The 112,892-nt window shown below is 67.0% G+C and carries 105 protein-coding genes (2 of these 105 cut by a window edge); 49 read left to right on the top strand and 56 right to left on the bottom strand.

Annotated features, from left to right (window positions below; translation table 11 throughout):
- Positions 1-3, top strand: the end of a protein-coding gene (locus AC3WMR_RS08065) for a DUF2946 family protein (RefSeq protein WP_492263508.1). The gene continues 399 nt to the left of window position 1, outside the view; 3 of the gene's 402 nt are visible here — the last part of the coding sequence; its start codon lies beyond the left edge, outside the window; the stop codon is at positions 1-3.
- 48 nt (positions 4-51) lie between these two features.
- On the top strand, positions 52-2,262 hold the full coding sequence (locus tag AC3WMR_RS08060; RefSeq protein ID WP_492263507.1) for a TonB-dependent receptor: 2,211 nt from the start codon (positions 52-54) through the stop codon (positions 2,260-2,262).
- Positions 2,263-2,301: 39 nt separating this feature from the next.
- On the opposite strand, the gene AC3WMR_RS08055 is transcribed toward AC3WMR_RS08060, so the two are convergent.
- The 3 genes from AC3WMR_RS08055 to AC3WMR_RS08045 all read right to left on the bottom strand — a co-directional run bounded on the left by AC3WMR_RS08055 (position 2,302) and on the right by AC3WMR_RS08045 (position 5,021).
- Positions 2,302-3,420 (bottom strand): DUF748 domain-containing protein, encoded by a 1,119-nt coding sequence (locus AC3WMR_RS08055; RefSeq protein WP_492263506.1) that lies wholly within the window; start codon positions 3,418-3,420, stop codon positions 2,302-2,304.
- A gap of 311 nt (positions 3,421-3,731) precedes the next feature.
- The gene (locus tag AC3WMR_RS08050) at positions 3,732-3,920 is read right to left on the bottom strand and encodes a hypothetical protein (protein WP_492263505.1); all 189 of its coding nucleotides are present in this window, start codon (positions 3,918-3,920) and stop codon (positions 3,732-3,734) included.
- 195 nt (positions 3,921-4,115) lie between these two features.
- Entirely contained in the window at positions 4,116-5,021 is a 906-nt protein-coding gene (locus tag AC3WMR_RS08045; protein ID WP_492263504.1) for an EAL domain-containing protein, read from the bottom strand.
- 336 nt (positions 5,022-5,357) lie between these two features.
- Here AC3WMR_RS08045 and AC3WMR_RS08040 point away from each other — a divergent pair, with 336 nt between their 5' ends.
- Positions 5,358-7,469 (top strand): FUSC family protein, encoded by a 2,112-nt coding sequence (locus tag AC3WMR_RS08040; RefSeq protein ID WP_492263503.1) that lies wholly within the window; start codon positions 5,358-5,360, stop codon positions 7,467-7,469.
- Positions 7,470-7,579: 110 nt separating this feature from the next.
- Positions 7,580-8,416, top strand: a complete 837-nt coding sequence (locus tag AC3WMR_RS08035) for a universal stress protein (RefSeq protein WP_492263502.1) — start codon at positions 7,580-7,582, stop codon at positions 8,414-8,416.
- Between the two features lie 86 nt (positions 8,417-8,502).
- On the opposite strand, the gene AC3WMR_RS08030 is transcribed toward AC3WMR_RS08035, so the two are convergent.
- Positions 8,503-9,450, bottom strand: coding sequence for a 2-hydroxyacid dehydrogenase (locus AC3WMR_RS08030; protein WP_492263648.1), 948 nt, complete (start codon positions 9,448-9,450; stop codon positions 8,503-8,505).
- 164 nt (positions 9,451-9,614) lie between these two features.
- Here AC3WMR_RS08030 and AC3WMR_RS08025 point away from each other — a divergent pair, with 164 nt between their 5' ends.
- Complete coding sequence (locus AC3WMR_RS08025) at positions 9,615-10,802, top strand: PepSY-associated TM helix domain-containing protein (RefSeq protein WP_492263501.1); 1,188 nt, start codon at positions 9,615-9,617, stop codon at positions 10,800-10,802.
- A 44-nt stretch (positions 10,803-10,846) separates the two neighbouring features.
- Here AC3WMR_RS08025 and AC3WMR_RS08020 read toward each other — a convergent pair whose 3' ends face one another.
- The 3 genes from AC3WMR_RS08020 to AC3WMR_RS08010 all read right to left on the bottom strand — a co-directional run bounded on the left by AC3WMR_RS08020 (position 10,847) and on the right by AC3WMR_RS08010 (position 11,835).
- Positions 10,847-10,999 carry a DUF3309 family protein gene (locus AC3WMR_RS08020; protein ID WP_042885785.1) on the bottom strand — a complete coding sequence of 51 codons (153 nt, stop codon included), beginning with the start codon at positions 10,997-10,999 and terminating at the stop codon, positions 10,847-10,849.
- Between the two features lie 48 nt (positions 11,000-11,047).
- Entirely contained in the window at positions 11,048-11,209 is a 162-nt protein-coding gene (locus AC3WMR_RS08015; protein ID WP_198529768.1) for a hypothetical protein, read from the bottom strand.
- Between the two features lie 77 nt (positions 11,210-11,286).
- Complete coding sequence (locus AC3WMR_RS08010) at positions 11,287-11,835, bottom strand: type 1 glutamine amidotransferase domain-containing protein (RefSeq protein ID WP_492263500.1); 549 nt, start codon at positions 11,833-11,835, stop codon at positions 11,287-11,289.
- Between the two features lie 220 nt (positions 11,836-12,055).
- Here AC3WMR_RS08010 and AC3WMR_RS08005 point away from each other — a divergent pair, with 220 nt between their 5' ends.
- Positions 12,056-13,030: a DNA topoisomerase IB gene (locus tag AC3WMR_RS08005; protein WP_492263647.1), complete on the top strand. Its 975-nt coding sequence runs from the start codon at positions 12,056-12,058 to the stop codon at positions 13,028-13,030.
- 25 nt (positions 13,031-13,055) lie between these two features.
- Here AC3WMR_RS08005 and AC3WMR_RS08000 read toward each other — a convergent pair whose 3' ends face one another.
- Positions 13,056-13,334 (bottom strand): hypothetical protein, encoded by a 279-nt coding sequence (locus AC3WMR_RS08000; RefSeq protein ID WP_492263499.1) that lies wholly within the window; start codon positions 13,332-13,334, stop codon positions 13,056-13,058.
- A gap of 159 nt (positions 13,335-13,493) precedes the next feature.
- Here AC3WMR_RS08000 and AC3WMR_RS07995 point away from each other — a divergent pair, with 159 nt between their 5' ends.
- On the top strand, positions 13,494-13,838 hold the full coding sequence (locus AC3WMR_RS07995; RefSeq protein WP_492263498.1) for an ElaB/YgaM/YqjD family protein: 345 nt from the start codon (positions 13,494-13,496) through the stop codon (positions 13,836-13,838).
- An 81-nt stretch (positions 13,839-13,919) separates the two neighbouring features.
- On the opposite strand, the gene AC3WMR_RS07990 is transcribed toward AC3WMR_RS07995, so the two are convergent.
- The 3 genes from AC3WMR_RS07990 to AC3WMR_RS07980 all read right to left on the bottom strand — a co-directional run bounded on the left by AC3WMR_RS07990 (position 13,920) and on the right by AC3WMR_RS07980 (position 15,455).
- The gene (locus tag AC3WMR_RS07990) at positions 13,920-14,090 is read right to left on the bottom strand and encodes a CsbD family protein (protein ID WP_492263497.1); all 171 of its coding nucleotides are present in this window, start codon (positions 14,088-14,090) and stop codon (positions 13,920-13,922) included.
- A 114-nt stretch (positions 14,091-14,204) separates the two neighbouring features.
- A complete protein-coding gene (locus AC3WMR_RS07985) occupies positions 14,205-14,825 on the bottom strand; it encodes a DUF4142 domain-containing protein (protein ID WP_492263496.1) in 621 nt (206 codons plus the stop codon).
- 33 nt (positions 14,826-14,858) lie between these two features.
- The gene (locus AC3WMR_RS07980) at positions 14,859-15,455 is read right to left on the bottom strand and encodes a hypothetical protein (RefSeq protein WP_492263495.1); all 597 of its coding nucleotides are present in this window, start codon (positions 15,453-15,455) and stop codon (positions 14,859-14,861) included.
- Between the two features lie 221 nt (positions 15,456-15,676).
- Between AC3WMR_RS07980 and AC3WMR_RS07975 the strand changes: the two genes are divergently transcribed.
- Complete coding sequence (locus tag AC3WMR_RS07975; protein WP_492263494.1) at positions 15,677-15,955, top strand: DUF378 domain-containing protein; 279 nt, start codon at positions 15,677-15,679, stop codon at positions 15,953-15,955.
- Between the two features lie 68 nt (positions 15,956-16,023).
- On the opposite strand, the gene AC3WMR_RS07970 is transcribed toward AC3WMR_RS07975, so the two are convergent.
- Positions 16,024-16,266, bottom strand: a complete 243-nt coding sequence (locus tag AC3WMR_RS07970) for a hypothetical protein (RefSeq protein WP_492263493.1) — start codon at positions 16,264-16,266, stop codon at positions 16,024-16,026.
- A gap of 152 nt (positions 16,267-16,418) precedes the next feature.
- Here AC3WMR_RS07970 and AC3WMR_RS07965 point away from each other — a divergent pair, with 152 nt between their 5' ends.
- Positions 16,419-16,802: a hypothetical protein gene (locus AC3WMR_RS07965; RefSeq protein WP_492263492.1), complete on the top strand. Its 384-nt coding sequence runs from the start codon at positions 16,419-16,421 to the stop codon at positions 16,800-16,802.
- A gap of 52 nt (positions 16,803-16,854) precedes the next feature.
- Here AC3WMR_RS07965 and AC3WMR_RS07960 read toward each other — a convergent pair whose 3' ends face one another.
- Positions 16,855-18,240, bottom strand: coding sequence for a sigma-54-dependent transcriptional regulator (locus tag AC3WMR_RS07960; protein ID WP_492263491.1), 1,386 nt, complete (start codon positions 18,238-18,240; stop codon positions 16,855-16,857).
- A gap of 207 nt (positions 18,241-18,447) precedes the next feature.
- On the opposite strand from AC3WMR_RS07960, the gene AC3WMR_RS07955 reads away from it, so the two are divergent.
- Both AC3WMR_RS07955 and AC3WMR_RS07950 read left to right on the top strand, forming a co-directional pair.
- Positions 18,448-19,452: a sigma-54 interaction domain-containing protein gene (locus AC3WMR_RS07955; RefSeq protein ID WP_492263490.1), complete on the top strand. Its 1,005-nt coding sequence runs from the start codon at positions 18,448-18,450 to the stop codon at positions 19,450-19,452.
- Positions 19,453-19,649: 197 nt separating this feature from the next.
- Positions 19,650-21,095, top strand: a complete 1,446-nt coding sequence (locus AC3WMR_RS07950; RefSeq protein WP_492263489.1) for an RNA polymerase factor sigma-54 — start codon at positions 19,650-19,652, stop codon at positions 21,093-21,095.
- A gap of 76 nt (positions 21,096-21,171) precedes the next feature.
- Here the strand turns inward: AC3WMR_RS07950 and AC3WMR_RS07945 are convergent, their stop codons facing one another.
- The 3 genes from AC3WMR_RS07945 to AC3WMR_RS07935 form a co-directional block, all read right to left on the bottom strand.
- Positions 21,172-21,525: a hypothetical protein gene (locus tag AC3WMR_RS07945; RefSeq protein WP_492263488.1), complete on the bottom strand. Its 354-nt coding sequence runs from the start codon at positions 21,523-21,525 to the stop codon at positions 21,172-21,174.
- A gap of 113 nt (positions 21,526-21,638) precedes the next feature.
- Entirely contained in the window at positions 21,639-24,653 is a 3,015-nt protein-coding gene (locus AC3WMR_RS07940) for a PAS domain-containing protein (RefSeq protein ID WP_492263487.1), read from the bottom strand.
- Positions 24,654-24,801: 148 nt separating this feature from the next.
- Positions 24,802-25,515: a DUF2325 domain-containing protein gene (locus tag AC3WMR_RS07935; protein WP_492263486.1), complete on the bottom strand. Its 714-nt coding sequence runs from the start codon at positions 25,513-25,515 to the stop codon at positions 24,802-24,804.
- A gap of 299 nt (positions 25,516-25,814) precedes the next feature.
- Here AC3WMR_RS07935 and AC3WMR_RS07930 point away from each other — a divergent pair, with 299 nt between their 5' ends.
- Entirely contained in the window at positions 25,815-26,108 is a 294-nt protein-coding gene (locus AC3WMR_RS07930) for a flagellar transcriptional regulator FlhD (protein ID WP_492263485.1), read from the top strand.
- 14 nt (positions 26,109-26,122) lie between these two features.
- Here the strand turns inward: AC3WMR_RS07930 and AC3WMR_RS07925 are convergent, their stop codons facing one another.
- Positions 26,123-27,445, bottom strand: a complete 1,323-nt coding sequence (locus AC3WMR_RS07925) for an MFS transporter (RefSeq protein ID WP_492263484.1) — start codon at positions 27,443-27,445, stop codon at positions 26,123-26,125.
- A 104-nt stretch (positions 27,446-27,549) separates the two neighbouring features.
- Between AC3WMR_RS07925 and AC3WMR_RS07920 the strand changes: the two genes are divergently transcribed.
- Positions 27,550-28,458: a LysR family transcriptional regulator gene (locus AC3WMR_RS07920; protein WP_492263483.1), complete on the top strand. Its 909-nt coding sequence runs from the start codon at positions 27,550-27,552 to the stop codon at positions 28,456-28,458.
- A gap of 143 nt (positions 28,459-28,601) precedes the next feature.
- On the top strand, positions 28,602-30,245 hold the full coding sequence (locus tag AC3WMR_RS07915; RefSeq protein ID WP_492263482.1) for a mucoidy inhibitor MuiA family protein: 1,644 nt from the start codon (positions 28,602-28,604) through the stop codon (positions 30,243-30,245).
- Positions 30,246-30,321: 76 nt separating this feature from the next.
- On the opposite strand, the gene AC3WMR_RS07910 is transcribed toward AC3WMR_RS07915, so the two are convergent.
- The gene (locus AC3WMR_RS07910) at positions 30,322-31,545 is read right to left on the bottom strand and encodes an EAL domain-containing response regulator (protein WP_492263481.1); all 1,224 of its coding nucleotides are present in this window, start codon (positions 31,543-31,545) and stop codon (positions 30,322-30,324) included.
- Positions 31,546-31,751: 206 nt separating this feature from the next.
- Between AC3WMR_RS07910 and AC3WMR_RS07905 the strand changes: the two genes are divergently transcribed.
- Positions 31,752-32,918: a 3-deoxy-7-phosphoheptulonate synthase gene (locus tag AC3WMR_RS07905; RefSeq protein ID WP_492263646.1), complete on the top strand. Its 1,167-nt coding sequence runs from the start codon at positions 31,752-31,754 to the stop codon at positions 32,916-32,918.
- Positions 32,919-33,001: 83 nt separating this feature from the next.
- Here AC3WMR_RS07905 and AC3WMR_RS07900 read toward each other — a convergent pair whose 3' ends face one another.
- A complete protein-coding gene (locus AC3WMR_RS07900) occupies positions 33,002-34,240 on the bottom strand; it encodes an NAD(P)/FAD-dependent oxidoreductase (protein WP_492263480.1) in 1,239 nt (412 codons plus the stop codon).
- A gap of 126 nt (positions 34,241-34,366) precedes the next feature.
- Here AC3WMR_RS07900 and AC3WMR_RS07895 point away from each other — a divergent pair, with 126 nt between their 5' ends.
- From AC3WMR_RS07895 to AC3WMR_RS07860, 8 genes are all read left to right on the top strand, one after another.
- Entirely contained in the window at positions 34,367-34,969 is a 603-nt protein-coding gene (locus AC3WMR_RS07895) for a GNAT family N-acetyltransferase (protein WP_492263479.1), read from the top strand.
- A 117-nt stretch (positions 34,970-35,086) separates the two neighbouring features.
- Positions 35,087-35,593, top strand: coding sequence for a hypothetical protein (locus tag AC3WMR_RS07890; protein WP_492263478.1), 507 nt, complete (start codon positions 35,087-35,089; stop codon positions 35,591-35,593).
- A gap of 404 nt (positions 35,594-35,997) precedes the next feature.
- Positions 35,998-36,717, top strand: coding sequence for a response regulator transcription factor (locus AC3WMR_RS07885; RefSeq protein ID WP_492263477.1), 720 nt, complete (start codon positions 35,998-36,000; stop codon positions 36,715-36,717).
- A gap of 23 nt (positions 36,718-36,740) precedes the next feature.
- Entirely contained in the window at positions 36,741-37,616 is an 876-nt protein-coding gene (locus AC3WMR_RS07880) for an HpcH/HpaI aldolase/citrate lyase family protein (RefSeq protein WP_492263476.1), read from the top strand.
- 244 nt (positions 37,617-37,860) lie between these two features.
- A complete protein-coding gene (locus AC3WMR_RS07875; protein ID WP_081821773.1) occupies positions 37,861-39,495 on the top strand; it encodes an ATP-binding cassette domain-containing protein in 1,635 nt (544 codons plus the stop codon).
- A 186-nt stretch (positions 39,496-39,681) separates the two neighbouring features.
- On the top strand, positions 39,682-40,551 hold the full coding sequence (gene asd, locus AC3WMR_RS07870; protein ID WP_492263475.1) for an archaetidylserine decarboxylase: 870 nt from the start codon (positions 39,682-39,684) through the stop codon (positions 40,549-40,551).
- A gap of 161 nt (positions 40,552-40,712) precedes the next feature.
- On the top strand, positions 40,713-41,846 hold the full coding sequence (locus AC3WMR_RS07865) for an alpha-hydroxy acid oxidase (RefSeq protein WP_492263645.1): 1,134 nt from the start codon (positions 40,713-40,715) through the stop codon (positions 41,844-41,846).
- 60 nt (positions 41,847-41,906) lie between these two features.
- Positions 41,907-43,103: a metallophosphoesterase gene (locus AC3WMR_RS07860; RefSeq protein WP_492263474.1), complete on the top strand. Its 1,197-nt coding sequence runs from the start codon at positions 41,907-41,909 to the stop codon at positions 43,101-43,103.
- Here the strand turns inward: AC3WMR_RS07860 and AC3WMR_RS07855 are convergent.
- Positions 43,064-43,522 (bottom strand): Lrp/AsnC family transcriptional regulator, encoded by a 459-nt coding sequence (locus tag AC3WMR_RS07855; RefSeq protein WP_025140804.1) that lies wholly within the window; start codon positions 43,520-43,522, stop codon positions 43,064-43,066. The two genes, AC3WMR_RS07860 and AC3WMR_RS07855, sit on opposite strands and share 40 nt — an antisense overlap.
- A 92-nt stretch (positions 43,523-43,614) precedes the next feature.
- Here AC3WMR_RS07855 and AC3WMR_RS07850 point away from each other — a divergent pair, with 92 nt between their 5' ends.
- A complete protein-coding gene (locus tag AC3WMR_RS07850) occupies positions 43,615-44,826 on the top strand; it encodes an MFS transporter (protein ID WP_492263473.1) in 1,212 nt (403 codons plus the stop codon).
- Between the two features lie 35 nt (positions 44,827-44,861).
- Here the strand turns inward: AC3WMR_RS07850 and AC3WMR_RS07845 are convergent, their stop codons facing one another.
- Entirely contained in the window at positions 44,862-45,884 is a 1,023-nt protein-coding gene (locus tag AC3WMR_RS07845; protein ID WP_492263472.1) for a GGDEF domain-containing protein, read from the bottom strand.
- Positions 45,885-46,106: 222 nt separating this feature from the next.
- Entirely contained in the window at positions 46,107-46,934 is an 828-nt protein-coding gene (locus tag AC3WMR_RS07840) for a MetQ/NlpA family ABC transporter substrate-binding protein (protein ID WP_492263471.1), read from the bottom strand.
- A 207-nt stretch (positions 46,935-47,141) separates the two neighbouring features.
- On the opposite strand from AC3WMR_RS07840, the gene rocF reads away from it, so the two are divergent.
- The 5 genes from rocF to AC3WMR_RS07815 all read left to right on the top strand — a co-directional run bounded on the left by rocF (position 47,142) and on the right by AC3WMR_RS07815 (position 52,646).
- The gene (gene rocF / locus AC3WMR_RS07835; RefSeq protein WP_492263470.1) at positions 47,142-48,080 is read left to right on the top strand and encodes an arginase; all 939 of its coding nucleotides are present in this window, start codon (positions 47,142-47,144) and stop codon (positions 48,078-48,080) included.
- A gap of 327 nt (positions 48,081-48,407) precedes the next feature.
- Positions 48,408-49,616, top strand: coding sequence for an ABC transporter substrate-binding protein (locus AC3WMR_RS07830; protein WP_492263469.1), 1,209 nt, complete (start codon positions 48,408-48,410; stop codon positions 49,614-49,616).
- Between the two features lie 22 nt (positions 49,617-49,638).
- The gene (locus AC3WMR_RS07825; RefSeq protein WP_492263468.1) at positions 49,639-50,700 is read left to right on the top strand and encodes an alcohol dehydrogenase; all 1,062 of its coding nucleotides are present in this window, start codon (positions 49,639-49,641) and stop codon (positions 50,698-50,700) included.
- A gap of 599 nt (positions 50,701-51,299) precedes the next feature.
- On the top strand, positions 51,300-51,677 hold the full coding sequence (locus tag AC3WMR_RS07820) for a DUF423 domain-containing protein (RefSeq protein WP_492263467.1): 378 nt from the start codon (positions 51,300-51,302) through the stop codon (positions 51,675-51,677).
- Positions 51,678-51,737: 60 nt separating this feature from the next.
- Entirely contained in the window at positions 51,738-52,646 is a 909-nt protein-coding gene (locus AC3WMR_RS07815) for a DMT family transporter (RefSeq protein WP_492263466.1), read from the top strand.
- 66 nt (positions 52,647-52,712) lie between these two features.
- Here AC3WMR_RS07815 and AC3WMR_RS07810 read toward each other — a convergent pair whose 3' ends face one another.
- Both AC3WMR_RS07810 and AC3WMR_RS07805 read right to left on the bottom strand, forming a co-directional pair.
- On the bottom strand, positions 52,713-53,351 hold the full coding sequence (locus AC3WMR_RS07810) for a glutathione S-transferase family protein (RefSeq protein WP_492263465.1): 639 nt from the start codon (positions 53,349-53,351) through the stop codon (positions 52,713-52,715).
- Between the two features lie 5 nt (positions 53,352-53,356).
- Positions 53,357-54,535, bottom strand: a complete 1,179-nt coding sequence (locus AC3WMR_RS07805) for a PQQ-dependent sugar dehydrogenase (RefSeq protein WP_492263464.1) — start codon at positions 54,533-54,535, stop codon at positions 53,357-53,359.
- A 114-nt stretch (positions 54,536-54,649) separates the two neighbouring features.
- Between AC3WMR_RS07805 and AC3WMR_RS07800 the strand changes: the two genes are divergently transcribed.
- Positions 54,650-55,264 (top strand): glutathione binding-like protein, encoded by a 615-nt coding sequence (locus tag AC3WMR_RS07800; protein ID WP_029954534.1) that lies wholly within the window; start codon positions 54,650-54,652, stop codon positions 55,262-55,264.
- Here the strand turns inward: AC3WMR_RS07800 and AC3WMR_RS07795 are convergent, their stop codons facing one another.
- Positions 55,265-56,206, bottom strand: coding sequence for a LysR family transcriptional regulator (locus tag AC3WMR_RS07795; RefSeq protein ID WP_492263463.1), 942 nt, complete (start codon positions 56,204-56,206; stop codon positions 55,265-55,267).
- Between the two features lie 168 nt (positions 56,207-56,374).
- Between AC3WMR_RS07795 and AC3WMR_RS07790 the strand changes: the two genes are divergently transcribed.
- The 3 genes from AC3WMR_RS07790 to cuyB are packed head-to-tail and all read left to right on the top strand — an operon-like array spanning position 56,375 to position 59,632.
- Entirely contained in the window at positions 56,375-57,352 is a 978-nt protein-coding gene (locus AC3WMR_RS07790; RefSeq protein ID WP_492263462.1) for a Bug family tripartite tricarboxylate transporter substrate binding protein, read from the top strand.
- Between the two features lie 32 nt (positions 57,353-57,384).
- Positions 57,385-58,896, top strand: coding sequence for an N-acyl-D-amino-acid deacylase family protein (locus AC3WMR_RS07785; RefSeq protein ID WP_492263461.1), 1,512 nt, complete (start codon positions 57,385-57,387; stop codon positions 58,894-58,896).
- Positions 58,889-59,632 (top strand): cysteate racemase, encoded by a 744-nt coding sequence (gene cuyB / locus AC3WMR_RS07780; protein ID WP_492263460.1) that lies wholly within the window; start codon positions 58,889-58,891, stop codon positions 59,630-59,632. Before AC3WMR_RS07785 ends, cuyB begins: the two co-directional genes overlap by 8 nt.
- A gap of 416 nt (positions 59,633-60,048) precedes the next feature.
- Here cuyB and AC3WMR_RS07775 read toward each other — a convergent pair whose 3' ends face one another.
- The 7 genes from AC3WMR_RS07775 to proC form a co-directional block, all read right to left on the bottom strand.
- Positions 60,049-60,750, bottom strand: coding sequence for an ABC transporter ATP-binding protein (locus AC3WMR_RS07775; RefSeq protein ID WP_025140816.1), 702 nt, complete (start codon positions 60,748-60,750; stop codon positions 60,049-60,051).
- The gene (livG, locus tag AC3WMR_RS07770) at positions 60,750-61,517 is read right to left on the bottom strand and encodes a high-affinity branched-chain amino acid ABC transporter ATP-binding protein LivG (protein ID WP_492263459.1); all 768 of its coding nucleotides are present in this window, start codon (positions 61,515-61,517) and stop codon (positions 60,750-60,752) included. Before livG ends, AC3WMR_RS07775 begins: the two co-directional genes overlap by 1 nt.
- Positions 61,514-62,749, bottom strand: coding sequence for a high-affinity branched-chain amino acid ABC transporter permease LivM (locus tag AC3WMR_RS07765; RefSeq protein WP_025140818.1), 1,236 nt, complete (start codon positions 62,747-62,749; stop codon positions 61,514-61,516). The genes livG and AC3WMR_RS07765 overlap by 4 nt, the downstream gene beginning before the upstream one ends.
- Entirely contained in the window at positions 62,749-63,675 is a 927-nt protein-coding gene (livH, locus tag AC3WMR_RS07760; protein WP_175193503.1) for a high-affinity branched-chain amino acid ABC transporter permease LivH, read from the bottom strand. Before livH ends, AC3WMR_RS07765 begins: the two co-directional genes overlap by 1 nt.
- Before the next feature lie 195 nt (positions 63,676-63,870).
- Positions 63,871-64,986, bottom strand: a complete 1,116-nt coding sequence (locus AC3WMR_RS07755) for a branched-chain amino acid ABC transporter substrate-binding protein (protein WP_025140820.1) — start codon at positions 64,984-64,986, stop codon at positions 63,871-63,873.
- A 401-nt stretch (positions 64,987-65,387) separates the two neighbouring features.
- Positions 65,388-65,942 (bottom strand): queuosine precursor transporter, encoded by a 555-nt coding sequence (locus tag AC3WMR_RS07750; protein WP_492263458.1) that lies wholly within the window; start codon positions 65,940-65,942, stop codon positions 65,388-65,390.
- Entirely contained in the window at positions 65,939-66,772 is an 834-nt protein-coding gene (proC, locus tag AC3WMR_RS07745; RefSeq protein WP_492263457.1) for a pyrroline-5-carboxylate reductase, read from the bottom strand. Before proC ends, AC3WMR_RS07750 begins: the two co-directional genes overlap by 4 nt.
- Before the next feature lie 196 nt (positions 66,773-66,968).
- On the opposite strand from proC, the gene ugpB reads away from it, so the two are divergent.
- From ugpB to AC3WMR_RS07725, 4 genes are all read left to right on the top strand, one after another.
- Positions 66,969-68,282 carry a sn-glycerol-3-phosphate ABC transporter substrate-binding protein UgpB gene (gene ugpB, locus AC3WMR_RS07740; RefSeq protein WP_492263456.1) on the top strand — a complete coding sequence of 438 codons (1,314 nt, stop codon included), beginning with the start codon at positions 66,969-66,971 and terminating at the stop codon, positions 68,280-68,282.
- Between the two features lie 159 nt (positions 68,283-68,441).
- On the top strand, positions 68,442-69,323 hold the full coding sequence (ugpA, locus tag AC3WMR_RS07735) for a sn-glycerol-3-phosphate ABC transporter permease UgpA (RefSeq protein ID WP_263913459.1): 882 nt from the start codon (positions 68,442-68,444) through the stop codon (positions 69,321-69,323).
- Positions 69,324-69,344: 21 nt separating this feature from the next.
- Complete coding sequence (gene ugpE / locus AC3WMR_RS07730) at positions 69,345-70,196, top strand: sn-glycerol-3-phosphate ABC transporter permease UgpE (protein WP_025140825.1); 852 nt, start codon at positions 69,345-69,347, stop codon at positions 70,194-70,196.
- Between the two features lie 50 nt (positions 70,197-70,246).
- On the top strand, positions 70,247-71,335 hold the full coding sequence (locus tag AC3WMR_RS07725) for a sn-glycerol-3-phosphate import ATP-binding protein UgpC (RefSeq protein ID WP_025140826.1): 1,089 nt from the start codon (positions 70,247-70,249) through the stop codon (positions 71,333-71,335).
- Positions 71,336-71,418: 83 nt separating this feature from the next.
- Here the strand turns inward: AC3WMR_RS07725 and AC3WMR_RS07720 are convergent, their stop codons facing one another.
- From AC3WMR_RS07720 to AC3WMR_RS07700, 5 genes are all read right to left on the bottom strand, one after another.
- Positions 71,419-72,315: a MipA/OmpV family protein gene (locus tag AC3WMR_RS07720; protein WP_492263455.1), complete on the bottom strand. Its 897-nt coding sequence runs from the start codon at positions 72,313-72,315 to the stop codon at positions 71,419-71,421.
- Between the two features lie 64 nt (positions 72,316-72,379).
- Positions 72,380-73,486 carry a serine hydrolase domain-containing protein gene (locus AC3WMR_RS07715; protein ID WP_492263454.1) on the bottom strand — a complete coding sequence of 369 codons (1,107 nt, stop codon included), beginning with the start codon at positions 73,484-73,486 and terminating at the stop codon, positions 72,380-72,382.
- Positions 73,487-73,608: 122 nt separating this feature from the next.
- Positions 73,609-74,901 carry an ATP-binding protein gene (locus AC3WMR_RS07710; protein WP_492263453.1) on the bottom strand — a complete coding sequence of 431 codons (1,293 nt, stop codon included), beginning with the start codon at positions 74,899-74,901 and terminating at the stop codon, positions 73,609-73,611.
- Positions 74,894-75,595: a response regulator gene (locus tag AC3WMR_RS07705; RefSeq protein ID WP_175216492.1), complete on the bottom strand. Its 702-nt coding sequence runs from the start codon at positions 75,593-75,595 to the stop codon at positions 74,894-74,896. Before AC3WMR_RS07705 ends, AC3WMR_RS07710 begins: the two co-directional genes overlap by 8 nt.
- Before the next feature lie 210 nt (positions 75,596-75,805).
- Entirely contained in the window at positions 75,806-76,933 is a 1,128-nt protein-coding gene (locus tag AC3WMR_RS07700) for a branched-chain amino acid ABC transporter substrate-binding protein (protein WP_492263452.1), read from the bottom strand.
- Positions 76,934-77,213: 280 nt separating this feature from the next.
- On the opposite strand from AC3WMR_RS07700, the gene AC3WMR_RS07695 reads away from it, so the two are divergent.
- Positions 77,214-77,819 (top strand): RBBP9/YdeN family alpha/beta hydrolase, encoded by a 606-nt coding sequence (locus AC3WMR_RS07695; protein ID WP_492263451.1) that lies wholly within the window; start codon positions 77,214-77,216, stop codon positions 77,817-77,819.
- Positions 77,820-77,834: 15 nt separating this feature from the next.
- Here the strand turns inward: AC3WMR_RS07695 and AC3WMR_RS07690 are convergent, their stop codons facing one another.
- From AC3WMR_RS07690 to AC3WMR_RS07625, 14 genes are all read right to left on the bottom strand, one after another.
- Entirely contained in the window at positions 77,835-79,070 is a 1,236-nt protein-coding gene (locus AC3WMR_RS07690; RefSeq protein ID WP_492263450.1) for a pectate lyase family protein, read from the bottom strand.
- 12 nt (positions 79,071-79,082) lie between these two features.
- Positions 79,083-81,008, bottom strand: a complete 1,926-nt coding sequence (locus tag AC3WMR_RS07685; protein ID WP_492263449.1) for a Vi polysaccharide transport protein VexE — start codon at positions 81,006-81,008, stop codon at positions 79,083-79,085.
- Positions 81,001-82,032, bottom strand: coding sequence for a KpsE/RkpR family capsule polysaccharide export protein (locus AC3WMR_RS07680; RefSeq protein ID WP_175193584.1), 1,032 nt, complete (start codon positions 82,030-82,032; stop codon positions 81,001-81,003). Before AC3WMR_RS07680 ends, AC3WMR_RS07685 begins: the two co-directional genes overlap by 8 nt.
- Positions 82,033-82,153: 121 nt before the next feature.
- Positions 82,154-82,867 (bottom strand): P-loop NTPase family protein, encoded by a 714-nt coding sequence (locus AC3WMR_RS07675; RefSeq protein WP_492263448.1) that lies wholly within the window; start codon positions 82,865-82,867, stop codon positions 82,154-82,156.
- Between the two features lie 9 nt (positions 82,868-82,876).
- Positions 82,877-84,217 (bottom strand): ABC transporter permease, encoded by a 1,341-nt coding sequence (locus AC3WMR_RS07670; protein ID WP_492263447.1) that lies wholly within the window; start codon positions 84,215-84,217, stop codon positions 82,877-82,879.
- Positions 84,218-84,224: 7 nt separating this feature from the next.
- Positions 84,225-85,382, bottom strand: coding sequence for a polysaccharide biosynthesis/export family protein (locus tag AC3WMR_RS07665; protein WP_492263446.1), 1,158 nt, complete (start codon positions 85,380-85,382; stop codon positions 84,225-84,227).
- Positions 85,383-85,430: 48 nt separating this feature from the next.
- Positions 85,431-87,491, bottom strand: coding sequence for a glycosyltransferase (locus AC3WMR_RS07660; RefSeq protein ID WP_492263445.1), 2,061 nt, complete (start codon positions 87,489-87,491; stop codon positions 85,431-85,433).
- Positions 87,488-89,968: a hypothetical protein gene (locus tag AC3WMR_RS07655; protein WP_492263444.1), complete on the bottom strand. Its 2,481-nt coding sequence runs from the start codon at positions 89,966-89,968 to the stop codon at positions 87,488-87,490. The genes AC3WMR_RS07660 and AC3WMR_RS07655 overlap by 4 nt, the downstream gene beginning before the upstream one ends.
- Before the next feature lie 42 nt (positions 89,969-90,010).
- Positions 90,011-91,270: a nucleotide sugar dehydrogenase gene (locus AC3WMR_RS07650; protein ID WP_492263443.1), complete on the bottom strand. Its 1,260-nt coding sequence runs from the start codon at positions 91,268-91,270 to the stop codon at positions 90,011-90,013.
- Between the two features lie 654 nt (positions 91,271-91,924).
- A complete protein-coding gene (locus tag AC3WMR_RS07645) occupies positions 91,925-92,428 on the bottom strand; it encodes a Dps family protein (protein WP_025140842.1) in 504 nt (167 codons plus the stop codon).
- Between the two features lie 126 nt (positions 92,429-92,554).
- Complete coding sequence (locus tag AC3WMR_RS07640) at positions 92,555-93,505, bottom strand: LysR substrate-binding domain-containing protein (protein ID WP_025140843.1); 951 nt, start codon at positions 93,503-93,505, stop codon at positions 92,555-92,557.
- Between the two features lie 80 nt (positions 93,506-93,585).
- Complete coding sequence (gene recG, locus AC3WMR_RS07635; RefSeq protein ID WP_492263442.1) at positions 93,586-95,676, bottom strand: ATP-dependent DNA helicase RecG; 2,091 nt, start codon at positions 95,674-95,676, stop codon at positions 93,586-93,588.
- A 39-nt stretch (positions 95,677-95,715) separates the two neighbouring features.
- On the bottom strand, positions 95,716-96,102 hold the full coding sequence (locus AC3WMR_RS07630) for a Rid family detoxifying hydrolase (protein WP_025140845.1): 387 nt from the start codon (positions 96,100-96,102) through the stop codon (positions 95,716-95,718).
- Between the two features lie 88 nt (positions 96,103-96,190).
- Positions 96,191-97,099, bottom strand: a complete 909-nt coding sequence (locus AC3WMR_RS07625; RefSeq protein WP_492263441.1) for a LysR family transcriptional regulator — start codon at positions 97,097-97,099, stop codon at positions 96,191-96,193.
- A 124-nt stretch (positions 97,100-97,223) separates the two neighbouring features.
- Here AC3WMR_RS07625 and AC3WMR_RS07620 point away from each other — a divergent pair, with 124 nt between their 5' ends.
- The 3 genes from AC3WMR_RS07620 to AC3WMR_RS07610 are packed head-to-tail and all read left to right on the top strand — an operon-like array spanning position 97,224 to position 100,007.
- On the top strand, positions 97,224-98,582 hold the full coding sequence (locus tag AC3WMR_RS07620) for an acyclic terpene utilization AtuA family protein (RefSeq protein WP_492263440.1): 1,359 nt from the start codon (positions 97,224-97,226) through the stop codon (positions 98,580-98,582).
- Positions 98,579-98,998, top strand: coding sequence for an AtuA-related protein (locus AC3WMR_RS07615; protein ID WP_492263439.1), 420 nt, complete (start codon positions 98,579-98,581; stop codon positions 98,996-98,998). The genes AC3WMR_RS07620 and AC3WMR_RS07615 overlap by 4 nt, the downstream gene beginning before the upstream one ends.
- 46 nt (positions 98,999-99,044) lie before the next feature.
- Entirely contained in the window at positions 99,045-100,007 is a 963-nt protein-coding gene (locus tag AC3WMR_RS07610) for a Bug family tripartite tricarboxylate transporter substrate binding protein (protein WP_492263438.1), read from the top strand.
- A gap of 5 nt (positions 100,008-100,012) precedes the next feature.
- On the opposite strand, the gene AC3WMR_RS07605 is transcribed toward AC3WMR_RS07610, so the two are convergent.
- A complete protein-coding gene (locus tag AC3WMR_RS07605; protein WP_492263437.1) occupies positions 100,013-100,897 on the bottom strand; it encodes a LysR substrate-binding domain-containing protein in 885 nt (294 codons plus the stop codon).
- 140 nt (positions 100,898-101,037) lie between these two features.
- Here AC3WMR_RS07605 and AC3WMR_RS07600 point away from each other — a divergent pair, with 140 nt between their 5' ends.
- Positions 101,038-101,433: a RidA family protein gene (locus tag AC3WMR_RS07600; RefSeq protein WP_492263436.1), complete on the top strand. Its 396-nt coding sequence runs from the start codon at positions 101,038-101,040 to the stop codon at positions 101,431-101,433.
- Between the two features lies 1 nt (position 101,434).
- Entirely contained in the window at positions 101,435-102,547 is a 1,113-nt protein-coding gene (locus tag AC3WMR_RS07595) for an NADH:flavin oxidoreductase (RefSeq protein WP_492263435.1), read from the top strand.
- Between the two features lie 87 nt (positions 102,548-102,634).
- Here AC3WMR_RS07595 and AC3WMR_RS07590 read toward each other — a convergent pair whose 3' ends face one another.
- Positions 102,635-103,411, bottom strand: coding sequence for a ferredoxin--NADP reductase (locus tag AC3WMR_RS07590; protein WP_025140853.1), 777 nt, complete (start codon positions 103,409-103,411; stop codon positions 102,635-102,637).
- 341 nt (positions 103,412-103,752) lie between these two features.
- Here AC3WMR_RS07590 and AC3WMR_RS07585 point away from each other — a divergent pair, with 341 nt between their 5' ends.
- From AC3WMR_RS07585 to AC3WMR_RS07575, 3 genes are all read left to right on the top strand, one after another.
- A complete protein-coding gene (locus tag AC3WMR_RS07585) occupies positions 103,753-104,796 on the top strand; it encodes a Fe(3+) ABC transporter substrate-binding protein (protein WP_492263434.1) in 1,044 nt (347 codons plus the stop codon).
- Between the two features lie 165 nt (positions 104,797-104,961).
- Positions 104,962-106,632: an ABC transporter permease gene (locus AC3WMR_RS07580; RefSeq protein ID WP_492263433.1), complete on the top strand. Its 1,671-nt coding sequence runs from the start codon at positions 104,962-104,964 to the stop codon at positions 106,630-106,632.
- A 5-nt stretch (positions 106,633-106,637) separates the two neighbouring features.
- Positions 106,638-107,414: an ABC transporter ATP-binding protein gene (locus AC3WMR_RS07575; RefSeq protein ID WP_492263432.1), complete on the top strand. Its 777-nt coding sequence runs from the start codon at positions 106,638-106,640 to the stop codon at positions 107,412-107,414.
- Between the two features lie 63 nt (positions 107,415-107,477).
- Here the strand turns inward: AC3WMR_RS07575 and AC3WMR_RS07570 are convergent, their stop codons facing one another.
- Complete coding sequence (locus tag AC3WMR_RS07570; protein WP_492263431.1) at positions 107,478-108,455, bottom strand: Bug family tripartite tricarboxylate transporter substrate binding protein; 978 nt, start codon at positions 108,453-108,455, stop codon at positions 107,478-107,480.
- Positions 108,456-108,961: 506 nt separating this feature from the next.
- Between AC3WMR_RS07570 and AC3WMR_RS07565 the strand changes: the two genes are divergently transcribed.
- Complete coding sequence (locus AC3WMR_RS07565) at positions 108,962-110,098, top strand: RNA ligase RtcB family protein (protein WP_492263430.1); 1,137 nt, start codon at positions 108,962-108,964, stop codon at positions 110,096-110,098.
- The gene (gene prfH / locus AC3WMR_RS07560) at positions 110,098-110,733 is read left to right on the top strand and encodes a peptide chain release factor H (RefSeq protein ID WP_492263429.1); all 636 of its coding nucleotides are present in this window, start codon (positions 110,098-110,100) and stop codon (positions 110,731-110,733) included. The genes AC3WMR_RS07565 and prfH overlap by 1 nt, the downstream gene beginning before the upstream one ends.
- Before the next feature lie 112 nt (positions 110,734-110,845).
- Here prfH and AC3WMR_RS07555 read toward each other — a convergent pair whose 3' ends face one another.
- Positions 110,846-111,751 (bottom strand): pirin family protein, encoded by a 906-nt coding sequence (locus AC3WMR_RS07555; protein WP_492263428.1) that lies wholly within the window; start codon positions 111,749-111,751, stop codon positions 110,846-110,848.
- Between the two features lie 126 nt (positions 111,752-111,877).
- Positions 111,878-112,576: a pirin family protein gene (locus AC3WMR_RS07550; RefSeq protein ID WP_492263427.1), complete on the bottom strand. Its 699-nt coding sequence runs from the start codon at positions 112,574-112,576 to the stop codon at positions 111,878-111,880.
- Between the two features lie 181 nt (positions 112,577-112,757).
- Between AC3WMR_RS07550 and AC3WMR_RS07545 the strand changes: the two genes are divergently transcribed.
- Positions 112,758-112,892 carry the start of a LysR family transcriptional regulator gene (locus tag AC3WMR_RS07545; protein ID WP_492263426.1) on the top strand. 780 nt of this gene lie beyond the right edge of the window, so the window shows 135 of its 915 coding nt (coding positions 1-135); it begins with the start codon at positions 112,758-112,760; its stop codon lies beyond the right edge, outside the window.

Genomic DNA, 112,892 nt, shown 5'->3' with positions numbered 1-112,892 from the left:
TGATCGCTTCGCCGCACGCCGTGCGGCTTCTTTGGCATACCGAGAACTTCCATGTCTTTTTCTTCCGCCAGGGCGCACCGCGTCCTGAAACGGCGCGTGGCCGTCTGGACCGCGCTCGCCTTCACGCCCGCCCTGCACGCGCAGACGCTGCCGGCCACGGCCGTGCCGACTAATGCCCCGACTGCTGCCCCGACTGCCGCACCATCGCAAGCCGCGTCGCGCGGCGTCGCCACCCTGCCCGCCATTTCCGTCTCGGCCGACGCGCCGTCGGCCACCTTGCTGGAACCGGCCAGCACCGGCACGCTGCTGGGCCTGACGCCGTTCGATACGCCCGCCAGCATCGACGTCATCAGCAACGAACAACTGCGCGAACGCGGCGCGGTCAATGTCACCGACGCCATCACGCAGGCGGCCGGCATCAGCGCCATGCGCCATCCGGGCAATGGCGGCTCGTCGCTGTCCTCGCGCGGCTTCACCGATTCGAATTCCGTGGCCCAGCTGTATGACGGCGTACGCCAGTTCGGCGGCGTCGGCCAGACGTTCCTCTACGACCCCTGGGCCGTGGACCGCATCGAGGTGCTGCGCGGCCCGGCCTCGGTGCTGTATGGCGAAGGCGCCATCGGCGGCGTGGTCAACGTGATTCCCAAGAAGCCCACCCGCGGACCCATCGAAAACGAAATCCAGACCACCGTCGGCACGCATGACACGCAGCGCCTGGGCTTTGGCAGCGGCGGCGCGCTGGACGACAAATGGTCTTACCGGCTGGACATCAGCGGCAACCACAGCAATTCGGGCATCAGCCTGGGCGATTCACGCGACTTCGCCGTGACGGCCGCGCTGCGGCTGGATGTGTCGCCGGACCTGAACTTCACGCTGACGCAGGCCTATGCCTGGCAGGAACCGACGCGTTACTTCGGCACGCCGCTGATCAATGGCGACATCGACTACAGCCTGCGCGGCAAGAACTACAACGTGGCCGACAGCAAGATCATCTATCGCGACAGCCGCACCGAACTGAAGGCCGACTGGACGCCCAACCCCGCCACCCGCGTGCGCAGCCGCGTCTATTACATCGGCAGCGACCGCGACTACCGCGACGCTGAAAATTACACCTGGCAGCCGGCCAGCGGCCTGATCCAGCGCAGCGCCTACACCGATATCCGCCACGACCAGCAGCAGGTCGGCACGGTCACCGACGCCAGCTTCGACGGTCATCTGTTCGGCCTGGCCAACAAGGTGGCGGTGGGCGTCGAGCTCAACCACGCCTCGTTCAAGCACACCAACAATTCGCCGTATTCGGGCACATCGCTGGTGGACCCGTACGACGTCGACCACGGCCGTTTCATCAACGTCGCCGGCACCACCCCACGCTACCGCAACACGGCCGACCAATACGCGCTGTTCGCCGAAAACCGCCTGATGCTGACCGAGCGCTGGTCGGTGCTGGGCGGCCTGCGCTATGACCATATCGACCTGAAGCGGCGCGACCTGGTGGCCGGGCAGACGGCATTCGACACCACCTTCAACAACGTCGGCTGGCGCATCGGCACCGTCTACGACGTGTTGCCCACGTTATCGGTCTACGGCCAGTACGCCGAGGCCGCGGACCCCATCGGCAGCCTGTTGCTGCTATCGCCGGCCAACAAGGATTTCGAACTGTCCAAGGGCCGTCAGGTCGAGGTGGGCGTCAAGCAGACGTTCTGGGACAACAAGGGCCAATGGACCCTGGCCGCCTACCACATCCGCAAGAACAACCTGGTGACGCGCGACCCCAATGATCCGTCGCTGCGCATCCAGGTGGGCGAGCAATCGTCGCGCGGGCTGGAAGCCACGCTGGGGGTCGAGCTGACCCCGGCCTGGCGGGTAGACCTGAACGCCGCCGTGCTGAGGGCCCGCTACGACGACTTCAGCGAATCGGTCAACGGCGCGGCCGTATCGCGAGCGGGCAATGTGCCCACCGACGTGCCCGAGCGCGTGGCCAATGCCTGGGTCAGCTGGAAGTTCGCGCCGCAATGGACCGCCAGCGCCGGGGTGCGCTACGTCGGCCGGCGTTTCGCGGACGCCGCCAACACCCTGGAAATGGCCGGCTACACCACCACCAACCTGGCATTGCAATGGGAGCCGCGGCGCGACCTGACGTTGGCGCTGCGGGCATTCAATGTGTTCGACCGCCAGTACGCCGAAACCGCCTACTACAACCAGACCCAATGGTTGCTGGGTGAAGGCCGCCGGGTGGAACTGAGCGCGAACTATCGGTTTTGATCGTCGCGGTTGATCAGCGCGGCGAATCGCCGCCGGTGATCAACGCTTCTCGGACCCGGACGAGAACAGGTCCGAGATCGCGTCGCCGACGTCCTTGACGGCGCCGGCGACGCCGCTGGCCGCGCCTTCGGCCCCCACGCCGAGCACATGGCCGACGCCCCGCGCGATCTGCGCCGCAAAGCCTCGCGACGCCGAAAACTTGGGGTTGTCCAGGCTGCCGGACAGGCTGAATTCCATGCGCAGCGCGCCATTGCGGTCTTCCATGGCGGCCAGCACCGCCTTGCGCGGCAGCGAAAACAACGAACCGTCACCGCTGAATTTCAGGCCATGCAGCGCCACCACGCCAGACGCCTTCAATTGCCGCTTGGCAATGGTGGTCTGCATGTCCAGGTCCATGGCGCCCCCCGACAGCGAACCGGCGCCGTTTTCGGCCAGATACGGCGCGGCATAACGGATGTCCATATTGCGCACGGCCACTTTCATGTCGGCATCGGTGCCGCCGACCTCCAGCGAACCCTTGGCGGTCACGGTGGCCGCGCCGTTGCGGTTTTCTTCCACCGACCCCTTGAATTCCATCTCGCTGCGCTGGCCGTCCGCCGGCAGCACCAGCGGATGCAGGCGCGCGGCGACCTGATTGAACGGAATGCGGTGCGGCGGCTTCGATACCGCCGCATCCAGGAAGTCCAGCCGCCCGTCCGTCAGCACGATGTCATCGGCACGGATGGGGTTCTTGCGGCGCGACGGATCATTGGCGTTGTCGGCCTCGCGCAGCGCCGCCTGCAGGGCAGGCGAAATCTGCATGTCGCCATCGGGCGTGCGCAGCACGGCAAAATCGAACCCTTCGATGGTGATCTTGCGGAACACCGCCTCGTGCTGCAGAAACGATGTCCATTCGGGTTCCGCCACCACGCGCCGCGCGCTGGCCGGCGCCGCATCGCCCGTGCCCGCGATCTTGACGTCGGTCAGCACCACCTCTCGCCAGCCGACCTGGACATTGCCCACCTGGGCACGCGGCCCCAGCATATTGGCGATACGCAGTTCGACCAGGCGCGTGCCGGCCAGCGCCAGGATGGCCAGCACGGCAGCCAACAGCACGACAATGGCCAGGGCCATGCCCAGGGGCGAGCGACGGCGAGGTGCGGCGGATTGAAGACTCATCGAGGATCCTGAGGCGGTGGCCGGGGCGCGGGCGCGTCGCGGCAAGGAACGGGCAACCCTGCCTGCACCTTACCGACCGACCCGGCGCGGCGCAAGGCATGCGGCGCTACCGGTGCGCGGCCACCAGGGCCACGATGCAGGCGAACTGCAGGCCCAACCAGGCTTCCAGGCGCGGCGGTCCAGCTACGCCTCATGGCCGAGCCAGAAACGGCGATGCCCGCGCAGGGCTCCCCGCACGGGCATCGCCGCCACTCACCCTGCGCCTGTCGGCCGTCGCCGCAACGCGGGCTCACTCGGATGTCGTCAGCGCATCAACGCTGCGTCTGCGGACGTTGCTGGCCGGTCTGGCCAGGCTGCTGGCCCGGCTTGCCGTCCTTGTCCATGTGCTGGCCGCCCTGGCCGGGCTGTTGCTGACCTGGCTGGTTGCGATCCTTCGGGCTTTCCTGCGTCTGCTGCTTTTGGGGCTGCTTTTGCTGGTCGGGCTGATTCGGGTTTGCCATTGCAAGTCTCCTAGTCGGCGGAACCATTCCGCCACACAGGGAGTAGCAACTGGCGTGCCCAAGCCTGGCCCCGCCCGGGCCGGCAACGCGGCGCGCATCGGCCCGGCCGTTGCGGCCCCGGTAATTTCGGGATGCGAGGGGTAGAAAAGTCGGCCAGGCCGCGATGGTCGGGTCAGACCCTGATTGTCCCAACCCTTATTGCGTCGTGACGTGCACCGGCAGGCCGGTTTCGGCATCTTGCGGGTCAAAGGCGTCCAGCCATGCCGACGCATAGCTGGCGGGCGCGGCCAGCGGTTCGCCGCGGTCGCGCTGCACGCGCAGGCGCATCAGCAAATCGTCCAGCGGCATGGGACGGCCCAACGCGTAGCCCTGGCCATAGCGGCAACCCGCGGCGCGCAAGGCCGGAATGTCCGCGACGTTCTCGACGCCCTCGGCCACCACCCGCCACCCCATCCGGGTGGCCAGTTCGGCGGCGGTGCGCAGCACCTCGAATGCCACCGCGCTACGACGCATGCGGGTCACGAAATACTGGTCGATCTTGACCTCGGACAGCGGAATGGCGGACAGCAGCTTCAGGGACGCATGGCCGGTGCCGAAATCGTCCAGGCTGACCTCGCAGCCGGCCTCTTCCAGCCGTGCCAATGTGGCCCGCAGGACTTCCAGCTCTTTGATGGGCTGGTCTTCGGTCAGTTCGACCCGCAGCAACGACGCCGGCAATTCCGCCGCGTGGATGCGCGCCAGCAGGAAATCGACCGAGCGTTCGTCGGACAGGGTCGAGGCCGGCGCATTGATCGCCACCGGGATGGCCATGCCGGTTCGGCGCATGGTCTGCAGCATGTCGATGACGCGCTGCGCCACCCGTTCGAACAGGGTACGATCCAGCCCCAGCCGGTTCACGGCGGGAATGAATTCGGCGGGCATGACAATACCCAGGCGCGGATGCTGCCAGCGCGCCAGCGCCTCGGCCGACACAATGCGGCCGGTCAATAAATCCACCTGGGGTTGCAGCAATACCCTCAGGCCGTCTTTGCCGGTAATCATGGCAGCGATTTCGTCATCGCTGACCACCGAGCTTGTGGAAGCCTCGTGATTTGGCGTCATGTTTGCTCCTTAAGTGCCCCGGAGTACGGCCTGCGCTGTCCGGGCGCAGACCGAGGCACATTGGACATGAGTATTCACATTCGGCTTGCAGGGTTATTTACTGCCTAGCGTTACTTACCCAGCGCATTCGCTAATCGATCGCCAATGTTTTTTTATGCGATTTCGCACATTTATTCCAGGCAATTGTGCGCGCTTGCGGCGTCAAAGTCACACATATGTAACCAGGAGTATTTATGCCTGATCATTCATGAAAATCCCAATAATCGGACGCTCTGAAAATTCATTATTTTTTTGTCTTGTCGACATGGTAGCGTTGCGTTTTTTTTGGTATTCCGCGTGACTTCCCTGCTTTCCCGCTGGCGCAATTTGGCGCGCAATGTCCTGTGGCTCGACGCCCTGCAAGCCGCGGCCATCAGCGCCGCGCCCGTCATCCTGGCCGTGCTGGCGCACGAGCCGCGCCTGGGCTGGACGGCCATTGCCGCCTTCTGGGCCTGCTTTGGCGACCCCGGCGGGCCGCTGCGCCAACGCGCCGGGTCGATGCTGGCGCTGGGCCTGATCGGCGCCCTGTTCTGCTTTCTGGCCAGCGCCAGCGCCGGCCACCTGTGGCTGCTGCTGCCGCTGACTTTCGTCTGCTGCACGTTCGGCGGCCTGCTGCGGGTACTGGGACCGGCGGCCGCCATTGTCGGCACGCTGTTGTCAGCCGGCTTCGTGGTGGCGGCCGAACTGCCCGCGCCCACGCTGGCGGCCAGCCTGTCGTACACCCTGTTCTTCGTGGCCGGCGCGCTGTGGGCCATCTTGATGACCGCGCTGGTCTGGCGCCGCCGTCCCTGGAAAGACGCGACCCACGCCGTGGCGCATTGCTACCGCGGCCTGGCGGATTTCGGCGACGCCCTGGCGCGCATGTATTCCGGCCTGGCCCCCGCCGGCGGTCCGCAGGCCTGGAGCGCCGTCACCCGCGCGCAGCGCAGCGCCCTGCGCGCCGCGCTGGAAGCGGCGCGCGGCCGCATCCGCGAAGTGCAGGACGCGCGGCCTTCGCGTCGCGCCCGCGCCCAGCAGTTGTTCTATCTGCTGGACAACGCCGAAGACAGCTTCATCGCGCTGGTGGCGGCGGCCGACCTGCTGGAATCGAACGCGCCGCGCTGGCTGGGCCGCGGCGCGGGCGCCAACCTGTCGCACACCTTCCACCGCTACGCCAGCGTGGCCAACGCCATCGCCAGCACGTCCGACGTCACCGATGCCAAGCAGGCCGAGTGCCTGCGCGAACGGCTGGCGCACTTTGGCGCCGGCCTGCACGAGCTGCGCGGCGCGGCCATGGCCTATGCCCCGGACCTGGCCACCATGGTGCCGGTGCTGGACCGCCTGCAACAGAACGCGCAGTCGGTCATGCAGGCGCTGTTTGACCGCGACGGCGCGCCGGACGTGCCGGCGCAAGCCGCACGCGCCGAATCGCCCGCGCGCGCCGCCTGGCGCAGCCTGCGGCAGAACCTGCGCTTCGAATCCGATGCCTTTCGCCATGCGCTGCGCGTGGGCATCGGCGCCACCATTGCCGTGGCGCTGTCCAAGACCTTCGCCGTCAACCACGGCTACTGGATGTCGCTGACGCTGGTGTTCATCCTGCAGCCCTACTTCGCCACCACCTGGCAACGCACGGTGGAACGCGTCATCGGCAGCGTGGCCGGCGCCATCGGCGCCTCGCTGCTGGGGTTGCTGCTCACCACGCCGCTGTCGGTGGCGCTGGCGGTGCTGCCGATCGCCCTGGGCACCTTTGCCGCCCGCACCATCCACTACGCCCTGTTCACGTTTTTCCTGACCTCGCAGTTCGTGCTGGTCAGCCATATCCAGCAGCCCGACATCTACGAACCGATGCTGGCGGCGCTGCGCGCCTTCAACAGCGTGCTGGGCGGCGTGCTGGCGCTGCTGGTGGGTTTTCTGGTGTGGCCCGAGAAAGAACCGCGCCAATTGGCCGGCGCCTTGAGCCGTGCGCTGGACCGCCATGCCGCCTACGCCCTGGCGCTGACCCGCGACAAGAGCGGCGCGGGTGCGGGCGAAGACATCGTCGGCCTGCGGCGCCTGGCCTGCCTGTCGGCCGACAACGCCGAGGCCTCGCTGCAGCGCTTGCAGCAAAACCCCGTGCACCGCGACCGCAATGTGGATACCGCCGTGAACCTGCTCGCCGCAATGCGCCGCGTCACCGCGGCCGGCACCGTGCTGGAAATCCAGCCTGCGCTGGCGCCGGACAGTGCCGCCGCGCCCGTACTGCGCGAGTACGGCCAGGTGCTGGCGCATGCCCTGCATCCGCAGGAAGCGGCGCCCGCCACCGATATCCGGCAGTTGGCGGTGCCCCCCGCGCTGGCGGCCGCCGCGCCTGCCCTGGCCGGGCCGCTGGACCGCATCGCGCAGCAGGCGCGCCAGGTCAGGCAATTGCGCGAACGCGTGCAGCAGGCCTGAACGACCCTTGCGCCGGCCCCGCCTAACTGCGGGCGCCTTGACGCACGTCAAAGGCGGAATGCGCGGAACGCGCAACGATAAAGGCCTGTCGCGCTGAAAAGGAGGCCGCCATGTATCGCCGCATTTCCGTACACCTGGACCACGGGTTCGATTGCCCCCGCCGCACGCAGGTCGCGCTGGCACTGGCCAAGCGTCACAACGCCGAACTGGTTGGCGTCTACGCCAGCTCGGCGCCGCCCCAGTATTACTACGGTGAATCCGTGCTGATGTCCAAGACCCTGAGCGTGATGCGCGACCTGCAGTCGCAGAATCGCGGCGCGGTGCAGAACGCCTTCCTGGAAGCGGCCGCCAATGCGGATGTGCCCGCGGTCGTGCGCGCGGGTGACAACACCCCCAGCGCCACGGTGGCGCTGTATGGCCGCACCAGCGACCTCATCATCGTCAGCCAGGACAACCGCGAAGACGTCGAGGCCGCGCACGAAACCGAATTCGTCGAGCAGGCCCTGCTGACGGCCGGCCGCCCCGTGCTGGTGGTGCCGTCCAGCGGCGATTTCCCGGTGATCGGCGACCGCGTGCTGGTCTGCTGGGACGGCAGCCGCGAAGCCGCGCGCGCCCTGGCGGACGCCGCGCCGTTGCTGCGTTCGGCCTCGCACCTGGTGGTGCTGACCATGGATGAAGGCGCCGCCACCCGCAAGGGCGAAGCCGCGCCGTTCGAAGACCTGGCCACCTATTGCATCGCCCAGGGCATGCCGGCGCCCGACCACGTGCGCCGCGACATCAAGGGCGTGGGGGTCGGCAGCACCATCCTGAACGCGGCGGCCGACTACAGCGCCGACCTGATCGTGATGGGCGCCTACGGCCACAGCAAGTTCCGCGAATGGGCCATGGGCGGCGCCACCGCGTCCATCCTGAAGAGCATGACCGTGCCGATCATGTTCTCGCACTAAGGTCCGCGCGGCTCGCGCACCGAGGGTCGCCCGCCCCCCGGCGTCGCGCGAACGGCTTGCGCCACGCGGGCCCGCGTGCCGGCCGGTCAGCCCTGCGAGCCCGGCACCGGCGTCAGCACCGGCTTGCCGCCGAAATGCGCGGTGGCGTTTTCCAGGAACAGCGCCACCGTCGCCGACACGGCTTCGGGCGAACGGCCCGCGCTGTGCGGCGTCAGCACCACGTTGTCCAGCGTGAACAGCGCCGGCGGCACCACCGGCTCGCCTTCCACCACGTCCAGCCCCGCGCCGGCAATGCGGCGTTCGGCCAGTGCAGCGATCAGGGCATCGGTATCGACCACGCTGCCGCGCGCGATGTTCACCAGGTAGCCCTGGGGCCCCAGCGCATCCAGTACGGCCGCGTTCACCAGATGCCGCGTGTCGGCGCCGCCGGGCGTGGCCACCACCAGAAAGTCGGACTCCGCAGCCAGCGCCAGCGGGCTGTCGTAGTACGTGTAGCCGCTCTGCGGACGCGGCCGCCGGTTGTAGTAGCCCACCGTCATGCCAAAGCCCAGGGCGCCGCGCCTGGCGATTTCCAGGCCGATCGTGCCCAACCCCAGGATGCCCAGGCGCTTGCCCGATACCTGCGGTCCCATGAAGCCATTCCAGTGCCCCTGGCGCACCCAGGCGTCGGCCTGTGGCAAATGCCGCGCCGTACCCAGCAGCAGCGCCATGGCGTGGTCGGCCACCGAGGTGGCGTTGGCGCCGGGCCCGTGCGTGACCCGCAGGCCGCGCGCCCGCGCCGCGGCCACGTCGATGTTCTCGAAGCCCACGCCCAGCGAACAGATCAATTCCAGCTTGGGCAAGGCCGCCATTTCGTCGGCATGGAACCCGGTTGCGCCGCGGGTCAGCACCACGCGGATCTCGTCGGCGTGTTCGCGGATGGCGCGGGCGCGTTGTTCGGGGGTGGTGGCAAGAATGCAGCGAAAGCCGCGGTCTTCGATGGCGGGCAGGAAATCATGCACGCTTTCGATCAGGATCAGGAGGGGGATCTTCATGTTGCTGCGGGTCGGAATGCGGTCGGAAATGCGGCGGGTCGAGGGTGCCAGGCGCGGCGCACCGTGCGTGATGGCGTCGGCCGCCAAAAAACAGGCCGGCAAATATTACGCCTCGGTACAATTGCGCGCCACCTGCCTGTCCCGCCCCCGCCCTTGATCGCGTCATGAAAGCCAAGCACCGCAAGACTCTGCGCACTGCCCTGTCCACCCTGCATCGCTGGGCGGGATTGATCCTGGGCGTGGTGCTGGTGCTGGCCGGCCTTTCGGGCAGCCTGCTGGCGTTCGACCATGAACTTGACGGCTGGCTGAATTCGGCCATGCTGCGCAACCGTGCGGGCGTTTGCGCCGCACCGTTGCCTCCGTCTGCCGCCGCGCAGGCCGTGCAGCAAGCGTGGCCGGGCGCCACGGTCAACGCCATCACCTTGCCCGAATCCGGTGCCGACAGCTACCGCGTGCAGTTCAAGCACACTGCCACGGCCGACAACGAGGCTGGCGTGGACGCCTGCTCGGGCCAGTTGCTGGCCAGCCGCAACCGCGACGCGGTGTCGCTGGACCGCGCCCACGTCATGCCCCTGCTGCTGCGCTGGCACATGACGCTCTTGCAAGGCAAGACCGGCCGCGAAGTGCTGGGCTGGCTGGCGGTGGCCTGGGTGGTGCTGTTGCTGGCGGGCGTCTACCTGGCCTGGCCGCGCCCGGGCCACTGGCGCCGGTCGGTATCGGTGACGCGCGGGGTCGGCGCGTTTCGCACCAGTTATGAGCTGCACCGCGCCGCAGGCCTGATCTCGGCCATCTTCTTGCTCGTGGTCGCGGGCACCGGCTTTTTCATGGGCCTGCCGCAGTTGGGCCGGCAGTTGGTGTCCAGCGTCATGAGCGTGCCGGTGGATGCGCGCACGGCCAAGCTGGCGCCGCTGACCCCGGGCGAAACGGAAGTGGGTTGGGATGGCGCGGCCGCGAAGGCGCGCGAAGGGGCGCCCGCCACCGCCACGCTGGTGATGCTGCGGCGCGATGCCGCCAATGGCGTCTACCAGGCCCGCATGCGCCGCGCGGACGACTGGCAACCGGTCGGCACGCTGCGCCTGTTCATCGACATGCGCAGCGGCGCGCAGGTGTCGGCGGCCGATCCCCTGTCGGGCACGGCCGGCCAACGCCTGCTGGCGGTGATGTTCCCCCTGCATTCGGGCAGCCTGTTCGGCCTGCCCAGCCGGATCCTGACGGCGGTGCTGGGCCTGCTGCCGCTCTTGTTCTTCGTGACCGGGCTGGTCATCTGGATCAGCCGCCGACGGCTCAAGCACCGCGGCCGGCTGGCTCCAGCGCAGGCGCAGGCGCCCAGGCCAACGGCCCGGCGCGCCTGATGTTGCGCGGCGGGCGCCTCAAGCGCACAAGACGCCCCCCGCCGCTATATCCGTCCCGTCAGCAGCAACACGATCAAGACGATGACCACGATCCCCAGCAACCCGCTGGGGTAATAGCCCCAGCCTCGGCTATGCGGCCACGCCGGTACGGCGCCTACCAGCAGCAATATCAGAATGATCAGCAAAATGGTGGACATGGTTTCATCCTTTTTTCTTGGTGGGTACGTCGAATGGGCTGACGCGTATCAATGGACACGCGAGAGTTTTTCCTTCACCGGCGGCTCGAGCGGCGGCAGATCCACCTCCGGCTCATCGGTATCGGGATCGACCGGCAGATCGCCCGGCGGCGAGCCCGGCGGAATCGGTTCCGGCTTGGGCGGGACATGCAGGTATAGATCGGCAGACATGGCACTCTCCTGTAAAGATGCTGCTTTGCGCGTGGCCGGAAGCGTCCGGCCCCACGAACCCGACACCGCGCCGCCACTCAATGGCGCACCAGCGCGAACACGCGCAGTATTTCGCGGTTGAAAGCGGGAATATCGTCCGGCTTGCGGCTGCTGATCCAGCGGCCGTCCACCACCACCTCTTCATCCACCCAGTCGGCGCCTGCATTGCGCAGGTCATCAGCCAACGAGGGCCAACTGGTCATCTTGCGGTCCTTGACCAGGCCGGCGGAAATCAGCAGCCACGCGCCATGGCAGATCACGGCCAGCGGCTTGCCCGCCTCGTGCATCGCATGCACGAATTCTCGCGCTTTGGGATGCAGCCGGATCTCATCCGCATTGATTACGCCGCCGGGCAGCAGCACCGCATCGAACGTCTCGGGCTGCGCCTCGGCGAAGATCAGGTCGGCCTCGAAACGGTCACCCTTGTCGTTGTGATGCATCCCCTGCACTGGCCCGCGCTTGGCCGACACGATGACGGTGCGCGCCCCTTCGGCGTGCAGCGCGTCGCGCGGCCCGGTCAGTTCCACCTGTTCAAAACCGTCCACCACCAGGATGGCGACCGTGAAGTCCTGTAGTGTCTTCGCCATGCAAACGCTCCTTTGTTGCCTGTCGCGCCACTGACAGCAAGTGGCGTGCCCAAGTCGCTTTGCACCTACGGGCATGCCGCTTGCTAAGGTCTGCCGCGATTTGCAGGAGGCCGACATGGCACAACCCAGGGCACACGCCACGACATCCGCCAAGGAATCTCCCAAGGCGCGCCCCAAGCCCTCCAAGGTGGCGCCCCCTCTGGACGGCAAGCTGATCTACATGGATGACACCCGCCCCGGCTACTCACGGGTGCGCGTCAACGCGGCGACCTTCCACTACCTGGACACCGCGGGCCGGCGCATCCGGCGCGCCGCCGAACTGGACCGCATCCGTGCCCTGGCCATTCCGCCCGCCTACGAAGCCGTCTGGATCTGCCCGTTGCCCTGGGGCCATCTGCAGGCCACCGGCCGCGATGCCCGCGGCCGCAAGCAGTATCGCTATCATCCGGCCTGGGCGCAGCAGCGCGATGCCGACAAGTACGGCAGCCTGCGCGAGTTCGGCGCGAGCCTGCCGCGCATCCGCCGCCAGGTGGCGCGCGACCTGCGGATGGCAGGCCTGGCGCAAGCCAAGATGATCGGCGTGGTCGTGCAATTGCTGGACGATACGCTGATCCGCATCGGGGCCCGCGAATACGTGCGCGCCAACCGGTCGTATGGCCTGACGACGCTGACGCGGCGCCACGCCACGGTGCGGGGCGATCGGTTGCGCTTTCGCTTTCGCGGCAAGAGCGGCGTGGAACACGACGTGACGGTGACCGATCGGCGCATCGCGCGTGTCATCAAGCGCTGCCTGGACATTCCCGGCCAACAGCTATTCCAGTACCTGGACGAAGACGGCAATCCGCACGCGGTCGATTCCGAATCGGTGAATGCCTATCTGCGCGAGGCCGGCGCGGCCGACTTCACGGCCAAGCACTACCGCACGTGGGCCGGGTCGGTATTGGCCTACGCCGCGCTGCAGCGCCGGCCGTTCGTCGACGAACGCCAGGCCAGACAAGAGGTGGTGGAGGTAATCAAGCAGGTGGCGCAGCGATTGGCGAACACGCCGGCCGTGTGCCGCGCCTGCTATGTGCATCCCTTGATCGTCGACACCTACCTGGCTGGCGGCTTGCCGGCCCATGGCCCGGCGCCTGCCGGCCCGCGCGGCTTGAGCGCAGACGAACGGCGCTTGCTGGCTTTCCTGGACAGGGCCTGACGCCAGGCGATGCCGGCCTGGGCCGTCAGAGAATCGACGACCTGGCGTTCTTGGCGCGCGGCTGCGGCGCGGCGCCATCGGCCCAATTGGATTCGGTCTCGTCGTCCACCGCGCGCCGGGTGTCGCGCGCCGCCTCGTCCGGCGTCGACGCCGTGGGCTTGGACGGCAACTGCGGCACGTCGACGGGTCCTCGCGGCGGCAGCACCTTGGCATCGGCAATCTGGGCGTCTTGCCCGGCTTTCTTGCCGGCGGCGGCCGTGGTCGGCTTGGCAGAGGTCTTGCTAGCGGTCTTGGCGGATATCACGATGGCACTCCCGTTATGGCCTGGTTCCATCCTACGGCGCAGGCCGCGTCGGCGTCACCCGCCAAGCGTCAGAATTGAAAGCGGATGTGGCGTTGATGGCAGGCGCGGCGCTTGCTGGGTAAAAAGAACATTCCCCCAACGCCCACCCTGGAGCTATCGATGGCCAACAACCATACCCCCCTGCCCTCGGACTTCCCCGAGCACGGCCCCGACGACCGCGGCGCGCGCGGACGGCGCCGTCATCCCGAAAGCTGGATCGACGACCTGGAGGCCACCCTCAGCGACGCGTCCGCCACCGATCTGGAAGCGCTTAAAACGCGCCTGGCCGACCAGTTGCGCGACACCCGCCGCAGCCTGCGCGATGCGTCCGACACGGCGCACGACATGGTGCGCGAAACCATCGACTGCACCGAGCAATATATTCATGCGCGCCCCTGGCAGGCGGTCGGCCTGGTGGCCGGCGCGGCCTTCCTGTTCGGCGTCATCGTGGGCCGGCAGCAATAAAAGCGGCGTCCAACAACAGATAATGGACGCCGCGCCTGGAAAGGCGCGGCGTCCACGGGGTCCCGCAGCAAGGCGCAGCGTTTACTTCTGGGCCTTTTCCTTGGCATCGCCATAGGCCGCCTGGGTCTTGCCGGCGACCTTCTGGGCTGCGCCCTTGAGTTCGGTCGACGTGCTGCCGGTGGCCTTGCCCGCTACTTCCTTGACCTTGCCCGCGGCCTCGTTGACGCGACCCTTCACTTGATCCTTGTTCATGGCAATTCCTTTCTACATGGATGGAGTGCCAACGCCGGGTGGCGCGGGCGGCGTCCTTGCAGCAAGCGGCGTGCCTGACACGTCCCGCCCGGTGCGATCCCCCGGCCTGCCCAGCTATTTCTCCGGCGCCACCGAAGCCGGCGCCTCGCGCGCGGCCGGTGATACGGCAGGCGGCTCGCCCCGGGTCGCGGGCTGGATCTGATCCTGCCGGGTGGCCGGATCGCGCTTCAAGGCGCGCGCCAGCGTCAGGTGGTCGGCCTGCACAGGCCCGGCCTGGGCCGCGAACTGACGCACCTGGGCATCGCCGGCCTGCCGGGCCGCATCGCGATACAACGCATCGGTCCTGACGTGGGCGGCGACCGCCACCTGATCCGTATACAGCGCGTCGAATTCCGTACCGGTCTTGCCGGCCAAGGTTTCCAGCGTGCGCTGATCGGCCGGTTCCGGCTGGTTCGGCAGCGTCACCTGCTTGCTGGCCGCCAGGCGCTTGAGCTTCGTCTCGCCCTCCTGGTGCTGCGCCTGCATCTTGGCGGCGTAGGTGCGCACTTCGGTACTGGCGGCGCGCTCACGCGCCAGGCTCGCCGCCTGCATCTGAAAGGCATCGGCCGCCGCGGCCGCCTGCAGGAAATGGCTGTCGGCCTCGGACAAGCCGGCGGCGCCCACCGCCCAGGGCATGGCCACGCCACCCCACAGGCAAATCGCGGCCAGGCGTTGCAATATTTTCTTCTTGTTCATGTCCGTCTCCTTGGCCGCCCCGCGGCGGCGGTTTCATTGCGCCATGGATGTGGACGGCGCCTCGACATGACGCGGCGGCGTCAGCGGGTCGAAGTCTTCCCACTTGCCATCCAGCCAGCGGCCCTGGGCCCGCTCGATGTCGCGCCCGCCGGATTCACGCAGAACCCGGCGTGCCAGGGCTTCCTGCTCGGGCGCGACCGGCAGCGCCAGCATCACGCCCGCCGGCCGTACAGCCGGGTGCATGCCGGGCGCCTGGGGCACCGCGGCCGACAGGCGCTTGCCGCGCCCCGCTACCCACAAAGCCCCGCCCAGTGCGCCCAGGTAAGCGCCCGCGCCCGCCGCCGCGATCACCACCAGGATCGCCGCGCCCAGCCACAGGGCGGCCAGGCCGCCGACCAAGGCAAAGACCAACCCCAGCACCGACGCGCCCGCCAGCGCGCCCAGGTGCGCACCGCGCGCATCCGGGTCCGCCACGCGGTCGCCGCCGATCGGATAGCGCGCGTGCTCGCCCGCCGAATTGATATAGAACGTATGGAAATCGTCTTCCGAAAAACCTTCGTCGCGCAGCCGCTGGGCAGCCAGGCTGGCGCCATCGAAGGTCTGGAAGCGTGCGGCAACAATCAGGGACATGACTATCTCCTCTCAGCACGGCCCGCCATCGGCCATGGCAAAAAAGGCAGCAACTGCCATGCCTCCACGCGCATCGCGGCACGGCGCTTGCTGAGCGTGTCCGCAAGTGACCAGACGTAAGTCGACGGGAAATCGTTACGGCCTCGCCCCCGCCGCCTCGCAACGACGCAATAAACGCCACGTCGCGCAGAATTTACCCGCGCCGGGCAAAGGAACGAAACATGTACGCCTATGACGACGACGAAGTGACCCCCGCTCAGGGTGACACCGCGTTGCGCGAGCCGACAGGCCGACGGACGTTGGGGCCGCTGGACTGGATTGCCCTGATCGCGCTGGTTGCCGGCGGCGTCAATTGCGGCCTGATTGCCGCCGTCAACCTGGACGTGTTCGCGCGCGTATTGCCGTCGGCGACAGCTGCGCGCGTCGCCTACGGACTGGTCGGCCTGGCGGCCCTGCACTGCGTCGTGCTGTTGTTTCGACTGGGTGCGGAAAACGACTGACGCAGCGCGCGGCGTCGGGCATCTTTCGCCGTCGATGCTTTATGTCATCGATGCCTTGCACCGGGCCGTCACGAGCGCCCGCCTGGCTTACGCGTACCCGGATACTGCCCGCCTTCCTCATATTCCGGCCCATTCGGGTGAGGGCTCTTGTCCGCGCCGCGCTCGGGCGCCGAAGCCTTGTCCGCACCCGGTTTGTCCGACCCGAACTGGCCGCTGCGGCGGGCGGCATCGGATTCATCCTGCGGCCGGTTTGCCTTGCCGCCCTCCGGCGTGCCGGCGCCTGCCTTGCTACCCGCATCTGTCTTGGTCATGACTGCTCTCCTTGCATTGCGCCCGACGCGATACCGCGGGCGCCCCCGCCATTGGCGCAAGCGCCGTGCCCGCTATTGCAGGCACGGCGCTTGCTCAGGGATGGGCGTGGGACGACCAACCATCCGGCCGTCCTCATCCAAAGGAGTGATCCATGAAATTGTCCAATACCCGCCTGTCCCTGACGCTGATCCCCGCCGCGGCCCTGTGCCTGTCGGCCCTGGCGCTGCCGGTCGCGGCGCAAACCACGCAAGTGCGCAGCAGCGAACAGATCGACAATCAATACAAGATGGACAAGAAGCAATGCGACGCCATGAAGGGCAACCAGAAGGACGTCTGCCAGAAGCAAGCCGAAGCCACGCGCGACAAGGCGCGCGCCGACGCCAAGGCCGGCAAGGAAAAGGCCGAAGCCAACCATGACGCGGCCAAGACGCGCAACGACGCGGACTACAAGGTGGGCAAGGAAAAGTGCGATGCCATGTCGGGCAACGCCAAGGACGCCTGCATGGCGGACCTGAAGACCCGCTACGGCAAGTAAGCGCGTACAGCGCGCCCGCCCTCGCCCTGCATAGCGGCGGCTGGGGCGCGCATCAACGCGATGCCGTGGAAGAAGAAGACGGCGGCGGCTCGCCCGGCAGCGCGTAGCCCGCCGCCGCATATTCTTCAAGCCGGTTGTAGAGCGTCTTGGGGCTGATGCCCAATACCGCGGCGGCCTGCTTCTTGACGCCCTTGCAGCGTTCCAGCGTGGCCAGGATCAGCCGACGATCGGCTTCGGCCAGCGTTTCGCCCACGGGCACCGTGATCTGCCCCCCCGCGCCCATGTCGCCACCGGGCGACACCTGCGGCGCCAGCAGGTCGACATCCAGTTCGTCGCTTTCGGCCATGATGAAAGCGCGGCGCACGAAGTTCTTCAGTTCACGCACATTGCCGGGCCATTCGTACTGTGCCAGGGCCGTCTTGGCGCGCGCGGAAAACGCCTTGTGGCTGCCGGTGTCCTGGTTCTGGGCCTGCAGGAAGCGATCGGCCAGGAAGGCGATGTCGTCGCCGCGCTCGCGCAGCGGCGGCAGTTCCAGCGGAAAGACGCTAAGCCGGTAATACAGGTCTTCGCGCAGCTTGCCTTCCTGGACGGCTTGTTCGGGGTTGCGGTTGGTGGCGGCGATGATGCGGATGTCGCAGCCGATCTCGCGGTTGGTGCCCACCCGCATGAATTGGCCGGTTTCCAGCACCCGCAACAGCTTGACCTGCAGATCAAGCGGCATTTCGGTCACTTCGTCCAGGAACAGCGTGCCGCCGTCGGCGCGTTCGAAGTAGCCTTTGTGTTGGCGGTCGGCGCCGGTGAAGCTGCCGCGTTCGTGACCGAACATTTCACTTTCGATCAGGTGCGGCGAAATCGCGCCGCAATTGACCGCGATGAACGGCCGCTGGCGTCGCCTGCTGAGTTCGTGGATGGCGTGCGCCGCCAGTTCCTTGCCGGTGCCGCTTTCGCCGATCAGCAAGACCGTGACGTCGGTGGGCGCCACGCGCCCGACCTGGCGATAGAGCTCACGCATGGGCGGCGACGAACCGAACATCTTGCCAAAGCGCCCGGGCTCTTCGAACGGTGTGCCCGGCCGTTCACCGCCGGCATTGGCCACGATTCGCGCCAGGATCTCGTTCAGGCGATCCATGCAGATGGGCTTGGTCAGGTAGTCGGTCGCGCCCAGGCGCAGCGCCTGGACGGCGTTGTCGACGGTGCCATGGCCGGTCATCACCACCACTTCGGCGCTGGCCACGGCTACGTTCTTGAAGATGTCCATGCCGCTGCCGCCGGGCAGGCGCACGTCCGTCAGCACCAGGTCGGGCGCCTGGCGTTCGAGCTGGATCAGCGCATCTTTCACGCTGGCGGCCAGCGCCACCGTGAAGCCGCTGTCGCGGCCGATCTCGGCCAAGGTTTCACGGATAGCGTCGTCGTCTTCGACGATCAGCAAGTGAGGCATGACGGCTCCGAGGCGCGGCAGCCCGAGCGTCTCCCGGGCCCAATTTCCGGCCAAGTTCGAGCATAGCCACTCTGGCGCGGCCGGACGTAAATATTCGATACGATCCACTAAAGTTTTCGATTGCTTTCAACTGGTCGCAACCGCCGCCGCCCGCCCCTCTACCATCGGCCTGTCACCCACGCCCCCCGTGGAGCCTAGGATATCCGCATGCCCGATCGTTCCGCCGGCGACCGCAAGGACGCCGCGACTGCCGACATCAACCCCCTGGACGTCTCCGGACTGTCCCCCGTCATGCAAAAGCTGGCCACGCAACTGCGCCTGGCCGCCGGCACCGACGCCAGCGTGTTCATCGTGGGCGAGAGCGGCGCCGGCAAGGAAGTGGTGGCCCGCGCCATCCATGATGCAAGCGCACGGCACGACCGCCCCTTCGTGGCGATCAACTGCGGGGCCATCAGCGGCTCGCTGGCGCACGCCGAACTCTTCGGCCACGAAAAAGGCAGCTTCACCGGCGCCGTGGCGCAGAACGCCGGCTACTTTGAATACGCCAGCGGCGGCACGCTGTTCCTGGACGAAGTGACCGAAATGCCGCCCGACATGCAGGTGCATTTCCTGCGGGTACTCGAAGCCGGCACCTATCAGCGCGTGGGCGGCGCCGATCTGTTGCGCGCCAACGTGCGCATCATCTGCGCCAGCAACCGCGACCCCGCCGCCTCGGTGGCCGACGGGCGGCTGCGGCAGGACTTCCTGCACCGGCTGCTGGTGATTCCGCTGCGCGTACCGCCGCTGCGCGAACGCACGGGCGACTCCCTGATCCTGGCGCAACGCTTCCTGGATGCGCTGAACCGCCAGCACGCCACCCACAAGCGCTTTGCCAAACCCATGCTGGATGCGATTGCGCAGCATGACTGGCCCGGCAACGTGCGCGAACTGCGCAACGCCGTGCAACGCGCGTACATCCTGTCCGACGATGTGCTGGACATCGCGCTGCCGCGGCCGCGCTCGGCGCAGCGCGCCGAGTTCAAGGACGGCGCCCTGAATGTGCCGGTGGGCACCGCCCTGGGCAATGCGCAGCGCGACTTCATCCTGGCCACCCTGGCCCACCACGGCGGCGACAAGCGGTTGGCGGCCGAGACTCTGGGCGTCAGCCTGAAGACGCTCTACAACCGGCTGGACGTCTACGAGAAAGAGCAAGGCGGGCCGGCGGCCGCCTAGGCCGCGCCAACCCACAGGCGTCGGGGACGCACCTTCGCGAAATTCTTACCGCCGCTTTGTAACCCTGGACGGGCGCACGCCGCCCCCGCCTCGCGCTTTCCCCCGCAGGGCAAGCAGGCATGGTTCTTGCATGTGTACAAGGATGAGCCGCCGTCTGGCGGCACCCGTTTTTCCGGGAGGCAAGAGTGGGACATCCGATGCAAGAACTGCGCCTGCGCCAGCAGATGACGCTGGCCCCCCGCCTGCAGCAGTCCGTCAAGCTGCTGCAAATGTCGGCGCTGGAATTCACGACGGCGGTCGAGCTCGCGATGGCCACCAATCCCTTCCTCGAGGAAGCCGATGAGCAAGTGGCGGACCCGACGCCCGCGCAACCTGAACGCGGTGCCGTGGCGCCCGAGCCGCCCACCGAAACGGCCGTTGCGGGCGACCCGGATAGCAGCGACCACGATGCCGCCGCCGACGCCCCGGCCACCCCGGAATATTCCGGCGACTATCCGACGCCAGCGCGTGCAGACGGCGAAGACCACGACCTGGGCCAATGGGCCAGCGCACCGGTGTCGATGCGTGAAAAGCTGTCGGCGGATCTGGGCAACTACCGGCTGGAGCCACGCGGCCGCCTGCTGGCCGAATTCATCATCGACGCGCTCGACGAAGACGGCTACCTGCGCACCCCGCTGGCCAACCTGTGCAGCGCCCTGAGCCCGGATTTCACGCCCCCGCCCGACGAAGGCGAATGGCTGGCCGCCCTGCGCCTGGTGCAGCAGCTGGATGCGCCCGGCCTGGGCGCCCGCGATCTGCAGGAATGCCTGTCGCTGCAACTGGCCGCCGCACCCGGCGTCAGTGCGCCGCTGCGCGACCTGGCGCTGCGCATCGTGGCCGAACAGATCGAACGCCTGGCCAAGAACGATGCCGCCGGCCTGCGCCGTGCGCTCAATTGCACCGAAGACGCCCTGCGCGAGGCCTGCGCGCTGATCCGCGGCCTGGACCCCAAGCCCGGGCGCCGCTATGACATGCAGGCGCCGGTGTACGTGGTGCCCGATGTGTTCGTGGACAAATGGCATTCGCGCTGGCGCGTGGTGCCCAATCGCAGCGCGATGCCGCAGGCCCGCCTGCACCGCGTCTACGCCGACCTGTTCCGCCGCGCGCGGCTGGACGATCGCAGCCCCATGGCGCAGGAACTGCAGGAAGCCCGCTGGCTGGTGCGCAATGTGGAGCAGCGCTACACCACCATCCAGCGCGTGGCCGAAGCCATCGTCAAGCGTCAGCAGACCTTCTTCGAATATGGCGAAGTGGCGCTGCGGCCACTGATGCTCAAGGAAGTGGCCGACGACCTGGACATGCACGAATCCACCGTGTCCCGTGCGACGGTCAGCAAGTACATGGTGACCCCGCGCGGCGTCTTCGAATTCCGCCACTTCTTCTCGCGCGAGCTGGCCACCGATTCCGGGGGCACCTGTTCGGCCGCCGCCGTGCGCGCGCTGATCAAGGAACTGATCGACGCCGAAGACCCCGCCATGCCCCTGTCCGACGTCGCCCTGACCCAGCAGCTTGCCAGCAACGGCATCGTCCTGGCCCGCCGCACGGTTTCCAAGTACCGCGGCCAGCTACGCCTGCCCCCCGCCGAATTGCGTCGACAGCATTGAATTGATGTCGGGCCGCCGATACGAAAATGCCCACCCTCGCGGGTGGGCATTGTTCTCTGCGACCAGGCCCGACTGCCTATTTGCTACCGCCAGAGTTGGGGTATCCGGGAGGCGGCGTGGCGCCGGCGGCCGGCGTGCGCGGCACGTTGTCGTTGGCCTCGCGATGGCGCGTGGGCATTTCGCCGCTGCGCTTGTCGGACGAGGGCGCCGCGTTCTTGTCGAGGTTGGGCGGCGCGGTCATGGTGTTGGGCGCGGCATTGGGCGCAGGCGCAGCCTGCCCCGGCGGCACGGGGCGGTTCGGCTGTACCGCGGTGCCGTCATTCGGCGTGGTGGACGGGGCAGTGGGCGAGGCCGATTGCGCCAGGGCGGCACCCGAAGCGCCAAGGCTGGCGGCCACTACGATTGCATAGGTCAAGGCACGGATTTTCATGGACAGGCTCCTTTTTGAGTTGCCCTGTCCTTACAGCAATCGCCATGCCCGCCTGCCCGTCGCCCCGTGGCCTGCGCGCGGGCAGGCATTTTTTACCGGTGCTTGAAACCCGGTCACCCCGGCGTCGGCGTCGTCCTGGGCGCCTCTACCGTGATCGGATCCAGCATGCGCTGCACCCGCGCCGCCAGCACATCCAGCGCAAACGGCTTGACGATCAGTTCCATGCCGCTGTCCAGAAAGCCCGAGCCGCGCGCCGCGCTTTCGGCATAACCCGTCATCAGCAGGACCTTCAGGTCGGGATGGGTGGCGCGCGCCGCGTCGGCCAATTGGCGTCCGTTCAGGCCGGGCAGGCCGACATCGGTCACCAGCAGATCGATATCCGGCGTGGCGCGCACCCGCTCCAGCCCGGCGTCACCGTCGTTGGCCGTGATCACCCGCATGCCCAGCTCGGCCAGGCTTTCGCGCACCATCTCGCGCACGTTGACATCGTCTTCCACCAGCACGACCACTGCCTGGCGCGCACGCTCGCCGGGCGGGCTGGCTTCGGGGCCGGGCGCCGCGGCGTCTGCCAGCGCGCCTTCGTGGCGCGGCAGGAAGATCCTGACCGAGGTGCCCACGCCTACCTTGCTGTCCAGGGTCACCACGCCGCCCGCCTGCTTGGCAAAGCCGTAGATCATTGACAGGCCCAGCCCGGTGCCCTCGCCCAGCGGTTTGGTGGTGAAGAACGGATCGAACGCGTGCGCCAGCACATCGGGCGCCATGCCGCAGCCGATGTCTGTCACGCACACTTCGACGAAGGCGCCTGCCTGCACGCCGCCATAGGGCCGCAGGAAGGCCCGATCCAGCCGCGTATTCAGCGCCGCCACCGTCAGCACGCCGCCGTCCGGCATGGCGTCGCACGCGTTGATCACCAGGTTCAGCAGCGCGTTCTCGAACTGGTTGCGGTCGCAGCGCACCGGCCACAGGCCGGGTTCCAGGTCGAACGCCAGCGACACGCCTTCACCGGTATAGCGGTGGAACAGGTCGGCCATCGATTGCAGCGTCGAGGCCACGCAGAAGGCCTGCGGATCGATCGGCTGGCGGCGCGAGAACGTCAACAGCCGCTGCGTCAGGTGGGCGGCGCGATTGGCCGATTCCATGGCCACGTTGATGAAGCGCAAGGCCTGCTCGGGCGTGCCGGCCGCCAGCTTGCGCTGGATCAGGTAAAGCGCGCCGGTGATGCCCTGCAGCATGTTGTTGAAGTCATGCGCGATGCCGCCGGTCAGCCGCCCCACCGCCTCCATTTTCTGCGCCTGGCGCAGCGCGTTTTCGGTTTCCAGCAGCGTCTCGGCCTGCGATTTCAGATCGCTGTCGTCGCGGCCCGCCATGTACAGGCTGTCTTGCGCCCACGACATGCTCCAGGTGATCCAGGCGTAGCCGCCATCGCGCTTGAGCACCCGGTTTTCAAGGTGGCGCACGCCTTGCGGCGCATCGGCGCTGCGCGCCTGCGCCAACGCGTTGCGGGTCGCGTCGTAGTCGTCCGGATGGATCAGCTGGCGCAGTCCCATGGCCAGGAACTGCTCGGGTGTCCACCCCAGGATCGGTCGCACCGCCGGGTTGACGCTGACGTAGCGGCCCTGGCCGTCGATCACCGCCAGCAGCTCGGGCGACAGGCGCCAGATGCGGTCGCGCTCGGCGATGGCATGCTCGACCCGCTGCTCGAGCATGCGGGCGTATTGGGACCGCTCTACCGCGCCGCACATGCGCTCGGCCACCTCTTCGATGCAGGCCACGTCGCCGCGCTTGAAGCGGCTGTCGGCGGCGGATCGCAGCACCAGCGCACCGCCCTGGCGGCCCCAGCGGCCGGTAGGCACGACGATGGCCGATGGCAGGATTTCACCGTCGGCCTGCACCAGCAACGGTTCAAGATAGGTGGTTCGGCCGTTGCGCAGTGCGTCGTAGAACGCATCGGTATACAGATCCGGCCCCGGCACGCCGCGGCCATCGTCGCGGCCCGGATGGCAGCGCCAGCAGGTCGACACCACCGGCTCGGCGCCCTCGCCTGCCCAGTCCAGCACCGCCGCCATCCCCAGCGCCAGGTGCTGGCCCAGGCTTTCGCACGCGGTCTGCTCGATGGCCTGCTGCTGCGGCAATTCGCGCAGGCGGTCGCCCAGCGCCATCAGGAAATTCTTGCGATGCTGCCCTTCCCACAGCTCGGCCTCGGCCGTCTTGCGGGCGGTGACGTCAAGAAACAGCGCCATCATGCGGTCCGCGCCCTCTTTGCGGGCGCGCGCCTCGTACCAGGCCGGCCGCGGGCCAGGCACGGCGAATTCGAACTGCGCGGGCTCGCCGGTTTCGACCACCTGGGCGAAGGCGTCCATGATGCGGCCCGGCACGCCGGGGATCATTTCGCGCAGCGTGTGGCCCAGTGTGTCGCCTTCCTTCATGCCGCTCTGGCGTTCAAAGGCGGGATTGACTTCGATGAAGCGAAAATCAACGATATTGCCCTGCGTATCGCGCAGCGCCTCGCTCAGGAAAAAAGCCTCTTGCATGCCCTCGAACATCGCGCGCCAGCGTTCGCCGCTGCGCCGCAACGCCAATTCGGTCAAGTGGCGTTCGATGGCCAGCGCGGCGCTGCGCGTCACCACCGCGATCGCGTCGATATCGTGCGCCGACGGCGAACGCGGCATCGCGTAGTAATTCGAGAACACACCCAGCAGGCGACCATCTGGCGATTTGATCGGGGTTGACCAGCATGCACGCAGTCCGTGTGCCAGGGCCTGTTCGCGCCAGGCTTCCCAGGCCGGATGGCTGGCGATGTCTTCCACGTAGACGGGACAGCCGGTGTACGCGGCCTGGCCCCAGGACGCGCCGTCGGGTCCGATCAATGCGCGATCCACCGCGGCGTTGTACGCCGCCGGCAGGCTGGGCGCCGCGCCGTGCAGCAGCAGGCGGCCGGATTCGTCGATCAACGCGATCGAGGCGCGCAATTCGACGCTGGACTGCGCCTCGATCGCGTGCAGCACATGCGCCAGCACCTCGGGCAAAGGCACGCCCGCGACAATGCGCTGGAGCATGATCCGTTCGTCTTCCAGGCGCGCAAGCGTGTCGGTCCACGGGTGCGCTACGCGGTCTCGCTGGGTCAGCATGGGTTCTCCCTCGGGCTCCCCCCGAGAGTATTGCGAGCGCGCGCCGGCAGCGGAAACCCTAGGTAACTCGAGGCAACAGCGCGAGGCAATCGCGCGGATCACCAGGCCGACGGTCCGGTGAGTCGGCGTTTGCGCGACTGGCCGCCGGTCAGCGGGTCGACACGACGCTTTCCCGTGCCAGGCCCAGCGCCGTCAAGGCCTCGGGCTTGTCCACCAGCACGCATTGCTTGCCGGTGCGGGTGCAGTGGTCTTTCACGCGCCAGTAGGCGCCGTGGCTGACGCAGCCCGTCTGGCAGATGACCAGGTCCGCGGCCACCAGGCTGGCTTCCAGCGTGTCGCCATCGGCGCCCTCGCCGCCACAATGGCCCAGGTAGCGGCCACCGGCCATTTCGACGACCTTGCGTGTCAGCATCAGGGCCATCGCGTCTTCGCCCACGCACAGCACGGATTTTTCGCGCAGCGTCGCCGCGGCAATGACCGTGGGCCGGGCGGCCGGTTCGGCAGCATTGTCCAGCGGGCGCAGCCGCGCCTGCGCCGCACGGTCCTGCCAGGCCAGGCGCTCGCGCATCAGGCTCTGCACCCGTTCCATCAATTGCGTCACCCGGCGCGCCAGCGCCACCCGCCTGGGCAGGCCGGGAATCGCGCCTTCCAGCGCGGCGCGGTCCTGGCGCGCCCATTCCAGCGCGGTGTCACGCTGGATCACGGCGGCGCGCAGGCGCATGGCCTCGGCTTCCAGGTGCTGGATGCGTTGAGCCTGCGCGCTGAGCAGGCGGCTGCAGCGCGCCTGGGCCTGGCCGTAGGCGGCCAGCAGGGCCGCGTGTTCACGCTGCAAGGAATTGGGCGCCTGGAAAGCTGACGTCATCACGGGCCTCGGTTCGGTAGGAAACAACACGGCGGGCGCATGCCAGCGCCGTCCGACTTGCCGGGCATTATAAATGAGAATAAGTCTTTTTTAATTTATATCCATATGCCCGCCGCGGGCACAGGGAAATCCATTACTGACGACGTTTGATCGCTTAAATATGATCGACAAACCATACCGGCCGCAAGCTTTTTACCGCTTGACTAGACGCCCATGCTGAGGACGCCTCGCGCCTTGCTTGTTCCTGGTCCGTGCAACCGCCGGGCCGCGGATTCAACGAAGTAAGGAAGGGGCACCCGATGCCGAGATCCGCCGAACTTCTGCGCGACATCCACGAAACCAATCTGATGTATCTGCTGCTCTTGCAGCGATTGGCCCGCACCGGCAATCTGCAGGCGCTGGCGGGCCTGCAGATTTCGGTCAAGGCCTGTCAATGGCTCGTGGGCCTGAAACACGAAGACCTGACCCGCCTGGCCAAATGCAGCGTGTTACTGGCCCAGCTGAACCTGGAGCCGCATCTGCTGCTGGCCGCGCTGAGCCAGGGCATGGACGCGACGCTGGCGGCCGAAGTGCCCAGCCGCACGCTGGCCTGACCGCGGCGCCTGGCTCAGGCCCCGCGCCCGACCACTGGCGCCGGGGCGGCCCGCGTCGACCGCCAGTACAGCGCGGCGCTGATGCACAGCGCGCCGGCCAGCAAGCTGCCCGCCATGGCGGCCACGCCGGGCCAGCCGCCGCCGGTCCAGAACTGGCCGCCCAGCGACCCCAGCACGCTCGAGCCCACGTAATACACCAGCAGGTACAGCGATGCGGCCAGCGCCTTGTAGCCGCGCGACATCTGTCCCACCCAGCCGCTGGCCACCGCGTGCGCGGCAAAGAAGCCGAAGGTGAACACCACGATGCCGGCGATCAGCACGGGCAAGGCGTCCGACAAGGTCAGCAGCAAGCCGGCCAGCGCCAGGCCGGTGCCGGCCGCCAGCATGGCGCCACGCCCGTGCCGGTCGGCCAGGCGGCCGAAGAACGTGGACGCGAAAATGCCCACCAGGTACACCACGAAGATGAAGCCGATGAAGGTCTGGCTGAGAGAAAACGGCGGCGCCAGCAGGCGGAAGCCGACATAGTTGTAGACGGTGACGAACGCGCCCATCAGCAGTCCGCCCATGGCGAACAGGCCGCACAGCGGGCCGTTCTTGAGGTGCGCGCCGATGCCCGCGCGCACGTCGCCGAACACCCCTGCCCAGCCGCGCGCCCGCTGCGGCGTGAAACGGCGCGAGGCCGGCAGCAGCCACACGAACAGCACGGCCGCCACGATGCCCAGCAGGCCCAGCGTGCCCATGGCCGCGCGCCAGCCGAAGTGGTCCGACACCAGGCCGGTGATCACCCGGCCCGACAGCCCCCCGAACGCACTGCCGCTGATATACAGGCCCATGACAAAACCCAGGGTGTCGGGTTCGACCTCTTCGGCCAGGTAGGCCATGGCCACCGCCGGCACCCCGCCCATCGCCACGCCTTGCAACGCGCGCAGCGCCAGCAGGCTGTGCCAGTCGGGCGCCACCGCCGCCACCGTGCCCAGCACGGCCGAGGCGAACAACGACAGCGCCATGATGCGCTTGCGCGGCAGCGCCTGCGAAAACAGGCCCACCAGGAAGATCGCCACCGCCAGGAGACCCGTGCACAGCGACAGCACCAGGCTGCTCTGCGCGGGCGACACGTCGAACGAATGGGTGAACAGCGGCATCAGCGGCTGCACGCAATACAGCAGCGAAAAAGTGGAAAAGCCAGCCGCGAACAAGGCCCATTGGGCGCGGCGCAATGCGGGCGTGCCGCGCGCCAGGTAGTCGGAGGGCGCGGTCGCGGCGCGAGCATCCGCCTGGGCGGTGGGCTGCGTCTGGCCGGCATCGCTGGCCGCGGGTACTGCTGTAGGGGTGGACATCGGAATTCTCGAAAAACACCGGGCAACCGCCCGTGCATTCAAGGTAGACTTTTCCCCTGCATATGTCCAATATATGAAACCGGCACTCGCTATATTTTAAAACAATGGAACTGAGACACCTGCGCTATTTCACGGTGGTCGCCGAAGCGCTGCACTTCACCCGCGCCGCCGCCCGGCTGGGCATCGGCCAGCCCCCGCTCAGCCAGCAGATCCAGCAGCTCGAACGGGAAATCGGCACGCCGCTGTTCCTGCGGCTGCCGCGCGGCGTGGAGCTCACCGAGGCCGGCGCCCAGTTCCTGGAGGATGCGCGCGCCATCCTGGCCAGCGCCGACCGCGCCATCGACACCGCACGCCGCCTGGGCCGCGGCGAACGCGGCGCGATCACCGTGGGCTTTACCGCGTCGGCCGTGTTCCACCCCTACCTGCCGCAAGCCATCCGCGCCTACCGCGACCGCTATCCGGACGTGCGCATCACGCTCACCGAAAGCAATACCCAGAGCCTGCTGCGCGGCCTGCGCGAAAGCGCGGTGGACGTGGCCTTCGTGCGTCCGCCTTACGTGCTGGACGCGGAATTCGAATCCGAACGCGTGCTGGACGAGCCCATGCTGATCGCCCTGCCCCCCGACCATCCGCTCAGCCGCAAGCGCAGCGTGCCCATCGCGGCGCTGGCGGACGAAGATTTCGTGCTGTACCCGCGCCCCATTGGCGCCGGCTTGTACGACGCCATCCAGAACGCCTGTCTGCGCGCCGGCTTTGCGCCGCGCGTCATCCAGGAAGCGCCGCAGATGGCCTCCATCGTCAGCCTGGTGGCGGCCGGCGTGGGCATCTCGATCGTGCCCGCCGCCATGCGCCACATGGGCGCACAGGGCATCGAGTATCGGCCCATCAAGGGCGACGCGCCGCACGCCCTGCTGGACATGGCCTACCGGCGCCATGACCGCTCCATCGCGGCGCGCAATGCCGTGGACATGCTGCGGCAACTGGCGCATCCCGAGGCGGCCGCACGCGCTTGAAAAATGGGGCGGTATAGCCCTGTCGCTTTTGTCACCTTCTGTAAACCCGATGTGCGCGGCTCCCTGTACATTGCGCGCTACCGCGGCGCCGGCCCGGCAGCAATACCAGCCGGCCCCGCTCAACCTGCCTAAAGGTGTTCTCTGTGCAACGTACTCTCCTGGCCCTTGCCTTCGCCACGCTTCCCGGCTTTGCCGTTGCCGCTGGCCTGGCCTCTTCCATCGGCGCGGTCACGGTCTACCAGGACCGCGCGGTCGTCACCCGCAGCGCCAGCAGCGAACTGCCCGCGGGCGAGCACGAACTGGTGCTGGAAAAGCTGCCTGCCACCCTGCAGGACAACTCGTTGCAGGTGTCGGCCAAGAGCACCGGCCAGGCCACGCTGCTGGATGTGAAGGTGCGCGACGCCTATCAGGTCGACACGGCCAACGAACGCGTCAAGCAGCTGGAAGAACAGGTTCGCAAGATCCAGGGCCAGCAGGCCGCGCTGGACGACGAAGCCGCCGTGCTGGACAACCAGCGCGAACTGGTCGCCATGATGCAACGCGGCGCCACCGAACCCGCCAAGGACGGCCCGCGCCCCACGCTGGAAGACTTGAAGGCCATCCAGGCGCTCAGCGCCGACACGCTCAACCGTACCCTGGCCGGCCTGCGCCGCGTGGCCGAACAGCGCGAAGACCTGGACCGCCAACTGACCGCCGCGCAAGGCGAACTGGGCCAGCTGCAAGGCCAGCTCAACCGCCGCACCAAGACGGTGACGCTGCGCGTGAACCTGGCCCGCGCCGGCAAGCTGGACCTGAACGTGTCGTATGCGGTGGCCGGCGCCCGCTGGTCGCCCGCCTACGACGCCCGCCTGCGCCCGGCCGACCGCAGCGTCGACCTGGGCTATTTCGGCGTCATTCGCCAGAACACCGGCGAAGACTGGAACAACGTCAAACTGACCCTGTCCACCGCCCGCCCGTCGCTGGGCGGCGGCGCGCCCAAGCTGAACCCGTGGATCATCGATGTGGCCGCCCCGCCCCCGCCGATGCCCGCGCCCGTGGCCGCCGCAGCGCCGGTGATGCGCAGCGACGCCCGCGCCAAGCTCGCCCCCAAGGCGCAGGCCGAAATGGCCTACATTGACGCGGTGCCTGAACCGGAACCCGCCCAGGTATCGACCGCCGACGTGCAGTCCGCCGCCACCAGCGCGTCGTTCCAGATCCGCACGCCCGCCACGCTGCCGTCCGACAACAGCGTGCAGCGCGTCGCCATCACGACCGCCAAGCTGCCCGCGACGCTGCAATACCAGTCGACCCCGGCGCTGCGCGAGACTGCCTACCTGACGGCCGAGGCCAGCAACAACACGGAATTCCCGTTCCTGGCGGGCACGCTCAATACGTTCCTGGATGATGCCTTCGTGGCGGCATCGGCCATGAAAGCCGTGATGCCCGGCGAAAAAGTGGAACTGGCGATGGGCGCCGACGACGGCATTTCCATCAAGCGCCAATTGGTCAACCGCTTTACCGAAAGCACGGGCTTTTCGGGCAACGGCAAACGCGTGACGTACGAATACAAGATCACCGTCAAGAACAACAAGGCCACCAAGGAGCAGGTCACCTTCAAGGACCGCCTGCCGGTCTCGCGCAACGAGAAGATCGAGGTCAAGCTGCTGTCGCCGGCCGACCGCGACATCAAGCGCGAAGACGACGGCGTGCTGGCCTGGAACTGGGAACTGGAACCGGGCAAGTCACGCGACACGACGCTGAAGTTCTCGGTCGATTACCCGGGCAACATCGACGTCTCGGGACTCTGACGGCCGCGCCCCGGCCTCAGCCGTGATAAAGGCCACGGGCGCTGAACCCGTGGCTTTTTTCCGACTTTCACCGCCCTCAGTGCTGGCGGCAGAATTCAATGAAATCGGCCGGCGCCAGCGGCATTGAAATGCCATAACCCTGCGCGAACGTGCAGCCCAGCTCGCGCAGCAGTTGCAGGTCGCGTTCCTGTTCGACGCCTTCGGCCACCACCCGGCGGCCCAGCGCACGGCCCATTTCGATGGCGGCGGCCACCACCGCGCGCGAGGCCGGTTCGCGGTGCATGTGCACGATGAAGTCGCGGTCGATCTTCAGTTCGGTGAACGGCATGGCGGAAAACAGCCGCATCGACGCAATGCCCGCGCCGAAATCGTCCATGGCCAGTTCAAACCCCCGGACCCGCAACAGGTTCAAGGCGGACGACAGCGTCAGCCAGTCGGTGACGGGCTCGTCTTCGGTCAGTTCCACTTTCACCAGCCGAGCCGGCAGGCCGGCCTGGGCCACGCGTTGCTCCAGCATGGCCGGCAAGTCAGGCGCGCACAAGGTGGAAGCCGAGGCGTTGATGGCAATGGGCACCGCGATGTGCTCGGCATGCATGGCGGCCAGCACCTCGATCACGCGGTCGGTCACCCGGTTGAACAGCATCTGGTCCAGCCCCAGCCGATGTGCGGCCGGCACGAAATCGGCCGGCGAAATGGGGCCCAGCGTGGGGTGATGCCAGCGCGACAACGCTTCGGCCGCGACCGCGCGGCCCGTGGTCAGGTCGACTTGTGGCTGCAAGACGACGCTCATGCCCACGCCCGAGGCCAGCGCCTGCCCCAGCTCGGCTTCGAGCACGTCGCGCCGTACCGCCGCCTGGCGCGGCGAAGCCGGGTCGTGGTCGACGCTGTGCAGCGCGGCCTTGATGGCATGCTGCATGGCGGTGCGCGAGACCGGCTTGGACAGCGCCTGCGACGACGGGCAGCCCGCCTGCAACGCCAGCCGCACATGCGATTGCAGCAGCTCGTCGGTCAGGCTGCTGATCCAGATGATGGGCGGCATGACCTTGAGGCGGCCGCCGTCAACCAGCCGGCGCAGTTCGTTGGGCAGCAAGGTGCCGTCGCCCTCGCCCATGACGATGTCGCTGACCACCACGTCGTAGGCCTGGCGCGCCAGGGCGCTGACGGCTTCGGTACTGCTGCCCACCCCGGCCACCCGCCGGTAGCCCAGCGCCAGCAGTAAGTTCTGCAGATAGGCCCGTTCCACGGGGTGGTCTTCCACCAGGAGAATCCGCCGGGTCGCGCCGGCGTCGGTTTTGGGCATCGCGCGGGTCCTAGAAGTGCAGCGGTTTGGCGGGCGTTTCCAGCCGCTTGCTGGAATGCGTTCCGACAATGCTAAGGCATCTTCCGCGACTGCGCCGCCAGATAGGACGGGTTAGTCACTATTAAGTAGCCTGGGGTGGTAAGGGGGTCCGTCACCCGGACGGACGAAGCCGCTTGCACGGCCCGACGCCAGCCGGTGCGATAATGATGGTCTTTCCCCGCATCTATGGCACGGAGCTTCCCTTGACCCCCCGCATCGACGACCCCTTGCACGACCGCGAGGTCGGCACGGCCGACTCCACCCAGGACAACACCCGTACGGACGACACCCGCATCAGCGCGGTGCGCCCGCTGATTTCGCCCGCCCTGCTGCAGGACGAACTGCCGGTCTCGGCCGCCATCCAGACGCTGGTCGAGCAAAGCCGCGCCCGCATCGCCGACGTGCTGCACGCCCGCGACGACCGCCTGGTGCTGGTGGTGGGCCCCTGCTCCATCCACGACCATGGCCAGGCCATGGAATACGCCCGCCAACTGCGCGCCGCCGCCGACCAATACCAGGACGACCTCCTGATCGTCATGCGCGTGTACTTCGAGAAGCCGCGCACCACCGTCGGCTGGAAGGGCTACATCAACGACCCGCGCCTGGATGGCAGCTTCCGCATCAACGAAGGCCTGCGCCGCGCCCGCGAACTGCTGCTGGACATCAGCGAACTGGGCCTGCCGATCGCCACCGAATTCCTGGACCTGCTCAGCCCGCAGTACATCGCCGACCTGATCGCCTGGGGCGCCATCGGCGCACGCACCACCGAAAGCCCCAGCCACCGCCAGCTGAGTTCCGGCCTGAGCTGCCCGCTGGGCTTCAAGAACGGCACCGACGGCGGCGTGCAGATCGCGGCCGATGCCATCGTGGCCGCCAGCGCCAAGCACGCCTTCATGGGCATGACCAAGATGGGCATGGCCGCCATCTTCGAAACCCGCGGCAACGAAGACACCCACGTCATCCTGCGCGGCGGCAAGCAAGGCCCCAACTACGATGCCGCCAGCGTCGACGCCTGTTGCGCCGTGCTGCGCGCCGCCGGCCAGCGCGAACAGGTCATGATCGACTGCTCGCACGCCAATTCCAACAAGTCGCACCTGCGCCAGGTCGACGTGGCCCGCGACATCGCCGCCCAGCTCGCCCAGGGCGACACCCGCATCACCGGCGTGATGATCGAAAGCCACCTCGAAGAAGGCCGCCAGGACTTGAAGCCCGGCCAGCCGCTGCGCCACGGCGTGTCCATCACGGACGCCTGCCTGGGCTGGAGCCAGACGCTGCCCGTTCTGGACATGCTGGCCCTGGCCGTGCGCCAGCGCCGCCAGAAGCTCGGCGCCTGATACGCGCGCGCTACGGGACTACGCCGCTGCCGGCACGACGGACGGCGGCGTAGTGCACCGCTACCCCGCCCGCCGTCCTGCCTCTAACGGTTCAAGGCATAAGGCGCAGGGTCCATGTCCGGTTCCTGCCCGGTGACCAGGCTGGCCAGCAGCTTGCCGGTGACCGGCCCCAACGTGAAGCCGTGATGCGCATGGCCGAACGCCAGCCATAGCCCGGGATGGCGCGGCGCCGGCCCGATCACCGGCCGCATGTCGGGCATGCACGGCCGACAGCCCATCCAGGGCGTTTTCTCCACCGCCTTGCCCAACGGCAGCAACTGCGCCGCCAGCGCCCGTGTGCGCGCGATCTGGATCGGCGACGACGGCGCGTCACGCGCCGCGAATTCGGCGCCCGTGGTCAAGCGCAAGCCCAAGGTCATGGGTGACACCACGAAACCACTGTCGATGTCGGCCACCGGGTGCGACAGGGCCGCGCCGTCTTCCAACGCGAAATGCTGGTGGTAGCCGCGCTTGACCGCCATCGGGATGCGGTAACCCAGCGGCCGCAGCACGTCGGGCGACCACGGCCCCAACGCCACCACCACGTCGCGCGCCTCGACTTGGCCCGTCACGCCGCGCACGCGCCAGCCGCCCCCGGACACGGCTTCGAGACTGCGCGCGTCACCCCGCGCCAGGACGCCGCCGCGCTGCTTGAACAGGGCCGCGTAGCCGCGCGCCACTGCGCCCGGGTCCGACACGTTGACCGGGTCGCGCCAGTGAATGGCGCCAACCATGCGCGGCGACAGCGACGGTTCCAGCGCGGCCAGGCCCGCGCGGTCCAGCACCTGGTAGTCCAGGCCATACGGCGCCAGCGCGGCGGCTTCGGCCGCGGCGCGGTCCAGGCTTTGCTGGGTGCGCATGCCGTCGATCCAGCCATTGCGGCGGAACAGGCCGCCGATGCCCGCCGCATCCTTGAGCGCGTCGTGCTCGGCCACGCTGCGTTCAATCAGCGGCAGCATCGCGGCCGCCGCGCGCGCCAGCCGCGACGGCGCCGAATGCCACCAATAGCGCAGCAACCACGGTGCGATGCGCGGCAGGAAACGCGGGTGGTAGCTGACGTCGGGCGTCTGGTTGCCGGCATAGCGCAACAGGCTGCGCCAGTCGCGCGGAAAGGCATAGGGAATGACGCTGGCCCGTTCGATCAGACCCGCGTTGCCATAGCTGGTTTCTTCGCCCGGGCCGCGCCGATCCAGCAGCGTCACCGAACGGCCGCGGGCCTGCAGATGCAGCGCCGCGCTGACGCCGATGATGCCGGCGCCCAGGACAATCACGTCTGTTTTCATGCGCGAAATTCTGCGCCCGGGCGCGGGCTTCGGCAAGCGTTGGCCGCGGCGTAGAATCCAGCAGCGCCCCGGGATTGGCCGCTGCGGCCAGCGCCGGTTGCCGGCGCCTGTGCGGAACCTCTCATCATGCCTACCCTGCCCCCTTTGCAACCCGTCACGCTGACCGGCGAGATCGTGCGACTGGAACCCTTGACGCTGGACCATGCCGATGCGCTGGCGGCGGTGGGACTGGATCCCGAACTGTGGCGCCTGCAACCCGAACCCGTCGAATCGGCCGCCGACATGCGCCGCTATGTCGAACGCGCGCTGGCCGGCCAGGCAGCGGGCGCCTGCCTGCCGTTCGTGATCGTGCGGCGCGCCGACGGCCAGGTCATCGGCACCACCCGCTATATGGATATTGCGCTGGCGCACAAGCGCCTGGAAATCGGCGCCACCTGGCTCACCCTTGCCAGCCAGCGCTCGGGAGCCAATACCGAAGCCAAGTGGCTGTTATTGCAGCACGCCTTTGAAACAATTGGTATCATGCGGGTCGTGTTCAAAACGGAAGCGTCCAACACGCAGTCGCGGCAGGCCATCCTGCGGATCGGCGGCGTCGAGGAAGGGGTGTTTCGCAAGCACCTGATCGCGCAGTCCGGACGCGCCCGCGACATGGTCTACTTCGCCATCCTCGACGAGGACTGGCCCGCCGCCAAAGCGCGCCTCATGGCTCGCCTGCGCCGCGCGCCGTAGCCGCGGCGATTTGTTCTTTGTTTTGGCCGGCGCTCAAGTTCACATGGCTTGGCGCCGTTAACGCTGTGCAGCGGGGCAAGCTTTTCCACCGCCCGTCCCGCCCTTTTCAAGTCAGGTATGGATCGTTCTCCCCTCGCCCCGCCCGCGCCGCTCGGGCACAACCGCCGCAGCATCTTCATCTACACCGAAGAACAACGGGGCAACCAGTTGGTCGAATCGATGGTCATCGGCATGCTGTCCGACGTCTCGGGTTCGGACAAACTGGTCGTCGTGCTGGACCCGTTCAGCCATCTCAAGTTCGTCTATCGCATCGACCACGAAAGCAGCAACCTGGACGCCGCGGCGCTGACCGAGCAGGACGAGTCCGCCTTCAATGGCAAGACCTCCGTGCAGATCAATTCCATGTCCTACAAATTGGGAACGGCCGAAAACGCCATGAAGCTGTTGCGCGGCAAGACCCAATGGATTCAGGACAAGGGGGCCGTGCTGTCGGTGCTGCTGCAGAATGCGGCGGCGCGCAAGACGCGCTTTGCGCCGCCGCGCATCGAGCGCGACCGCGTGCGCAAGGTGCCGCAAGGCGTGCCGGTGGAATACCTGTCGGACCCGCCCTTGCCGGCGGCCTGATTCGCGCGAGCGCGAACGCGCATGCGGACCGGAATGAACCCGACGGTGCACAACTTTTTGTCGCGGTTTTTTATCCACAGTTTCTGTGGATAAAAACAACGCACAGGCCCGGCTGGTGGCGGTTGCGACGCTGCCGCAGGGGCTGGTCATTTTTTGACCACCCGCATCGACTCGGCCACCGTGCGTCACGCCCGCATCACCCTGCCCGCCTTCGCTGCGCCGCCGCAACGGCGATAATGATATTCTCCCGCGAAGCGCCCGCAGGGGATCAGCCAGATGGCGCCTCGTCCGGCCCGGCGCCCTCGCCATGCGGACCCACCCCCACCAATAAGAAGCCGTAGCATGAAAGGAGCGGAAAGCGTGTTTGCCCTCGGAGCGCCTCACGTACTGACCCGTCCGGCGCCGTGACCATCATCATCGTTGACGATCACGGGGACTGGCGCGACACCATTGCCGAGTACATCCACGATCTCGGCCTGGGCGAAGCCATCCTGACCGCCGGCTCGCTTTCCGAACTGGACCAACTGCTGCTCAGCGTCACCCCCGGCATCCTGGTGCTCGACGCCATGCTGCCCGACGGCGATGGCCTGGCGCGCGTGTCGCATCTACGTACCACCTATCCGTCGATGGGCATCATCATGCTCACCGGCCGCCTGCTCAGCGAAGACAAGGTCTCGGGCTTGAGCCTGGGCGCCGACCACTACCTGACCAAGCCCGTCAACCTGGCCGAGCTGGGCGCCACGCTGGTGTCGCTGTCGCGGCGCCTGCGCGTCGTGCCCGCCACCGATCCGCAAGCCCCCGCCGCCGAGACCTGGCGCTTCGATCCCGCCCGCCGCGTGCTGGTATCGCCCAAGCGCATCCAGGTCGACATCACCGATACCGAAAGCCGCCTGATCGGCGCGCTGATCCAGGCCGCGCCGCTGCCGCTGACGCGCGGCCGCCTGGTCGAAGCGCTGGGCGCCAGCGCCGAGGCCTACGACACCCATCGGCTCGACGCCCACATGCATCGTCTGCGCCGCAAGCTGCGCGCGCAGGCCGGCGGCGACATGGGTATCCGCACCGTCTACGGCGTGGGCTATGTATGCACCATGCCAGTGCAGATCGTCGGCAACAGCAAGCCCTGAACCTTCTTTCTTTTTTTCGCGCCATGTCCCTGCCTGCCCGCCCCCGCCGTTCCGTCCTCTACATGCCCGGCGCCAATGCGCGCGCGCTGGACAAGGCGCGCGGCCTGCCGGCCGATACGCTGATCCTGGACCTGGAAGACGCCGTGGCGCCCGATGCCAAGGCCATGGCGCGCGACCAGGTTGCCGCGGCGTTGCGGGCTGGCGGCTATGGCCACCGTGAATGCGTCGTGCGCGTCAATGCCCTGGACACCCCCTGGGGCCTGGACGACGTGCGCGTCATCGCCCAGGCCGGCGCCGATGCGGTGCTGCTGCCCAAGGTGCAATCGGCAGCGCAACTGGAAGCGTTGGCGCTAGCCCTGGATGCGGCCGGCGCCCCCGCCACGCTACCGCTGTGGGCCATGGCCGAAACCCCGCTGGGCTTTCTGCGGCTGGACGCCATTGCCGCCGGCCACCCGCGGCTGGCGGCCATCGTGGTGGGCACGTCCGACCTCGTCAAGGACCTGCACGCCCGCCACACACCCGACCGCCACGAGACGTTGCTGGCCCGTTCGATGGCGGTGCTGGCGGCGCGCGCCCACGGCCTGGCGGTGCTTGATGGCGTGCACCTGGACCTGGACGACGACGCGGGTCTTGCCGCCGCCTGCCGCCAGGGCCGCGACCAGGGCTTTGACGGCAAGACGCTGATCCACCCGAAGCAGATCGCTGCGGCCAACACCGCCTTTGCGCCCGCCGAAGCCGAGCTGGCCAGCGCCCGCAAGCGCCTGGACGCCTGGCGCGCGGCGCAAGCCGCCGGCCAGGGCGTGGCCGTGGTCGACGGCGCGCTGGTCGAAAACCTGCACGCCGCCGAGGCCGAACGCCTGCTGGCCCTGGCCGCCGCCATCGCCGCCGCCGACGCGTAAAGCGCGCGTTCGCACAGCCAGCTACAATACGGCCCACGATCGGACAGGCGCTGCCTCGTCCGCCTTTCGCGCGTGGCACGCGTGGCATCCGCCGCTCGATGGCAAGTACGGGGTCCTCCGTACGCCGCCAGCCCGTCCGGCCTGCGCCGCCCGCACGATTCCTTCCTGGTTCCTTTTTTTGCGCCGCGAGCTGTGGCGGGAGCCTTGTCGCGCGCCTGTCGCGCCACCCCCAGCCCCACGATTCATGATCCGCTTCCAACAAGTTTCACTCATGCGCGGCGTCAAGCCCTTGCTCGACAAGGTCGACCTGCTGCTGAACCCCGGTGACAAGATCGGCCTGATCGGCGCCAACGGCGCCGGCAAGTCCAGCCTGTTCGGCCTGTTGCGCGGCACGCTGCACGCCGACCAGGGCGACCTGGACTACCCCGCCAGCTGGCGCATGGCCTACGTGGCCCAGGAAACGCCCGCGCTGGACCGCCCGGCCATCGAATACGCCATCGACGGCGATGTCACGCTGCGCAAGCTGGAAGCCGAACTAGCCGCGCTGGAAGCCGAACCCGAAAGCACCGAGAACGGCCTGCGCATGGCCGACATCTACGCGGCCCTGGCCGACGCCGATGCCTACACGGTGCACTCGCGCGCCGAACAGCTGTTGACGGGCCTGGGCTTCACGCAGGCGCAGATGCACCTGCCGCTGACCAGTTTTTCGGGCGGCTGGCGCATGCGCCTGAATCTGGCGCAGGCGCTGATGTGCCCGTCCGACCTGCTGCTGCTGGACGAACCCACCAACCACTTGGACCTGGACGCCATCATCTGGCTGGAAGACTGGCTCAAGCGCTACCCGGGCACGCTGATCGTGATTTCGCACGATCGCGATTTCCTGGACGGCGTGGTCAACGTCATCGTGCACATCGACGAGCGCAAGCTCAAGCGCTACTCGGGCAACTACTCGTCGTTCGAACGCCAGCGCGCCGCGCAACTGGAACTGGCCCAGGGCATGATGGAAAAGCAGATGCGCCAGCGCTCGCACCTGCAATCGTTCATCGACCGCTTCAAGGCCCAGGCCAGCAAGGCGCGCCAGGCGCAGAGCCGCATCAAGGCGCTGGCCCGCATGGAAGAAGTGGCGCCGCTGCGCGCGGCCGCGGAATTCTCGTTCGAGTTCCGCGAACCGCTGCGCGCGCCCAATCCGCTGTTGACCATGGACAAGGTCAGCGCCGGCTACCGCAATACCGACGAAGACAGCGGCGCGGTATCCGACAAGATCATCGTGTCGGGCATCAATTTTTCGCTGCAGGCGGGCCAGCGCATCGGTCTGCTCGGGATCAACGGCGCGGGCAAGTCGACCTTCATCAAGACCATCGCGGGCGACCTCGAATCGCTGGCGGGCGACACGCAATTCAACAAGGGCCTGTCGATCGGCTACTTCGCCCAGCACCAGGTCGAGATGCTGCGCCACGATGAATCGCCGCTGTGGCACATGACCAAGATCGCGCCCACCGTGCGCGAACAGGAACTACGCAACTTCCTGGGCAGCTTCAACTTCAACGGCAACATGGCCACCAGCTCGATCGCGCCGTTCTCCGGCGGCGAAAAAGCGCGCCTGGCGTTGGCGCTGATCGTCTGGCAGCGCCCCAACCTGCTGCTGCTGGACGAGCCCACCAACCACCTGGACCTGGAAACCCGCGAAGCGCTGACCACCGCGCTGGCGCAGTTCGAAGGCACGCTGGTGCTGGTCTCGCACGATCGCCACCTGCTGCGCGCCACCACCGACCAGTTCATCATCGTGGCCGACGGCCGCGTCAGCCCGTTCGACGGCGATCTGGACGACTACAAGGAATGGCTCTACAAGACCAAGCTGGCGGCCAAGGCCGCGGCCTGATACGCCATGCCGATCGGGCGGTTCGAGGGGCCGCGCGGCCCCTGCCCGATGAGCGATCCATTCACGATTTAACGCGTTACAATCCCGCCGATTGCACGCGCGCGCGGTGATAGCTGCCGCACATTGCGCGCGACAACCTCCACCCACGTCCCGCTGTCCGCGGGACGCGTTTTTTAGCGCTCGTAGATGCCGATCAAAGACCAAATCTTCCTTGCCAGCCAGTATCTTGCGCCGCATCACCTGGTGTCGCGCTTCTTCGGCGTCGCCTCTGATTGCCGGGAACCCGCGGTCAAGAACTGGATGATCTCGCGCTTTGTCCGCAAGTACGGCGTGGACATGCGCGAGGCCGAACAGGAAGACGCGCTGGCCTACGACTGCTTCAATGACTTCTTCACCCGCGCGCTCAAGCCCGACGCTCGGCCGCTGGACGAAGAACCCGGCGGCGTGCTGTGCCCCGCGGACGGCGCCATCAGCCAGATGGGCGCCATCGAACAGGGCCGCATCTTCCAGGCCAAAGGCCACAGCTACGGCCTGGCCGACCTGCTGGGCGGGGACACCGATCGCGCTGCGCCGTTCCAGGGCGGAGAATTCGCCACCATCTACCTGTCGCCCAAGGACTATCACCGCGTGCACATGCCGGTGGCCGGCACGCTACGCGAAATGATCCACGTGCCGGGCCGGCTGTTCTCGGTCAACCCGCTCACTGCGCGCAACGTGCCGCGCCTGTTCGCGCGTAACGAACGCGTGGTCTGCATCTTCGACACCGAGCATGGCCCGATGGCCGTGGTGCTGGTCGGCGCCATGATCGTCGCCTCGATCGAAACCGTCTGGGCCGGGCTGGTCACGCCGTACAAGCGCCGCGTCAAGGCCGTGCGCTACGACGACGTGGCGCGTGCGCCCATCCACCTGGAAAAAGGCGCCGAGATGGGCCGCTTCAAGCTGGGCTCGACCGCCATCGTGCTGTTCGGCCCGGGCAAGGTGCGCTGGGCCGACACGCCGTCGGTGCGCGGCCCGGTGCGCATGGGTGAACTGCTGGCGCTGCCGGTGCAGCGTTAAGCCCACTACTTCAATAAAAGCGAAATAGATATTTCATATTTATTCGCTTTATACGATATAGGCGGGTCGGTAGATTGGTGGGTTTCAGCCGCCCCTTTGCCATGGCCACCCTGCCCGCCTCGTCCGATACGTCTGCCCGCCTTTCCCGCGCCCTGTCGCGCATGCTGTCGCTGGACGACTTCGAAGCCGCCGCGCGCCGTCGCCTGCCGCGCCCCATCTTCGGCTACGTGGCCGGCGCGGCCGAAGACAATCAGTCGCTGCACGCCAACCGGCACGACTTTGGCCGCTACGCCTTCCAGCCACGCGTGCTGGTGGACGTCTCGGGCCGCAGCCAGCACACCGAACTGTTCGGCCGCCGCTACGAATCGCCGTTCGGCATCGCCCCCATGGGCATCAGTGCGCTGTCGGCCTATCGCGGCGACATCGTGCAGGCCCGCGCCGCGCGTGAACAGGGCATTCCCGCCATTCTCAGCGGCACCGCGCTGATCGCGCTGGAAGACGTGATCCGCGAAGCGCCCGGCACCTGGTTCCAGGCCTACCTGCCCGGCGACCCCGCGCGCATCGACGCGCTGGTGGCGCGCGCGGCCCAGGCCGGCTACGACACGCTGGTGCTGACGGTGGACATCCCCGTGTCCGCCAACCGCGAGAACAACGTGCGCACCGGCTTTTCGACGCCACTCAAGCCCAGCCTGCGCCTGGCCTGGGACGGCCTGACGCATCCGCGCTGGCTGGCCGGCACGTTCCTGCGCACCCTGCTCAACCACGGCATGCCGCATTTCGAGAATTCGTTCGCCACGCGCGGCGCGCCCATCGTGTCGGCCTCGGTGCTGCGCGACTTCAGCGCGCGCGACCACCTGAACTGGGAACATGTGGCGCGCATCCGGCGCCAATGGCAGGGCGCGCTGGTCATCAAGGGCATCCTGCACCCCGCCGATGCGCGCCTGGCGCGGCAACACGGCGCCGACGGCATCATCGTGTCGAACCATGGCGGACGCCAGCTGGACGGCGCCATCTCGCCGCTGCGCGCGCTGCCCGGCGTGGTGGAGGCCGCGGGCGACATGCCCGTGATGATGGACAGCGGCGTGCGCCGCGGCGGCGACGTGCTCAAGGCGCTGGCGCTGGGCGCGCGGTGCGTGTTCGTGGGCCGCCCGTTCAACTATGCCGCCGCAGTCGGCGGCCAGGCGGGCGTGTCCCATGCCATCGGCCTCTTGCGCGCCGAGGTCGACCGCAACATGGCCATGCTGGGGGTGAACCGGCTGAGCGAGGTCGGGCCCGACCTGCTGGTGCCGGCATAGAATGGCAGTTCCTCCGCTATTCGCGGGCCGGCTGCCTGGCCGGCCCCCGCCCCGCCGCCCGTGTCCCTACGCCAATCGTCATTCTTCCTGCGCTTTCTGACCCTGGGCGCCCTTGCCCACGTGTATGTTGGCGCCCGCCTCATCCCCGATGCCGGATTCGCCGGTTCGGGCGCCGCCACCGCCATCCTGCTGCTGATCCTGTCGTGCATTCTGATCCCGCTGGGCATGCTGGGACGCTCGTCGGTGCATCCGCCTTGGGGCGACCGCATCGCCTGGGTCGGGCTGATCGCCATGGGACTGTTTTCGTCGCTATTCGTACTGACGGTGCTGCGCGACGTGCTGCTGCTGGCCGCCTGGCTGATCGACCTGGCTACCAGCGCCGCCCTGCCCTGGACCGACCTGCGCCGGATAAGCGCACTGGCAGTGGCCGCGCTGGCGCTGGCCGCCACGCTGCTGGGCTTCTACAACGCCCGCCGGCGCGCTCAGGTCGTGACGGTGGACGTGCCCATCGAAGGCCTGCCGGCCGACCTGGACGGCTTCACCATCGTGCAGATCAGCGATATCCACGTCGGCCCGACCATCAAGAAACGCTACGTGCAGGCCATCGTCGACGCGGTGAACGCCGAGACGCCCGACGTCATCGCCATCACGGGCGACGTGGTGGACGGCAGCGTCGAGCAACTGGCCGCGCAGGCCAGCCCGCTGGCGCAGCTGCGCGCCCCCTTCGGCGTGTACCTGGTGACCGGCAACCATGAATATTATTCAGGCGCCACGCCCTGGGTGGCGGAATTTCGCCGCATGGGCCTGCGGGTGCTGATGAACGAACACGCCGTGATCCACCCCGCCGGCCTGCCGGTGGTGGTGGCGGGCGTGACCGACTACAGCGCCGGCGCCTTCGACCCGCAGCAGCGCAGCAACCCCAAGGCCGCGCTGGCAGGCGCCCCGGCCGATGCCCTGCCCAAGATCCTGCTGGCGCACCAGCCGCGCAGCGCGGCCGCTGCCGAGCCGCTGGGCTACACGCTGCAGCTGTCCGGCCACACGCACGGCGGCCAGTTCTTTCCGTGGGGCTTTTTCGTGCGCTTCCAGCAGCCGTTCACGGCCGGCCTGCACCGCCAGGGCAGGATGTGGGTCTACACCAGCCGCGGCACCGGCTACTGGGGCCCGCCCAAGCGCCTGGGCGCGCCATCGGAAATCACGCGCCTGCGGCTGCGGCGGGCTCAGTCCGCGTCGTCCGGCAGCGGCCCCCGCTCAAGGTAGCTGGTCAGCGCGATGTCGCTGGTGGTGTTGGTGATGCCGTCGATCTGATGGATGCGCGCCAACAGCGCCTCAAGCGCCTGGGTGTCGCGCACCCGCACCTTCAGCAGCATCGCGCTTTTGCCCGTGATGGTGTGGATCTCTTCCACCTCGGTCAGCTCGGCCAGCCCCAGCACCTGCTGGGTGATGCTCCAGTTGTTGGTATCCACGTGCACAAACGCCAGCAGCGGGCGGCCGATGCGCGCGCCATCCAGCTTGGCGGCAATGCCCTTGATCAGGCCGTCGCGCTTCAAGCGCTTGACGCGCTCGTGCACGGCGGGGGCCGACAGGTTCAATTGCTTGCCCAGATCGGCATAGCTCGGCGAGGCGTCATCGGCCAGCAGCGTTAATAGTTTTCGGTCGCGGTCGTCGAGATCGGGCATTGGAATCGGGTTCTGCCTAACGGCATTCGAACTTTGATGAGATAAGGGAATATCGGTGTTAACCCTTATTTTATTCCAATAAAATTCCGCGGATGCAGAATCGCAACGCCCCCCGCAACACCCCTCGCAAGGCTCCCCTGCCCGCCGCCATTCCCGCCCTGATGTTCGCCGTCAGCGTGGTGGGTTCCAACGGCTTGGCGTTGAGCCCGATTTTGTCCGACGTGGCGCGCTCGTTCGGCAGCACGCCGCTGACGGTCAGCACCGCCATTTCGGCCTACGGCGCGGCCACGGCGGCCAGCGCCTTCCTGCTGGCCGCCCGCATCGACCGCTGGGGCATCCGCCGCGCGCTGCTGGGCGCCATGATCGCGCTGATCGCCGCCCTGCTGCTGTCGGCCTGCGCGCCCCACTGGATCGTGTTGACCGCGGCGCAGGCCCTGGCAGGCGCCGCAGCGGGCGTGATCCTGCCGGCCGCGTATGGTTCGGCCTCGCTGGTCGCCGCGCCCGGCCAGGAGACCCGCGCGCTGGGCCGCGTCATCTCGGGCTGGTCGGTATCGCTGGTGGCGGGCGTGCCGCTGTCGGCCTTGATTTCAGATGCCGTGGGCTGGCGCGCCACCTACGCGGTGCTGGCGTTGTGCGCCGCCGTGGCGTTGGCGGGCCTGTACAAACTGCCCGAACGCCGCAGCGCCCACCCTGCGCCGCTGCGCCTGATGCGTTTGCTGGCGCCGCTGTCGTACCGCGACGTGCCCGTGCTGCTGTTGGGCTGCCTGGCGTTCTCGTCCGCGTTCTACGGCGTCTACGCGTTCCTGGCGGACCACGTGCGCACCCTGCTGGGCCTGTCGGCGGGCCAGGTGGGCTTCATCGCCTTTGCCTACGGCGCGGGCTTTCTGTTCGCGGGCCTGGCCGGCGCGCCGCTGATCGAACGGCTGGGACCGCGCCGGGCCCTGCCGCTGGCGCTGGCCGCGATTGCGCTGGTGTACCTGGGCCTTCTGCCCGCCGCGCACGCGCTGGCCGCCGTGCTCGCCATCGCGGTGCTGTGGGGCGCCGCGTCGCAACTGAGCCTGAACCTGCTGGTGCTGCTGCTGTCGCGCGCGCGCCCCGACGAACGTGGCGCGGTGCTGGGCCTGAACACCTGCACGACCTACCTGGGCGCCAGCGTCGGCACCGCGGTGGCCGGCACGCTGTATACGCATGCGGGCTTTGACACCCTGGGCCTGGCGGCCGCCGGCGCCGTGGCCCTGGCCGCGCTGGCGCTGCATTGGCGCCTGAATGGCCGCCGCGCGGCGGGCAGCCGGGCCACGGCCTGATACCGCCGCGGAATCGTTGACGCCGCGTCGCCCCGTCAACGCTGGCCGGGCTGATCCGGCAGCACCACCGCGCAATCACGCCCGGCCCGCTTGGCCCGGTACATCGCCTGGTCGGCGCGTCGCAGCACGTCCGACATGCTGGCATCCGTGGCCAAAAAACGGGTGATCCCGCCGCTGGCCGACAGCACCACCGCATGCCCGTCGACACTGGCCGGATGCTGGCGCAGCCCGGCGCGCAAACGGTCGCACACCGCCAGCGCCACGTCCGCGTCGGCATCGGCCAGCAGCACCAGGAATTCCTCGCCCCCCAGCCGACCCACCGCGTCACCTTCGCGCAGGCAGCCTTGCAGCTGGCTGCAAAAATGGCGCAGTGCGGCGTCGCCGCCCAGGTGGCCATAGCGGTCGTTGACCTGCTTGAAATAGTCCAGATCCAGCATCAGCGCGGTGTGGCGCGCGCCTTGCCGCGCGGCTTCCAGCATGGCCTGCAGGCGCAGCAGGATCTCGGCGCGGGTCCAGCAGCCGGTCAGGTCGTCCACCTTGGCCAGGCGCGCCAGCGCGGCCTCGCTGCGGCGGTTCTCGGTCATGTCCATGCCGATGTTGACCACGCTGCCATCGGGTAATCGCACGTTGGACCACAGTACCGAGAGCCGCTCGCCGGTGCGCGCCAGCGGCTGCCATTCGCGGAACGATTGGTCGGGCGTGGGGCCCACGCTCTGCACCACGCGGGCACGGGTCTCGGGATCGGGATAGAACAGCGCCAGCGGTTCGGGGTAGCTGTTGATTTCGTCGCGGGTCCAGCCGAAGCGGTGCTCGCAGGCCGCATTCCACAGCACGCACTGGCCGCGCCCATCGAAGGCATTGATCAGCACGGGTGCGTTCTGGAACAGCGCCTCGTAGCGCGCCACCACTTCGCGCAGGCGCTGCAGTTCGGCAGCCTGGGCGTCATCCGCGTGCCGCGCCTGGGCATCGGCCGGCGGCGGGTCCGCAGCCTGCGGACGGCCTGCCTCCGCGCGCGGCTGCGGCGAAATCAAGACGTCATTCGATGAAACGAGTCGCATGGGTTCGCAGTCGGGAAAGGCGGCGCGCACTGGCCGCGTTGGCATCCCGCGCCGTCTCGGACGCAGGGCGGCAAAGCGCGGCAAGTATACGTTTCAATCTGCAACTCAAATGCCAAGAATCGTCAAGACGCGCCCTGCCCCTGCGGCCTGCCAAGCCTGCCTGCGCGGTCACGAACAGCGCTGCCGTCGACTTGCACGCCGGCACGCGCTGCCCGCCACCCCCTACCAGGGAAACGCGATCAAGTCGCCATACAGGCTGCGCAGCTTGGCCTTCACCTCGGCCGACTGCTGGTAGATGGCGATGAACTTCAACAGGCGCGGATCTTCTGCGCGGTCAGGACGGGCCACCCAGCGAATGGCGTAGCGGCGCACGTTGGCCGGGTCCTTGTTGTCGAACGCCAGGCCGTCCTTTTCGTCCAGGCCGGCCTGCTTGGCGAACGTGGTGTAGGTGACCGAGGCCGTCACGTCGTCGAACGTGCGTGCCGATTGCGAGCCTTCGATCTGCACGAATTTCAGGCGCTTGGGGTTGTCGGTCACGTCCTGCAGCGTGGCCTGGTGCGCCACGCCTGGCTTGAGCTTGATGAGGCCGATGGATTCCAGCAGCAGCAAGGCGCGGCCCGTATTCACCGGGTCGTTGGGCACCGCGATGGTGGCGCCGTCGGGCAGCGGTTCGCCTTTCTTGAGCTTCTTGGAAAACAGGCCGATGGTCGTCGAATAGCCGTACGCGATCGGCTTCAGGTTGGCGCCCCGGCGCGCGTTGAACAGCTCCAGGAAAGGCTCGTGCTGGAAGAAGTTGGCATCCACCGAGCCGTCGGCCACCGCAATGTTGGGCAGCACCCAGTCATTGAATTCCACCAGCTGCACCTCCAGGCCCGCGCGGCGCGCCTCGGCGATGGCCAGCTCGGTGGCGGCGTTGGCCACGCTGGCGATCACGCCGATGCGCAGCGGCTTGTCGGCGGCCTGGGCCGGCGTCAGGGTGGCCAGCCCGGCCAGGGCCAGCGCGGCCGCGGCGCGGCGCGCCAAAGTCAGGAACAGGGATTGCTGGAACATGAAAACGTCCGATAAAAGATCGGGCACCCGCCCGGGGATCGGCGCGGGTCTCGATGCGGGTCTCGGTGCTATTGTGCCGCAGCCTCGCCGCGCCATCGGCAAAAGCCCGGCCGCTGCCATGGCAATGCCGCCTTGCAGCGGCGCTACACTCGACGGCACCGCCGCCTGCCCTGGGCGCCCCTGACCCCAGCTTCACGGAGCCAGATCTTGCACAACACTCCCACCCTGCCCACCCACGTCACCCTCATCGGCGCGCCCACCGACATCGGCGCGGGCGCGCGCGGCGCCTCGATGGGCCCCGAAGCGCTGCGCGTGGCCGGCATCGGGCCGGTCATCGAGGCCCAGGGCTTTACCGTCACCGACCAGGGCAACCTGTACGGCCCGGCCAACCCCTGGCAACCGCCCGTGGACGGCTACCGCCACCTGGCCGAGGTCACCGCCTGGAACCAGGCCGTGCATGACGCCATGTACGCCGCGCTGGCCCAGGGCCACCTGCCCATCCTGCTGGGCGGCGACCACTGCCTGGGCATCGGCTCGATCAGCGCCGTGGCGCGCCACTGCCGCGCCGCCGGCAAGAAACTGCGCGTGCTGTGGCTGGACGCCCACACCGACTTCAACACCAACACGCTCACCCCCACCGGCAACATTCATGGCATGCCGGTGGCCTGCCTGTGCGGCCACGGCCCCGCGGAAATCACCGGCATGTCCGGCCAGACGCCGGACATCGATCCGTCGTGGGTGCGCCAGATCGGCATCCGCAGCGTCGACGACGGCGAAAAGCGCCTGGTGCACCAGGCCGGCCTGGAAGTGTTCGACATGCGCTACCTGGACGAAATGGGCATGCGCGCCACCATGCAGGCCGCGTTGGCCGGGCTGGACGACGACACCCACCTGCACGTGAGCTTCGACGTCGACTTCCTCGACCCGGAAATCGCGCCCGGCGTGGGCACCACCGTCATGGGCGGCCCGACCTACCGCGAAGCCCAGCTGTGCATGGAAATGATCGCGGACACGGGCCTGATGCGATCACTGGACGTGGTGGAACTGAACCCCGCCTTCGACGTGCGCAACAAGACCGCCGACCTGGCGGTGGACCTGATCGAAAGCCTGTTCGGCAAGTCGACGCTGGTGCGGCGCGGCAGCTGATCTTCCGTTCTCAAGGGCGGGCGGCACGGCCCGCCAGCCCTTGAAGACTGCCGTCGTGCACGTCTTCCGCCCGCCGCATCCGCCTTCCTTTCTTTGGCCTGCCGTGTTCGCGCCCGGCAAGCGGCCCGCGCACGCCCCCACCTAGGCAATCCACCCATTGACCTTTCACATATGAAAACTTAACTTCTTGCTCAGGAATTTTTATTCCTTAACAAGAAAACAATTTCAGCCGGCTGGAGCACCGGCCACCCCGCCTGCGCCTTCGTACTCGCGTCAATGCCAACAATGCAAACGCCGGTCCGCTAGACGGACCGTGGAGACAGACAGATGCGTATCAACCCCGTGTGGGCGGCCGCGGCCGCCTTGCTTGCCACCTGCGCCGCACAGGCCCAAAGCGATGTCGTCCGGCTGGGCGTATCCAACGACCGATCCGGCATCTATTCCGACCTGGGCGGCCTGGGCTCGGAAATGGCCGTGCGCATGGCGGTCGAAGACTTCGGCGGCAAGGCGGCCGGCAAGACCGTCGAGGTGATCGGCGCCGACAACCAGAACAAGGCGGACATCGCCTCGGCCCTGGTGCGGCGCTGGTTCGACACCCAGGGGCTGGTGGCGGTGGTCGACGGCGGCGCCAGTTCAGCCGGCCTGGCCGCGCAAGGCGTGGCGCGCGAAAAAGGCGGCACCGCCCTGATCAGCGGCGGCTTCGCCGGCGACTTCAGCGGCAAGCAATGCAGCAACCTCAGCACCCAGTGGGCGCCCGACACCTACGCGCTGGCCAACGCGGTGGTCAAAAGCGTCGTCGAAAGCGGCGGCAAGTCCTGGTACTTCATCACCACCGACTACGTCTTCGGCAAATCGCTCGAAGCCAACGCCAGCCGCTTCGTGCAGGCTGCCGGCGGCAAGGTCGTTGGCAGCACGCGCCACCCTTTGGGCGCCATGGACTTCGCCTCGTTCCTGGTACAGGCGCAATCCTCCAAGGCCGACGTCGTCGGCCTGGCCAGCGCGGGCGGCGACCTGGTCAACCTGATCAAGCAAGCCCAGGAATTCGGCCTGACCGGCGGCAAGCAGCGCCTGTTGACCTTCCTGACCTTCATCAACGACGTGCAGGCCATGGGCTTGCCGGTGGCGCAGGGCCTGACCTTTCCCACCGGCTTTTACTGGGATGCCGACGACGACACCCGCGAATGGACCCGCCGCTGGCAGCAGAAAATGGGTGTCACCCGCCCGCCCTCGATCGTGCAGGCCCTGAGCTACGTCGCCACCACCCACTACCTGCAGGCCGCGCAGGCCGCCGGCACGTTCGACGGCGCCGCCGTCAACCAGAAGATGCGCGAGTTGCCCATCACCACCAAACTGATCAAGAATGCCCGCATACGCCCCGAAGACGGACGCGTCATCATGGACCTGTATCTGGTCGAAGTGAAAAAGCCGGCCGACTCCAAATACCCCGGCGACTTCTACCGCATCCTGTCCACGGTGCCCGGCGAAAAGGTGTTCGTCTCGCTGGCCGACAGCGAGTGCCCCCTGGTCAAAAAATAAGCCCATCCCACGAGGAGACATCATGAAGTGCTATTGCGTCGTCAACTTCCGCGAGCCCCTGCAGGAAATGGACCCGCCCACCCCCGCGCCGCAAGGCACGCAGGTGCTGCTCAAGGTCCGCGCCGCGGGCGTCTGCCATAGCGATATCCACTTGTGGGAAGGCGGCTACGACCTCGGCCAGGGCCGCACCCTGTCGCTGAAAGACCGCGGCGTCACCCTGCCCTTGACCATGGGCCACGAAACCGTCGGCAGCATCGTCGCCGCCGGCCCCGACGCCCAAGGCGTGGCCCCTGGCGGCAACTACCTCGTCTACCCCTGGATCGGCTGCGGCGCCTGCCCCACCTGCCTCTCGGGCCAGGAAAACCACTGCACCGCCCCCGCCTGCCTGGGCGTGCACCGCGCCGGCGGCTACGCCGACCACATCCTGGTGCCGCACCCGCGCTACCTCATCGACATCGGCGACCTCGACCCCGCCCAGATCGCGCCCTACGCCTGCTCCGGCCTGACCACCTATTCCGCCCTGAAGAAAATCGGCGTAGAGGTCTATCGCGACCACCCCGTCGTCATCTTCGGCGCCGGCGGCCTGGGCCTGATGAGCCTGACCCTGATCAAGGCCCTGGGCGGCAAGGGTGCCATCGTCGTCGACATCGACCCCGCCAAGCGCCAGGCCGCCCTCGAAGCCGGCGCCCTCGCCGCCATCGACGGCGCCGCCCCCGACGCCGCCCAACAAATCCTCAAGGCCGCCGGCAGCAAACCCCTGCAAGCCGCCATCGACCTCGTCGGCGCCCCCGCCACCACCTCGCTCGCCTTCGACTTCCTCACCAAGGGCGGCAAACTCATCATCGTCGGCCTGTTCGGCGGCGCCTCGTCCTGGCCCATCGCCCTCATCCCCATGAAGGCCCTCTCCATCATCGGCAGCTACGTCGGCAACCTGGCCGAACTACGCGAACTGATGACCCTGGTCCGCACCGGCAAAGTCCCCCCCATGCCCGTCCACCGCCACCCCCTGCACGACGCCGACGCGGTCCTGGCCTCGCTACGCGCCGGCAAAGTGGTCGGCCGCGCAGTGCTCACGGTGGAGTAAACGACAACGGCGCGCCGCGGCCATTGCACCGCGGCCCGTCCCGCTCCTCCCGCAAGCACAACAACAACAACAACAACAACAACAACAACAACAACAACAACAGAAAGCAGAAAGCAGAAAGCAAACCCGCGATAAGTCACACGCCAAACACCACGCCTCAATCGAACACAGCACCGAGCGCACCAATTACCCGCTGCGCCACAAGCCCTCCCCCGCCACCCGCGCGCAGCGCTCACTGCCCCGACGCCCCACAACGCGTAAGTCTCGTAAGGCCGCCCGCGCGGCCGGCACGAGACGGGCCCCGCAAACCTCGCCCGCCCCCCTCGGTCTGGCATCCCCGCGCACCCAGACGCTCGTAGTCCGTCGCGCAGGGTGTGTCGGTGGCGGGCAACCTCGATGCGCCCGAGGGAATCTGAAGGCCGTCGCCAAAGGCGACAACGAAGATGACGACGGGGACGTCCGGAGCGAAGGCTCCGGACCGCAATCGTGGGCGCCCGCCACCGACACACCCTGCGCGACGGACGGCCTACGAAGCACTCTCTCGCAAGATTCCGCATATCATAGGCACCACAAACCCTTAGCCCCCAAAAGGAAAAAGCATGACAGACCGCCAGCTAACCATCCTAGCGGCCCTGAACCTGCTGGTAGCGGTAGGTGCCGGCGCATTCGGCGCCCATGGCCTGAAGCGCCTGGTCACCCCCGAACTGCTCTCCGTCTGGCAAACCGGCGTCCTGTATCACCTCATCCACGGCCTCGGCCTCTTCATCATCGCCCTGCTCGGCGCCCGCTACGGCTCCCCCCTGCTGTCCGCCGCCGGCATCGTCATGTTCATCGGCATCGTCCTGTTTTCAGGTAGCCTCTACACCTTGACCCTCACCGGCACCCACTGGCTCGGCGCCATCACCCCCCTGGGCGGCGCCGCCTTCCTAGCCGCCTGGGCCATGGTCGCCCTGGCCGCCTACCGCGCCCAAAGCTGATTCACCTGCCCCCGCATCACCCCAGGCGGTTGCAACACCGCCGGCCCCGCTGAACCCCCGATGTCTTCCACCACCGTCTTTCCCGCCACCCGCAATCACTCCGCCGCCGCCGGCATCGCCTGCGTCATCGGCGGCATCTTCTTTTTGACGCTCAGCGACGCCAACGCCAAATGGCTCGGCACGAGCTACAACCCGCTGCAGATCCTGTTCCTGCGCGCCCTCATTGCCCTGCCCTTCGTCACCGCGCTCGCCATCGGCCTGGGCGGACGCCGCGTGCTGCGTACCGCGCACCCCGGCCTGCACCTCACGCGGGGCGCCATCAACGTCGTCTCGGCCTGTTGCTTCTACCTGGGATTGCGCGCCCTGCCGCTGGCCGAGGCCACCGCCATCGCCTTTGCCGCGCCCCTGTTCGTCACCGCCCTGTCCGTGCTGATCTTGAAAGAGCGCGTCGACGGCAAGCGCTGGCTGGCCGTGCTGGCCGGCTTTGCCGGCGTGCTCATCATCGTGCGTCCCGGCACCGATGCCTTCCAGGCCGCCACCCTGCTGCCGCTGACCACCGCGCTGCTCTACGCCGTCATGATGATCACCGCGCGCGGCATCAGCCATGGCGAAGGCATGCTCACCACCACCTTCTATATCGTCGCGGGGCAATTGGTATGCAGCGCCGTCGGGCTGCCGTGGGTGTGGCACACGCCGGCCCTGGCCGACCTGCCGTACTTCGCCGCCGTGGCGCTCTTCAGCACGCTGGGCCTGGCGCTCATCACCCAGGGCTTTCGCATCGCACCCGCATCCGTCGTGGCGCCCTTCGACTACACCGGATTGATATGGGCCACGTTGCTGGGCTGGATCTTCTGGCGCGAAGCGCCCGACGCCTACGCCTACCTGGGCGCGTTGTTCATCGCCGGCAGCGGCGTGTACATCGCGCTGCGCGAAGCCCATGGCTCGCGCAAGCGCCGCGCCAAGGCGTAGCGCAACACAGCGCGATCAAGGGAATGCCGGCAGCGGCTCGAATCGCCGCTGCAGGCCGCGAGACGGCTACTCCGTCAGCGGCGGGAAATTGCGCTTGAGCACCCGCGCCACATTGGGCTCCAGCGCGGCCTGACGCGCCACCGCCGTCAGCGCGGGGCAGTTGGCCTCGAACCAGGCCAGGCCTGGTCGCCAATGCGTCATCACCGCGACATACAGATCCAGCGCCGAAAAGCGGCGGCCCAGCATGTGCGGCGTGCCCGCCTGGCGCTCCAGTTCCAGCCAGAGTTCAGCCCGGCGCGAATGCACGCGTTCGCGCAACAGGTCGGACGGCGCGCCCGGCGTGGTCCATTGCGGCGGATCGTCGCCGAACGTGAACGTGGGATAGATCGCCGCCACCAGCCGCAACAGCAGGTTCAAGAAATGCGCGCGTTCGGGCTTGTTGGCCTCGGGCGCCAAGCCGGCCTGCGGCGCCACGTCATGCAGGTGCAGCACCATTGCCGCGCTTTCCGTCATCACCTCGCCGTCGGGCGTGATCAGCGTAGGCACCTGGCCCAGCGGATTCAGGTGCAGCAACCGGTCGCGCTCGGCCCCCGGCTTCAGATAGGGCACGTCCGTCAGCGTGTGCGGCACATTGGCCAGCGCCAACGCCGCCTCGACCACCGCCGAACCGCAGCCCAGCGAACCGATCAATTCATAGGTCTTCATGGCGATCACCCTCCCGTAAGCGCCGGGGCCAACCGCAGCAGCTGGCCCGGCGACGCATCCGTCAACACATACACATAGCCGTCCGGCCCTTGCCGCACGTCGCGGATACGGGCCTTGCGGTCGACCAGCAACTGTTCTTCGGCCACCACCTTGTCGCCATCCAGCGTCAGGCGGATCAGGTTCTGGTTCGCCAGCGCGCCGATGAAGAGCGAATGGCGCCAGGCCGGAAAGCGGTCGGCGTTGTAGAACGCCATGCCGCTGATCGCCGGCGACTTGGCCCACCAGTACAGCGGCGGCTCCATGCCAGGCAGCGTCTCGCCCTTGGCCTCGGGGATCGGCTGGCCCGAATAGTTGATGCCGTAAGTCGCCAACGGCCAGCCGTAGTTCTTGCCCGGCTGCACCAGGTTGATTTCATCGCCGCCGCGCGGCCCGTGTTCGTTTTCCCACAGCGCGCCGGTCCAGGGATTGAGCGCCATGCCCTGCGGGTTGCGATGGCCGTACGACCAGATCTCGGGTCGCGCGCCGGCCTGGCCCACGAAGGGGTTGTCGGTCGGCACCGAGCCGTCCACCTTCAGCCGCACCACCTTGCCCTGCAGCTTGTCCAGGTCTTGCGCGGTCGGGCGCTGGTTGTTCTCGCCCAGCGAGATGAACAGATAACCCTTGCCGTCGAACACCAGGCGCGAGCCGAAATGCAGGCCCTCGGACAGCTTGGGGACTTGCCGGAACAGCACCTTGAAGTCCTGCAATCCGCTGCCATCGGCGGCGAGCTTGCCGCGGCCTACTGCGGTGCCGCTGCGCTTGCCGTCGGACTCGGCATACGACAGGTACACATAGCGGTCCTGCGCGAAATCCGGCGACAACGCCACGTCCAGCAGCCCACCCTGGCCTTGCGCGGCGACCTTGGGCACGCCCGTCAAGGGCTTGGACAGGCCGCCCGGCGTGCGCAGCAGCCGCAGGCTGCCGGAGCGTTCGGTGATCAGCATCCCGCCTTCAGGCAAAAAGGCCATCGACCAGGGATTGGACAAGCCGCCCACCACGACAGTGACCTGCGCGGCCACGGCGGGCGGTTGATCGGGACTCTTGACAGGCGTGGCCCAGGCGCTTGCCGCAAACCACGCGGAACTCGCCAGGGCAAAGGTGAAAGAGGACAAGGCGCGACGAGTCGCGGATAGGCGTTGCGGCATGGACGTCTCCGGCGGCTGTGTGGGGTGCGGCGGTACGCAACGGCGCGTGGCGGTGGCGTACCATAGGCGCAAAGAGCGGCGGCTTCCGCTCTTTCTCCAAGGAGTCAACCTTACATGAAACTGTACTACATGCCCGGCGCGTGCTCGCTCGCGTCCCACATCGTCCTGGAATGGATCGGCAAGCCCTACGACACCCACAAGCTCAGCCGCGATGAACTGAAGGGCCCCGAGTTCCTGAAGGTCAATCCGCTGGGCGCCGTGCCTGCGCTGGTCGATGGCGACTTCGCCCTGACCCAGAACATCGCCATTCTCGAATACCTGGCCGAACAAGCCCCGCAAAGCAAGCTGCTGGGCGATGGCTCGGCGCATTCGCGCGCCGACGTGCGCCGCTGGCTGGGCTTCATCAACTCGGACATCCACAAGACGTTCTCGATGATCTTCGGCGCGCAGCGCTACCTGAACGACGAGGGTCCCCAGCGCGAACTGGCCGCCTCGGCGTCCAAGCAACTGACGCGCCTGTTCGCCCTGCTCGACGCCCAGCTCGCCAAGAAGCCCTACCTGGCCGGCGCCGAGCCGTCGGTGGCCGATGCCTATCTGTACGTGGTGCTGCGCTGGGCGCACGCCAAGCAGGTCGACCTGTCGGGGCAAGACCACCTGGCCGCGTTCTTTGCGCGCATGCAGGAAAACAGCGGCGTCAAGGCTGCGCTCAAGGCGGAAGGCCTGGAGTAATCAGACCGGCGCGGCGGTTTCCAGGACCTTCTTCACCGCGGCCAGGAAACGCCGCGCCAGCAAAGGCGGCGCGCTCAGGTTCGAGTGCGTCGCCCACACCTCGACGCTGGCTGCCGGCGCAATCGGCCGCAGCACCATGTGCTCGGTCTGGTCCGGCGATACGCACCAGGCGTCCACCAGCGCCGGCCCCAACCCCTGCTGCACGAATGAACACGCCGTGACCGGCGAATGCACCTCGACCGCCGCCGCGCATGCCGGCCCGGCGCCGAAGAACGACTGCAACGCGCGCCCCAGCGGCGTATCGCGCGGATAGCCAATCCAGGCCGCCGACACGAAATCTTCGGGATGCACCACCTCGTGCCCGGCCAGCGGATGCCCCTTGGGCAGCGCACAGATCACCGGCACGGTGGCCAGCTTCACCGACGTCAGGTTGGGATGGTCGGGCGGCTGCATCGAAATGCCGATATCCGCCTGGCCCGACAGGAAATACGCCGCCAATTCATCGAACGTGACGCTGCGGTAGTCCACCCGCGCATCCGCATTGCGGTCGCGAAAGCGCCCCAGCGCCAGCGGCACCAGGCGCTGCCCGTAGCTGGCGCTGGCCACCACCTTGAGCATGCCCGCGCCGGATTGCCCCAGGCTGGCCGCCAGGTCGTTCACGCGTTCGATGCCGCCATACACCTGCTCGACCTCGGCATACAGCCGCCGCGCCTCGGCCGTCGGCGACAAGCGGCTTTTCACCCGCTCGAACAGCCGATAGCCCAGCCGGCTTTCGGTCAGCGCCAATACCCGGCTCACGGCCGGCTGCGACACGTGCAGCATGCGGCCCGCCCCGCTGATCGAGCCGGCCATCATGATGGCGCGAAACACTTCGATCTGGCGCAGGTTCAACGGCCGGCCGGCACTGGGCCCGACCTCGTCGACAAACGCGTCCACATCCATTTTTTCCCCTTGCACCGGTTCACTTGAAAGGGCCTCGAACGGGCCCTGGACATCACCACCATCGATAACGGCGGATTATAGGTTTTCGACATTTTTCGATGACGCACTGCGGCAAACCCGGTGCTAATCTGCCCGCCTCCACACAACAAAACAAGGGGAATTTCCACCATGCAACGCTCTGTCTTTCGCAGCCTCGCCGCCTTGGCACTGACCGCCACCTTTGCCGGCAGCGCGCTGGCCGGCACCTATCCCGACCACCCGATCACCTTCATCGTGCCGTCCGCCGCCGGCGGATCGCCCGATGTGCTGTCGCGCCTGATCACCACCCAGCTGTCCAAGAACACCGGCGCCACCCTGGTCGTCGAAAACCGCCCCGGCGCCGCCGGCAACATCGGCATCGCCCTGGTCAAGCGCGCCGCCGCCGACGGCTACACGGTCGGCTACGGCAACATCAACACCCTGGCGGTCAACCGCTCGCTGTTCAAGCGCCTGCCCTACGACGTCGACCAGGACCTGGCCCCCGTCGCCCACATGTTCGACCTGTACAACGCCCTGATCGTGCCCGCCGACTCCCCCGTCAAAAGCGTGCAGGACCTGATCGACCGCGCCCGCAAAGAACCCGGTCGCCTCTCCTACGGCGCGTCCGGCGTCGGCACCACCGGCCACATGGGCGGCGAACTGTTCAAGAGCATGGCCAAAGTCGACGTCATGTTCATCCCCTACAACGGCGGCCCCGCCGCCATCCAGGACCTGCTGGGCGGCCGCCTGGACTACCTGTTCGTCAACACGTCCGAAGCCGCGCCGCTGGTCAAAAGCGGCAAGGTCCGCGCCATCGGCGTCAGCAGCCTGAAGCGTTTGTCGCTCATGCCCGACGTGCCCACCCTGGACGAAGCCGGCCTGAAGGGCTATGAAACCGTGGCCTGGGGCGGCGTCGTCGCCCCCAAGGGCACCCCGCCCGACGTCGTCGCCAAGCTCAACGCCGACATCCAGCAAGCCCTGCAAGCCCCCGAAGTGCGCACCGGCCTGGAAACCCTGGGCGCCGTGCCCGCCACCGGCTCGCCCGAAGAATTCAAGCAGCTGATCGACCGCGAAACCGCCAAGTGGAAGCAGATCATCGAGTCCGCCGGCATCGAGAAACTGGACTGAACCCCGCCCCACCGCCCATGACCGACACATCAATGACCGATCGCGCCCCCGCCGCGGCATCCCGCAAGGACCGTGAACCCTTGCAGGCCGATTTCATCGTGGCGGGCGCCACGCTCATCGACGGCACGGGCGGCCCCGCGCGCCAGGGCGACCTGGCGGTGCGGGACGGCCGCATCGTGGCCGTGGGCGCCTTCGAGCATCCGCCCGGCGCGCGCGTCATCGCTGCCGCCGGCATGGCGCTCGCGCCCGGCTTCATCGACTCGCACACCCACGACGACGGCTACCTGCTGGCGCACCCGGACATGCTGCCCAAGGTCTCGCAAGGCATCACCACCGTCGTCACCGGCAACTGCGGCATCAGCCTGGCGCCCCTGTCGCGCCAGAATATCCCCCAGCCGCTGGACCTGCTCGGCCCCACCGAGCTGTTCCATTACCCGACCTTCCGCGCCTGGATCGACGCCCTGGCCGACACCCCCGCCGCCGTCAACGTCATCCCGCTCGTCGGCCACACCACCTTGCGCGTCGCCGTCATGGACGACACCTCGCGCGCCGCCAACGACGCCGAACGCCAGGCCATGCGCGCCCTGCTGCAAGAAGCCCTGGACGCCGGCGCCTTCGGCGTCTCCACCGGCACCTTCTACCCGCCCGCCAGCGCCGCGCCCACCGACGAAATCATCGACGTCTGCCAGCCCCTGCGCGGCCGCGCCGGCGCCATCTACGCCACCCACCTGCGCGACGAAGCCGACCATATCGTGCCCGCCATGGAAGAGGCCCTGCTCATCGGCCGCGAACTCGACTGCCGCGTCGTCTTCTCGCACCACAAGCTGGCCGGCGAACGCAACCACGGCCGCAGCCGCGAAACCCTGGACCTCATCAGCCGCGCCGCCGCCGCCCAGCCCGTCTGCCTGGACTGCCACCCCTACCCGGCCACCTCCACCATGCTGCGGCTGGACCGCGCCCGCCTGGCCAGCCGCACCCTGATCACCTGGTCCAAGGGCTACCCCGCCGCCACCGGCCGCGACTTCAGCGACGTCATGGCCGAACTCGGCCTGGACGACGAAGCCGCCCTCGCCCGCCTGGCTCCCGCCGGCGCCATCTACTTCCTGATGGACCCGGCCGACGTCAACCGCATCTTCAGCCATCCGCTGACCATGGTCGGCTCCGACGGCCTGCCCTTCGACCCCCATCCGCACCCGCGCCAATGGGGCACCTTCACTAACGTGCTGCGCACCCTGGTGCGCGAACAACGCCTGCTCTCCCTCGAAGCCGCCATCCACAAAATGACCGGCCTGGCCGCCGCCCAATACGGCCTGGCCGGGCGCGGCCTGCTACGCGAGGGGTATCATGCTGACCTGGTGCTGTTCGATCCCGCCAACGTCACAGACACGGCCACTTTTTCAGCTCCCATTCAGGCAAGCCGCGGCATCCACCACGTGTGGGTCAACGGCAAACCCGTGTGGGACGGGGAACGAACCGGCACCGAACGCCCGGGCCAGGTTCTGTCGCCCGGGAATGCAATACCTTGGAGTCAACAAAGTGAATAGCTATTCCCAGGGCTGTTACCTGGGTGTTTTGGGCGGCATGGGCCCCATGGCCGGCGCCGCCTTCGCGCTCCGCCTCGCGGCGCTCACCCCCGCCGACGCGGACCAGCAACACATCCCCACCCTGCTGCGCAACGATCCCCGCATCCCCGATCGTTCCAGCGCCTACATGGCCGGCGGCGAAAACCCCCTGCCCTACATGGTAGAAGGCGTGCGCTTCCTCGAACGCGCCGGCGCCCAGCTCATCGCCATCCCCTGCAACACCGCCCACCTGTGGTACGACGAAATCGCCGCGTCCACCCAGCGCCCGGTCCTGCACATCATCCGCGCCGTCATCGACGACCTGCGCCGCCTCGGCCTGCCCAAAGGCCGCATCGGCCTCATGGGCACCGCCGCCACGCTCAAGCTCGGCCTGTACCAACGCCACCTCGAAGCCGAAGGCTACGAGTGCATCGTCCCCGACGACGACGAAGTCGAACGCACCTGCATGGCCTCGATCCGCGCCGTCAAAGGCAACCGCCTGGAAGCCGCCTACGCCCCCGCCGCCGAAGGCATCGCCCGCCTGAAAGCCCGCGGCGCCGACGCCGTCGTTCTGGGCTGCACCGAACTCCCCTTGGCCGTCCCCCACGCGCTGCGCCCCAGCCTGGGCATCACGCTGACCGACTCGATCGACGCCCTCGCTCGCGCCGCGATAGCGCACTACCTCGCCGACCAGCCCGAGCAACGCATCGCCGCCTGACGCAATCGCGCAGCGACCACCGCCCCGACGCCCAAAAAAGCGTATGCCGGGAGCCGGCCGCCCGCGCGGCCGGTCCCGGCGGGCCCCGCAAATCTCCTGCGCGCCCCTCGGTCCAGCAACGCCACAAACCTCGAAACCCGTAGCCCTGGGTGGCCGGCGTACCCCGATCGCGCGCCGTCGATGCGCCCGAGGGAATCTGAAGGCGCCGCCGAAGGCGGCAACGAAGATGACGAAGGGGCCGTCCGGAGCGAAGGCTCCGGACCGCAATCGTTGGCGCGCGATCGGGGTACGCCGGCCACCCAGGGCGACCTACGAAGAACAACAATCAACGCGACCAACAAAACAAACAACCAAAAAAAAGGCGCACTCTCACGAGATACGCCCAATTTCCCTTCGCGGGGAATAAACCAAACCGATCAGCCGCCCAGATAAGCCTTGCGCACCTGATCATTGACCAACAGATTCGCCCCGGTATCCTGCAGTACGACGCGCCCATTCTCCAACACGTACCCGCGATCCGCCACCTGCAACGCCTTATTGGCATTCTGCTCAACCAGGAACACCGTCACGCCCTGCTCGCGGATCTCGCGAATGATGTCGAAGATCTGCGCGATCACCAGCGGCGCCAAGCCCAGCGTAGGCTCATCCAGCAGCAACAACCGCGGCCGCGTCATCAACGCCCGCCCGATCGCCAGCATCTGCTGCTCGCCCCCCGACATCAGCCCCGCCCGCTGCGCCGCGCGCTCCTTCAGCCGCGGAAACAGCCCATACACGTGATCGATACCCGCCTGGATCTCGTCGCGCTTCAGGAAAAAGCCGCCCATCATCAGGTTCTCGGCCACCGTCAGATCCTTGAACACCCGCCGCCCTTCAGGCGAAATGGCAATGCCATTGCGCATGATGTGGTGAGTATCCCGGTTCGTAATGTCCTCGCCTTCGAACGTGATCTTGCCTTCCTTGGCGCGCGGATTGCCGCAGACCGTCATCAGCAACGTCGTCTTGCCGGCGCCGTTCGCGCCGATCAGCGTCACGATCTCGCCCTTGTTCACATCCACCGACACCCCGTTCAGCGCCTGGATCGCGCCGTAGAACGTGTGTATGTTTTCCAGCTTCAGCATCATTCCTCCCCCAGATACGCCTTGATGACGCGCTCGTCGTTGCGCACCTGCTCGGGGGTGCCGGTCGTAATCGGCTTGCCGTGCTCCATCACCAGAATGCGGTCCGAAATGCCCATGATCAGGCTCATATCGTGCTCGATCAGCAGCACCGCCACGCCGAACTCGCGGCGCAGCTGGTCGATCAGCGACTGCAGATCGCGCTTTTCCTGCGGGTTCAGGCCCGCCGCCGGCTCGTCCAGCATCAACAGGCGCGGCTTGGTGATCATGCAGCGCGCGATCTCCAGCCGGCGTTGGTGGCCGTAGGCCAGGTTGCCCGCCTCGCGGTTGGCATACTCGCGCAGCCCCATGAAATCCAGCCACTGCGCCGCGCGCGACAGCGCATCGGCCTCGGACTGGCGGTAGGACTTCAGCTTGAGCAGCCCCGGCAGCAGCCGCGACTCCACCTGCGTATGCTGCGCCACCAGCAGGTTTTCCAGCACCGTCAGCTGCTTGAACAGCCGCACGTTCTGGAACGTGCGCACCAGCCCGTGGCGCGCCACCTTGTGGCTGGGCAGACCCGTGATGGACTTGCCGTCCATCTCGATATCGCCTGCCGTCGGCGCGTAGAACCCGCCCACGCAGTTGAACACCGTGGTCTTGCCGGCCCCGTTCGGGCCGATGATGGCGAACACCTCGTCGGATTTGACTTCGAACGCCACGCTGTCCACGGCCAACAGGCCGCCAAAACGCATGGTCAGTCCGGATACCTTCAGCAATGCCTCGCTCATTTAGCCAGCTCCACGTGGGGACGCTTCATGGGCAACAACCCCTGCGGACGCCACATCATCATCAATACCATCACCAGACCGAACATCAGCATCCGGTACTCGGCGAACTCGCGCGCCAGCTCGGGCAGCACCGTCAGCAGGATGGCCGCGAGAATCACGCCCACCTGCGACCCCATGCCGCCCAGCACCACGATCGCCAGGATCAGCGCCGACTCGATGAAGGTGAAGGATTCCGGGTTCACCATGCCCTGGCGGGCCGCGAAGAACGCGCCGCCGAAACCGGCGAAGGTGGCGCCCAGCGTGAACGCGGACAGCTTGATGCGGGTCGGGTTCAGCCCCAGCGAACGGCAGGCGATCTCGTCCTCGCGCAGCGCTTCCCAGGCGCGGCCGACCGGCATGCGGATCAGGCGCGTCGAGACGAACAGCGTCACCAGCGCCAGCAATAGCGCCATCATGTACAGGTAGATCACCATGTGCTGGTTCTGGAACGTCAGGCCGAAGAAGTCATGGAACGTCGTGCCCCCTTCCGTGCTGGCGCGACGCGTCATTTCCAGGCCGAACACCGACGGCTTCGGAATGCCCGAGATGCCGTCCGGACCGCCCGTCAGCGTGTTCAGGTTGATCAGCAGCAAGCGGATCATTTCACCGAAGCCCAGCGTCACGATCGCCAGGTAGTCGCCGCGCAGGCGCAGCACCGGAAAGCCCAGCACGAAGCCGAACAGCGCGGCCATCGCGCCCGAGAACGGCAGCGCTTCCCAGAAGCTCCAGCCGCCCCAGTGGTACAGCAAGGCGTAGGTATAGGCGCCCACGGCATAAAAGCCCACGAAGCCCAGGTCCAGCAGCCCGGCAAAGCCCACCACGATGTTCAGGCCCAGGCCCAGCATCACGTAGATCAGCACCAGCGTGGCGATGTCCACCGAACTGCGGCCGGCAAAGAACGGCCAGGTGACCGCCACCGCCAGGATCAGGAACATCAGCAGCTTGTTGCTCTTGGCCGGCGCCGACGGCAGCGTCGGCAAGCCCGTCTTCAATTTCTGGAACGGCTTGGCGATCCAGGGACGCAGCAGCTGGAACACGAACACGACCGCGGCGGCCAGCGCCACCAGCGACCAGTGCGATTCCATCGACGTACGGGCGCCCTGGCGGATCAGTTGCAGGCCGAAGACGGGGGTGACGATGACAGCGGTCAGCACCGCCGCCATCGTGGCGTTTTTCAGGTTGTTGTTCGACATCAGACTTTTTCCACCTCAGGTTTGCCCAACAGCCCGGTGGGACGGAACAGCAGGATCAGGACCAGCAGCGAAAACGCCACGATGTCCTTGTACTGCGACGAGATATAGGCTGCCGCGAACGTTTCGGCCAGGCCCAGCAACACGCCACCCAGCATGGCGCCGGGGATGCTGCCGATGCCGCCCAGCACCGCCGCCGTGAAGGCCTTGATGCCGGCCAGGAAGCCGATGAAGGGATTGAGCTTGCCGATGGTGATGGCGATCAGCACGCCGCCCACCGCCGCCAGGATCGCACCCATCACGAACGTGAACGAGATCACGCGGTTGGTGTCGATGCCCAGCAGGTTCGCCATGTGCATGTCCTGCGAGCAGGCGCGAGAGGCACGGCCCATGCGGGAATACTTGATGAACAGCGTCAGGGCCACCATCAGCACCACGGTCACCACGATGATCATGATGCGCGAATACGGCACCGTCACATCGAAATCGGAACCCATGTGGAACTGCACGGCGCCGGACACCAGCGATGGCACTGCCATGTCGCGTGCGCCCTGGCCCAGGGCCACCCAGTTCTGCAGGAAGATCGACATGCCGATGGCCGAGATCAGCGCCACCAGCCGGGGGCTGCCTCGCACGGGGCGGTAAGCCACGCGTTCGACCGAGAAACCGTAGATGCCGGTAACGGTAATGGCCACGAGCAGCATGGCCGCGATGATGAACGGTACCGGCAGGCCGCTGCCTGTGCCGATGGCCGTCAAGGTGACCAGGCCGACATAGGCGCCGATCATGTAGATTTCGCCGTGAGCGAAGTTGATCATACCGATGATGCCGTAGACCATTGTGTAGCCGATGGCAATCAACGCGTAGATCGCGCCCAGAGACAATCCATTGAAGAATTGCTGGGTAAGTTGGGGTATGAGGTCGGACATTATTTCTCTTGCTCCAAATAGTTCCGGCTCCGGTAGAGAGACCCGGAGCCGGAAACCTGGGCGTATTTTATAAGGGCCTGTGGTCAGCGTCTGCCGGCCGCACAGCGCTTTTGGCGCATCGCTACGCGGATTACGGCACAACGACAACGACAGGCCCTTCACGCCGGCAACCGCGCCGGCGACAATCGCGGGAGTTTACAGCTGGGTCTTCTTGCCGTTCTTGTCCCATTTGTAAACGGCGAACTCGAAGTTCTTCAGATCGCCCTTGGCGTCGTACTCGACCTTGCCGATGCCGGTGTTGAACGTGGTCTTGTGCATGTAGTCGGCCACCTTGGCGGGGTCTTCGCCCACCGCGGTGATGCTGTCGGCCAGGATCTGGACGGCGGCATAGGCCGGCATCTGGAAGGCGCCGTCCGGATCGCGCTTGGCGTCCTTGAAGGCCTTGACGATGCTTTCGTTGCCCGGCAGCTTGGTGAAGTCAGCCGGCAGCGTGACCAGGAGGCCTTCGATGGCCGGACCGGCGATGGCCACCAGGTCCTGGTTGGCCGTGCCTTCCGGACCCATGAACTGGACCTTCAGGCCCTGTTCACGCGACTGGCGCAGCAAGAGGCCCAGTTCGGGGTGGTAGCCGCCGAAGTAGACCAGGTCGACGCCGGCCGACTTGAGCTTGGTGATGATGGCCGAGTAGTCGCTGTCGCCGACGTTGATGCCTTCGAACAGCGCGACGTTCACGCCTTCCTTGGTCAGGGTGTCCTTGACCTGCGTGGCCACGCCCGAACCGTAGGTCTGCTTGTCATGCAGCACGGCGACTTTCTTGGGCTTGAGGGTGTTGGCGATGTAGCGGGCAGCGTACGGACCTTGCTGGTCGTCGCGGCCGATGGTGCGGAAGAAGTAATGCGGCTTGATGGTGTCGGTGACCAGCGGCGACGTGGCGCCCGGGGTGATGCCGACGATGCCTTCCTGTTCGTAGACGTTCACGGCGGCCACGGTCACGCCCGAGCACGCATGGGCCACGGCGAACTTGGCGCCGGAGTTGACCACGCGGTTGGCGGCCGGCACGGCCTGCTTGGGTTCGCAGCCGTCGTCGATCAGGATGGGTTCGAGCTTTTTGCCCTTGACGCCGCCCTTGGCGTTGATGGTCTCGATGGCCGTCAGCGCGCCAGCCTGGATCTGGTCGCCGTACTGGGTGTTGGGACCCGTCATGGGTTGCGGGATGCCGATCTTGATCGTATCGGCGGCGTGCACGGAACCTGCCAGGGCAAGCGCCCCAAATGCCATAGCTACCGGGGTAAGGCGATGCAGAAACTTCATGCGGAGTTCTCCAGCAAGGTTGTGAGCGGCTCTGTTCGACCCGGCTTATCAGGTGGATACCCCGAAATCCGCATCGCCCGTCGCCGGCTTCTTGGGCAAAAACACAGTGTGGGCGGTATTCTGGAAGCAAGCAGACATACTGTCACTGCGTGTAATCCCCAATATTTCACGGCAAACTTTTAATCGTGACGCATTAGCGCGACAAGTGCGTGAAATCACAGGAGAAATCCGCTCGGCGCCTTGGAAAAGCACTGGCGCCGGCGAGCAAATCAAGCGGGATGATTTATATGAATAATCATTAATACGCCGTTTGATTTCGCGTTTTCATACAGTACTTACGCGAGCCTTACGGATAATGATTATCGCGTTAATAATTCAGCGCGGTTTTCGAAAATAAAGCGTCAGGCGTTGGCCGGCTTGGCCAGGTTCCACATCAACGCGCGAAACGGCGCCAGCATGCTGATGTTGACCGCCAGCTTGACCGCCAGGTCGCCCGCCATCCAGGTGACCCACGGCGCGCCGCTAGCGGCAAACGCCACGCTGAAGAACACGGCGGTATCCAGCACCGCGCCCAGCACGCCGGACACCAGCGGCGCGCGCCACCAGCGCTGGTCGCGCAGGCGGTCGAACACCTGGATGTCGACCAGTTGCGCGCAGATGTACGCCAGGCCCGAGGCCAGCGCGATGCGCGGCGAGGCCACCCACACGGACACCGCCAGCGCCGCGGCAAAGCCGAACCACGCCACGCGCCGGGCGGCGGCCGGGCCGAAGCGGCGGTTCAGCACGTCGGTCACCAGGAACGCCACCGGGTACGACAAGCCGCCCCAGGTCAGCCAGTTGTTCAGCGGCACCTGCACCAGGATGTTCGAGCCCACCACCACCAGCAGCATGCACAGCACGGCAATGCCGAACTGCGCCCGGCTCATGGGCGCGAAGCGCGAGACCGCCTGGTTCATTTGCCGAACTCCTCGGCCAGCTCGCGCGAACGGCGCGCAGCCGCGGCCATGGCGTCTTCGACGATGCCGACAAAGCCCGCGGCATTGAACGCGGCCAGCGCCGCGGCGGTGGTGCCGCCCTTGGACGTGACCCGTTCGCGCAGGACCGAAGGCGGATCGGACGACTCCGCCGCCAGTTTCGTGGCGCCGGCAAACGTGCCCAGCGCCAGCTGGCGAGCCTGCTCGGCGGTCAGGCCGACCTTCTGGCCACCCGCGATCAGGGCTTCGAGAAACAGGAACACATAGGCCGGGCCGCTGCCGGACAGCGCCGTCACGGCGTCCAGCGCGGCGTCGTCGGCCACCCAGACCACCTCGCCCACGCTGCCCAGCAACGTGGCGGCCAATTCGCGATCTTCCTGCCCCACCCCGTCCAGCGCGGCCAGGCCCGTGATGCCGGCGCCGACCAGCGCGGGCGTGTTGGGCATGCAGCGCACCAGGCGACGCCACGGCGCGCCCGGCTCACCCAGCCAACCGGCCAGCGTATCGGCGCGAATGCCGGCCGCCACGCTTACCACCAACGTGTCGTCGCGCAACCACTGACGCGTGGAAGCCACAACGTCTTTCATGTTCTGTGGCTTGACCGCGAACACCCAAACGCGGCAGGCCGCCAGGGCCTCGCCGGGGGCCGTCGCGGTGGTCATGCCGCGGGCCTGCCAGGCAGCGTGGGAATCCTGGTTAATGTCAATGACATGGATGCTGCTGGCGGGGCATACTTTGCCGGCCAGTCCGGATGCCAAAGCGGAGGCCATGTTGCCCCCGCCGATGAACGCAATCGAAAGTTCGTTTTTCATAGGATGCGATTGTAAACCGAGGGGCTGCCCCTGGAAAAAAAAGAAAATGTTCGTTCGCGCCTGAAACGCGCAATTTGACAGGCGTTTTAAGTGATGTGAAAGTCACGGTTTTGTCACAAACAATTCATAAGGTGACGTGTTTTCCGCGCCCGGACAACCCCGTGCGCGATACACGCCCAACTGGAGGAAACCTCTCATGCGATCCCACCGAATTGCCCTCACCTTTGCCGCCGTCATGGCGGCGTTTGCCGGCGCTTCCGCGCAGGCTGCTACCGAAATCACGTTCTGGCACTCGATGGAAGGCGCGCTGGGCGACCGCGTGAACGGCCTGGTCGAAGAGTTCAACAAGAAGAACCCCGACTACCAGGTCAAGGCCGTCTACAAGGGCAACTACGGCGAATCGATGAACGCCGGCATCGCCGCGTTCCGCGCCGGCAACGCCCCGGACATCCTCCAGGTCTTCGAAGTCGGCACCGCCACCATGATGTACGCCAAGGGCGCCATCAAGCCGGTGCAGCAGATGTCGGAAGAAGCCGGCAACCCGATCGATCCGAAGGAATTCATCGGCGCCGTGGCCGGCTACTACTCGTCGGCCGACGGCAAGCTGGTGTCGATGCCCTTCAACAGCTCGACCGTGGTGTTCTACTACAACAAGGACGCCTTCAAGAAGGCCGGCCTGGACGCCGACAAGCCGCCCAAGACCTGGGAAGAGCTGGCCGCCGCCGGCCAGAAGCTGAAGGCCGCGGGCCAGGAATGCGGCTACACCACGTCGTGGCCGTCGTGGGTCCAGCTGGAAACGTTCTCGGCCTGGCATAACGTGCCGTACGCCACCAAGGACAACGGTTTCGGTGGCCTGGACGCCCGCATCGCCATCAACACCCCGCTGCACGTGCGCCACCTGGAAAACCTGGCCAAGCTGGGCAAGGAAGGCATCTTCATGTACGGCGGCCGCGGCGACGAGCCGAACTCGCTGTTCATCAGCGGCAAGTGCGCCATGATCACCGGTTCGTCCGGCCTGCGCGCCAACATCGCCAAGAACGCCAAGTTCGAATTCGGCACCTCGACCGTGCCCTACTACGCCGACGTCCAGGGCGCGCCGCAGAACACCATCATCGGCGGCGCTTCGCTGTGGGTCTTCGCCAACAAGAAGCCGGAAACCTACAAGGGCGTGACCGCGTTCTTCAAGTTCCTGGCCAGCCCCGAAATCGCCGCCCGCTGGCACCAGCAGACCGGCTACGTGCCGGTCACCAAGGCCGCCTACGAGCTGACCAAGAAAGACGGTTTCTATGACAAGAACCCGGGCACCGAAGTCGGCGTCAAGCAGCTGAACGTCGAAACCACCGCGCAATCGCGTGGCCTGCGCCTGGGCTTCCTGCCGCAGATCCGTGAAATCGAAGACGCTGAAATCGAACGCATCGTGTCCGGCAAGGTTGCGGCCAAGGATGGCGCCGAGAACATCGTCAAGCGCGGCAACGAACTGCTGGAAAAGTTCGAGAAGAGTGTAAAGTAACGCCCTTTCCGGGGTCCGCACGCGCCCAGTTTCGCAATATTTTCCTTGCGCGACAGGGACTTGCATGATCCCCGGCTGCAGCGAACGAGGCTTAAAGCCCTGGTCAATTTGGGGCTTTAAGCCTATCGTGTTTTCATGAGTACCCATTAGGTCCCCCCTATGGAAAAACGTGTCGTCTTCGGGCATAAGACCTTGCCCTATCTGCTGCTCCTGCCGCAGATCATCATTACCGTGGTCTTCTTCTTCCTTCCCGCCGGACAAGCCATGTGGCAGTCCATGCGCCTGGAAGATGCTTTCGGCTTGTCCTCCGAGTTCGTCGGCTTCGACAACTTCATGGAACTGTTCTCGCAACAGGCCTATCTCGATTCCTTCCGCGTCACCGCCGTGTTCTCGATCCTGGTGGCGGTGGTCGGCCTGGGCGTGTCCTTGCTGCTGGCCGTCATGGCAGACCGCGTGATCCGCGGCGCCGGGCTGTACAAGACGCTGCTCATCTGGCCCTACGCCGTGGCGCCCGCCGTCGTCGGCGTGCTGTGGCTGTTCATGTTCTCGCCTTCCGTGGGCATCCTGGCCGTCGCGCTGCGCAAGTCCGGCGTGGACTGGAACCCGCGTCTTGATGGCAACCAGGCCATGATCCTGGTGCTGGTCGCCGCCGTCTGGAAGCAGGTCTCGTACAACTTCCTGTTCTTCCTGGCCGGCCTGCAATCGATTCCGCGCTCGCTCATCGAAGCCGCCGCGATCGACGGCGCCAGCCCTGCCCGACGCTTCTGGAGCATCGTCTTCCCGCTGCTGTCGCCCACCACGTTCTTCCTGCTGGTGGTCAACATCATCTATGCGTTCTTCGACACCTTCGCGGTGGTGGACACCACCACGCAGGGCGGTCCCGGCACGTCGACGTCCATCCTGGTCTACAAGGTGTACAGCGACGGCTTCCGTGGCCTGGACCTGGGTTCGTCCGCGGCGCAGTCCGTGGTGTTGATGTTCATTGTGGTTGCCTTGACGGTCGTACAGTTCCGCTACGTCGACCGCAAAGTGCAGTACTGATCTTGTTCGAGGCTGATAACAATGGTTGAACGCCGTCCCTGGCTGGATATTCTGGCCCACGTCATTCTGCTCTGCGGCGTGGCGATGGTGGCATTTCCGCTTTACGTCACTTTCGTCGCGTCTACCCAGACCGCCCAGGAAGTCGCGCAGGCGCCGATGTCGCTGATCCCCGGTCCGCATTTTGTCGATAACTACATGCAGGCGCTGTTCGGCGGCTCGTCGGGCGGTTCGTCCGGCGCGCCGGTGGGCCGCATGATGTACGTCAGCCTGATCATGGCGCTGGCGATTTCCATCGGCAAGATCTCGATCTCGCTGCTGTCGGCCTTTGCGGTGGTGTATTTCCGCTTCCCCGGCCGCATGTTCTTTTTCTGGATGATCTTCGTCACGCTGATGCTGCCGGTCGAAGTGCGGATCGCACCCACCTACAAGGTGGTGGCCGACCTGGGCCTGCTCAACAGCTACGCGGGCCTGACGCTGCCGCTGATCGCATCGGCCACGGCCACGTTCCTGTTCCGCCAGTTCTTCCTGACGGTGCCGGACGAGCTCATCGAAGCCGCGCGCATCGACGGCGCCGGCCCCGTGCGCTTTTTCCGCGACGTGCTGCTGCCGCTGTCCAAGACCAGCATCGCCGCGCTGTTCGTGATCCAGTTCATCTACGGCTGGAACCAATACCTGTGGCCGCTGCTGGTGACCACGCAGGAAGACATGTACCCCGTCGTCATCGGCATCAAGCGGATGATCAGCGGCGGCGACAGCGTCACCGAATGGAACATCACCATGGCCACCGCCATGCTGGCCATGATTCCGCCGGCGCTGGTCGTCATCCTGATGCAGAAATGGTTCGTCAAGGGTCTGGTCGACACTGAAAAGTGAAGATTGCCCGCTAAAGCCCACCCGACAACGACTCCGAATACGAATAACTCATGGCTACTCTCAGCTTTCGCAACGTAAAGAAAACCTACGCCGGCAACGTGCCGGTCATCCATGGCATCGACATGGATGTGAAAGACGGCGAATTCATCGTCATCGTCGGCCCGTCCGGCTGCGGCAAGTCCACGCTGATGCGCATGGTCGCCGGCCTGGAAACCGTGACCAGCGGCGAGATCGTGATCGACGACAAGGTCGTCAACACGCTTGAGCCCGCCGAACGCGACATCGCGATGGTGTTCCAGAACTACGCGCTCTACCCGCACATGACCGTGTTCGAGAACATGGCCTACGGCTTGAAGATCCGCAAGTTCTCCAAGGACGAAATCAAGAAGCGCGTCGACATCGCGGCGCAGATCCTGGAACTGGGCCACCTGCTGGACCGCCGGCCGCGCGCCCTGTCGGGCGGCCAGCGCCAGCGCGTGGCCATGGGCCGCGCCATCGTGCGCGAACCCAAGGTGTTCCTGTTCGACGAACCGCTGTCGAACCTGGACGCCAAGCTGCGCGTGGCGATGCGTCTTGAAATCATGAAGCTGCATCGCCGCCTGGGCACCACCAGCCTGTACGTCACGCACGACCAGGTCGAGGCCATGACGCTGGCGCACCGCATGATCGTCATGTACCAGGGCGTGCCCGAGCAGATCGGCACCCCCATGGAAGTGTTCGAGAAGCCGGCCTCCACCTTCGTGGCCGGCTTCATCGGTTCGCCGCCGATGAACCTGATGGAAGTGAACGTGGCCGGCGACGGCACGGTGCAGACCGCCGATGGCTCGGCGCTGGAAATCTCGCCGCTGCAAGTGCCTTCGCAGGTGCGCGGCCGCAAGGTCATCATGGGCATGCGCCCCGAGCACATGCTGCTGAACACGCAAGGCGTGCCGGCTGAAGTCGAAATGGTCGAAACGCTGGGTTCCGAACAGCTGGTGCACTGCCGTTGCGGCAAGACCACCCTGGTCGTACGCTGCACCACCCGCCAGTTGTCCGAGTCGTCGGCCAAGGTGGGTGATCGCGTCAACGTCGGCCCCGATGGCCGTCACCCGCTGCACTGGTTCGAGGCCGACACCGGCCGCCGCGTGCAAGGGCTGTAAATCCCGTCCGGCGGGGGCCGGCGGCTTCGCGCCGCCGGGCCCGCCCATCCCCTCCCCCGCTTCCCCGGGGCTGGCGCTTTCCCTTAGTAGGTGTAAGTCACCGCGGTGCCGACCGAGTACTGGTTGCGGTCCTTGACGATCGGGCTGTCGGCCGCATCGCCATACAGGCGGCGCGCTTCGGCCATGACCGACCACGACCATGCCTTGCTGAGCGGCAGCGCCCAGGTCGCGCCCAGGCCGACGCTTTCCAGGCCGCCCTTGGGGTTATAGCGACGATAGCCCGACTTTTCCGACTGGCGGTCGCTGACGCCGTACCAGGTGCGCATGTAATTGCCGTCGCCGAAATTGCCGGTCAATGCCAGCGACACCGAACCGGCCGAGCCTTCGTACACCGTGGTGCTGGCGCCCAGGTTGAACAGCGTGTAGGCGCTGCCCACATCGCGATCGTCGCCCTTCTTGAACGCGTGCGCCACGGTGGCCGACAGCGTCACCGGGCCGAGCGTGGTCTCGGCGTCCATGCCGATCTGCGCGCGGCTCTTGATGTCGCCCAGGCCGCGCAGTTTGTTCGAACCCTGGAAGCCGCTCTTGTGGTCCTTGCGCGAGGCGCTGGGCGCGACATAGAAACGGAAGGTACTGCTGAGCGCCTGCGTTTCCCAGCCCAGACCGTGGGCCGTGTCCAGGAAGAAGCCGCCCGGGCTGCGAATACCCAGGCCGAACACCGGTAGCGCCGAGCTTTCATCGCTGCCGCTGTAGCGCGGCGCATAGCCGACGCCCAGGGTGCCGTAGAACTTCCATTCGTCGGCCGCCTTGTCGGTGCCGGTGGGCACGTCGATGCCGCGCGAACTGGCGCCGCGCGAACTGTAGACCGAGTTGTCGGCAACGCGTTCACCGGCGGCGGACGACACCGCCGGCAGACAAGCCAGCAGGCACAAAGCGCCGGCACGGCGCGGCAACGAGGACAGAGCGGGATATCGCTTCATAAATACATCCAGGAAACGAGGTTGAGGGGGAAACTCGGGGTGCGCCGCGGGCCGCGACGCAGGGCTACTTCTGGACAGGTCCGTGCTTGGCCTGCCGCATCAGGTTCATGGCCAGGCTGGACACCGACGCCACCAGCGGTTCAGACGTGTCTGCGTTGCTCATCACCAGCACGGCCAGCTTTTCGCGCGGCGCCAGCAACCAGCGGGCATGGAAGGCTTCGGTGGCGCCGCTGTGTTCACGCAGCGAATCGCCGGCGATATAGTCCTGGTCACAGGGCGCGGCCAGCCAGGACAGCGCCAGGCGGCACTCCAGGTCCAGGCCATTGCCCACGGTTTCCAGGTTCAGCACGGCGTTGGCCGATGCGTCGTTCAGGACACGGCGGCCCTGGTAGATACCGCCCGCGAACAACATGCTGGAGAAACGCGCCATCTCGGCCGAGCTGGCCCACAGGCCCTCGGCGGCCTCGTTGGACTGCGGCGCTTCCCGCCACGGCACGCCGCGGCGATAACCGGCCGCGCGCAGCTCACGCGATTCGTCGTTTTCGATGGCCAGGCGAAAGCCCGTGCGGGGAATGTTCAGCGGCTGCAGCAGCGTGCGTCGCACATAGGTGTCAAACGGCTCGTCGGCAACGTGCGCCACCATGTCGCCCAGCAGCGCATAGCCCATGTCGGCGCGGGCCCGGCCCATGGTGTCTTCGAGCGTGTCCGGGCGCAGCGCCAGCAGGCGCCGGGCGGTGAACGGATAGGCGCCCATCCAGTGCATGGCGCTGCGGCGCGGTTCGAATTCCCACTGCGGCAGCGCCTGCCCGGCGGGCGTATCGAGCGACAGGCGGCCATCGTCGGCAGCGCGCAGCACGCCGGCGGCGGTCACGACCTTGGAGATGGCGCCGACCCGGTAGAGCGTGTCGCCGGTGGCGTTGCGGTGGCGGGCGGCATCGGCATAGCCGAAACCGCTCGCCCAGACGATGCGCTGATCGTCGACGATGGCGATCGACAGGCCTGGCACCCGCTGCGCGCCCATGTCGTGGGGGATGCGCTGCTTCAGGTACGCCACCACCGCCGGGTAGTCACCCTGGGCGATCGCTGGCGGCGCGGCCGGGGCCACGCCCTGGCAACCGCCCGCGGCGATCAGGAGCATGGCAACGGCGGCCAGGCGGGTGAGCGAAAACATGACGGGCGGCGATTCCTCTTTGGAGAACTGCCGTCATGCTAGTCAGGGTCGCCGCGCCGATCTTTCCCGCTTTGTAGGGAGTTTGTGAAGATTGCGGCGGCAGATTGTGAAGTTTGTTTACGTTACGCCGCCTTCCAGCTGACGATGAAGCGCGCCCCGCCCAGCGGGCTGTCGGCGGCTTCGGCGGTACCGTTGTGCCAGCGGGCCACGCGATTCAGGATCGCCAGGCCCAGGCCGGTGCCGCCGGTGACGCGGTCGCGGCTTTCGTCCAGGCGGATGAAAGGCTCGAAAATGCGTTCGCGGTCGGCCGGCGGGATGCCGGGGCCGTCATCGTCGACCATCAGCACGTATTCGCGCGGCGCGGGCGACACCAGGCTGACCTGCACCCGGCCGCCCGCGTAGCGGATGGCGTTCTGCAGCAGGTTCAGCAGCGCCCGCGTCATGTAGCGCGGGTGCAGGTGCACTTCGCCCACCTGGCACAGCACGACTTCCAGGCGAACGCCGGATTGCCCGGCCTCGAAGCCGGCATGCTGCACCACCGAATCCAGCCAGCCGCGCGCATCCTCTGCCTGCAACGCCACGCCGTCGCTCTTGTGTTCCAGGCGGGCGTACATCAGCAGTTCGGACGCCATGCTGTCCAGTTCGGCCACGTCGCTTTTCATGTCGTCGATCAGCCGTTTGCGCTCGGTGGCATCGTCGGTGCGGCCGATCATGTCCAGCTCGAACGTCAGGCGCGCGATGGGCGTGCGCAGCTCGTGCGAGACGGCATTGGTCAGTTCGCGCTGGTTGCCGATCAGGGCGCCGATGCGCTCGGACATCAGGTTGAAGGTGTCGCCCAGGTTGCCGATGCTGGAATGGCGCGACAGGCGCGCACGGGCCTGCAAGTCGCCCTGCCCCATGCGCAGCGCGGCCGTCTTCAGGGCTTCCAGGTCACGCCAGATGGGCAGCGCCCACACCAGCATGAACGCGCATAGCAGCAGGCCCAGGGCCGAGTAAACGGCCGCGATCACCCACGGGCCGAACGACGGCTCGGGCGGCAGCTTCACTTCCAGCCACTGGTTGCCCGGGCCGGGAATGGCGGCCACGAAAGTCTGCATCTTGTCGCGGATGAAGAAATCGCCACGGGCGGCGATGCGGCGTTCCTTGTCGCTGGCGTTGTAGTCCGAGGCGTTGAACACCCGCAGACCCAGGCCGTAGTACGGCGCCAGCTGTTGCTCGATGTAGGCCGCGCGGGCCCCGGGCTCGACCTTGGACAGTTCCAGCACCAGACTGTGGATCTGGCCGCGCACGGACTCGCGGGTGTAGGCGTCGCTGACCGGCTCGAACAGGTAGTTGGCGGATCGGTCCACGACTTCGTTGGAAATCACGAAGCCCACCGCCAGCACCACGAAGAGCCGCAGGACGAACTTAATCATCGCTGCCCTCGTGCGCCTTGGGCGAGAACAGATAGCCCTTGCCCCACACGGTCTTGATGCGCGCCGGATCGCGCGGGTCGTCGTCCAGCTTGCGGCGCAGCTTGCTGACGCAGACGTCGACGCTGCGGTCCAGGCCGTTGAATTCGATGCCGCGCACGGCATTGAGCAGGTCGTCGCGCGTCAGCACCTGGCCGGCCTGGCTGGCCAGTGCCCAGAGCATCTCGAATTCCATGGTCGTCAGGTCGACCTCGGCGCCGGCATGAACCACCGCCCGGGTGCGCCGGTCGATGACCAGCGGGCCGAATTCCAGGCGCTCCGGCGGTTCCTCGAGCTGGCTGTGACGGCGCAGCAGTGCCCGGATGCGGGCCAGCAGCACGCGCGGCTCGACCGGCTTGATGACGTAGTCGTCGGCGCCGGACTCCAGGCCCAGGATCTGGTCCAGGTCGTCCTCGCGGGCGGTCAGCATCAGGATGGGCGCCGAGGAAAAGGCGCGCAGGTCGCGGCAGACCTGCAGGCCGTCGCGTCCCGGCAGCATCAGGTCAAGAATGGTGATGGCCGGGTCGTGGCGGCGAAAAGCCTCTACTGCATGGTCGCCGCGGTAGGCCTGGGCGACATTGAACCCGTGTTGCTCCAGGAACTGCGCAATCAGGCGCGACAGCTTCGGATCGTCTTCGACTAGCAATGCCTTGGTCATGGTATCCGGACAAAAAGTGAGGGGTCGATTTCGCCGCATTCTACGCAAAACCGGCCAAGGGGCGTTCGACCCGCGGGATTTCGCGTCGGTTTCCCCCCGGGCGGCACGCACGGAAAAACCGGGCCGGAAGACAGCGCTTCCGGCCCGGTTCGGGGGGCTGGCATCGGGCGGGCGCCCCAGGGAACCCCCCTGGAACGCACCGCCAATTCCTTACTTGTAGACCGACTTGGAGCCGTCCTTGTGCCAGACGAAGACGTCGAACTGGAAGTTGGTCAGGTCGCCCTGCTTGTTCCAGGCCACCTTGCCGATCGGGGTGTCGAACGCGTTGGCGTGCAGGTACTTGGCGACCTTGGACGGGTCTTCGCTACCGGCGCCCTTGATGCCGTCGGCGATGACCTGGGTAGCCGTGTAGGCGGTCAGCTGGAACGCGCCGCTGGCATTGCGCTTCTTGGCGGTGAAGGCCTTGACGATGTCGGCGTTGGCGGCGTTCTGGGTGAAGTCGGCCGGCAGCGTCAGCAGCATGCCTTCGGCGGCGTCGCCGGCGATGGCGTTGATGTCGGGGTTGCCGACGCCTTCGGGGCCCATCCACTTGGCCTTCACGCCCTGCTCGGCCGCCTGGCGCAGCAGCAGGCCCATTTCAGGGTGGTAGCCGCCGTAGTAGACGAAGTCCACACCCTGGCTCTTGAGCTTGGTGATGACGGCGGAGTAGTCGCTGTCGCCGGCGTTGATACCTTCGAAGATCGCAACCGGCACGCCGCCCTTTTCCAGGTCGTTCTTGACCGAGGTGGCGATGCCCTGGCCGTACGACTGTTTGTCGTGCAGCACGGCGGCCTTCTTGGGCTTGAGCTTTTCCAGCACGAACTTGGCGGCGGCCGGGCCTTGCTGGTCGTCGCGGCCGATGGTGCGGAAGATGAACTCGTAGTTCTTGCCGTCGGTCAGGGCCGGCGAGGTGGCCGAGGGCGTGACCATGACCACGCCTTCGTTGTTGTAGATGTCGGCGGCGGCGATGGTGGCGCCCGAGCACACGTGGCCCACGACGAAACCGATCTTGCTGTTGACCACGCGGTTGGCGGCAACCGGACCCTGCTTGGGTTCGCAGCCGTCGTCGATGACCACGGTTTCAAGCTTCTTGCCGTTGACGCCGCCAGCGGCGTTGATGCGTTCCACCGCGGTGTCCACGCCTTCACGGACCATGTCGCCATATTGGGTGACCGCGCCGGTGGTGGGGCCTACCACGCCGATCTTGATGGTCTGCGCGTGCGCGGCAGCGCCGAACGTCAAACCGGCGGCGACGCCGAGCGCCGCGATGACCGGGGTCAGACGAAATACTTGCTTCATGAGTGGACTCCTCGAATGGCTTGTAGTCGTTGGTATGTAAGCCGGGCGGACAGCCGGAAAAGTGTTGGTCACGCCCCGTTACTTTGCATAAGCACGGCAAGCATACACTGAAAAATAGCCCCTTTTGGAGGGGTTACGGCCCGACTTAAGCGACGTTTCGTTATTGCAGTGCCGCATAGATTGACGGGGCGCGGGGCGCCCGGCCTTATGCCTGACACCGTATATGCAAAAGACAATTTATTCGTTTGCGTTACTAAGGCCGCGCGGCATCATGGCCGCCATGAGACTCCAACCGATCATCGTCCCCGGATGGAAAAACTCCGGACCCGAACACTGGCAATCGCGCTGGGCCGCCCTGCTGCCTCACGCGCAGCGGGTGCAGCAGCGCGACTGGGAAAACCCCGTCAGCGCGGAATGGATTTCCACCCTGGCCGCCCAAGTGGACAACGCCCGCAGCCCGGTGCTGCTGATCGCCCACAGCCTGGGCTGCCTGATCAGCGCGGCGCTGCCGGTGCCGCTGCGCGCCAAGGTCGCCGGCGCCCTCCTGGTGGCGCCCGCCGACGTCGAGCGGCCCGATGCGCCCGAATGCCTGCGCGGCTTTGCGCCGGTGCCGCGGCAGTCACTGCCCTTTCAGAGCGTGGTGGTGGCCAGCGACAACGATCCCTATTGTCGACTCGAACGCGCACGTCGTTTCGCCGAAGACTGGGGCAGCCGCGTCGTCGTGATTCCCGGCGCCGGCCACCTCAATGCCGACAGCGGCCTGCAAGACTGGCCGCAAGGGCTCAAGCTGTTCGGCGCGCTGCGCCGGCGCGCCTCGTGGCGCGTATCGCCACCGCCCGAACGCATCGCACCCATTCTTGACCGGCCCTTGTCGCATCAGGCCTGAGGGGCCGCCTTCCGTTCATTTCGCGCAACCCGCCCCCGTCCGCGATGCGGGCAACGGCGTATCGCCGCTCGTGTTCCCGGCATGCTGGCGGATCTTGTCCGCCAACTCGGCCGTGGGCTTCTCATACCCATAGCAGTACGGCGGCGTGGGCGCGGCCTCGGGGCGATAGTCCTGCAACACGGGTTTGGCATCCCCCAGGTACAGATTGTCTTTCAGGCGCAGGAATGCCTTGAAGTCCCGCGTGTAGCCGTGCTGGGCCTTGCGTTCCTGGTAGGCGCCCTCGTCCGATGCACCGTTGTCCAGCGCGCTGCGCTTGGCGGCCGTCGGAATGTAGCGGCAGTAGTTCACCTTCACGCCTTCCACCGTGGGAAAGAATTCCGGCTCCACGCATTGGCGCTTCGCGTCATTATTGAAGATGTTGCCTTCCACCAGCGCCTTGGCTTCCAGGCTGAAACTCATGCCGTAGAAATCCCAGTTCTCCAGCAGGTTGTTGAACAGGTGGAACGTGCCGAACTGCCCTCGCGGATTGCGCTGCACGGTGTTGAAGAAATAGTTGTGGTGCAGCGTCACGCGGGCGATGGAATCGCGTTCGTAATTGGCGAACAGGTCCTTGGACGTGATGTTGTTGAGCAGCATGACCTTGTTCGAATTATGGAACTTCGTCCACGAAATCGTGACGTCGGTGGACCCGTTCTTCACGTTGAGCAGCCGGTCTGACATGCGCGACAGATCCATGTGGTCCACCCACACGTCGCGGCTGTCGTTGGCGATGTTCACGGCCTGGGTCAGGCGGTTCAGGCGGCCATCGATGGTCAGGTGCGTCAGGATGACGTTCTTGCTGCCATAGACGCCCAGCCCGTCGTCGATCAGGGCCACGTGCTTGCCGCGGCCGTCGATCGTGGTGTTGGATGGCACGCGCAGCTGCGAATCCAGCACGATCGTCATGTCGGAAGCAAAACGGATCCAGGTGGGTCCCTTCTTGGCCTGCGCCAATGCGGCGCGCAGCGTGCCCGGACCGGAATCCTGGTCGGACGTGACCTCGATGAAGCGGCCGCCCAGGCCGCCCGTGGCGTTGGCGCCGTAGCCTTCGCGCTGCTGCAGCAGCGCCGAGACGAAAGCGCAGCGCGCATCCGGGCTGGCGCAGGATTCATTGGCGGCGGCCGCGCCGCCATAAAGCATGCCCAAGGCGGGCACCCAGCACAACACACGTAGCAGCCTGCGATAGATCGGCCCATTCGTTGCTGATTTCATGACATGCACTCCTTAACGCTGCGCGGACCGATCCGCGGACTGTACGTGGCGCCAGATGCCGCCGCTCAGGCGCAGGCTCTCCGGCGGACCGGCCAGATGCGCCCTGAGATGCTTGAAATATGCCGCTTGCCACCGGCGCCCATAGGTGTCGGCGTCTTCGCCCGGCTCGACCGCAGGCAGCATTTCCAGCGTGTAGGCCACGTGGCCGTCTTCCCAGCGCGGCACGTAGAACACCGATGGCACGCCCTGGCGATGCGCCAGATGGGCCGCGAAGCTGGAATAGGTCACCGACTGCCCTTCGAAGTCGGTGCGCGGCGCGGCGGGGTTGGCGGCGCCATCCACGGCCAGGCACAGCACATTGCCCGATCCCAGCGCGCGCATGCAGGCCTTGGCGACCTGCGCTTCGGTCTGGTCGGCGGTGGAAATCAGGGCGGCGGCATAGCTGCTCTGGGCGATGCTGGGCGCGGTCGCCAGCCAGCGCGACGGAATGCCCAGCAGTTCCAGCGCCATCAGGCCGGCATACATGGGGCCCACGTGCGCGGTAGCCACCACCACGCCCCGGCCGGCCGCCAACAGCGGTGCGAAGAAGCGCTCCCCGGTGTCCAGTTCGCCCAGCACCTGCATGGCTTGCTCGACACTGTCTTCGCGGCATTCGAGCCAATCGAACAGCAGGTGGTCCACCAGATGGCCCCAGCGTGCGCGCCGCTCCCATTGCACGCGGTCGGCCGTGGCGTCGCCGCGCAGCGACCAGGCCCAATCCAGCCGGGCCTGCGGGATCGGCGCCGAATCCAGCTTCTGGTCCAGTTCATCCAGGGCTTGCTGGAACGTGGGCGGCAGCTTCTGGCCGCGTTGCGCGACATAGCGCTCGAACAGGGCTTCGGCTTCCGGTTTGCGGCCCGCTTGCGACAGCGCGCCGATGGCGGCGCGTTGCCAGAGCGTCTTGTCGGGGGACTTCTCGACCAGGCGCAGCAGCTGGTCGGCGGCTTCCTGGTATTGCAGCGTGTAGCGCAGCGCCCGGGCGTACAGGCCCTGGGTCTGCTCCAGGTCCGGCGCCAGGTCGATGGCCTGGCGCAGCGGCGCCACGGCGTCCTTGTAGCGGCCGGCGCGCAGCAAGGTCTCGCCGTACAGCGTCAAGAGCCGCACATCGGCGGGCGCGGCCTGCAAGCCCGCCTCGAAGTGAGCCAGCGCATGCGTCTTGCGGTCGTCTTCGGTGGCCCGGCGCAGGTGCGCCAGGCCCAGCGAGGCGCGCAGCGCCGGGGCATCGTGACCGGCCGCCAGCGCCGCATTGCCCAGCAGAATCGCCGCCTCGGCCCGGTCGTCGTCCAGCAGCGCGCGCACGGCCACCGTGGCCACGCGCGCGTTCGGCAGGTCCTCGGCCTGCAAGGCCGCGGCAATGTCCGCAGCCGCCGCGGTGTCACTGTTGCGCGAATAGGCCAGCATCCACCAATGCGCATCGCCGGGGTCGGCCAGCGCCAAAGCGTGGGTCTGGCGCGCGACCTCGGCGGCCTGCGGAATCTGCCCGGCCTGCACGCGCAGCTGTATCCGCACCGCCTGCAGCGCCGCGGAGTCGGGCGCGATGGCGGCGGCGGCGTCCGCCTGGGCAATGGCGCGGTCCCATTGCTGGGTACGGCCCAGCAGGCTGGCGAGCATGCGGCGGTCGTCGGTGCGGGCGGGATAGGCCTGGACCAGCGTTTCCAGCACGGCGATCGCCCGTTCCAGGCGACCGGCCCGAACCAGCGGCGACACCAGCAGGCGGCGCGCGTCGCGCCAGCCGTCTTCGACCCGCGCCAGCGCCGGCCCAAGCGCGGCCAGGGCCGGCGCCGCGTCATCCGCCTGCAGGACCTGCTCGATGACCTCCCGCAGGTGGCCGGTGGCCTCGCCCGCGGCGGTGCGGGCTTTGGCAGCCGGCGCGGGGCGTTCTATCGTCGTATCAACCATGGCGCAATCCTCGTAGCAAGGCCATCGCCGCGCGCAGGACGAACATGAGCACGAAGCCCAGCGCCAGCGCCTGCAGCAGCAGCACCGATGTGCGCGGGCTGCTGGGCCGGTCGGTGGACACCGGCTGGGCGATGATGGACAGATAACGCTGCAAGCGCAGGGCGTCGGTCACGGCCTGCTGGTACGACTGCTGCGCCAGCGTCAGGTTCGAATCCGCGAAAGCCTGCGTATTGCGCAGCGCCTCGTACGATTTCAGCTGCTTGGCTTCCGTGTTGCCATCGCCGCTCAAGCGCTGGCGCACGCTGGCAAGCCGCTTCTTCAAGGCCACGACCTGCATTTCGGCAGGCTTGAGCATGAAGTGGTCTTTGTTGTCGAGCGCACGGATCTTGTCCAGGTTGATCTGGGCGCTGCTCAGTTCCCCTTCCAGCTGGCTGGACAGGTTCAGCAGCATGGCCACCGTGGCCGTCGGGTCGATATTGCCGTGCGTGGTCCGCCACGACGTCAAGGCTTCGCGGGCGCCCAGCGCCTTCTGTTCGGCCTGCCTGACCGATTCCTCGCTGACCTTCAGCTTGTCGGCCACGCCCTTCTCGTTCATGGTGCTGACGAACTCTTCCGCCAGGCCGATCAAGGCCTTGGACAGCGTTTCGGCGTCTTCGGGCGAATAGGCCCGCACGCGCAGCACGTCGATCTGCTCCAGCGCGTTGAACGACACCTGCACCGAGGCGCGGTAGGCGCGATAGAGATCGTCCTCGCTCGAATCCTCGGACAGATGGTTGGCCGGGTCCATGCCCGCGTTCAACAGGTAATGGCGCAGGCCGACCTTCTTGTCCAGCTGCCGCATGCAGTCGCGCGATTTCAGGAAATCACTGACCGCCCAGCCATCGACGAAGCCGCCGAGCATGCCGCCCGAATTGCCCGTGGTAAGCAGGCTGGCCGCCATGGCGCCACCGCCCTGCTGGCCCGACCCGGACTGCACGAAGAAGCGCGATTCCGCTTCATAGCGCGGCGTGGCGATCCACAACACGTAGGCCAGGGCCAGGGCCACCGGGGCGATGACGATGAAGACGTTGACCCAACGACGGCGGCGGCGCTCGGCCAGCGCCGCCTGCCGCTCGCGCCGCCGGCGTTCGATCTCGGAGCCGCTCTCAGAACCCGAGCTGTCCCTCATCGAAGCCGCCGAGGACGTCGTCGCCTGTTCCTGAGTCGCTTCGTGATCGTCGCGGAGGGAACTTCTGGATGCACTGGTCGAGGTCGTCTTCGATGCGGAGTGCGCTTCGTTCATAAATCAGGCCCTTGAGGCAATAGTCCGCCAACTGATTCTGGCGGTAACTGGAAAGAATGAGCGTCCTGCCGATCAGCCGTTCTTCGAACAGCGCCAGCCAGAGACGGGTGAAACGGCAGGGCTCGAAGGGAATGGCCCCTTCGATCACGTAGACGTCGAACGCCGGCGCCAGGGCCAGCGCAAACGAAAACTCCTGCCGCGCAAACAGCGGCCAATGCTCCATCGGCCGGGAGAGGACCTTGGGATCGGTGATCAGGTCCGCCACCAGTTCGTACGTGGCGTCGGCATCGAGCTCGTACATCTGGCTGACCAGTTCGATCATGCTCACGCCGCTGGCCTTGCCGCGGATGAAGCCCTGCCGCCCGATCGCCCAGGACACGTTGCCGTCGTGGTGGACGAAGCCCTGGCGCGGCGGCCGCAGGCCGCACAGCAGATCGATGATCTGCCGATGCAGCTCCGGCGCGGGCGACAGCAAGGCATAGCGGCCGACGGGAATGTCCAGATGCGCCTGGGCCAGCAGCGCCTGCCGGCTGCCGAAAGCCTTGGGATCGTCCGTCACGCCATTGAGATGAATCATCGTCGTTCCTCACATGGGCTGGATGTTCGGGCGGGCCAGCCGTTCTGCTGCCAGCGCCACCACCATCAGGAACACCAGGCTGGTCAGGAAGTAGCCCAGGCTGGCGTCCTGCGACGTATAGGCGTCGAAGTAGGCAGAACGCAGCAACTGCATGCCATGCGCGAACGGCAGCCACAGCATCCAGGGCCGCAGGTTCTCGGGCAACTGTTCCGACACGAAGAACACGCCCGAGAAAATCTGCAGGAAGCGCTCGATCACCGGCGCCAGCCGCAGGAAGAAGTGCCAGTAGGTCGCGATCGCGCCGAACAACAGGCCCATCGCCGCCGCGCAACATGCCATCAGCACCACGAACAGCAGGAAACCCGGCCAGCTCTTGGGCAGCGTGATGAGGTCCAGCGCATGGCCGGCGGTGATCAGCACGACGAACACCACCATGTATACCGACACATACAGCAGCGCCTGCACCAGCGCGCACATCAAGGGCGACACCCCCTGGAAGTTCAGGAGGCCGCGCGCCGAGACATAGGCCGTGCTGCTGCGAAAGATGATCTGCCGAAACATGATCCAGGTGGTCGCGCCCAGCAGCGAGAACGTCTGCACGTCCATCCCCAGGATGTAGTGCGTGCCCATCAGGATGTACAGCGACGAAATCAACGTCAGCAGCACCACCGGCCCCACCAGCGCCCACAGCAACGCGATCCGGCTTTCGCCGTGCATCACGTTCAGCTGGTAGACGAACAGCGCCAGCAGTGTGCGCCCGCCCGGCCAGCCGCGGCCGATGATGCGCGGATGATGGCCCGCATGCAGTCCGCGCAGGCGGTCCTGCAGGATCGCCAGGTCACCGGCCTCGCCCGGGGGCAGCTCCATTTCCAGCGCGATGTCGTTGCGCGAAGCATGACGCCGCGCATCGCGCGCCTCGTCCTGCTTGCGCCGCTGCTCGCGCCGCGCCTGGGCATCGGCCAGGCGCTGGTCTTCGGCCACCAGCCGGGCGGGCATGTAGCCGGGCGCGAACACCTCGATGCCCGCGCGGATGTCCTGTTCCAGCAGCCGCACGATGATGCGCAGGCGCCGCCGGGAAAAATCCGCCAGCGCCTCGTCGACTTTGCCGCGCTCGATCTCGGCGTCCAGCTCGGCCTGCACGGCCTCGTAGACCGCCCGCCGGGCGGCTACGGAGTCATGCGGCTCGCCCTGCAGGCGCGCCAGCAAGGGCTTGAGCAGGACAGCCGGCTCAGCCTTGGCCTCGAACAGCTTGGCGGGGTCCAGGCGCCAGGCATCGACGCCTGAACCCACCGCGTAGCTGCTGTCTTTCTTGCGCGCGCGCCATCCTTTGATCCGATCCTCGTTACTCATCGACGCACTACTGGCTGACGCCGGTCGAAGAGCCGCCGGAATTCGAATCGATGGCCCGGGTGGCGCTGAAGCCGGCGCTCATGGTCACGCGGAACGCGGACAGCACCTTCTGCACCTGCGTGAACGGAGCATCGGAAATATAGATAGCCTGCCCTTCCCGCACCGTGAATTCGCGGGCCAGCGCCACCTGTTCCGGACGCGTCAGGTCAAACTGGTACACCACCGGCAGCAGGTCCGGCTTGCCCTCCGCACCCGCTTGCGCGGGCGTGAACAGGAACACCGAACGCGGGTCCGCCGTCTGGTCGTCCAGGCCCTTGGAATCGGCCAGGGCGTCCAGCACGCTGTAATTGCGCTTGCTGATGGCCACGCGGCCCTGGTTGCCCGCCGCGCCCAGCACCGTCAGGAATTCGCGCGATTCGTACGCGGTGATGACGTCGCCCGAACGCAGCAGGATGTCGTTGTTCTGGTTGCGGTAGATGTCCGACAGGCGCACCGAGGCCACCTGGTTGTCGCGCCGCAGGCTGACGACAAGCTGCTCGGGATTGGTCTGCACCGGCGCGGCCTGCGCCAGCGCGCTGCTCAGCCGCTGCGACGTTTGCGTGATGGGATACATGCCCGGCTTGGTCAGGTTGCCCTGCACCGTCACCATCTGCCCGCGCGCGTCGGCCGCACGCGTCACGCTGACGTCGGCGCCGGCCACCAGCCGGCTCAGGCGGGCCACGATGGCGTCATGCAGCTGCCCCAGCGTCTTGCCGCCGGCCTGGAACTTGCCCAGGATGGGAAAGGACACATTGCCGTTGCGGTCCAGTTCCTGGTTGCCCAGGTCACTCACGCCGGACGGGTCCGCGGCGAACACGCCCAGTCCGCCGCGTTCCCAGACCTTGACGTTGATGCCGTCGCCCGGCACCAGGCTGTCGAAACCGGCCTCGGTCAGGTCGCGGTAGCGCACGGGAAAATCGGACACGTCCGGCACCCGGCTCTCGCGCGCAAGTTCGCGCGAGGCGGGCATCACGATGACGTCCTTGGCGTCATGCGCGCCGGTCATCTCGGCCAGCATGGGCCCGGAACGCGGCAATTGGCAGCCGCTCAGTGTCAGGATGGTAATCAGCAGCAAGGCCGGCGCCGCAAAGCGGCGCGGGCCCGCGACCGGGACGTTCATTTGCATAACTTCCTTTTTTTCAGAACGAGGGTCAACCGGGCGGCCGATCAGGGATCAGGCTTGCATCAGACGCATCGGCGGCAGTTCCATGCACTCGTCGTTGTCCGACACCGCCATGACCGGCATGCACAGGCTCAGGAACTTGGCCAGCATGGCCTCCAGCGAGAACAGGGTTTGCGCCCGGTGACGGCTTTGCGCTTTCAGGCTTTCGTCGGCGCGCACGCGGTCCACGATGGATACGACCTTGTCGCAGGCTTCGTGCAGGTCCGGATGCTCGACATCGCCCAGCAGGTGCCCCGTCTGGTCTTCCTCGAAGCACTCCCCTGCCCCGCCGGCCGGCGTCGAGACGACGGGCACGCCCAGCAATTGCGCCTCGATCAGCACGTTGGGCAGGCCCTCGTAGCGCGACAGCAGGACCTTGGCATCCATCTGCGAATACCAGTAGCCCACGTGGTTCGACAGGCCGACGAGCAGCAGCCGGTCCATCACGCACAGCTCTTCGGCCAGCGCCACGATGTTGTCGTGCAGCCGGCCATCGCCGACGATGACAAAGCGCGCCTGCGGCCGCTGTTTCAGGTAAAGCGCGGCCAGCTTGATCCACAGCTGCGGCCGTTTGTCCGGTTCCAGGCGGAACACACCGCCGATGGTTTCCGTGGCGTCGGCCGTGCTGGCCTGGAAGGCCTGCCACTTTTCCTGGTCCGTCGTCGCGGCATCGGTGGCCAGGTCCGGGACGCCGTTGTACAGCACGTGAAAGCGCACGATGGGAATGCCGAGCCATTCAGCGTAGGCTTCGGCGGCCTTGCGGCTGTTGCTGACGAAATGCACGCCGGGCACCTGGGCCAGGGCCTGGTACAGCTCGGGATACTCTTCGCGGAAGCGGTCCTTGCGGATGTTCGGCGGCAGGCCGCGGAACACCAGGTGGATGGTCGGCGCGCCGGCCAGCAGGGCCGCCAGGGCGCCGAACAGGCACGTGCCGTCCTGCCACAGGCTCACCACGTCGAAGGTGCTGGCGCGCAACACCGGTGCCAGCCGCGTCACGCCGTAGTGCACCGGCGGGGGCAATTGCTCCAGCAGGCGGGTGAGGCTGCCGTCCGGCACCGACTGGTGGGCCACCGAGATCGCGGGCAGCTTGTTGATTTCCGTGACCGGAATCTGCGCCTTGACCAGCACGGACAGGAAGAAATCCAGGCCTTGTTTCTTGGTCGAGCCGGCCGGCTCGGTGTGCTGCTTGACCAGCACTTCGACCTTCTCCGGCTTCATCGGCACATCGACGGGACGCGGGTTGGGCGCATCCGCCATGCGGGCCAGCTCGCCGGCCAGCCGTGTCAGCTGCCGCTCGGCGCCGCCCGGGCCCAGGCTGCCCGTCACCAGGGCCACCGACACCGGCTTGTCGGGCGAGTATTCCGGAATCTGCCGGTTGCGGAAATGCAGGATGGCGTGCTTCATCGACACGATCCGGATGTCCTTGCCGGCCAGGGCTGCCTCGGGCTCCAGGCGCTGGTAGAAGGCGTAGTCGCTGGCCAGGCCGTTGGCCAGTTCCGCGGCCTTGCTGCCCGGCGCCAGGTGCTTGGCCACGGGCGAGATGACGTCAAAGGCGTCTGCCAGCAGGCCCCGCTTGCGCAGGCGCTTGGCGAACTCGACCCGGATGTTGCGGTCCGTGTGCTGCAGGATCAGCCGGCGAAACAGGTCGTCCGACTGCTCGTACGCGCGGATGTCGTTCAGCAGCTTGGCGCGGGCGAACAGCCGGGCCGGGCTTTCGGCGGACGCGGGCAGGTGCCGGTCCACCAGGGCCAGCGCGTCCTCGACGTGGCGTTCCTTGACCAGGCGGGTCGCGCGGTAGCGCACGATTTCCAGGTCATCGGGGCATTCGCGCAGCAGCGTGGCCCACTGTTCGGACATGCCCTCGTTCAGGCCCCCCGCCTCTTTCAGCCGAAGCAGCAGGAAACGGACCTTGGGATCGGCCATGTGGCCGCGCGCCAGCGCTTGGGCGGCGGCCAGGTTGTCCTGCGCGACCTGGACCCGACCCGATGCCGCGACGATTTCTTCCAGCCGGGCCTGGACCTGCTGCAATTCGGAATCGGCGTTCTCGCGCTCGGAGATCAGTGGCGGATTCATGCGGCCTTCCTGCGGTTGGCCTTGTCGATCCACACCAGGCAGCGCTGGATGTAGTGATCGTACTGGGCCGGGTTGTCGGAACGTTCCTGCAGGGCGCGCCAGTAAGGCAGGGCCTGTTCGAAGCGGTGCAGGCGCATGGCGCCGACAGCGGCCAGGCGCAGGCCGATGGGATCGTCGGCCACCAACTGCAGGATCCGTTCACCCAACGCCAGGCGCTCGGTCGTGCTGGACGAATCCAGCCCGCGCGCTTCGGCATACATGACGGCCAGGATGCGGCGCTTTTCGTGGTCGACTTCCGCCATGCCCGGCCAAGACTGCGCTACGCGTTCCAGCAGGGTCCAGGCGGCCTTGGGATCGCCGGCCGACAGGATTTCCCGGGCGCCGCGGATGGCGCGGGGGCCGAGCCTGCCCAGCTGACGTTCGGCTTCTTCCTTGGCGCTCTGGTCGGCCGAGGCATGGGCCAGCACCATCTTGTAGGCGTCGATGGCCTCGCCGAACCAGCCGCCGTTGAACGCCACGCGGGCAAAGTGCAGCTGCGTGCTGAACGGCGCGGACTCGTTGGCGGCCGCCTGCTCCAGGTGCCGCATGGCGGTCTTCTTGTCGCCCAGCGCGTCGGCCGCGCGGCCCCGCATGGCGTGCAGTTCGGGGAAGTCGACCTGGGTATCGAGCGCGATGTCGGTCAGGTCGATCACTTCCTTGTGGTTGCCCGCCACCAGCGCGGCCCGCACGCCCAGGCGCATCGCACGCTCGAAGGCGCGCTGCGCCCGCACGCCGGACAGGGCATCGGGATTGAGCAGGCGATGCGCGCAGATGCGCTCGGCGGCATCGCGCAGGCGGCCTTCTTCCAGCGCCTGTGCGCCCTCTTCGGCCCAGGCCGCGGACTGCGCGGCCAGCCATGCCGAAATATCTTCCTGCTGGGCATCGGCCAGCTTGCACGACACGGCCAGCGCGGCGGCGGCCATGATGCAACCGCGCCACGTGGCTTCCTTGACCAGCTCCAGCGCCTCGACTTCCTTGAGCGCGGGCGACTCGAACGCCAAGGCGCGCAGCCCCGCGCGGTCGCCGGCGATCAGGCGGTCGCGCCACAGCGTGGCGAAACTGCGGCCGTGCGCGGGAATGGCCTCGCGCACTTCATGGACCCAGCGCAAGGTGGCGTCCATGTCGCTGCCGGCCTGCAGCAGCGACAGCACGGTGTCGGCCGCTTCCGTGGCGGTGGCGTCTTGCGGCGAAGAAATGCGGAACAGCTGCTTCCAGTTGCCCAGGGCTTCGTCCACGAAACCCAGGTGGCCGGCGGAAATGGCCGCGATGCGCACGATTTCCGGGGTCTCGATTTCGTCGCCCAGCAGGCCGGCGGCCAACGAGTGCGCCACGTCGTGGCGACCCATCTTGAAGTGGTTGCGCATCAGGATCTGCTCGGCCTTGCTGCCGGTGGCCAGCGTGCCGTCCGCGCTACCCAGCAGCGCCAGCGAGCCTTCGTAGTCGCCCAGTTCTTCCTGGATGCGTGCGAACAGCAGCGTGTGGTCGGGCAGGCCCGGGTGGCGGCGCAGCACGTCGCGCAGGCGGCGCGAGGCTTCGCGCAGGTCGCCCGAATCCCAGATCTTCTCGATGCGCTCGGCGCTTTCGTCGGCGCTCAGCTTGGGCACCGACGGCTGCGGCGTCGAGGCGCTCATGCGCGGACGCACGAAGGTCTTGTACCACTCGGTGTACAGGCGCTCGGCGAACAGCGGCGTGTAGTGCGTCAGGTCCAGCCCGCCATCTTCCATGGCGTCGGCCTGGCCGATCTTGTTCATCAGCGGCGTCGGGTCATAGCACGGCACGCCGATGCGCTGCGCGCTGGCCGTCACCGCGGATATCAGCTGCGCGCGCTGTTCGATCGGCACGTTGTCCGGCGTCATCGCATTGACGTGCGTGACGAACACGACCTTGTCGCGCCCCAGCAGGTCGACCAGCTCGTGCATCTGCTGTTCGATCTCTTCGTCCGTCTGCTCGCGCTTGACGATGCGGGCCAGCAGTTCGCGGTTGTCCGGCGACAGGTTCTTGAAGACGGGGTCCCGGTCCAGCCATTCGCGCCGCTCGGCCAGCCGTTCTTCGGTGGCCTGGGACCAGAACGCGCGGGTCCGCGTGCGGTCGGCGAAGAATTCGCTGAAAAAACGCACCAGGTAGTTGGACTGGATGGGGTGGGCGCCAATGGTCAACAGCTTGCGCGAGGACAGCTCGACCATGTACAGGTCGGCCGGCTTGTGCACGCCACGGCGGGCCTGCTCGCCATTGGACGGTCGGAAGATCAGGCGCTGCACGTCGGCGGGAATCTCGGTCTGGCCGAACATGAAGCGGGCTTGCTGCAGCGCCTCGGCGCTGGTGTGCACGAAACCGTAATTGCGCCCGAGTTGTTGCTTGATCGGGTAGCGTCCCACGGCATCGCGCAGCGGCGTGTGGATGCGGCAGGTGCCTATCGGAGCGATGGTAAAGGCGGTCATTCCGGGCCTCTCCTGTGTTGATGGGTTACGCAAAAGCTGGACTCAGAGCGTCCAGTACACGAGGCCGGGCTGAAGCCGGCGGCTGTCCAGCACAGATTTCAAGTCGCACACCATGCCGTCGGCCTTGACCAGCTGCGGCAGGTCTTCCCAGATGGTGTCCATGGTTTCGCGATGCGGCACCGCCAGGATCAGCACGTCCATGTCGCGGAACTGGTCGCGATCAACCAGGCTGATGCCGTATTCATGCTGCATCTGCTCGGCATCGACCATCGGGTCGCAGGCCACCGGCGTGATGCCGTAGTCGCCCAGGGCGCGATACAGGTCGACGACCTTCGAATTGCGGATGTCCGGCACGTTTTCCTTGAACGTCATGCCCAGGATGCCGACCCGGGTCGAGGCGTTCAGGCGGCCATTGCGGGCCAGCGTCTGCACCACGCGCGAGGCCACGTGGCTGGCCATGCCGTCGTTGATCCGGCGGCCCGACAGGATGACTTCGGGGTGGTAGCCCAGCTCCTGCGCCTTGGACGTCAGGTAGTACGGGTCCACGCCGATGCAGTGGCCACCGACCAGGCCGGGGGTGAACTTCAGGAAATTCCACTTGGTGCCGGCGGCGGCCAGCACTTCCGAGGTGCGGATGCCGACCAGCCCGCAGATCTTCGACATCTCGTTCATCAGCGCGATGTTGATGTCGCGCTGGGTGTTTTCCAGCACCTTGGCCGCTTCGGCCACCTTGATCGACGAGGCGCGATGCACGCCCGCGTCGATGATCTGCTCGTAGACGCCGGCAATGGTTTCCAGCGATTCCTCATCCTGGCCGGACACGATCTTGACGATCTTCTCCAGCGGATGCTCGCGGTCGCCCGGATTGATGCGTTCGGGGCTGTAACCCAGCTTGAAATCGACGCCACAGCGCAGGCCCGAGACTTTTTCGAGTTCCGGCCCGCAGATTTCCTCGGTGGCGCCGGGATGCACGGTGGACTCGAAGACCACGATGCAGCCAGGGCGCAGCACCGGGCCGATCGAACGGCAAGCGCGCACCAGCAGGGAAAAATCGGGATTGTTCTTCTCGTCGACGGGCGTCGGCACGGCAACGACGAAAAAGTCGCAGCCTTCCAGTTCGGAGACCTGATCCGTGAACTGCATGGGGGAAGCCAGCAATGCATCGCGTTCGATTTCGCCCGTCCAGTCCTCTCCCTGCTTCAGGCTGGTGATCCGCCGCTTGTCCACATCAAAGCCGACGACATCAAAACGCCTGGAAAATGCCACGGCCACGGGCAGGCCGACATATCCAAGACCGCACACTGCGATTCTCTTTACCACGGGGGACCTCACTGTTTTCGTCGTGTCGAGTACATAAAAAGACCGACCCCCAGGAACCGATTAATCGATATGGAATCGAATGACTATTCCCTGCCCGGGGTGGACGCGTTGCTCAGAATTAATTACATCTCGATACCCCGTTATACGTGTGGGGAACGAGCCAACGAATGGTAGGCCGGTCAGACAGCGAATTTCTTTCTAAAGGTTTTCATCGCTGTGGAAATAAATCGGAAATATTGCAATAAACCGGGGGAAATCCCTCAGACAATCGCTTTATCCGTACAAATTGAAATAGATTAGATCGTTTGTTTTGTTAGCAAATATATAAAGTCGTTTTCTTATCTTGATTTAATAAAACCGCAAGGAATGAGTATGAAACGCGGGGTTATCTGTGAATACCCAGGAGGCAAAGCCCATATTGCAACTTCAAGTCACCGATCGCGTCGGAATTACTGAAAAATATCGTCCCAGGGGTGTATCAGGAAAAATCCAGACCTATTGACCGTTTATCCCCGGCGCGGCAGGGTGAATGGCGCGCGCGAGGAACCGTCCCGGCGCGCCCATGAAAAAGCCCCCGGCACCTTGCGGCGCCGGGGGCTTTGTTCGTCGTCGGCGCCGGTCAGGGCGCCACTGGGATCACTGCAGCAGGCTGCGCAGCATCCAGGCGTTCTTTTCGTGCACGTCCAGGCGCTGCGTGAGCAGGTCGGCCGTGGGCTGGTCGTTGGCGGCATCGGCCTTCTCGAACGCCGAACGGGCGGTCTTAGCGACCGACTCGTTGGCGCTGACCAAGAGGCGCACCATTTCCAGGGCTTCCGGCACGGACTCCGGCTCGGCGATGGACGACAGCTTGGAATATTCGCGGTAGGTGCCCGGCGCGTAGTGGCCCAGGGCGCGGATACGTTCGGCGATGCTGTCCAGGGCGTTCCACTCTTCGGTGTACTGCGTCATGAACATCAGGTGCAGCGTGTTGAACATGGGGCCCGTGACGTTCCAGTGGAAGTTGTGCGTCATCAGGTACAGCGTGTACGAATCGGCCAGCAGCTTGGACAATTCGCCGGCCACCGCGGCCCGGTCCTTGTCCGAGATACCGATGTTGATGCGCGGTGCGCTGGTGGAGGTTTTCTTGGAGGTCTTTGCCATTGCTAGCTCCCTGAGGGGTGGGTGGACAAAACTAGGATAACACCGCGAAACCTGCGATTTCGCGGCAAAAACGCATGCCAATCAACGACTTGGCGATCGCTTGACCGAACGCAAACAACGCCCGGATCAATCCTGCACCGCCGCCGTTTCGTCGGACAGCATCCGCACGCCCGGCAGCTCGCATTCGTACACGGCCTGCGCCAGCGCCTCGATCGCCGCCAGGCGCGGAAAGCTGCGGCGCCAGGCCAGCACCACGCGGCGCTCGGGCACGTGGCCTTCGAACGGCAGATAGCGCAGCAGGCTGTTCGACGGCGGCGGCTGCGGTACGGCGGTCACGGGCAACACGGTCACGCCGATGCCGGCCGCCACCATGTGGCGGATGGTTTCGAGGGACGAGCCTTCGAAGGTGCGCTGGATGCCGTCGCTGGCCGCCGAAAAGCGCGACAGCTCGGGGCACACTTCCAGGACCTGGTCGCGAAAGCAATGGCCGCTGCCCAGCAGCAGCATGGTCTGCTGCTTGAGGTCCTGCGCGTCGATGGAGGTGCGTTGCGCCAGTTCGTGGTCTTGCGGCACGGCCACCACGAAGGGCTCGTCGTACAGGGGCTGCATCACCAGCCCGGCTTCCGGCAGCGGCAACGCCATGATGGCGCAATCGATCTCGCCCTGACGCAACAGCTCGACCAGTCGCACGGTGAAGTTTTCCTGCAGCAGCAGCGGCATCTGCGGCGTGCGGCCGATCTGCACTGGCACCAGGCGCGGCAGCAGGTAGGGTCCGATGGTGTGGATCACGCCCACCCGCAACGGCCCGGCCAGCGGATCATGCCCCTGGCGCGCGATTTCCTTGATGCTGGCGCTTTCTTCCAGCACTTTCTGGGCCTGGGCCACGATGCGCTGTCCGATGGGCGTCACGCCCACTTCCGCGCCGCCGCGTTCGAACAGCGTCACGCCCAGTTCGTCCTCGAGCTTGCGGATCGCCACCGACAGCGTGGGCTGGCTGACGAAACAGGCCTCGGCCGCCCGGCCGAAATGCCGCTCGCGGGCCACCGCAACGATGTATTTGAGTTCGGTCAGAGTCATGGTGGACTACGCCCCCAGGGGTTGGGCGCCGGCCCGGCGGGCGGCGCTGGAAAATGGGAAGGTCATGGTGGCTGCGGCCGTCATGTGCGCAGGAAGTCTTCCCTGCCCCGCATCCAGCGGGCCAGGTGCGCCTCGACAGCAGCGGGATGTTCGGCGCGCAGCCAGACCGCGGCATCGCGCGCGTCTTCGGCAATGGCGGCGTCGGTTTCCAGGTCGGCAAAGCGCAACAGCGCCATACCCGACTGGCGCGTGCCCAGGAATTCGCCGGGGCCGCGCTGCTCCAGGTCGCGACGCGCGATTTCAAAGCCGTCGGACGTCTCGAACATCGCGCGCAGGCGTTCGCGCGCCACCTGCGACAGCGGCGTCTGGTAGAGCAGCACGCAGACCGATTCGGCCGTGCCGCGCCCCACCCGCCCGCGCAGCTGATGCAGCTGCGCCAGGCCGAAACGTTCGGCGTGTTCGATGACCATCAGCGAGGCGTTGGGCACGTCGACCCCCACCTCGATTACGGTGGTGGCCACCAGCAGATCGACCTCGCCTTCGCGGAAGGCCTGCATCACCGCCGCCTTTTCGGCCTGCGGCAGGCGGCCGTGCACCAGGCCGATGCGCAGGTCAGGCAGGTCGACCCGCATGCCCTCGTAGGTGTCCACGGCGGTCTGCAGTTCAAGGGCCTCGCTTTCCTCGACCAGCGGGCAGACCCAATAGGCCTGCTGCCCGCCGCGCGCGGCCTGGGCGATGTGCGCGATGACTTCCTCGCGCCGCGCCTCGGACACCAGCTTGGTCAGCACCGGCGTGCGGCCCGGCGGCAGTTCATCGATGACCGACACGTCCAGGTCGGCGAAAAAGGTCATGGCCAGCGTGCGCGGAATGGGCGTGGCGCTCATGTTGAGCTGATGCGGCACGATGCGGCCGCGCACGGTTTCGCCCTTGCGGGTCAGCGCCAGGCGCTGGCCCACGCCAAAGCGGTGCTGCTCATCGACGATGGACAGCCCCAGGCGATGGAATTCGACATGGTCCTGGATCAGGGCCTGGGTGCCCACCACCAGCTGCACGCTGCCGTCGGCCGCGGCGGCCGCGGCCTCGCGGCGCGCCTTGGCGGTCAGGCTGCCGCTCAACCAGGCCACGTTCACGCCCAGCGGCTGCAGCCAAGACACCAGCTTGCGGAAATGCTGTTCGGCCAGGATTTCGGTGGGCGCCATCAGCGCCACCTGCGCGCCCCCGGCAATGGCCTGGGCCGCGGCAATGGCCGCCACCACCGTCTTGCCGCTGCCGACGTCGCCCTGCAACAGGCGGTGCATGGGGTAGGACTTGGCCAGGTCGGCGGAAATCTCGGCCACCACCCGCTGCTGCGCGCCGGTCAGCTTGAACGGCAGCGTCTGGTACAGCCGGTCGACCAGGCCGCCGGCCTCGTTGCGCACGGGCAGCGCCTCGGCCTCTTTGACGCGGCGTGCGGCGCGGGCCGCCGCCAGCGACAGCTGCTGGGCGAGCAATTCGTCGAACTTGATGCGGCGCCAGGCCGGATGCACGCGTTCGAGCAGCGCCGATTCGGACTCGCCCTGCGCTGGCGTGTGCAGGGCGCGGATCGCAGGCTCGAACGGCGGCAGGTCATAACGCGCCAACGCCTCGGGCGGCAGCGTGTCGGACAGGTCGGCGCGGTCCAGCGCCTGGGCGATGGCGCGCCTCAGCGTCAGTTGCGGCAGGCCTTCGGTGGTGGGATAGACGGGGGTCAGCGCCGTGGGCAGGGGCGCGTCGGCGTTGGTCATGCGCGGGTGCACCATCTGGCGCCCGAACAGGCCGCCGCGGACTTCGCCGCGCGCGCGCAGCCGCTTGCCCACGCTGACTTGCTTTTGCTGGCTGGGGTAGAAATTCAGCCAGCGCAATTGGAGTTCGCCGCTGTCGTCCACCAAGGTGGCGGTGAGCTGGCGCCGAGGCCGGTACAGGACCTCGGATTTGGTGATCTCGCCTTCGACCTGGCCGGGAAAGCCGGGCCGCAGGTCGCTGATCGGCACGATGCGGGTTTCGTCCTCGTAGCGCAGCGGCAGGTGCAGCACGAAGTCCTCGGGCAGCACCAGCCCCAGGTTACGCAGCTTGCGCTCCGTATCCGTCATGGCTTTGCCGGCGCCTTTGGGTTCGGCGCCGGATCGCCTGGTTGCCACGGCCGCGGCCGGCATATGGGATGAAACCCCTGGCAAATCGCGCGTGGTCTGGCCTTACAGGACCAGGATCGCTTCGACCTCGAACTGCGCGCCCTTGGGCAGGCTGGCCACGCCGACGGTCGAGCGCGCCGGGAACGGCTGCGGAATCAGCTCGGCCATGATGGCGTTGGCGGCGGTGAACTTGCCCAGGTCGGTCAGGAACAGGGTCAGCTTGACCACGTCGTTCAGCGTGCCGCCGGCAGCGGCCACCACGGCTTCCATGTTGGCGAACGCCTGGCGCACCTGGGCGTCGAAGTTCTCGGAGACCAGGTCGCCCGTGCCGGGCTCAAGGCCAATCTGGCCCGACAGGTACACAGTCTTGGTGCCGGTTGCGGCAACCGCTTGCGAGTAAGGGCCGACGGCGGCGGGCGCGGCGTCGGTATGGATGATTTGCTTGCTCATGGGCGGAATCCTTGGGTGACGGATAGAAGCTACAACTATCGGATTTTAATCGGCAATAGGGTTTTGCGAAACCCCGGAACCTTCCATCTTACCCAACCTTCGGTGCGCCGCCGATGTCCGCGCGACTGGCCCACAGCAAGTCATAGAGCGCCTGCGCGGCGAGCGGCAGGCTGCGACCCTGGCGCCACACCAGATAAAGCGGACGCAACAGCGCCTTGCCCGCGAGCGGCACGACAGAGAGGTCTGCGCCGCCGAAATGGAACAGGGTCATCGCCGGCACCACCGCCACGCCCAGGCCGGCTCGCACCAGCCCCGTGACGGTGGCCAGGTGCTCGACCTCGAACACCGGCGGCGGTGCGTCCGCACCGAAGGCGGCGTCCAGGTGCTTGCGCACGCTGCTGCCGCGCGCCAGCTGGATCACCGGATGTTTGGCAATATCGCGCAGCCGCACCCGGGCCGCCCCGGCCAGCGGGTGATCGGCGCGGCACACCAGGAAGTAGCGGTCGGCGTGCAGGAATTCGCTGTCCAGGTCGCTCATGTCCGGGCGTCGCGAGGCCACCGCGAAATCCACCTGGCCGTCGCGCACCATGTCCAGGCACGGGTCGAGCAAGGCATCGCGCAGGTCCACGGCAATGCCGGGATGCTGCGCCCGAAACTGCGCCAGCAGTTGCGGCAGCCAGCCCGCCGCCAGCGACGGCAAGGCGGCCAGCGCCACGCGACCGCGGCGCCGAGCGGCGTGGTCGCGCAGGTCTTCCATGACCAGGTCCATGTCGGCCAGCAGGCGCCGCGCCGACGCGTCCAGCACCCGCCCTTCTGCCGTCAGTTCCACGTTGCGGGTGTTGCGGTCGAACAGGCGCAAGCCGGCGCTGTCTTCCAGCTGCCGGATCAGGGCGCTGAAGGCCGGCTGGGTCAGGTGGCAGCGCTGGGCGGCGCGGGTGAAGTGCTTTTCGTCGGCCAGGGCCACGAACGCGCGCAATTGGCGGGCAGACAGATTCATGGCTTTTATTTATGAATTGATCCGATATTTCTATTTTACTGATGATCGAGCGCTGCCTATAGTGGGGTCCGGTTTTCCCTGCACGTCGAGCTTGCCTGCCCGCCGCGCCTTGCCTGGACCCAATATGCCTTCCAATCCCCTGCTCATCGGCTGCGCTTCGGGCTTTTCCGGCGACCGCAGCGACGGCGCCGCCGCCGTGGTGCGCACGCTGGCCGCCCGGGGCGGCGGCACGCTGATCTTCGAAACGCTGGCCGAGCGCACGCTGGCGCTGGCCCAACTGGCCCGCAACCAGGACCCGCAGCGCGGCTACGAGCCGCTGCTGGACGACCTGGTCGCCCCCGTGCTGGCCGACTGCCTGCGCCATGACATCAACATCGTCAGCAACTTCGGGGCTGCCAATCCCGTGGCCGCCGCACGCCGCATCGCCGAACTGGCCGCCCGCCAAGGCCTGCCCGCCCCGCGTATCGCCGTGATCCACGGCGACGCCCTGGAATCGCCCGCGCAGCGCGACCTGCTGCGCCAGCGGCTGGGTGCTGCGCTGGACGGCGTCGACGTGGTCAGCGCCACCGCCTATCTGGGCGCCACCGAGATCGCCCAGGCCCTGGCCGCGGGCGCGCAGATTGTCGTGGCCGGCCGGGTAGCCGACCCGTCCTTGACGCTGGGCCCGGCGTTGGCCCACTTCGGTTGGGACCTGGCCGACTGGCCGCGCCTGGGCCGTGCCACCATGGCCGGCCACATGCTGGAATGCGGCCTGCAGGTCACCGGCGGCTACTTCTGCGTGCCGGGCTTAAAGGAGGTGCCCGACGTGCACGCGGCGGGCTTTCCCATCGCCGAGATCCAGGCCGACGGCGAATTCGTCATCGGCAAGGCGGACGCCACCGGCGGCGCGGTGGATGCGCGCACGGTCAAGGAACAGCTGCTGTACGAAGTGCATGACCCGGCCCGCTACCTGACGCCCGACGTCGTGGCCGACCTGTCCCAGGCCCAGGTGCAGGACCTGGGCGGCAACCGCGTGGCCGTGCGTGGCATCACCGGCCATGCGCGGCCCGACGAATTGAAGGTCAACGTCTGCTATCACGGCGGCTGGCTGGCCGAGGCCGAGATTTCCTATGCAGGCGTGCAGGCCGAAGCGCGCGCCCGGCTGGCCGCCGACATCGTGCAAAAGCGCCTGGGATCGGCCCTGCGTCTGCGCGCCGACCTGATCGGCGCCATCAGCATCCTGGACGATGACGCCGGCGCGTTGCGCGGCGCGCAAGCCGACGGCCATGGCCGCGACGTGCGCCTGCGCATGGCCGGCGAACATGCCGACCGCGCGGTGGCCGAACGCGTGCTGCGCGAAGTGACCGCGCTGTACACCTGCGGCCCGGCCGGCGGCGGCGGCGTGCGCACCGCGCTGCGCCCGCGCCTGAACATGGTGTCCTGCACCATCCCCCGCGACGCCGTGCACAGCGGCTGGCGCTTCCTGGAAGAAATCGCGCAATGAACCCTGCCACCGCATCCGGGGCGGCCGCGCCCCAAGCCGAATCCCCCGTGGCCGTACCCCTGTACCGCCTGGGCCACAGCCGCTCCGGCGACAAAGGCGACATCTCCAATCTGAGCCTCATCGCCTGGGACCCCGAGGGCTACGCCGTGCTGGCCGAGCAGGTGACCGAGGCCCGCGTGGCCGCCTGGTTTGCCTACCGCCACCCGGTGCGCGTCACCCGTTACCTCTTGCCCACCCTGCACGCGATGAACTTCGTGCTGGAAGGCGTGCTGGACGGCGGCGTCAACGACGCCCTGAACCTGGACGCCCACGGCAAGAGCCTGTCTTTCCGCTTGCTGGACATGACGGTCCTGGTCAGCCCCGCGCTGGCCGACCTGCTGCCCGACATCCCGGGCGACCGCCCAGCCCCCGCCTGACCCTTACGCCCCACCCCATAAAAAAACACACCCAGGAGACAACACCATGCGCATTCCCCTCAAGAGCCGACTGGCCCTGCTGCTGGCAGCCCTGCCGCTGACCGCCCTGGCCCAGAATTTTCCGGCCAAGCCCATCACCTTCATCGTGCCGTTTGCCGCCGGCAGCGCCACCGACCAGATCGGCCGCGCCATCGGCCAGGGCGTCACCGAGCAGACCGGCCAGGCGGTGGTCATCGAGAACAAGCCCGGCGCCAGCGCCATGATCGGCGCGGCCACCGCGGCCCGCGCCGCGCCCGACGGCTACACGGTGCTGATCACCACCAACACCACACACGCCGCCAACGAGCATCTGTACAAGACGCTGACCTATCACCCCGTCAAGGACTACGCCCCGATCTCGCTATTGGGCAAGGGCGGCCAGATCATGGTGGTCAACCCCGGCTCGCCCGCCCAGACGGTGGGCGACTTCCTGGCGCAGGCGCGCCAATCGCCGGGCAAGCTGAGTTTCGGCAGCGGCAGTTCCAGCAGCCGCATCGCGGGCGAACTGCTGCAACAGATGGCGGGCGTGCAACTGCTGCACGTGCCCTACAAGAGCAACCCGCTGGCCGTGACCGACCTGCTGGGTGGGCAGATCGACATGATGATCACCGACACCGCCACCGGCCTGCCGCAGGTCAAGTCGGGCAAGCTGCGGGCGCTGGGCGTCACGGGCCTGACGCGTTCGCCGCTGGCCCCGGACGTGCCCACCATCGCTGAATCCGGCGTGCCGGGCTACGAAATGGGCTACTGGTTCGCCGCCTACGCGCCGGCCGGCACGCCGCCCGAGGTGGTCAAGCAGCTGAACGAGCTGCTGGTCAAGGCCACCCAAAGCGCGCCGGCCAAGCAGTTCTATGCCCAGACCGGCACCGATCCGGCCTCGTCCACCCCGGACGAACTGGCGCAGTTCCAGTTGGCCGAATCGAAGAAGTGGGGCGACATCATCAAGAAGGCCGGCATCCAGCCGGAATAAGCGCGTCAGGCCGCCGCCTGCGCCTTCAGCCATTCCAGCACGGCGCGCGCGCCTTGCGACAATACTCGCTCGGCGCTGATGGCAACGTGATACGTGTGCCCGTCGATGCTCGGCCCGAAGGGCTGATGGAGCTGGCCCGCCGCCAATTCCTGGGCGACCAGCGCCTGGCTGACCAAGGCGATGCCTTCTCCCGCGACGGCCGCTTGAATGGCATGCCCTTCATCCGAGAACCGCAACTCGCCCGCGGGCGATGCCTCGGGCCGCCCGGCTTCGGCAAACCAGCGCCCCCAGGTGGGATTGAGCGGATGCTGCCGCCGCCATTCGAAGTAGATCAGCGGCCACCGAGCCAGGTCTTGGACAGTGCGCACGCCCAGCCGCGGGTTGGCAACGGGGGCAAAGCGGTCTGTGAATAGCGGCTCGACGGTCAGGCCGGGATACGGCCCGCGGCCGTAGCGGATGGCGATGTCGACTGCCGTCGAACGCAGGTCGACGATCTCGTCCGAGGCCTGGACTTGCAGGTCGATACCCGCCAGGTCGCGGCGAAACGCCCCCATCCTCGGCAAGAGCCATTTCGCCGTGAACGCGTTGGTCGCCGAAATGACCACCTGGGGCCGGTGCCGGGCTTCGGTCAGCCGTTCCAGCGCGGCCTGGAAGGCGTCGAAGCCATCGCGCAGCACCGGGTACAGGCGCGTGCCCGCATCGGTGAGCGCGACGCGCCGGACCTGCCGGGTAAAGAGGGCTGCGCCGACCTGTTGTTCAAGCCCTCGAATCTGATGGCTGACGGCCGTGGGCGTGACCGCGAGCTCTTCGGCGGCCGCCTTGAAACTGCCCAGGCGGGCCGCGGCCTCGAACGCGCGAAGCGCTGAAAGGGGCAGGAATCGTCGGTGCATGCGGCGGGGTCCGGTGGTTATATGAGTGAAATTATCTCATCTGACACTTGATAAATGAACCTTTGTCGGGCGGATTCCACACCTTTATCTTCTCTCTACCCGCCATTGTCGGTGGACCTCATAAATGAGAGAAACTAATCATGATCGAACGCGTCATCACCCAGCCCGACCCCTACGAACCCTTCCTGCTGTCGCAAGGCATCAAGGCCAATGGCTGGCTGTTCATCTCGGGCCAGGCCGGCGCGGGCGAGAACGGCAAGATCGTCCAGGGCGGCTTCCTGGCACAGGGGCGGCAGGCCTTTGCGAACCTGCGCCGGGCGCTACAAGCCGGCGGCGCCAGCCTGAAGGATGTGGTCAAGGTCACCATTTTCGTGACCGACATGGGCCACTTCGATGATGTCGTGACGCTGCGTCGCGAATTCTTCGCGGCGCCCTACCCGGCCGACACCATCGCCGAGATTCGCGCGCTTTACACGCCCGATGCGATGATCGAAATCGAAGCGATCGCAGTCGCGCCCAACGCCGAGGGCCGTTGAGATGGCCACATCGACGCTTTACGACCCGGTTGCGATCGGTGCGCTGCGGCTGGCGAACCGCCTGGCCGTCGCACCGATGACGCGGGTCAGCGCCTTGGCCGACGGCCGGGCCACCGGCCGGATGGCGGAGTACTACGGTGATTTCGCCGCCGGCGGGTTCGGCCTGGTCATCACCGAGGGCATCTACACCGACCAGGCCTACGCCCAGGGCTATCTCTTCCAGCCCGGCCTGGCCGACGATGCGCAGCGCGATGCATGGCGCCCCGTCGTGGATCGCGTGCAGGCGAACGGCGGCCGCGTCATTGCCCAACTCATGCATGCCGGCGCCATCTCGCAAGGCAATCCCCATCGACCGAACGCCAAAGGCCCGTCAGCGGTGCAGCCCAAAGGCATGCAGATGAGCTTCTATCGTGGGGCAGGCGCCTACCGGCTGCCTGAAGCGCTGTCGCTGGCGGAAGTGAACGACGCGGTGGCCGCCTTTGCCCGCGCGGCGCTCAGGGCAAAGGCGGCCGGCTTCGATGGCGTGGAACTGCACGGCGCGAACGGCTACCTGCTCGACCAGTTCCTGACGGACTACACCAACCAACGCAACGATGCCTACGGCGGCGGGCTCGCGCACCGCCTGCGCCTGGGCGTCCAGACGATCCAGGCCGTGCGTCACGCCGTCGGCCCCGATTTCACGGTGGGCTATCGCGTTTCGCAAGGCAAGGTCAACGACTTCGCCCACAAATGGGCAGGCGGCGAGCCCGAGGCGGCAGTCATCTTCAAGACGCTGTCGGCCGCAGGCATCGACTACCTGCATACGACGGAATTCGAAGCCTGGCAGCCGGCCTTTGGCGCGGGCCCCAGCCTTGCCGCGCTGGCCCGGCGACACGGCACCGTGCCGGTGATCGCCAACGGCGCCTTGCACACCCCCAGCGAAGCCGTGGGGATGGTCGAACGCGGCGAGGCCGACCTGGTGTCGCTGGGCCGCGGGGCACTAGCCCATGCCGACTGGCCGCATCGCCTTCGCAACGGCCTGGTCCTGGAAGCGTTCGATCGCGCCCTGCTCTCGCCCATTGCCGACCTGGCCAATGCTGAAAGATGGCGTAGCGGCCCGCGCACCCCGGCGTGACGCCAGTTGGGTGGGCGGCGTCGCTGAAATGCAAAAGGCGCAGCCCGGGCTGCGCCTTTTCATTGCCACGGCAAACGCCGCCGCGGCTTACTTTTCGACGAAGGCGCGTTCGACCACGTAGTCGCCCGGCTGGCCCACGCCCGGGGACACCACGAAACCGCGCTTGTCCAGCATGGCGCTGATGTCGGCCAGCATATGCGGGCTACCGCAGATCATGGCGCGATCAGTTTCGGGGTTGATCTGGGGAATGCCGATGTCGGCGCACAGCTTGCCGTTTTCCATCAGCTCGGTGATGCGGCCCTGGTTGCGGAACGGCTCGCGCGTGACGGTCGGGTAGTAGACCAGCTTGTCGCGCACCACGTCGCCGAAGAACTCGTTGTTGGGCAGTTCTTTTTCGATGAAGTCGGCGTAGGCCAGCTCGCTGACCCAGCGCACCCCGTGCACCAGGATGACCTTGTCGAAGCGTTCGTAGACGTCGGGGTCTTTGATGATGCTCATGAAAGGCGCCAGGCCCGTACCCGTGCCAAACAGGAACAGGTGCTTGCCCGGCTTGAGGTCGTCGACCACCAGGGTGCCCACCGGCTTGCGGCTGACCAGGATGGTGTCGCCTTCCTTCAGGTGCTGCAGGCGCGAGGTCAGCGGACCGTTCTGCACCTTGATGCTGAGGAATTCGAGGTTTTCTTCGTAGTTGGCGCTGGCGATGCTGTAGGCCCGCAGCAGGGGCTTGCCTTCGACTTCCAGGCCGATCATGACGAAGTGGCCGTTGTGGAACCGCAAGGCCGCGTCACGCGTGGTGGTAAAGGAAAACAGGGTGTCGTTCCAGTGGTGCACGCTAAGCACGCGCTCGGTGTTGAAAGCAGCCATGTCGTATCTATTAGGAGCGGAACAAGGAGCAGGCCATCGAACCCGACTTGCACCGCGTGGTCAGACCGCGCCGCACAAAAGACGCGGCCGGTATTAGGGTTGACCCTATTCTACAGGGTCTCGATGATAATTGCTCTCATTATTCCGTAATACCCTTATGCCGTATTGATGGGGATCAAGGGCCGGAATGCAAGGCTTACGAATAGTTGAACGCCTTAAAACTTCCTGTTATTGTCCGGTTCTCACTTGATAATAATTTTCGTTAGCAGACCGTTTTGAGCAGCGGCCTGGCCCGGTCCGCCCAGGCTTTGACCGCTGCAGCCCTTGCCGGAGTTCCTTTCATGTCTATGCGTCCCCAATTGAAAACGCTGCTGCGCACCCTGGCCCTGGCCGGCGCCGCCGCGTTCGCCGTCCCGGCCCACGCCGCCGAGGAAGTCAGCCTGTACACCACGCGTGAACCCAAGCTGATCCAACCGCTGCTGGACGCCTTCACCAAGGAAAGCGGCATCAAGGTCAACACCGTCTTCGTGAAAGACGGCCTGCTCGAGCGCGTGAAGGCCGAAGGCGCCAAGTCGCCCGCCGACGTGCTGATGACCGTGGACATCGGCAACCTGCTCGATCTGGTGGACGGGGGCGTGACCCAATCGGTCAAGTCGCAGACGCTGGAATCGGTCATTCCCGCCAACCTGCGCGGCGCTGACGGCAAGTGGTTCGCCCTGTCGCTGCGCGACCGCGTGCTGTATGTCGAAAAAGACCTGAAGCTGGAAAGCTTCCGCTACGAAGACCTGGCCGATCCCAAATGGAAGGGCAAGGTCTGCATCCGCTCGGGCCAGCATCCCTACAACACCGCCATGGTGGCCTCGATGATCGCCCATGATGGCGCCGAAGCCACCGAAAAATGGCTGCGCGGCGTCAAGGCTAATCTGGCCCGCAAGGCCGCTGGCGGCGACCGCGACGTGGCCCGCGACATCCTGGGCGGCATCTGCGACATCGGCCTGGCCAACGCCTACTACGTCGGTCACATGAAGAACGCCGAAGCCGGCACCGACGCCCGCAAGTGGGGCGACGCCATCAAGGTGATCCGCCCGACGTTCGCCAACAGCAAGAGCGGCGGTACCCACGTGAACGTCAGCGGCGCCGCCGTGGCGGTCAATGCGCCCAACAAGGCCAACGCGGTCAAGCTGCTGGACTTCCTGGTGTCCGAACCCGCGCAGGCGCTGTACGCCCAGGCCAACTATGAATACCCGGTGCGCAAGGGCGTCAAGCTCGACCCCGTCATCGCCAGCTTCGGCGAACTGAAGGTCGATCCCCTGCCCCTGACCGAGATCGCCAAGCACCGCAAGCAAGCCAGCGAACTGGTGGACAAGGTCGGTTTCGACAACTAAGACACGGCACGGCGGCGCCTCGGCGCCGCCTTTCTGCCTTCAGGCCTGCCCTCGCCCAAACCCGGATTCGCGCCGGATTGGGCGGCGGCAGGCCTTGACGCTACAGGCGCCGCCCCGCGCGGCGTCCTGTCCGCAGCATTCTTGAAGCAGCACCCTTTCTGAAGCATGCATACCGATTCCCTGCCCCGGCCGCTGCGATTGCGCTGGGCTGAACGCGGCGCCGGCTGGTTGGCTGGCGCGGTCCTGATCGCCCTGGCCGTGCTGGCGCCCGTGCTGACGCTGGTGTGGTGGGCGCTGGGCGGCGACCTGTCGCACTGGCAACACCTGGCCAACTATGTGCTGCCCCAGGCCCTGGCCAACACGGCCATGCTGCTGGCCGGCGTGGGCGTGCTGGTGACCCTGCTGGGCACGGGCTCCGCCTGGCTGGTGACCGCCTACGAATTCCCGACGCGGCGCGCGCTGACCTGGGCGCTGTTACTGCCGCTGGCGGTGCCGACCTACATCATCGCCTTCGCCTACCTGGACCTGCTGCACCCGATCGGCCCGATCCAGACCGCCATCCGCGCCCTGCTGGGCTACGACAGCCCGCGCCAGTTCCGGCTGCCGGACCTGCGCTCGATCTACGGCGCGATCTTCGTGCTGGGCTTCGTGCTGTATCCCTACGTGTATCTCAGCACCCGCGTCATGTTCATGACGCAGGCGGCCAGCCTGCTGGAGGCCGCCCGTACGCTCGGCGCCGGCCGCTACGGCGTGTTCTTCCGGGTGGCGCTGCCGCTGGCGCGGCCGGCCATCGTGGTGGGCGTCAGCCTGGCGCTGCTGGAAACGCTGAACGACATCGGCGCCTCGGAATTCCTGGGCGTGCAGACGCTGACCGTGTCGGTCTACACCACCTGGGTCACGCGGTCCGACCTGGCGGGCGCCGCGCAGATCGCGCTGACCATGCTGGCCATCGTGATCGGCCTGATCCTGCTGGAACGCCATGGCCGCAAACGCCAGCGCTACGCCAATACGCAACGCATGCGGCCCATGCAGCCGCGCCGGCTGCGCGGACCGGCCGCGGCCCTGGCCGCCGTGCTGGGCTGGATTCCGGTGCTGATCGGCTTTGTCGCGCCGGCCCTGTACCTGGTGGTGGAAACCTACAAGCGCCTGCACCTGGTGGGCGGCGTCTCGAACCAGTTGCTCAACGGCTTGAGCAACACCCTCATCGTCGCCTTCAGCGCCACGATCGTCACGCTGGTCTGCGGCCTGATCGTGGCCTGGGCCGGCCGCACGCTGCGCGAAAGCGCCAGCTTCAACCCTGGCCGCGCCTGCGCCCGCATTGCCAGCCTGGGTTACGCGGTGCCGGGCACCGTACTGGCCATCGGCCTGCTCACGCCTTTCGTCTGGATCGACACCGCGGTGGCCAAGGTCTTCGGCGGCACGGGCCTGTTCCTGATGGGGTCGATGGCCGCGCTGGTATGCGCCTACGCCATCCGCTTCCTGGCCATTTCCACCGGCGCGCTGGAAGCGGGCCTGGCCCGCGTGCCGCCGTCGCTGGAACAAGCCTCGCGGTTGCTGGGCGAGACCTCGGCCGGCACGCTGCGCCGGGTTCACCTGCCGCTGCTGCGCCCGGCCCTGGCCGCCAGCGCGCTGCTGGTGTTCGTGGACGCCATGAAAGAACTGCCGGCCACGTTGCTCTTGCGGCCCATGAATTTCGACACACTCGCCACCTGGCTCTATGCCGAAGCGGCCCGCGGCACGTACGAAGAAGGCGCCGTCGCGGCGCTGGCCATCGTGCTGGCCGGCCTGCTACCCGTGATCCTGCTGGCGCGCACCAATCTGAAAATGGGACATTGACCACCGTGCCCGATCTGCTTGAACTCGACCATCTCTCGCTGGCCTACGACACCCCCAAGGGCCTGCGCCCCGTGGTGCAGGACCTGACCCTGGGCCTGCCCGCCGGCCACATCGGCTGCCTGCTGGGGGAATCCGGCTGCGGCAAGACCACGGTGCTGCGCGCCATCGCCGGCTTCGAGCCGGTGCGCGCCGGCCGCATCCTGCTGGACGGCACGGTCATCTCGTCGCCCACCGAACAGGTCGCCCCGGAAAAGCGCCGCGTCGGCATGATGTTCCAGGACTACGCGCTGTTTCCCCACCTGTCGGTGGCCGAGAACGTGGCCTTCGGCCTGCGCCGCCTGGAACGCACCGAACGCACCCGCCGCGTCGAGGAAATGCTGACGCTGGTCGGCCTGGCGCACGCGGCCAACAGCTATCCGCACGAGATCTCCGGCGGCCAACAGCAACGCGTGGCGCTGGCGCGGGCCCTGGCGCCCTCGCCCGACCTGCTGCTGCTGGACGAACCGTTTTCCAACCTGGACGTGGACACGCGCGAACGCCTGGCGTTCGAAGTGCGCGAAATCCTGAAAACCACGGGCCACACGGCCATCCTGGTGACACACAACCAGGCCGAGGCCTTCGCCATCGCCGACCGCATCGGCGTGATGGCGGCCGGGCGCATCGCGCAGTGGGATACGCCCTACAACCTGCACCACCACCCGACCGACGACTTCGTGCGCGATTTCATCCGCCGCGAAACGCTGGCCGAACAGCGCGAACAGGTGTTCGCGCGGGGCCGCTAGCCGGTCCGCACGTGACCGGCCATGTGGGCGGCGACGCGCGCCGCCCACCGCCCTGCCGCTGCATCAATCAGCCGACAGCTTCACCTTTTGCGACAAGGCCTTGAAGGCCTCGTACTGGCTGCGCGTCAGGCGTTCGACTTCCTCGGGCGTCGAACCGTACGGCATGAAGCCGGCCTGTTCCAGCTTGTCCTTCACATCCGGCATCGCCAGCGCTTCGCGGAACGCGGCGCTGAGCGCCGCCGTCACGTCTGCCGGCATCCTGGCCGGGCCATACACCGCGAACCATGGGTCCACCACGGCCGCGCCGTAGCCCAGTTCGGCCAGCGTCGGCACATCGGGCAGCGCGGGCGCACGCTTGCTGCCGGTCACCGCCAGGGCGTGGACCTTGCCCGCCTTGATGTGCGGCAAGGACGCCGGCAGGTTGTCGAACATTACCGGCAGATGGCCGCCCAACAGGTCGTTCAGGCCCTGCGCGCTGCCTTTGTACGGAATGTGCTGCATGCCGGCGCCCGTCAGCTGATCGAACATCACGCCCGCCAGGTGCATGGACGTGCCGGTGCCCGGCGTGCCGAACGCGGTGCCCGGATGCTGCTTGGCATAGGCCACCAGGTCCTTGACGCTGTCGACCTTCAAGGCCGGACCGGTTTCCAGCACGACCGTGGACGCGCCCAGCATGCTGACGCCGGTGAAGTCCTTGGTGGGGTCGAACGGCATCGACGGATAGACGAAGGGGTTGAGCGCGTTGGTCGAGATGGCGCCGAAGCCGATCGTGTAGCCATCGGGCGCGGCCTTGGCCACGGCGTCCATGCCGATGTTGCCGCCCGCGCCGGGGCGGTTTTCGACGATGACGGGCTGGCCGAGTTTCTCGGCCACCTTCTGGCCCGCGGTGCGCGCCACCAGGTCGGTGGTGCCGCCCGCCGTGTAGGGCACGATGAAGGTGATGGGCTTGGCCGGATAGCCGGCCGCCTGCGCGGCGGCGGCGCCATGGACCAGCGCCAGCGCGGCCACGGTACGCAGGACGTTCAGGGTAATGCGTTGCATGATGTCTCCATCCCTATTGTTATCAAGTCAGGGATGCGCATCATACTGCCGCGCGCTTGGCACGACTGTGGCGCAATTCATACGCCTGCAGCCAGATTGACGGCGCTTTGCCCATGCTGATGCGTCACCTCGCGGCAATCGATGATAGAGTGGCGCTCTCTTGGGGCCCGCGCCCTCACACTACCGAACTGCACAGGAGGAAAAAAATCATGCAAAACACGATGCAACAACAAACTTCCCACGCTGCAGGCCGCGTCTAGTCCGTTCGAATTCTTCTTGCTGTCGCCACTGCATGCCACCCGCGCATGCAGCCCCGCCCGTCAATCCGACAGGCAACTTTCGCATAGCAATCCATTCGCATTGCCTTGGCCCGGACCTGCCACACAGGGTCTCCCATACGCCTCGCCCCCGCACGGCCATCGCCTGCCCGAGCGCGGTATCCGCACGCCTGCGCTTTGCAGGACGCGCGGCCCAGGGAGCCCCGGATGATCTGATCTGGAAATACCATGGGCAATTGCATTCAAACCTTGTCCGAGCGCGTCACGTTGATCGCCTCGGACGAGACCTGGATCGAAGGCAACGCGATCCAACAACTACACACCACCGCTGAACTTGCCGGCATGCGCCGCGTGGCAGGCATGCCTGACCTGCATCCCGGCCGGGGCTACCCGGTGGGCGCGGCATTCTTTTCCATTGGCCGCCTGTACCCCGCCCTGATCGGCGGCGACATCGGCTGCGGCATGGCGCTGTGGTCGACCGACGTCGACGCCCGGAAAGCCGCGCCCGACAGGCTGGAAAGAAAGCTGGGCAACCTGGATGCCCCGCTGGACGACCGCTGGCAAGCGCTCGCGTCCGAACTGGCGCCCGCTGACGTGGGCTATCGGCAGGCGCTGGGCACCATCGGCGGCGGCAATCACTTTGCCGAACTGCAACGCATCGACGAGATCCACGACCCCGAGGCCGTCGCGGCCTTGCAGCTGGACGCCAAACGGCTGGTACTGCTGGTGCACAGCGGCTCGCGTGGATTGGGCGGCGCCATTCTGCAAGACCACATCCATCGGCATGGGCATGCCGGCCTGGCGCAAGGCAGCGCAGACTGCACGGCCTACCTGGCCCGGCACGACGGCGCATTGCGCTACGCCGAAGCCAACCGGCAACTGATCGCGCGCCGCATGCTGGACCGCCTGGGTGCCAAGGGCGAACAGGTGCTGGACGTGCACCACAACCTGGTGACGCCGTCGGTGATCCAGGGCGAATCCGGCTGGCTGCATCGCAAAGGCGCCACGCCATCGGATGCCGGGCTGGTCGTCATTCCGGGGTCGCGCGGCGACTTCAGCTACCTGGTGGCGCCGATTCCCGGCGAAGCCAGCCTGTATTCGCTGGCGCACGGCGCCGGCCGCAAGTGGATGCGCAGCGAGTGCAAGGACCGCCTGTTCAAGCGCTACACCCCGGCGCAACTGGGCCGCACCAAGCTGGGCAGCCACGTCATCTGCCAGGACAGGCAGCTGATCTACGAAGAAGCGCCCGAGGCCTACAAGCCCGTGGACAGCATCATCGACAGCCTGCAACGAGCGGGCCTGGTGACGGTGCTGGCCAGGTTGCGTCCCGTACTGACCTACAAGACGCGCGGAGGATGCTGCTGATGGAACTGCTGCAACTTTCCGCGGCCCACGGGCCTGACGAATGCTGCCTGGCGGTCGCCCGTGCGCTGGCCTGCCTGCTGCGCGAAGCGCGTGGCCGAGGCATCGATGTTGACGTGCTGGAATCCGAAGCCGGCGCCAGGGCGGGCACGTACCGCTCGGTGCTGCTGAGCCTGGACGGCGCGGGCGCGGACGGACTGGCGGCCGATTGGGAAGGTTCGATCCAATGGATCTGCGCCAGCCCCTACCGCCCCGGCCACGCCCGCAAGAACTGGTTCATCGGCGCCTGGCGCTGCGAGATGCCGACAAGTCAGCTATCCAGCGAGATCCGCTTCGAAACCACGCGTTCGTCCGGGCCGGGCGGCCAGCACGTCAACAAGACCGAGTCGGCCGTGCGCGCCACCCATGTCGCCACGGGCATCACCGTCAAGGTGCAGACCGAACGCAGCCAGCATGCCAATAAACGCATTGCCACGTTGTTGATCGCCCACCGGCTGGCGAACCACGCCGAGGCCCTGCAAGCGGCCCGGCGGGCCGAACGCCGCCAGTTTCACCACCAGGTGGAACGCGGCGGCCCCCGGCGTGTCTTCAAAGGAGAAAACTTCGTGTTGATGAAAACGCGCCCGGCACAGGCGTAGAACGAAACGGGCCTGCATCCGCCAGTCACGCTGGGGATGCAGGCCCGTTTGCCGTCCGTGCCAACCGGCGGCGACATCACCGCCGTGAACGCACCGTCGGCGAGCGTTGGCATCACGCGCGCGGCGCGGGCAGCGGAATGAACTCGGTCTCGTCGCCCGGCACCGTCTGGCCAAAGCGGTTGCGCTGCCATTCCTCTTTGGCCTGTTCGATGCGGTCTTTGCTGCTGGACACGAAGTTCCACCAGATGAAGCGCGGCCCCTCCAGCGGCTCGCCGCCCAGGACGGCAAAGCGCGCGTCGGTACGGGCGCGGATCTGCACCGGACGGCCCGGCGCAAAGACGATCAGGCGACCGCTTTCGAACACCTGCCCGTCGACTTCCACGGAACCCGTGGCCAGGTAGGCCGCGCGTTCTTCATGTTCGGCCGGCAGCACGGTCACGGCGCCGGCCTGCAATTGCAGGTCGCCATAGAACAGCGGCGAATGCGTCTTGACCGACGAGGTCTTGCCAAACAGCGAGCCCGCCACGACCTGGGCGCGCACGCCCTCGCCTTCGATCACGGGCTGGGCATCCAGGCCGTAATGAGTAAAGCCGGGATCGGTCTCTTCGTGTTCTTGGGGCAGGCCGACCCAGATCTGCAGGCCACAGAGGCGCTGCGCGGCCTGGCGGCTTTCAGGCGAGGAACGTTCAGAATGCACGATGCCCCGGCCGGCGGTCATCCAGTTCACTTCGCCGGGCAAAATGGTCTGCGTATTGCCGGCGCCATCGCGGTGCACCATGGACCCTTCATACAGATAGGTGACGGTGGACAGGCCGATGTGCGGATGCGGCCGCACGTCGATGCCGGACCCGGCGTTGAATTCCACGGGCCCCATATGGTCCAGGAAAACAAAGGGGCCGACGGTGCGGCGCTGCGCCGAGGGCAGCGCGCGGCGGACTTCGAAGCCGCCCAGGTCGCTGGTGCGCGGCACCACCACGGTTTCGATCTGGCTTTCGCCGGGTTGGGACAAGGTGGACATGGAATACGCTCCTGTAGGGTGGCCCTTGGGGCCATCTTAAGCCCGGCCGGTTCTTTGCTGAACCACCGGCGCGGCATTGCGAAAACAAGGCCGGGCGGATCTCGGCAATCCGCCCGACCGCCGGCTTTACGCCAAGTCGAACACAAGCACTTCGGCATCCTTGCCGCCGGACAGCGCGACACGGGTTTCATCGGTAATGGCGACGGCATCGCCAGCCGCCAGCTCGATGCCGTTGGCAACGACGCTGCCACGAGCCACATGAACCCAGGCACGGCGGCCCGGAGCCAGGTCGAGCGTGGCGGACTCATCGCCATCGAACAGACCGGCGTACAGGCGCACGTTCTGATGGATCTTCATCGATCCATCGATGCCATCGCCCGACACCAGGGCTTGCAGGCGACCGCGCTTTTGCTCGTCGGAAAAAGCCTTTTCTTCATATTCCGGCGCAATGCCGGTGACGTCAGGCTCGATCCAGATCTGCAGCAGATGGGTTTCCTGGTCGGCACGCGGGTTGAATTCCGAGTGCATGACTCCCCGGCCGGCGCTCATGCGCTGGACGTTGCCGGGCTGGATGGTGGAGCCGCTGCCCATGCTGTCCTTGTGGGCGATGGCGCCATCCAGCACGTAGGTGATGATTTCCATGTCGCGATGGCCATGCGTCCCGAAACCGCGGCCGGCGGCGATGCGATCGTCGTTGATGACACGCAGCGCGCCAAAGCCCATGTGGCTGGGGTCGTAGTAGTTGGCGAAGGAAAAAGTATGGAACGAATCGAGCCACCCGTGGTTGGCATGGCCTCGCTCGGCGCTGCGGCGAATGGTAAGCATCGTGGACTCCCTGTTGCAATTAAGTGAATGGTCTTGCAGCCGCTGGCATCGATCTGTCGTTGCATCTGGCTTGGCTGCTGAACCGGCATGAATAGAATTGTGCCTGTACCTACCCGGGTAGTTGACGCTATGATTTGACGGAACCATTCAATTTATTTGAACGATTAGCCGGAGCCCCCTGATGCAAGCGATTACCCCCGAACTCCTGGTGCTGGTGGACGCGATCGCTCGCCACGGCAGTTTCGCGAAGGCGGCGCGCGAGCTGGGCAAGGTGCCGTCGGCGGTGACCTATTCGATCCGCAAGCTGGAAGACGGG

The organism is Achromobacter sp. FW305-C-28 (genome assembly GCF_058783235.1).
Note: the sequence above shows the minus strand (reverse complement) of the source record. Positions and strands in the feature narration are given on the sequence as shown.

Bases quoted from the DNA above. Each gene is read 5' to 3' on its own strand.
- AC3WMR_RS07825 (WP_492263468.1), top strand. From the start codon at position 49,639: ATGAAGTGCTATTGCGTCGTCAACTTCCGCGAGCCCCTGCAGGAAATG.
- AC3WMR_RS07660 (WP_492263445.1), bottom strand. From the start codon at position 87,491: ATGAATCCGCCACTGATCTCCGAGCGCGAGAACGCCGATTCCGAATTG.
- AC3WMR_RS08045 (WP_492263504.1), bottom strand. From the start codon at position 5,021: ATGACGCCAAATCACGAGGCTTCCACAAGCTCGGTGGTCAGCGATGAC.
- AC3WMR_RS07720 (WP_492263455.1), bottom strand. From the start codon at position 72,315: ATGAAGCGATATCCCGCTCTGTCCTCGTTGCCGCGCCGTGCCGGCGCT.
- AC3WMR_RS07900 (WP_492263480.1), bottom strand. From the start codon at position 34,240: ATGAAAACAGACGTGATTGTCCTGGGCGCCGGCATCATCGGCGTCAGC.
- AC3WMR_RS07555 (WP_492263428.1), bottom strand. From the start codon at position 111,751: ATGTCCACCTTGTCCCAACCCGGCGAAAGCCAGATCGAAACCGTGGTG.
- AC3WMR_RS07985 (WP_492263496.1), bottom strand. From the start codon at position 14,825: ATGAACAAGAAGAAAATATTGCAACGCCTGGCCGCGATTTGCCTGTGG.
- AC3WMR_RS07970 (WP_492263493.1), bottom strand. From the start codon at position 16,266: ATGACCAAGACAGATGCGGGTAGCAAGGCAGGCGCCGGCACGCCGGAG.
- AC3WMR_RS07605 (WP_492263437.1), bottom strand. From the start codon at position 100,897: ATGCACCGACGATTCCTGCCCCTTTCAGCGCTTCGCGCGTTCGAGGCC.
- AC3WMR_RS07910 (WP_492263481.1), bottom strand. From the start codon at position 31,545: ATGCCCAAAACCGACGCCGGCGCGACCCGGCGGATTCTCCTGGTGGAA.
- AC3WMR_RS07620 (WP_492263440.1), top strand. From the start codon at position 97,224: ATGCCTTCCAATCCCCTGCTCATCGGCTGCGCTTCGGGCTTTTCCGGC.
- ugpE (WP_025140825.1), top strand. From the start codon at position 69,345: ATGGTTGAACGCCGTCCCTGGCTGGATATTCTGGCCCACGTCATTCTG.
- AC3WMR_RS07840 (WP_492263471.1), bottom strand. From the start codon at position 46,934: ATGTTCCAGCAATCCCTGTTCCTGACTTTGGCGCGCCGCGCCGCGGCC.
- AC3WMR_RS07905 (WP_492263646.1), top strand. From the start codon at position 31,752: ATGGTCTTTCCCCGCATCTATGGCACGGAGCTTCCCTTGACCCCCCGC.
- prfH (WP_492263429.1), top strand. From the start codon at position 110,098: ATGGAACTGCTGCAACTTTCCGCGGCCCACGGGCCTGACGAATGCTGC.
- AC3WMR_RS07975 (WP_492263494.1), top strand. From the start codon at position 15,677: ATGTACGCCTATGACGACGACGAAGTGACCCCCGCTCAGGGTGACACC.
- ugpB (WP_492263456.1), top strand. From the start codon at position 66,969: ATGCGATCCCACCGAATTGCCCTCACCTTTGCCGCCGTCATGGCGGCG.
- AC3WMR_RS07810 (WP_492263465.1), bottom strand. From the start codon at position 53,351: ATGAAGACCTATGAATTGATCGGTTCGCTGGGCTGCGGTTCGGCGGTG.
- AC3WMR_RS08005 (WP_492263647.1), top strand. From the start codon at position 12,056: ATGGATGACACCCGCCCCGGCTACTCACGGGTGCGCGTCAACGCGGCG.
- AC3WMR_RS07645 (WP_025140842.1), bottom strand. From the start codon at position 92,428: ATGGCAAAGACCTCCAAGAAAACCTCCACCAGCGCACCGCGCATCAAC.
- AC3WMR_RS08055 (WP_492263506.1), bottom strand. From the start codon at position 3,420: ATGAGTCTTCAATCCGCCGCACCTCGCCGTCGCTCGCCCCTGGGCATG.
- AC3WMR_RS07845 (WP_492263472.1), bottom strand. From the start codon at position 45,884: ATGCGACTCGTTTCATCGAATGACGTCTTGATTTCGCCGCAGCCGCGC.
- AC3WMR_RS07935 (WP_492263486.1), bottom strand. From the start codon at position 25,515: ATGACGTCAGCTTTCCAGGCGCCCAATTCCTTGCAGCGTGAACACGCG.
- AC3WMR_RS07690 (WP_492263450.1), bottom strand. From the start codon at position 79,070: ATGAAATCAGCAACGAATGGGCCGATCTATCGCAGGCTGCTACGTGTG.
- AC3WMR_RS07940 (WP_492263487.1), bottom strand. From the start codon at position 24,653: ATGCTGACCCAGCGAGACCGCGTAGCGCACCCGTGGACCGACACGCTT.
- AC3WMR_RS07890 (WP_492263478.1), top strand. From the start codon at position 35,087: ATGGATCGTTCTCCCCTCGCCCCGCCCGCGCCGCTCGGGCACAACCGC.
- AC3WMR_RS07875 (WP_081821773.1), top strand. From the start codon at position 37,861: ATGATCCGCTTCCAACAAGTTTCACTCATGCGCGGCGTCAAGCCCTTG.
- AC3WMR_RS07775 (WP_025140816.1), bottom strand. From the start codon at position 60,750: ATGCTGAAGCTGGAAAACATACACACGTTCTACGGCGCGATCCAGGCG.
- livG (WP_492263459.1), bottom strand. From the start codon at position 61,517: ATGAGCGAGGCATTGCTGAAGGTATCCGGACTGACCATGCGTTTTGGC.
- AC3WMR_RS07850 (WP_492263473.1), top strand. From the start codon at position 43,615: ATGCAGAATCGCAACGCCCCCCGCAACACCCCTCGCAAGGCTCCCCTG.
- AC3WMR_RS07625 (WP_492263441.1), bottom strand. From the start codon at position 97,099: ATGAATCTGTCTGCCCGCCAATTGCGCGCGTTCGTGGCCCTGGCCGAC.
- AC3WMR_RS07595 (WP_492263435.1), top strand. From the start codon at position 101,435: ATGGCCACATCGACGCTTTACGACCCGGTTGCGATCGGTGCGCTGCGG.
- AC3WMR_RS07665 (WP_492263446.1), bottom strand. From the start codon at position 85,382: ATGCAAATGAACGTCCCGGTCGCGGGCCCGCGCCGCTTTGCGGCGCCG.
- AC3WMR_RS07990 (WP_492263497.1), bottom strand. From the start codon at position 14,090: ATGAACAAGGATCAAGTGAAGGGTCGCGTCAACGAGGCCGCGGGCAAG.
- AC3WMR_RS07960 (WP_492263491.1), bottom strand. From the start codon at position 18,240: ATGCCTCACTTGCTGATCGTCGAAGACGACGACGCTATCCGTGAAACC.
- AC3WMR_RS07895 (WP_492263479.1), top strand. From the start codon at position 34,367: ATGCCTACCCTGCCCCCTTTGCAACCCGTCACGCTGACCGGCGAGATC.
- AC3WMR_RS07615 (WP_492263439.1), top strand. From the start codon at position 98,579: ATGAACCCTGCCACCGCATCCGGGGCGGCCGCGCCCCAAGCCGAATCC.
- AC3WMR_RS07785 (WP_492263461.1), top strand. From the start codon at position 57,385: ATGACCGATCGCGCCCCCGCCGCGGCATCCCGCAAGGACCGTGAACCC.
- AC3WMR_RS08015 (WP_198529768.1), bottom strand. From the start codon at position 11,209: ATGTCTGCCGATCTATACCTGCATGTCCCGCCCAAGCCGGAACCGATT.
- AC3WMR_RS08020 (WP_042885785.1), bottom strand. From the start codon at position 10,999: ATGTCCACCATTTTGCTGATCATTCTGATATTGCTGCTGGTAGGCGCC.
- AC3WMR_RS07830 (WP_492263469.1), top strand. From the start codon at position 48,408: ATGCGTATCAACCCCGTGTGGGCGGCCGCGGCCGCCTTGCTTGCCACC.
- AC3WMR_RS07930 (WP_492263485.1), top strand. From the start codon at position 25,815: ATGCCGAGATCCGCCGAACTTCTGCGCGACATCCACGAAACCAATCTG.
- ugpA (WP_263913459.1), top strand. From the start codon at position 68,442: ATGGAAAAACGTGTCGTCTTCGGGCATAAGACCTTGCCCTATCTGCTG.
- AC3WMR_RS07865 (WP_492263645.1), top strand. From the start codon at position 40,713: ATGCTGTCGCTGGACGACTTCGAAGCCGCCGCGCGCCGTCGCCTGCCG.
- AC3WMR_RS07610 (WP_492263438.1), top strand. From the start codon at position 99,045: ATGCGCATTCCCCTCAAGAGCCGACTGGCCCTGCTGCTGGCAGCCCTG.
- AC3WMR_RS07880 (WP_492263476.1), top strand. From the start codon at position 36,741: ATGTCCCTGCCTGCCCGCCCCCGCCGTTCCGTCCTCTACATGCCCGGC.
- AC3WMR_RS07800 (WP_029954534.1), top strand. From the start codon at position 54,650: ATGAAACTGTACTACATGCCCGGCGCGTGCTCGCTCGCGTCCCACATC.
- AC3WMR_RS07805 (WP_492263464.1), bottom strand. From the start codon at position 54,535: ATGCCGCAACGCCTATCCGCGACTCGTCGCGCCTTGTCCTCTTTCACC.
- AC3WMR_RS07980 (WP_492263495.1), bottom strand. From the start codon at position 15,455: ATGTCCCTGATTGTTGCCGCACGCTTCCAGACCTTCGATGGCGCCAGC.
- AC3WMR_RS07640 (WP_025140843.1), bottom strand. From the start codon at position 93,505: ATGACTCTGACCGAACTCAAATACATCGTTGCGGTGGCCCGCGAGCGG.
- AC3WMR_RS07590 (WP_025140853.1), bottom strand. From the start codon at position 103,411: ATGGCTGCTTTCAACACCGAGCGCGTGCTTAGCGTGCACCACTGGAAC.
- AC3WMR_RS07755 (WP_025140820.1), bottom strand. From the start codon at position 64,986: ATGAAGTTTCTGCATCGCCTTACCCCGGTAGCTATGGCATTTGGGGCG.
- AC3WMR_RS07790 (WP_492263462.1), top strand. From the start codon at position 56,375: ATGCAACGCTCTGTCTTTCGCAGCCTCGCCGCCTTGGCACTGACCGCC.
- proC (WP_492263457.1), bottom strand. From the start codon at position 66,772: ATGAAAAACGAACTTTCGATTGCGTTCATCGGCGGGGGCAACATGGCC.
- AC3WMR_RS07925 (WP_492263484.1), bottom strand. From the start codon at position 27,445: ATGTCCACCCCTACAGCAGTACCCGCGGCCAGCGATGCCGGCCAGACG.
- AC3WMR_RS08050 (WP_492263505.1), bottom strand. From the start codon at position 3,920: ATGGCAAACCCGAATCAGCCCGACCAGCAAAAGCAGCCCCAAAAGCAG.
- AC3WMR_RS07920 (WP_492263483.1), top strand. From the start codon at position 27,550: ATGGAACTGAGACACCTGCGCTATTTCACGGTGGTCGCCGAAGCGCTG.
- AC3WMR_RS07580 (WP_492263433.1), top strand. From the start codon at position 104,962: ATGCATACCGATTCCCTGCCCCGGCCGCTGCGATTGCGCTGGGCTGAA.
- AC3WMR_RS07630 (WP_025140845.1), bottom strand. From the start codon at position 96,102: ATGAGCAAGCAAATCATCCATACCGACGCCGCGCCCGCCGCCGTCGGC.
- recG (WP_492263442.1), bottom strand. From the start codon at position 95,676: ATGCCGGCCGCGGCCGTGGCAACCAGGCGATCCGGCGCCGAACCCAAA.
- AC3WMR_RS07995 (WP_492263498.1), top strand. From the start codon at position 13,494: ATGGCCAACAACCATACCCCCCTGCCCTCGGACTTCCCCGAGCACGGC.
- AC3WMR_RS07705 (WP_175216492.1), bottom strand. From the start codon at position 75,595: ATGACCAAGGCATTGCTAGTCGAAGACGATCCGAAGCTGTCGCGCCTG.
- AC3WMR_RS07820 (WP_492263467.1), top strand. From the start codon at position 51,300: ATGACAGACCGCCAGCTAACCATCCTAGCGGCCCTGAACCTGCTGGTA.
- AC3WMR_RS07750 (WP_492263458.1), bottom strand. From the start codon at position 65,942: ATGAACCAGGCGGTCTCGCGCTTCGCGCCCATGAGCCGGGCGCAGTTC.
- AC3WMR_RS07955 (WP_492263490.1), top strand. From the start codon at position 18,448: ATGCCCGATCGTTCCGCCGGCGACCGCAAGGACGCCGCGACTGCCGAC.
- AC3WMR_RS07695 (WP_492263451.1), top strand. From the start codon at position 77,214: ATGAGACTCCAACCGATCATCGTCCCCGGATGGAAAAACTCCGGACCC.
- AC3WMR_RS07655 (WP_492263444.1), bottom strand. From the start codon at position 89,968: ATGACCGCCTTTACCATCGCTCCGATAGGCACCTGCCGCATCCACACG.
- AC3WMR_RS08035 (WP_492263502.1), top strand. From the start codon at position 7,580: ATGTATCGCCGCATTTCCGTACACCTGGACCACGGGTTCGATTGCCCC.
- AC3WMR_RS07710 (WP_492263453.1), bottom strand. From the start codon at position 74,901: ATGATTAAGTTCGTCCTGCGGCTCTTCGTGGTGCTGGCGGTGGGCTTC.
- AC3WMR_RS07725 (WP_025140826.1), top strand. From the start codon at position 70,247: ATGGCTACTCTCAGCTTTCGCAACGTAAAGAAAACCTACGCCGGCAAC.
- AC3WMR_RS07815 (WP_492263466.1), top strand. From the start codon at position 51,738: ATGTCTTCCACCACCGTCTTTCCCGCCACCCGCAATCACTCCGCCGCC.
- AC3WMR_RS07670 (WP_492263447.1), bottom strand. From the start codon at position 84,217: ATGAGTAACGAGGATCGGATCAAAGGATGGCGCGCGCGCAAGAAAGAC.
- AC3WMR_RS07700 (WP_492263452.1), bottom strand. From the start codon at position 76,933: ATGAAGCAAGTATTTCGTCTGACCCCGGTCATCGCGGCGCTCGGCGTC.
- AC3WMR_RS07765 (WP_025140818.1), bottom strand. From the start codon at position 62,749: ATGTCGAACAACAACCTGAAAAACGCCACGATGGCGGCGGTGCTGACC.
- AC3WMR_RS07945 (WP_492263488.1), bottom strand. From the start codon at position 21,525: ATGAAAATCCGTGCCTTGACCTATGCAATCGTAGTGGCCGCCAGCCTT.
- AC3WMR_RS07585 (WP_492263434.1), top strand. From the start codon at position 103,753: ATGTCTATGCGTCCCCAATTGAAAACGCTGCTGCGCACCCTGGCCCTG.
- AC3WMR_RS07950 (WP_492263489.1), top strand. From the start codon at position 19,650: ATGCAAGAACTGCGCCTGCGCCAGCAGATGACGCTGGCCCCCCGCCTG.
- AC3WMR_RS07795 (WP_492263463.1), bottom strand. From the start codon at position 56,206: ATGGATGTGGACGCGTTTGTCGACGAGGTCGGGCCCAGTGCCGGCCGG.
- asd (WP_492263475.1), top strand. From the start codon at position 39,682: ATGCCGATCAAAGACCAAATCTTCCTTGCCAGCCAGTATCTTGCGCCG.
- AC3WMR_RS07565 (WP_492263430.1), top strand. From the start codon at position 108,962: ATGGGCAATTGCATTCAAACCTTGTCCGAGCGCGTCACGTTGATCGCC.
- AC3WMR_RS08025 (WP_492263501.1), top strand. From the start codon at position 9,615: ATGAAAGCCAAGCACCGCAAGACTCTGCGCACTGCCCTGTCCACCCTG.
- AC3WMR_RS07550 (WP_492263427.1), bottom strand. From the start codon at position 112,576: ATGCTTACCATTCGCCGCAGCGCCGAGCGAGGCCATGCCAACCACGGG.
- AC3WMR_RS08030 (WP_492263648.1), bottom strand. From the start codon at position 9,450: ATGAAGATCCCCCTCCTGATCCTGATCGAAAGCGTGCATGATTTCCTG.
- AC3WMR_RS07570 (WP_492263431.1), bottom strand. From the start codon at position 108,455: ATGCAACGCATTACCCTGAACGTCCTGCGTACCGTGGCCGCGCTGGCG.
- livH (WP_175193503.1), bottom strand. From the start codon at position 63,675: ATGTCCGACCTCATACCCCAACTTACCCAGCAATTCTTCAATGGATTG.
- AC3WMR_RS07685 (WP_492263449.1), bottom strand. From the start codon at position 81,008: ATGGTTGATACGACGATAGAACGCCCCGCGCCGGCTGCCAAAGCCCGC.
- AC3WMR_RS07715 (WP_492263454.1), bottom strand. From the start codon at position 73,486: ATGTTTTCGCTCACCCGCCTGGCCGCCGTTGCCATGCTCCTGATCGCC.
- AC3WMR_RS07965 (WP_492263492.1), top strand. From the start codon at position 16,419: ATGAAATTGTCCAATACCCGCCTGTCCCTGACGCTGATCCCCGCCGCG.
- AC3WMR_RS08060 (WP_492263507.1), top strand. From the start codon at position 52: ATGTCTTTTTCTTCCGCCAGGGCGCACCGCGTCCTGAAACGGCGCGTG.
- AC3WMR_RS07675 (WP_492263448.1), bottom strand. From the start codon at position 82,867: ATGATTCATCTCAATGGCGTGACGGACGATCCCAAGGCTTTCGGCAGC.
- AC3WMR_RS07855 (WP_025140804.1), bottom strand. From the start codon at position 43,522: ATGCCCGATCTCGACGACCGCGACCGAAAACTATTAACGCTGCTGGCC.
- AC3WMR_RS08010 (WP_492263500.1), bottom strand. From the start codon at position 11,835: ATGGCGAAGACACTACAGGACTTCACGGTCGCCATCCTGGTGGTGGAC.
- AC3WMR_RS07600 (WP_492263436.1), top strand. From the start codon at position 101,038: ATGATCGAACGCGTCATCACCCAGCCCGACCCCTACGAACCCTTCCTG.